This window comes from Chitinophaga arvensicola (assembly GCF_900110835.1).
GTDB lineage: Bacteria > Bacteroidota > Bacteroidia > Chitinophagales > Chitinophagaceae > Chitinophaga > Chitinophaga arvensicola.
The window spans coordinates 3,467,053-3,582,395 of sequence record NZ_FOJG01000002.1 but is presented as its reverse complement, the minus strand read 5'-3'; the positions used below and the strand labels follow the sequence as shown (position 1 = coordinate 3,582,395).

78 protein-coding genes and 8 tRNA genes (2 of these 86 only partly in view) are annotated in these 115,343 nt (G+C 46.8%); 62 read left to right on the top strand and 24 right to left on the bottom strand.

Annotated features, from left to right (window positions below; all coding sequences use genetic code 11):
• Positions 1 to 720: the 3' portion of an aspartate kinase gene (locus BMW79_RS31465; RefSeq protein ID WP_089902994.1), read on the top strand. It extends 603 nt beyond the left edge of the window; 720 of the gene's 1,323 nt are visible here — the last part of the coding sequence; the start codon falls outside the window, past its left edge; its stop codon occupies positions 718 to 720.
• Between the two features lie 85 nt (positions 721 to 805).
• Here BMW79_RS31465 and BMW79_RS31460 read toward each other — a convergent pair whose 3' ends face one another.
• The 4 genes from BMW79_RS31460 to BMW79_RS31445 form a co-directional block, all read right to left on the bottom strand.
• Entirely contained in the window at positions 806 to 2,962 is a 2,157-nt protein-coding gene (locus BMW79_RS31460) for a hypothetical protein (protein WP_089902991.1), read from the bottom strand.
• 33 nt (positions 2,963 to 2,995) lie between these two features.
• Positions 2,996 to 4,666, bottom strand: a complete 1,671-nt coding sequence (locus tag BMW79_RS31455; protein ID WP_089902988.1) for a RagB/SusD family nutrient uptake outer membrane protein — start codon at positions 4,664 to 4,666, stop codon at positions 2,996 to 2,998.
• A gap of 7 nt (positions 4,667 to 4,673) precedes the next feature.
• Positions 4,674 to 7,964, bottom strand: coding sequence for a TonB-dependent receptor (locus tag BMW79_RS31450; protein WP_177192411.1), 3,291 nt, complete (start codon positions 7,962 to 7,964; stop codon positions 4,674 to 4,676).
• A gap of 239 nt (positions 7,965 to 8,203) precedes the next feature.
• Complete coding sequence (locus BMW79_RS31445) at positions 8,204 to 9,319, bottom strand: FecR family protein (protein ID WP_177192410.1); 1,116 nt, start codon at positions 9,317 to 9,319, stop codon at positions 8,204 to 8,206.
• A 207-nt stretch (positions 9,320 to 9,526) separates the two neighbouring features.
• On the opposite strand from BMW79_RS31445, the gene BMW79_RS31440 reads away from it, so the two are divergent.
• Positions 9,527 to 10,126, top strand: a complete 600-nt coding sequence (locus BMW79_RS31440) for an RNA polymerase sigma factor (RefSeq protein WP_177192409.1) — start codon at positions 9,527 to 9,529, stop codon at positions 10,124 to 10,126.
• Between the two features lie 81 nt (positions 10,127 to 10,207).
• Here the strand turns inward: BMW79_RS31440 and BMW79_RS31435 are convergent, their stop codons facing one another.
• From BMW79_RS31435 to dinB, 4 genes are all read right to left on the bottom strand, one after another.
• Positions 10,208 to 10,666 (bottom strand): RES family NAD+ phosphorylase, encoded by a 459-nt coding sequence (locus tag BMW79_RS31435; RefSeq protein WP_089902977.1) that lies wholly within the window; start codon positions 10,664 to 10,666, stop codon positions 10,208 to 10,210.
• A gap of 17 nt (positions 10,667 to 10,683) precedes the next feature.
• A complete protein-coding gene (gene parS / locus BMW79_RS31430; RefSeq protein ID WP_089902974.1) occupies positions 10,684 to 11,142 on the bottom strand; it encodes a type II RES/Xre toxin-antitoxin system antitoxin in 459 nt (152 codons plus the stop codon).
• A 40-nt stretch (positions 11,143 to 11,182) separates the two neighbouring features.
• Positions 11,183 to 14,134, bottom strand: a complete 2,952-nt coding sequence (locus BMW79_RS31425) for a DNA polymerase III subunit alpha (RefSeq protein ID WP_089902971.1) — start codon at positions 14,132 to 14,134, stop codon at positions 11,183 to 11,185.
• Positions 14,135 to 14,196: 62 nt separating this feature from the next.
• Positions 14,197 to 15,405, bottom strand: a complete 1,209-nt coding sequence (gene dinB, locus BMW79_RS31420; protein ID WP_089902968.1) for a DNA polymerase IV — start codon at positions 15,403 to 15,405, stop codon at positions 14,197 to 14,199.
• A 304-nt stretch (positions 15,406 to 15,709) separates the two neighbouring features.
• Here dinB and BMW79_RS31415 point away from each other — a divergent pair, with 304 nt between their 5' ends.
• The gene (locus BMW79_RS31415) at positions 15,710 to 16,381 is read left to right on the top strand and encodes an SdpI family protein (RefSeq protein ID WP_089902965.1); all 672 of its coding nucleotides are present in this window, start codon (positions 15,710 to 15,712) and stop codon (positions 16,379 to 16,381) included.
• Between the two features lie 80 nt (positions 16,382 to 16,461).
• Here the strand turns inward: BMW79_RS31415 and BMW79_RS31410 are convergent, their stop codons facing one another.
• On the bottom strand, positions 16,462 to 16,911 hold the full coding sequence (locus BMW79_RS31410; protein ID WP_089902962.1) for a hypothetical protein: 450 nt from the start codon (positions 16,909 to 16,911) through the stop codon (positions 16,462 to 16,464).
• 109 nt (positions 16,912 to 17,020) lie between these two features.
• On the opposite strand from BMW79_RS31410, the gene BMW79_RS31405 reads away from it, so the two are divergent.
• Positions 17,021 to 17,773: an XRE family transcriptional regulator gene (locus BMW79_RS31405; protein ID WP_089902959.1), complete on the top strand. Its 753-nt coding sequence runs from the start codon at positions 17,021 to 17,023 to the stop codon at positions 17,771 to 17,773.
• Positions 17,774 to 18,016: 243 nt separating this feature from the next.
• On the opposite strand, the gene BMW79_RS31400 is transcribed toward BMW79_RS31405, so the two are convergent.
• Positions 18,017 to 18,271, bottom strand: coding sequence for a hypothetical protein (locus tag BMW79_RS31400; protein ID WP_089902956.1), 255 nt, complete (start codon positions 18,269 to 18,271; stop codon positions 18,017 to 18,019).
• Positions 18,272 to 18,418: 147 nt separating this feature from the next.
• On the opposite strand from BMW79_RS31400, the gene rpsU reads away from it, so the two are divergent.
• The 31 genes from rpsU to BMW79_RS31245 all read left to right on the top strand — a co-directional run bounded on the left by rpsU (position 18,419) and on the right by BMW79_RS31245 (position 52,404).
• Complete coding sequence (gene rpsU / locus BMW79_RS31395) at positions 18,419 to 18,616, top strand: 30S ribosomal protein S21 (protein WP_079470678.1); 198 nt, start codon at positions 18,419 to 18,421, stop codon at positions 18,614 to 18,616.
• An 86-nt stretch (positions 18,617 to 18,702) separates the two neighbouring features.
• The gene (locus BMW79_RS31390) at positions 18,703 to 19,644 is read left to right on the top strand and encodes a tyrosine-type recombinase/integrase (protein ID WP_407641651.1); all 942 of its coding nucleotides are present in this window, start codon (positions 18,703 to 18,705) and stop codon (positions 19,642 to 19,644) included.
• A gap of 161 nt (positions 19,645 to 19,805) precedes the next feature.
• Positions 19,806 to 20,105: an HPF/RaiA family ribosome-associated protein gene (locus BMW79_RS31385; RefSeq protein ID WP_089902949.1), complete on the top strand. Its 300-nt coding sequence runs from the start codon at positions 19,806 to 19,808 to the stop codon at positions 20,103 to 20,105.
• A gap of 236 nt (positions 20,106 to 20,341) precedes the next feature.
• Positions 20,342 to 20,415, top strand: a tRNA-Thr gene (locus tag BMW79_RS31380).
• Between the two features lie 52 nt (positions 20,416 to 20,467).
• Positions 20,468 to 20,549 (top strand) — tRNA-Tyr (locus BMW79_RS31375).
• 198 nt (positions 20,550 to 20,747) lie between these two features.
• Positions 20,748 to 20,820, top strand: a tRNA-Gly gene (locus tag BMW79_RS31370).
• A gap of 21 nt (positions 20,821 to 20,841) precedes the next feature.
• Positions 20,842 to 20,916: transfer RNA gene (locus tag BMW79_RS31365), tRNA-Thr, on the top strand.
• Between the two features lie 112 nt (positions 20,917 to 21,028).
• Positions 21,029 to 21,102 (top strand) — tRNA-Lys (locus BMW79_RS31360).
• Between the two features lie 72 nt (positions 21,103 to 21,174).
• Entirely contained in the window at positions 21,175 to 22,362 is a 1,188-nt protein-coding gene (tuf, locus tag BMW79_RS31355) for an elongation factor Tu (RefSeq protein WP_089902945.1), read from the top strand.
• 101 nt (positions 22,363 to 22,463) lie between these two features.
• A tRNA-Trp gene (locus BMW79_RS31350) sits at positions 22,464 to 22,534 on the top strand.
• 101 nt (positions 22,535 to 22,635) lie between these two features.
• Positions 22,636 to 22,836, top strand: a complete 201-nt coding sequence (secE, locus tag BMW79_RS31345) for a preprotein translocase subunit SecE (RefSeq protein WP_089902942.1) — start codon at positions 22,636 to 22,638, stop codon at positions 22,834 to 22,836.
• On the top strand, positions 22,837 to 23,403 hold the full coding sequence (gene nusG / locus BMW79_RS31340) for a transcription termination/antitermination protein NusG (RefSeq protein ID WP_089902937.1): 567 nt from the start codon (positions 22,837 to 22,839) through the stop codon (positions 23,401 to 23,403). It begins immediately after the preceding gene.
• Between the two features lie 86 nt (positions 23,404 to 23,489).
• On the top strand, positions 23,490 to 24,656 hold the full coding sequence (locus tag BMW79_RS31335) for a transglutaminase domain-containing protein (protein WP_143059307.1): 1,167 nt from the start codon (positions 23,490 to 23,492) through the stop codon (positions 24,654 to 24,656).
• Between the two features lie 150 nt (positions 24,657 to 24,806).
• Positions 24,807 to 26,003 carry a transglutaminase domain-containing protein gene (locus BMW79_RS31330; RefSeq protein WP_089902932.1) on the top strand — a complete coding sequence of 399 codons (1,197 nt, stop codon included), beginning with the start codon at positions 24,807 to 24,809 and terminating at the stop codon, positions 26,001 to 26,003.
• Positions 26,004 to 26,224: 221 nt separating this feature from the next.
• Complete coding sequence (rplK, locus tag BMW79_RS31325; protein ID WP_079470671.1) at positions 26,225 to 26,668, top strand: 50S ribosomal protein L11; 444 nt, start codon at positions 26,225 to 26,227, stop codon at positions 26,666 to 26,668.
• A gap of 44 nt (positions 26,669 to 26,712) precedes the next feature.
• The gene (rplA, locus tag BMW79_RS31320) at positions 26,713 to 27,402 is read left to right on the top strand and encodes a 50S ribosomal protein L1 (protein ID WP_089902929.1); all 690 of its coding nucleotides are present in this window, start codon (positions 26,713 to 26,715) and stop codon (positions 27,400 to 27,402) included.
• A gap of 58 nt (positions 27,403 to 27,460) precedes the next feature.
• A complete protein-coding gene (gene rplJ / locus BMW79_RS31315) occupies positions 27,461 to 27,988 on the top strand; it encodes a 50S ribosomal protein L10 (protein WP_089902926.1) in 528 nt (175 codons plus the stop codon).
• A gap of 96 nt (positions 27,989 to 28,084) precedes the next feature.
• Positions 28,085 to 28,453 (top strand): 50S ribosomal protein L7/L12, encoded by a 369-nt coding sequence (gene rplL / locus BMW79_RS31310; protein ID WP_089902923.1) that lies wholly within the window; start codon positions 28,085 to 28,087, stop codon positions 28,451 to 28,453.
• Positions 28,454 to 28,670: 217 nt separating this feature from the next.
• Positions 28,671 to 32,480, top strand: coding sequence for a DNA-directed RNA polymerase subunit beta (rpoB, locus tag BMW79_RS31305; protein ID WP_089902920.1), 3,810 nt, complete (start codon positions 28,671 to 28,673; stop codon positions 32,478 to 32,480).
• A 121-nt stretch (positions 32,481 to 32,601) separates the two neighbouring features.
• Positions 32,602 to 36,900, top strand: a complete 4,299-nt coding sequence (rpoC, locus tag BMW79_RS31300; protein ID WP_089902917.1) for a DNA-directed RNA polymerase subunit beta' — start codon at positions 32,602 to 32,604, stop codon at positions 36,898 to 36,900.
• 137 nt (positions 36,901 to 37,037) lie between these two features.
• A complete protein-coding gene (locus BMW79_RS31295; protein WP_089902913.1) occupies positions 37,038 to 37,730 on the top strand; it encodes a DUF4397 domain-containing protein in 693 nt (230 codons plus the stop codon).
• Between the two features lie 102 nt (positions 37,731 to 37,832).
• The gene (locus BMW79_RS31290) at positions 37,833 to 38,861 is read left to right on the top strand and encodes a glycerophosphodiester phosphodiesterase (RefSeq protein WP_089902909.1); all 1,029 of its coding nucleotides are present in this window, start codon (positions 37,833 to 37,835) and stop codon (positions 38,859 to 38,861) included.
• 114 nt (positions 38,862 to 38,975) lie between these two features.
• A complete protein-coding gene (locus BMW79_RS31285; RefSeq protein ID WP_089902907.1) occupies positions 38,976 to 39,587 on the top strand; it encodes an OmpH family outer membrane protein in 612 nt (203 codons plus the stop codon).
• Positions 39,588 to 39,664: 77 nt separating this feature from the next.
• Positions 39,665 to 41,098: an APC family permease gene (locus BMW79_RS31280; protein ID WP_089902902.1), complete on the top strand. Its 1,434-nt coding sequence runs from the start codon at positions 39,665 to 39,667 to the stop codon at positions 41,096 to 41,098.
• 693 nt (positions 41,099 to 41,791) lie between these two features.
• Positions 41,792 to 42,397 (top strand): DUF4254 domain-containing protein, encoded by a 606-nt coding sequence (locus BMW79_RS31275; protein ID WP_089902898.1) that lies wholly within the window; start codon positions 41,792 to 41,794, stop codon positions 42,395 to 42,397.
• 10 nt (positions 42,398 to 42,407) lie between these two features.
• A complete protein-coding gene (locus BMW79_RS31270; protein WP_218150487.1) occupies positions 42,408 to 43,448 on the top strand; it encodes a glycosyltransferase family 9 protein in 1,041 nt (346 codons plus the stop codon).
• A 104-nt stretch (positions 43,449 to 43,552) separates the two neighbouring features.
• Positions 43,553 to 43,623 (top strand) — tRNA-Gln (locus BMW79_RS31265).
• 456 nt (positions 43,624 to 44,079) lie between these two features.
• Entirely contained in the window at positions 44,080 to 47,301 is a 3,222-nt protein-coding gene (locus BMW79_RS31260) for a SusC/RagA family TonB-linked outer membrane protein (protein WP_177192408.1), read from the top strand.
• 20 nt (positions 47,302 to 47,321) lie between these two features.
• Positions 47,322 to 48,815 carry a SusD/RagB family nutrient-binding outer membrane lipoprotein gene (locus BMW79_RS31255; RefSeq protein ID WP_089902887.1) on the top strand — a complete coding sequence of 498 codons (1,494 nt, stop codon included), beginning with the start codon at positions 47,322 to 47,324 and terminating at the stop codon, positions 48,813 to 48,815.
• Between the two features lie 27 nt (positions 48,816 to 48,842).
• The gene (locus BMW79_RS31250; protein WP_089902885.1) at positions 48,843 to 51,173 is read left to right on the top strand and encodes an arylsulfatase; all 2,331 of its coding nucleotides are present in this window, start codon (positions 48,843 to 48,845) and stop codon (positions 51,171 to 51,173) included.
• 136 nt (positions 51,174 to 51,309) lie between these two features.
• Positions 51,310 to 52,404, top strand: coding sequence for a sterol desaturase family protein (locus BMW79_RS31245; RefSeq protein ID WP_089902882.1), 1,095 nt, complete (start codon positions 51,310 to 51,312; stop codon positions 52,402 to 52,404).
• Positions 52,405 to 52,457: 53 nt separating this feature from the next.
• On the opposite strand, the gene BMW79_RS31240 is transcribed toward BMW79_RS31245, so the two are convergent.
• The 4 genes from BMW79_RS31240 to BMW79_RS31225 form a co-directional block, all read right to left on the bottom strand.
• Complete coding sequence (locus BMW79_RS31240; RefSeq protein WP_177192407.1) at positions 52,458 to 54,920, bottom strand: outer membrane protein assembly factor BamB family protein; 2,463 nt, start codon at positions 54,918 to 54,920, stop codon at positions 52,458 to 52,460.
• 116 nt (positions 54,921 to 55,036) lie between these two features.
• Entirely contained in the window at positions 55,037 to 56,824 is a 1,788-nt protein-coding gene (locus tag BMW79_RS31235; RefSeq protein ID WP_089902876.1) for a RagB/SusD family nutrient uptake outer membrane protein, read from the bottom strand.
• Between the two features lie 19 nt (positions 56,825 to 56,843).
• Positions 56,844 to 60,236: a SusC/RagA family TonB-linked outer membrane protein gene (locus BMW79_RS31230; RefSeq protein ID WP_218150486.1), complete on the bottom strand. Its 3,393-nt coding sequence runs from the start codon at positions 60,234 to 60,236 to the stop codon at positions 56,844 to 56,846.
• 243 nt (positions 60,237 to 60,479) lie between these two features.
• Positions 60,480 to 61,526: a FecR family protein gene (locus BMW79_RS31225; RefSeq protein ID WP_177192406.1), complete on the bottom strand. Its 1,047-nt coding sequence runs from the start codon at positions 61,524 to 61,526 to the stop codon at positions 60,480 to 60,482.
• Between the two features lie 261 nt (positions 61,527 to 61,787).
• Here BMW79_RS31225 and BMW79_RS31220 point away from each other — a divergent pair, with 261 nt between their 5' ends.
• Positions 61,788 to 62,348: an RNA polymerase sigma-70 factor gene (locus BMW79_RS31220; protein ID WP_089902869.1), complete on the top strand. Its 561-nt coding sequence runs from the start codon at positions 61,788 to 61,790 to the stop codon at positions 62,346 to 62,348.
• Between the two features lie 33 nt (positions 62,349 to 62,381).
• Here BMW79_RS31220 and BMW79_RS31215 read toward each other — a convergent pair whose 3' ends face one another.
• Complete coding sequence (locus BMW79_RS31215) at positions 62,382 to 63,440, bottom strand: SDR family oxidoreductase (protein ID WP_089902866.1); 1,059 nt, start codon at positions 63,438 to 63,440, stop codon at positions 62,382 to 62,384.
• Between the two features lie 90 nt (positions 63,441 to 63,530).
• Between BMW79_RS31215 and BMW79_RS31210 the strand changes: the two genes are divergently transcribed.
• The 4 genes from BMW79_RS31210 (at position 63,531) to BMW79_RS31195 (ending at position 70,735) form a co-directional block, all read left to right on the top strand.
• Positions 63,531 to 64,367: an AraC family transcriptional regulator gene (locus tag BMW79_RS31210; RefSeq protein WP_089902863.1), complete on the top strand. Its 837-nt coding sequence runs from the start codon at positions 63,531 to 63,533 to the stop codon at positions 64,365 to 64,367.
• A 387-nt stretch (positions 64,368 to 64,754) separates the two neighbouring features.
• Entirely contained in the window at positions 64,755 to 68,162 is a 3,408-nt protein-coding gene (locus tag BMW79_RS31205) for a TonB-dependent receptor (protein WP_245752757.1), read from the top strand.
• 10 nt (positions 68,163 to 68,172) lie between these two features.
• Positions 68,173 to 69,999, top strand: coding sequence for a RagB/SusD family nutrient uptake outer membrane protein (locus BMW79_RS31200; protein ID WP_089902861.1), 1,827 nt, complete (start codon positions 68,173 to 68,175; stop codon positions 69,997 to 69,999).
• Between the two features lie 16 nt (positions 70,000 to 70,015).
• Positions 70,016 to 70,735 (top strand): DUF3823 domain-containing protein, encoded by a 720-nt coding sequence (locus BMW79_RS31195; RefSeq protein ID WP_089902858.1) that lies wholly within the window; start codon positions 70,016 to 70,018, stop codon positions 70,733 to 70,735.
• 54 nt (positions 70,736 to 70,789) lie between these two features.
• Here the strand turns inward: BMW79_RS31195 and BMW79_RS31190 are convergent, their stop codons facing one another.
• Complete coding sequence (locus BMW79_RS31190; RefSeq protein ID WP_218150485.1) at positions 70,790 to 71,890, bottom strand: fatty acid desaturase family protein; 1,101 nt, start codon at positions 71,888 to 71,890, stop codon at positions 70,790 to 70,792.
• Between the two features lie 186 nt (positions 71,891 to 72,076).
• Here BMW79_RS31190 and BMW79_RS31185 point away from each other — a divergent pair, with 186 nt between their 5' ends.
• On the top strand, positions 72,077 to 72,868 hold the full coding sequence (locus BMW79_RS31185; RefSeq protein WP_089902855.1) for a TerC family protein: 792 nt from the start codon (positions 72,077 to 72,079) through the stop codon (positions 72,866 to 72,868).
• A gap of 48 nt (positions 72,869 to 72,916) precedes the next feature.
• On the opposite strand, the gene BMW79_RS31180 is transcribed toward BMW79_RS31185, so the two are convergent.
• The gene (locus tag BMW79_RS31180) at positions 72,917 to 74,011 is read right to left on the bottom strand and encodes a LacI family DNA-binding transcriptional regulator (protein WP_245752756.1); all 1,095 of its coding nucleotides are present in this window, start codon (positions 74,009 to 74,011) and stop codon (positions 72,917 to 72,919) included.
• 57 nt (positions 74,012 to 74,068) lie between these two features.
• On the opposite strand from BMW79_RS31180, the gene BMW79_RS31175 reads away from it, so the two are divergent.
• Genes BMW79_RS31175 through BMW79_RS31145 form a run of 7 tightly spaced genes read left to right on the top strand, consistent with a single transcriptional unit; the run spans position 74,069 to position 84,637 of the window.
• Complete coding sequence (locus BMW79_RS31175; protein WP_089902847.1) at positions 74,069 to 77,173, top strand: SusC/RagA family TonB-linked outer membrane protein; 3,105 nt, start codon at positions 74,069 to 74,071, stop codon at positions 77,171 to 77,173.
• 20 nt (positions 77,174 to 77,193) lie between these two features.
• Positions 77,194 to 78,750 carry a SusD/RagB family nutrient-binding outer membrane lipoprotein gene (locus BMW79_RS31170; protein WP_089902844.1) on the top strand — a complete coding sequence of 519 codons (1,557 nt, stop codon included), beginning with the start codon at positions 77,194 to 77,196 and terminating at the stop codon, positions 78,748 to 78,750.
• A 25-nt stretch (positions 78,751 to 78,775) separates the two neighbouring features.
• Positions 78,776 to 80,797, top strand: coding sequence for an alpha/beta hydrolase family protein (locus BMW79_RS31165; RefSeq protein WP_143059306.1), 2,022 nt, complete (start codon positions 78,776 to 78,778; stop codon positions 80,795 to 80,797).
• Positions 80,798 to 80,814: 17 nt separating this feature from the next.
• A complete protein-coding gene (locus BMW79_RS31160) occupies positions 80,815 to 82,248 on the top strand; it encodes a Gfo/Idh/MocA family protein (protein WP_089902838.1) in 1,434 nt (477 codons plus the stop codon).
• A gap of 24 nt (positions 82,249 to 82,272) precedes the next feature.
• Entirely contained in the window at positions 82,273 to 83,022 is a 750-nt protein-coding gene (locus BMW79_RS31155; protein WP_089902835.1) for a glucosamine-6-phosphate deaminase, read from the top strand.
• 3 nt (positions 83,023 to 83,025) lie between these two features.
• A complete protein-coding gene (nagA, locus tag BMW79_RS31150; RefSeq protein ID WP_089902832.1) occupies positions 83,026 to 84,216 on the top strand; it encodes an N-acetylglucosamine-6-phosphate deacetylase in 1,191 nt (396 codons plus the stop codon).
• 28 nt (positions 84,217 to 84,244) lie between these two features.
• The gene (locus BMW79_RS31145; RefSeq protein WP_089902829.1) at positions 84,245 to 84,637 is read left to right on the top strand and encodes an acyl-CoA thioesterase; all 393 of its coding nucleotides are present in this window, start codon (positions 84,245 to 84,247) and stop codon (positions 84,635 to 84,637) included.
• A 3-nt stretch (positions 84,638 to 84,640) separates the two neighbouring features.
• Here BMW79_RS31145 and BMW79_RS31140 read toward each other — a convergent pair whose 3' ends face one another.
• Genes BMW79_RS31140 through BMW79_RS31130 form a run of 3 tightly spaced genes read right to left on the bottom strand, consistent with a single transcriptional unit; the run spans position 84,641 to position 86,545 of the window.
• Positions 84,641 to 85,036, bottom strand: a complete 396-nt coding sequence (locus BMW79_RS31140) for a DUF1634 domain-containing protein (RefSeq protein WP_177192405.1) — start codon at positions 85,034 to 85,036, stop codon at positions 84,641 to 84,643.
• A gap of 10 nt (positions 85,037 to 85,046) precedes the next feature.
• A complete protein-coding gene (locus BMW79_RS31135) occupies positions 85,047 to 85,880 on the bottom strand; it encodes a sulfite exporter TauE/SafE family protein (protein WP_089902826.1) in 834 nt (277 codons plus the stop codon).
• 11 nt (positions 85,881 to 85,891) lie between these two features.
• Positions 85,892 to 86,545, bottom strand: a complete 654-nt coding sequence (locus BMW79_RS31130; protein ID WP_089902824.1) for a FadR/GntR family transcriptional regulator — start codon at positions 86,543 to 86,545, stop codon at positions 85,892 to 85,894.
• 159 nt (positions 86,546 to 86,704) lie between these two features.
• On the opposite strand from BMW79_RS31130, the gene BMW79_RS31125 reads away from it, so the two are divergent.
• From BMW79_RS31125 to BMW79_RS31075, 11 genes are all read left to right on the top strand, one after another.
• Positions 86,705 to 87,193, top strand: coding sequence for a DUF4126 family protein (locus tag BMW79_RS31125; protein WP_089902820.1), 489 nt, complete (start codon positions 86,705 to 86,707; stop codon positions 87,191 to 87,193).
• Positions 87,194 to 87,264: 71 nt separating this feature from the next.
• A tRNA-Gln gene (locus BMW79_RS31120) sits at positions 87,265 to 87,335 on the top strand.
• A 359-nt stretch (positions 87,336 to 87,694) separates the two neighbouring features.
• Positions 87,695 to 90,166, top strand: a complete 2,472-nt coding sequence (locus BMW79_RS31115) for a gliding motility-associated C-terminal domain-containing protein (protein ID WP_177192404.1) — start codon at positions 87,695 to 87,697, stop codon at positions 90,164 to 90,166.
• Between the two features lie 342 nt (positions 90,167 to 90,508).
• Positions 90,509 to 93,589: a SusC/RagA family TonB-linked outer membrane protein gene (locus tag BMW79_RS31110; protein ID WP_218150484.1), complete on the top strand. Its 3,081-nt coding sequence runs from the start codon at positions 90,509 to 90,511 to the stop codon at positions 93,587 to 93,589.
• 11 nt (positions 93,590 to 93,600) lie between these two features.
• Complete coding sequence (locus BMW79_RS31105) at positions 93,601 to 94,932, top strand: RagB/SusD family nutrient uptake outer membrane protein (protein ID WP_089902809.1); 1,332 nt, start codon at positions 93,601 to 93,603, stop codon at positions 94,930 to 94,932.
• 67 nt (positions 94,933 to 94,999) lie between these two features.
• Positions 95,000 to 95,932 (top strand): cyanophycinase, encoded by a 933-nt coding sequence (locus tag BMW79_RS31100; protein WP_089902806.1) that lies wholly within the window; start codon positions 95,000 to 95,002, stop codon positions 95,930 to 95,932.
• Between the two features lie 150 nt (positions 95,933 to 96,082).
• Positions 96,083 to 96,655 carry an RNA polymerase sigma-70 factor gene (locus BMW79_RS31095; protein WP_089902804.1) on the top strand — a complete coding sequence of 191 codons (573 nt, stop codon included), beginning with the start codon at positions 96,083 to 96,085 and terminating at the stop codon, positions 96,653 to 96,655.
• 83 nt (positions 96,656 to 96,738) lie between these two features.
• A complete protein-coding gene (locus BMW79_RS31090) occupies positions 96,739 to 97,710 on the top strand; it encodes a FecR family protein (protein WP_089902802.1) in 972 nt (323 codons plus the stop codon).
• Between the two features lie 194 nt (positions 97,711 to 97,904).
• Entirely contained in the window at positions 97,905 to 101,213 is a 3,309-nt protein-coding gene (locus BMW79_RS31085) for a SusC/RagA family TonB-linked outer membrane protein (protein ID WP_177192402.1), read from the top strand.
• A 28-nt stretch (positions 101,214 to 101,241) separates the two neighbouring features.
• Entirely contained in the window at positions 101,242 to 102,864 is a 1,623-nt protein-coding gene (locus BMW79_RS31080; RefSeq protein WP_089902797.1) for a RagB/SusD family nutrient uptake outer membrane protein, read from the top strand.
• A gap of 33 nt (positions 102,865 to 102,897) precedes the next feature.
• On the top strand, positions 102,898 to 104,295 hold the full coding sequence (locus BMW79_RS31075) for an alpha-L-fucosidase (RefSeq protein WP_245752755.1): 1,398 nt from the start codon (positions 102,898 to 102,900) through the stop codon (positions 104,293 to 104,295).
• A 65-nt stretch (positions 104,296 to 104,360) separates the two neighbouring features.
• Here the strand turns inward: BMW79_RS31075 and BMW79_RS31070 are convergent, their stop codons facing one another.
• The 4 genes from BMW79_RS31070 to BMW79_RS31055 form a co-directional block, all read right to left on the bottom strand.
• Complete coding sequence (locus tag BMW79_RS31070; protein WP_089902790.1) at positions 104,361 to 105,965, bottom strand: NAD(P)/FAD-dependent oxidoreductase; 1,605 nt, start codon at positions 105,963 to 105,965, stop codon at positions 104,361 to 104,363.
• A 279-nt stretch (positions 105,966 to 106,244) separates the two neighbouring features.
• Positions 106,245 to 107,093, bottom strand: a complete 849-nt coding sequence (locus BMW79_RS31065) for a hypothetical protein (protein WP_089902788.1) — start codon at positions 107,091 to 107,093, stop codon at positions 106,245 to 106,247.
• Positions 107,094 to 107,125: 32 nt separating this feature from the next.
• A complete protein-coding gene (locus tag BMW79_RS31060) occupies positions 107,126 to 107,833 on the bottom strand; it encodes a LytR/AlgR family response regulator transcription factor (protein ID WP_089902784.1) in 708 nt (235 codons plus the stop codon).
• A gap of 1 nt (position 107,834) precedes the next feature.
• A complete protein-coding gene (locus tag BMW79_RS31055) occupies positions 107,835 to 108,860 on the bottom strand; it encodes a sensor histidine kinase (protein WP_177192401.1) in 1,026 nt (341 codons plus the stop codon).
• Between the two features lie 212 nt (positions 108,861 to 109,072).
• Here BMW79_RS31055 and BMW79_RS31050 point away from each other — a divergent pair, with 212 nt between their 5' ends.
• The 3 genes from BMW79_RS31050 to BMW79_RS31040 form a co-directional block, all read left to right on the top strand.
• Entirely contained in the window at positions 109,073 to 109,975 is a 903-nt protein-coding gene (locus tag BMW79_RS31050) for an ABC transporter ATP-binding protein (RefSeq protein ID WP_089902778.1), read from the top strand.
• Positions 109,965 to 113,612: a hypothetical protein gene (locus BMW79_RS31045; RefSeq protein ID WP_089902775.1), complete on the top strand. Its 3,648-nt coding sequence runs from the start codon at positions 109,965 to 109,967 to the stop codon at positions 113,610 to 113,612. The genes BMW79_RS31050 and BMW79_RS31045 overlap by 11 nt, the downstream gene beginning before the upstream one ends.
• A gap of 402 nt (positions 113,613 to 114,014) precedes the next feature.
• Positions 114,015 to 115,343 carry the 5' portion of a hypothetical protein gene (locus BMW79_RS31040; RefSeq protein WP_089902772.1) on the top strand. The gene runs 879 nt beyond the window's last position, so 1,329 of the gene's 2,208 nt are visible here — the first part of the coding sequence; its start codon is at positions 114,015 to 114,017; its stop codon lies beyond the right edge, outside the window.

Below are 115,343 nucleotides of genomic sequence, written 5' to 3'. Positions count from 1 at the left end.
TCTGCTTCCCTGATCGGCGCCGCTATCCAGGCAGATGAAGTACAGATCTGGACAGATATCGATGGTATGCACAATAATGATCCCCGTGTAGTGAAAAAGACGTTCCCGATTGAGCAATTGTCTTTTGATGAAGCAGCAGAACTGGCATACTTTGGTGCGAAAATCCTCCATCCCGCTTCTATTTGGCCTGCACAACATTTCAATATCCCTGTAAAGCTGCTCAATACCATGCAGCCGGAAGCCAAAGGTACCATCATCACCGAAATGCCCAATGGCAACGGCGTAAAGGCAATTGCAGCCAAAGACGGTATCATCGCTATCAAGATCAAGTCGAGCCGTATGCTGCTGGCCTATGGCTTCCTGCGTAAAATCTTTGAAATATTCGAAAAGTACCGTACGCCGATCGATATGATCACTACTTCTGAAGTAGCCGTATCTGTTACGATCGATAGCCAGCAGTACCTCGATCAGATCCTAAAAGAATTACAACCATTCGGTACCGTAGAACTGGATTATCACCAAACGATCGTTTCCATCGTAGGAAACGAAGTAGCGGCAACTCCGTCTATCATCACCAAATTATTTGATGCCATGGAAGAAATTCCTTTGCGCATGATTTCTTATGGTGGCAGCCGTCATAATATCTCTATCCTGATCAATGGTCAGTTTAAAGAAAGAACCCTGCAAGTACTGAACAAAGGATTGTTTGGCCTGGAATAGGCTAACAATTTACTTCATAGAAAAGCCGGCTCAAAAGGAGCCGGCTTTTTTCGTTTTCTCCTAAAACGTGTGTTAATTACTTTCTTTATTGTTTCAGTAACCGTAGTACTGTTTCTTTTCGTTTATGTATGTCCGTTACTACCAGGAGGTAAAGTCCACAGGGAAGCCCGTTCAGGTTATAGCGGATGTCCTGTACACTCCGTTTGCTCAGTTGTGGTATCATTCTGCCACTCAAACTGAATCCCCTGGTCCTTACTTCGCTGCCAGCCGGAATTTTCAGTAAGGTGTAATCGCTTGCAGGATTGGGGGCCAGCTGGTATTGTGGATTTCCACCGTGCCCGGAAGATGTTGCGCCTGTTGTAATATGATAGATCTTCACATCTCCGGCGCCGATTACATCTTGCCAGCTGTTGCCCGTATAAGATACTCCCTGCTGACTGATCAGCTCCTGTACGCCTGTGAGTTGACTGTTAGGCAACGTATACGTAATATTAACCGTTTGCTGTTGGCCGCCATCGATTACGGTAGGTGTGGTAGAAGTTTTGCTAACGCCGTTATTATTGATGACGGTGATATTCCATCCATCACTGCATCGGTTTACGAGGTATTCTACATTACCGGTAACCGTTACCGGCATCAGCTCCTTATTCAGCTCCTTCAGGAAAAGTGCATTCACCGCCGGCTCTTGCAGGTAATCAGATAATGTAACGATCACCCGGCCGTTGCCGTATGTTTTTACAGTCGCCAGTGTGGTTTCCCCACCGGAATAAGCCGCTTTTATCAACGCTGTGGCGCCGTAGAGTGATGCACTATGCACAGATATACTGCCATTCCAGGTTACGGTGTCCTGGCGCGGTACCCATACTAACTTAGACGGATATACGGTGCTGTTGCTGCCGGTGGTAACACCGGTAAAACTGCTACCCAAGCTACCCGTTTGTGCCGCATTGATGATCAACGTGCCGCCTCCGGAAACATACTGCTGTAAGGTGGTGGCAGTGCTTCCTCCAACTGTTATATTCCCGCTCAGCCAAACGACCGGGTAGCGTTGCAACACACTGCCGGATACATCTTCTGTGAATACATCTGCCACATCTCCGTAAGGCGTAGCATTGAGGTAAAAGCGTTGTTCATTGTCGTTGTTAGGCAGATTTTCAAAACTGCCGGGCCAGATCGTATTCAACAGGTTGCCCGTCATGATATCTCCCGGTATCGGATCAAACCATTGCCACATCACATTGGAAGTATCCTTGTACTGTGGTGCACCCAGCCAGGCGGTGGGATATTGGTTAATACCATGTAAACTATCCAGTACAATGGCGTACGGAGTATAAGGGATACCCCGGTTATCGCCGATTCGCTGTGCTACATTGTAAAACTCTTTGCCAATAGTACCCAGCGGCGAAAGACTGAAATTGCCACTGGCATTCAGCGAGTCGCTGCTGAACCAGTTTACGTTGGCTGCTTCCAGGTGATGGGTATTGGCGCCAGCCATGAAGGAAAGGTAATAGCTGCGACGGAACATCGGGAGCGAATGCCCGTTGTTACTGCCCGATTCCGCCCACATGCCGGGCACAGAATAATCCAGGATACCGGGCCCGAACCAAGGACTGAACTGCAATCCCCATGGCTTGTTATACTGCCGGGCAGCGCCCCTGGTAAAAGCGATATGTACCTGCGTGCTCTTAATGTTTTCTCCAATCTCACAGGAAACCATATCTATCTTATTACCTGCCCAGCGGGCGCCATAATGCTGGTACAGAATATGGCCGGTGGTACTCCGCAGGTAGTTGGGATATACACCGCGTAAACTGTCAGTCTGTTTTATAAACCAGCCCCGTAGCATGGTGTAGGCATCCGCACGGTTTACAGGCGGATGTGTATAACCTTTATAGGGACCGGAAACAATGAACCATCCATCTCCGGACCACATACCATTAAGGTTGTGGTAAGAATAATCCCATTCGTGAATGCCATCATGGTAAATCCCATACTGGGTCACCAGGCCGCCCAATGAGTTGCTGGTATGGGAAACATTGGCGAGTGTATAATTTCCCTTCGGATAAATAAACATATCCAGTTCCCAGTGGGTACCGGTAAGGGGATTATTGCGATATCCCCATACGGTATTATTCAGTTGATTGTAATCCTTGTTGAATGGGGGCAACACGGTTTGTGCACGCAATGAGATAGTAATGCAGCATAGTAACAGGCTGCAGATAAAGCATCTGATTTGTGACATAATCAAGGGTTTTTGGTTGTTACGATATAGGTTTTACCAGTTCGTGTTTTGCGTCATATTTTTATTGTTCTGCATTTCCAAAGTCGGGATGGGCCATAGATAGTATTTAGGATATTTCAATTGCTTGATCTCTAATAGCTGGGATACCTTTCCGAAAGGTTCTCTTCTGTAACCGTAAAAGATAGCACCGGTGGGCATGGTAGCTTCATAATCCCGCCAGCGTTTGTAATCCCATACCAGTTGTTGTTCCTGTATCAGTTCTACTTTACGTTCATGTTTGATGATTTCCAGCATCTCCTGCTGATTACCGGTATTCACGGCTGGGATACCGGCCCTGGATCTTACATCGTTTACATAAGGAAGTGCCTCTCCGGTGCGACCCAGCGCGTTCAGCGCTTCTGCATACAGCAGCAGTACATCGGCATAACGGACAAGGATGTAGTTATTATCGCTATTACCGTAATAATAAGCCGGGTTGTAATTGGTAGGATCTACCATCTTTTTAAAAAAGAAGGCGTCGTTATCGCCATCAGGTGCAAAGTTGCGGTTGGCGGCGGTCCAGAACTCACCGGGCTTCACAATATTGCCGCCTTCGAGGTGTATGTGCGGATCAAAGAAAGTGGCATTCAGACGTGCATCGCGGTTACCAAATTCATTCGCCGGATCATAATCCGGGCAGGTGCCTTTTAACGGACTTGCCAGTTGTTTGGTATCACGGTAACGGTTAAACTGACCAAAGGAAATGTTATGCGCCTGGAACCCATGTTTACATTCGAACATGTCGATATAGTTCTGATGCGCCTGGAATGATTTCCAACCAGGGCCGGCAAAGCAGGTGCTGATGTTGGTAGAACGTTTATCTTTCAGCGCCTGATCTGAAAACAGGATTTCCTTGTTTTCGCTGCCTTCGTTGGCGGCCCAGAACAATTCTACAAAATCGCGTGTGGGATCATTGTATTTCCTGAACAGCGAAAACTTCCCGGATGCAACAATGGGCTGGAGCGCCGCTGCGGCTACCTGGTAATACTCCGGCTTGTTATAGAAACCAGCTACATACATGGCCACACGGGCTTTATAGGCATAGGCTACATATTTGGTGATGCGACCATGTTTGCTGTCTGATGCATCTTCTGGAAGCTCTTTGATAGCCTGGTCAAATTCTGACATAATAAAACTGATCACGGAATCCGCTTTATCCCGGGACGGCCATGCATTGACATCCAGTACCTCCGTTTCCAGCGGCACATCGCCAAATCCCTGTACCAGCCTGGTATAGAGGAATGCGCGGATTACACGGGCCTGTCCCTTGTAATTATTCATCTGGGCGGGCGTGAGTTTATCTTTTAGTTTATCTATATTTTTAAAAAAGTAATTGGCGTTCCTGATCTGGTTATATTTCGTACTCCAGAATCCCTGTTCCACCCACCAGTTATCCGGGGCCATAGAGCCATTGGTCCATGGGAAGAAGCCTGCTTCCCAGGAATTTTTCAGGAAGATGAGGTCTGTCATAATATCCATATAGGGTACTCTGTCCTGCATTTCCCGGAAGCAGTCGTACATGCCGTTTACGGCGTATTCCGCATCGCTGCCCGATTGCCAGTAACTGTTTTCGGAAAGGGTGGTCAGCGGCGGTTTTACCAGGAAGTCTTTACATCCCGCGAGGATGGTGATGAGTAATGCAACAGCAAAAAATAACTTATTCATACAACGATCAGAATTTAAGATTTACACCAAAAGAGAACACACGGAAAGTAGGATACCAGCTGTCGGAAATATCGCGTTCCGGATCAAAGCCTTTAATAGCATCAGGCGCCCAGGTAAGCAGGTTGCTACCGGCAACGTATACACGCAGGCTGTTTATTTTCCATTGGTTCATGAGGTTTTTCGGGAGATTATAACCGATTTGAAGATTTTTAAGCCGCACATAGGCGCCGTTTCTTATCCACCAGCTGGAAACAGACTGGTTCTGGTTGAAGTTCTGTAACAGGCGCGGGAACATGGCATTGGCATTGTGATTCTCCGGTGTCCAGCGATCCATGTGGATGGCGAGCGGAGAGCTGTAGTTGACCAGTGTGCTTTTTATGTAGGAGCCAATGCTGCGGTCGGTGTTACCTGCTCCCTGGAAGAAGGCGGAGAAGTCAAAACCTTTGTACTGTAGCGAGAGGTTAAGTCCGTATTGCAGCTTTACATAGTTGTTGCCAATTTTTACAGCATCCATGTAATCGATGCGGCCATCACCGTTCTGGTCTTTGTATTCCAGGTCGCCCATTCCTACCTGTGGTACTACGCCCTGCTTTTCTTTGTATTTATTCAGCTGGTCTTCACTGTTGATTATACCCACCGCTTCGTAACCGTAGATGTTGCCCAGATCTTCACCAGGACGGAACTCTGTGCTATAAGGCGTAGCGCGGTCTTTCAGATCTATCACCCAGCTTCTCCAGGAGCCGGCATTGAAGCTGATATCAAATTGCAGATCTTTACCAATGCGGCGGTGATGGGTGATCTGGAAGTCAAATCCATGGCTGCCTACTTTACCGGCGTTGGCGGTAATGCGGGAACCCGCAATGCCCACGATGGTGGAAACTGGTACCCCCAGCAGGATATCATCTGTTCTTTTGCTCCATACGTCGCCGGAGAAGCTGATCATGCCGTTGAGAAAGCTGGCATCTATACCTGCGTTGTAAGTGGTAGTCGTTTCCCAGGTAAGATTTGTATTTGCAGGAGAGCCAAGTTTTGTGCCCACCACCTGCTGATCATTGAAATTATAATAAGCGCCGCTGGTGATACCAGGAAACCAATCATACAATCCGAGCTTTTCTGCGTTACCGAGGCGGCCTGCGGAGGCGCGTATTTTTAACAGATCCAATGCCTGCCAGCCACGGAGAAAGTTTTCTTTTTCCAGGTTCCAGCCTGCCGAAACAGAGGGGAACAGGCCCCATTGATGCCCGGGCGCCAGACGGGAAGATCCGTCGTACCGCATGCTGGCTTCTACCAGGTATTTCCCTTTATACGAATAATTCAAACGTCCGAAACCCGACATAAATGCCCATTGATCTGCTTCCCCTGTATTCTCCTGTGAAGCTGCGTCTCCGGCATTTAGCTGGTAGAGGTTATCGGTGATGAAATCCTTACGGTATCCGCTGATCTTGTCGCTGCGCCAGCTTTCCTGCGAATAGCCCGCCAGCAATTTTACCTGGTGATCATTAAAATTGCGTTCATACGTAGCCGTTAGTTGCACATCGTATTTGTTGTCTTTGTACCAGTAGTTATTCAGGCTGGAAGGGATGGTCTGTGAAATGGATTTGGTCAGAAAATCCCAGGATTCAGAACGTTGATTGTATACAGATTCATCTACGGTGGCTGCCATATAACTGCCCAGCGCTTTCAGTGTAAGTCCCTGTATGGGCTTATATTCGAGCGAAGCGTTGATATTGGCATTGGTAGTGATATGCGACTGTGGCCCGAACTGAGCAATGCGTGATACAGGGTTGAAAGTACTCCAGAGATATTTGTCGTTGGCAAACATTTGTCCGCCCCAGTGCCCATCTGAAAAACGCACAGGTGAAGTGGCGGAAGCACGTAGGGTACTGCTGAAAATGCCGTCCATGCCATCGGTGGCGTCGCGGGAACTGCGTGTATAGCCGGTCAGTAATTGCAATTGCAGCTTTTTACTGAGTTGACTGGTGATGTTCGCCCGGATATTTGCCCTGCGATAGTTGTCGATATCCTTTACGGCGCCTTTCTGGTACATGTATTCACCGGAGAGAAAATATCTGCCCAGTTTACTATCTCCGCCGGCGCTGAGATAGTTGGTGATAATGGGCGCCTGTTTTTGTAGTATGAGGTCAATCCATTTGGTGTTGGCGTGCATGTCATTATCGCCGCCGTTTTTAAACAGCTCCATGTCTTTCGGTGTATATACCGCTGGTCTGCCTTCATTGGAGGCGGCTTCATTCACCAGTGTTGCATACTGATAACTGTCTATTGTTTCCGGTGTTTTTGTGGGAGATTGTAAACCTACGTAACTGTTAAATTCCAGGCTTACTTTTTCCTGTCCTCCGCCCTTGCGGGTAGTCACGAGAATTACGCCGTTGGCGGCTCTGGCGCCATAGATAGCCGCTGCAGCTGCATCTTTCAGCACAGAAAAACTTTCTATATCTGAAGGTGGAATCAGTGCAAGATTACCGCCGGGTACGCCGTCGATCAGCACCAGGGGAGAAGTGGCGCCATCGATGGTGCCTACACCGCGTACCAGTATTTCAGGTGCTTTACCCGGTTCTGAACTGCTCTGTGTGATGGTAAGTCCGGGTACACGGCCTTGTAGCATTGACAATACATTTGGCTGTGGACTGTTTTTGATGTCCTGAAGATTTACGGTGGTGATGGCAGCGGTAACATCTGATTTTTTCTGCGTGCCATAACCAACTACCACTACTTCCGACAATCCTTTTTCATCCGGCTCCAGTACGATGTCGAGTTGCGCATTATTACCGGCAGGTATTTCTTTTGAAAGAAATCCGATACAGGAAAATATGAGTATGGATTCGCTGTCGTTTACACGGAGATGGTAATGTCCGTCCTGATCAGTGATGGCGGCGGTACTGCCACCTTTCACACGAACACTAACTCCAATCAGCGGCTGCCGGGCAGCATTGGTGACAATGCCTTTGATCTCTTTGTCCGCCGTTTGATGGCGGATATCTGTCAGTGTTTGTGGCTTTACAATAACGGTTTTTTCTTCCAGTACCCACGTAAAAGGTTGACTGGCGAAACAGCGGCGCAGCACAGATTCCAAGGGTTCATTGTCCGCCTGGATGTTCACCGCACGCGCTTGTTGCAGCAGGGGAGCGCTGTAGAAGAAATCATAGCCCGTTTGTTTCCTTATTTCGCGAAACACTTTTTTAAGTGGTGCATGGTCCAGGTGAAGCGACACGCGCTGTCCATATCCGGCAGCATGAAGCTGCACTACTGCCGTGAAGGTGAGAAAGGTCACCAGTTTCATAAACAACAGGAAGTTAATACGGCATAGGCCTCTGGCCCACCGCTTGCATGAACGTTGGAAATACATAAATTTGTTTTGTCTGGGTTTATTACCCGGTGATGTGGAATACGGAAATTTTACTTCATGGGTAAACCCGGACCTGGCTGCCGGTTCCCGCCAGCAGCCTTCCAGGTAGCCGGTTCCCGCCGGTTGCCTGGAATTTTTGTCTCATTGTTCACCCCGATTGTTGGTTGAATGTACTAAGGCATAACGATTACTTTTTGGTCGATGATCCTGAAATGAACGGAGCCGGCAGACTCCATAATTTTTAATACGGCAGATAAATTTTTTCCCCTGGAAACCATACCACCAAAAGAAAGATTGGCAGGATTGCATTGGTATTCCACTTTTACATTGTACCATCTGGCTACTTTACGCATGATGCTTTCCAGGTCTTCGTCGTTGAAGATGAAATAACCTTCTTTCCAGTCTATAACAGTTTCTGTATCTACTTCCTGCACACGGATGGCTTGTCCCCGTTTGCTGACAGACTGCTCGCCTGGTCGTAATTGTATCGGTACCCGCGTACCTGGATTGGTTACCTGTACGGCTCCTTGCAGTAAGGTTACTTTTTCAGATGGTTCGTTACTGTAGCTATTAATATTGAAATGCGTGCCTAATACAATTACCTGCTGCCCCGGCGTTTTAACGAGGAATGGCGTGGCTTTCGTGCCGGCAGTGGTTACTTCCAGGTATACTTCTCCCGTAATCCTGATTTCCCTTTTTCCCGGAGGAAAGGCCACCGGGAAAGAAATGGAAGAAGCGGCGTTTAACCACACTTGTGTGCCATCTGAGAGTACCAGTTGATATTGTCCGCCCGGAGGAGTAGTGAGCGTGTTCCATACGCTGGTATCTTTGCCGCCATCGGTTTGATATTGCAGTTGCCCGGGTTGCTGCTGTAGCACCAGGGTTTGTCCCTGCCTGCTGATAATGCCTGCCTTTCCGGGTTGTAACACCACCTGGCTGTTGTCCTGTAACGTAAGTATCGCCTGCTGTCCGCCTGGTGGCAGATCATGCGGAAGTGTATTGGCCATCCCGGGAGAGGTTGATACAACCGGTCGCAGAAAATACACCAGGGCAATCATACCCGCAATGGCTGCAGCAGCGGCCCACCATAATGGTAGCCGGCGACGGGGTAATGGCTGCTCTTCCGGCATTTCCGCTCCGTTGATCCCGGCAGCTTCATTCATGGCTGCCTCCAGGTAGGTATCCAGTTCACCCTCCTGCATTAACCGGGTAAAAACCAATAGCTCGTCTTCTGTGAGGGTTTTGTTTACGTAGCCCCTGACCAGCTTTTCGTAGTATTCATGCTTCATGACAATTCGCCTTTCTATCATTTACAAAGACTATCATTTTTAAAAGAAGGGTAGCAGGAAGTGTAATTTTTTTTGAAATAAAATATCGGGAGCGTCGGAATGGCTGCTGGTATGGCTCCGGACGCCATAATTATTTTCTATTTACTGTTGCAGGTGCAGAGGGATTCTGCAATTAATACTATATTTGAGACACATCGTGTCGCCACAGTGAACAACATTCCACTTACAGAAGAACAGGCATACGCGCAGCAGCTGGCCGCCGGCAATGAAGATGCATTTGCCGCCTTATACGTGCTGTATCAGCCGGAATTATACCGTTTCATGCTGACGTTTACCAGCTTGCCACCACTGGCAGAAGACCTGGTGCAGGAAATATTCCTGAAAGTATGGGAGCAGCGGACCCGCTTTGCCGCTGTGGATAGCTTCCGTGCCTACCTTTTTATTATGGCGCGTAATCATACGCTGACTACTTTGAAAAAGGCCTTTCGCAACGAAACGGCTACCATGGCAATTTTGGAAGGATTTCGCGAAAGCAGGAATCCTGTGGAGGAACATATCCAGGACAAAGAGTATGACCGGTTCCTACAACAGGCCCTGTCTGACATGCCGGCACGTACCCGCGAAATTTTTTACCGTTGCCGGGAAAGGAAGGAATCCTACGAAGAGGTAGCATCAGCATTGGGGATTTCACGTAATGCCGTGAAAAATCATATGGTGAGATCCATGAAGTTGCTGGGAGATGCTGTAAAGAAGGAAATGGGGATTTCCCTGCCCTTGTTTCTGTTGTTGCTATCGCGGTATAAGTAACACTGCATAGAAATTATTCTATTATCTCTGTTGGACGTCATTCCGCTGCAGTCGGAAAAACGTTTTAAAGCCAGGTAGTTATTATTTTTTCAGTCGCTGGTCAAATACAAAAGGTTGGGTGTCTGTAATGGTGATAGTGGCTGCATCCGGATGCAGCGGGTTGATCAGGTAATTATATTCGTCTGCAATAATAACAGAAGGTATTCTCAGCACGGCATACTTCGCCGTATCCACCCATTCATCCCCGATACATTGGAATTCAGGTGTGGTAGCAAGCGATTGCCAGCCATTGGGTAAATCGTGTTTGGTCAGTACCTTGATCGCAATATTCTCCGGAATATGGATGGTGGCAATACAGAAATCCTGCACAATATTTTTTAAGGGAATATGCACCAGCACCTCCAGCGCAGCTAAAGCCCTGCTGCCGGCGGTGTACACAATGGAATGGCCGGGATTGTTCCAGCGACCGCCATATAGCCGCGCACCTGTTCCACTCAGATCATTGATGTAAGCGCACTTACTGATCCTGTATACTTCCATGTTGATGTTTTCGTAGATTATGCAAAGATGCCATGTTCAATGCGCCCCAGCTCATCCTGGATCAGCTGAAATCCAAACGTAGTATCTAAAAGCGAAATAGGGGTTTGATAGTTAAAGGCAGGTAACGGAGTTCTCATCCATTCCTTGAAGTTTTCCAACTGACCGAATACTTCGGTACCGCGTTGGTAAAGCTGGGAAAGCAAAATGGCACGTTCAGACGTGTCGGCAGATAATTTGGCATCGTCGGCATAGCGTTGCAGTGTTCTCTCTGAAACATGGACCACCTGCGCCAGTTCTGTTAAAGAAAAGGACAGCTGTCTGCTCAGATTCAACAGCGCTCTTTTTATAATTCCGCTACGGGAAAGCTGTATAAAATCAAAGTAGCCACTACCGGCGATGTACGCCGCACCAGCTCCTGGTTGTTCCACTATCAGTAATGCATTTTCCTGCACGCGGTATCCTTTTATGTGTTTCATATACCCGACATTTGTCACAAAAATACAACAATTTGTCGGATTATGGCTTTTTATCTTCAAAATAACCAATCTTCCGCATCTGGTTGATTTCCAGTTGTACTACGCCGTATTCCTCCGCCACACGGCCTTGCAGCACATAAAAGCCACCTTTCTGAAATGGATATTGGCGCAAACTGTCCGGGAAATGAATCGTGTCCATAAAAGCACCTTCCCGGTCGAGGAAAGTACCAAAACACATAGGCTCTCCTTTGTTACTGCGTAAATTTTTGGTGGTAACGAGGTAGCCCAGGGTAGTAACGGATTGCCCCAGGTATTTTCTGAACTCCCGGACAGGCATATACGCACTTTGATCGTGTTGCAATACTGTAAAAGGTGATTGCAGCGGGAACCCCAGCAGGTCTATTTCGTCAAATGCATCTTCATGTGCATGATAGGCGAGTTGGGGTAATTCACAGTTAACAGTAGTGGGTTCAAAAAGAGCATGGTGTGGACCAGGCGTCTTATTACTCACCAGCAGACTGCTTTTCCACAACAATTCTTTTTTCTTGTAACCGGTAAATTTGAAGCATCCGATACGGATCAGAATTTCCAGTTGTTCCTGCCCGGGAGAGATGCGGTTAGTAAAATCTTCCAGGTGTAAAAACGGGCCATTCTTTTTTCTATCCTGTAATATTCTTTCTGCCAGCCCTTGTTCCAGTCCTTCCACATGAATAAGACCTACATATACTTCGTTTCCCCGGATATTGGTGGCGTAATCACTGTTATTGATACAGGGAGGATGCAGTGTGACGCCCGTTTTCACCAACTCGCGGAAATATAGCTCCCGGTTATAGAAGCCGCCAAAGTTGTTGATCACCGCTACCATAAATTCAGCCGGAAAATACGTTTTCAGATAAAGGCTCTGGTAACTTTCCACCGCGAAGCTGGCGGAATGGGCTTTGGAAAAGGAAAAGTTGGCAAAACTGGCGATTTGCCGCCAAACTTCTGCGGCTACTTCCGGCGGTCTTCCCAGCCGCGTACAATTACTGAAAAATCGCTCCTGTATCCGGGTGAAATCATTTGAGCCACGGTATTTTCCTGACATCGCCCGACGCAGACTGTCAGCATCTGCCAGTTCCATATCCGCGAATTTATGCGCTACCTTGATCACATCTTCCTGGTATACCATGATGCCGAAAGTTTCTTTCAGCAGTTCTTCAATAACAGGATGCAGATAAGTGACTTGCTCCGGATTCCGGAAGCGGTGTATATATTGTTTCATCATGCCGGATTGCGCCACACCAGGCCGGATAATAGAGCTGGCCGCCACCAGGGTGAGGTAATCGTCGCAGCCCAGCTTTAGCAGTAGCTGCCGCATCGCAGGGGATTCAATATAAAAACAGCCGATGGTGTTCACACCAGCCAGATTTTTTCTCACCTGGGGATCCACCTGGAATGCTTTCACATTATGGATATCGATGTGGGTCTGCCGGTTTTCCCTGATGATATCGATGGCATCGCGGATATGTCCGAGCCCCCGCTGGCTCAGGATATCAAACTTGTGCAGGCCTAGTCTTTCTGCCTGCCACATATCCAGTTGAGCCGTGATAAATCCTTTAGGCGGCAAATACGTGGTGCAATACTGATGAATAGGCTCTTCACTGATCAGGATCCCGCCGGCGTGAATGCTGAGATGGTTGGGAAACGCTTTTTCTGTATCCATCATCTCACTGAAATAAGCGATTTTCTGATGAATGGAATCCGACTCCAGGTTCACCTGAAAACCGTTTTCCAGTATTTTATCAATTTCTTTTTTGGGTAGGCCGTATACTTTTCCAAGCTCCCGGATCACTGCGTTGGTTTGAAAAGTGGTGACAGTACCTAGCAGTGCGGTATGTTGTGCGCCGTATTTATCAAACACATATTGGATAATCTGGTCGCGGTCGCGCCAGGAAAAATCGATATCGAAATCCGGCGGAGAGCTGCGGAGGGGATTGAGAAATCTTTCAAAATAGAGATCCAGTTCAATAGGATCTACATCCGTTATTTTTATACAGTAGGCAATGATGGAATTGGCGCCGCTTCCCCGGCCCACATAGAAAAATCCGCGTTCCTGTGCGTAGTGGATAATATCCCAGGTGATGAGAAAGTAGGCTTCGAAATTCAGCTGCGCTACAATGGCCAGTTCTTTCTCAATACGTTGCAACGCTTCTGCGTGGTCATTCCCATAGCGGTAACACATACCTTCGAGGGCCAGTTCCCGCAGTTTGGCGCGGTCTTCTTCCACGCTGCCCAGGAAGCATTTTTTATTCCGGGTGAGCTGTTGATGCAGGGGCGTTGTGATATGACAGTCTTCCATGATCTCTACTGTGCGCTGTACGATCTGCGGGTAGTCTGCGAAATGTTCCACCAGCGAGGCGGGCGACCGGAACTGTTCCTGTGGATGCCCTGTCATGAAAGGTTCCAGTTGGGTAATAAGAATATTCTGATCAATGGCTCTCAGCAACCGGTGTAATTCGTAATGTGGTTCATCCTGGAAAGTCACGGGTTGCATGATCACCAGTTTATCTTTCAGTGCGAACGTATCTGTTCTGAATAATTTGTTGCGTTGCCAGGGTTTAATACCTATCAGTTCATGAGCAGCCAATGTTTCAGGCGGGCGATTGCCCAGTTCATAAATCACATAAGTGTGTGGAAGTGTCGGCGGAGTATCAGGGAAAGGTATTTCCTGCTGCAGGTGTGCCGACAAAAAAATGTTGATCTGGTGCCAGCCTTCCTGGTTCCTGGCCAGCAGAAGATATTTGAAATCATTGTTATTCCTGCATTCCAGGCCAAGTATCGGTTTCATATCGAGCTGGCGGCAGCGTTGTACAAATTCCCATGCATCGGAAGTCATGTTGATATTGGTGAGAGCAAGGGAGCCAATGCCCAGTTCATGTGCTTTGTTCACCAGCATTTCTGCGTGCATGGTGCCATACCGGAGACTGAAAAATGTTTTGCAGTTGAGAAACATGAATGTGGGTTATGTTGAAGAACAAAGGCGTTTGATGGAAGCGTCAGCCTTCGGTCTGCCGGTTATTTAAAATATGGAAGGATATCTTTTTTCACGACTGTATCTTTTTTACCAGGTGGGATCACGTTGGTCCCTTTCATGAGATATTCCCATCCAAAGCGGTTTTTAATCTGATCGATCGCCTGATAGAGTGCAATCATTTCCTGTTTGTCATCGAATAAACTGATCTGGTAGTTTCCCTGTACGAGATGACTGAAACGTACGCCTATGAGGCGTACCAGCAGGCGCCGGTCGTATAGTTTTTTGAAAAGTTCCTTTACTTTTTCAAGCAGTATATGATCGGAGCAGGAGTAGGGGATAGACATTTGTTTGGTAACGGTTTCAAAATCGGAATACCGTAGTTTCAGGGTGATACAGCCCGTGAGTTTATTTTGTTGCCGCAGTTCAAAAGCGATTTTTTCCGTCATGCGCACCAGTTCTGCATGCAGGAATTGCATGTCGATCGTATCTGCGGGGAAGGTGCTTTCCGTGGAAATGGATTTCTGTTCATAAAAAGGCACTACCGGCGATTCATCGATTCCATTGGCTTTTCTCCAGAGGGCTATCCCGTTTTTTCCCATCCATGCTTCCAGCAGGGAGATGGGTACCTCACTGAGTGTTTTCACGGTTTCTACGCCCCGGCGCCTCAGCTGCGCGCCGGTTTCACGGCCTACCATCGGAATCTTTTCTACCGCCAGCGGTGCCAGGAATGTTTTTTCTTCTCCAAACAGGATTTCCAGCTGACCGTTGGGTTTTGCCTCATCGGTCGCTACTTTGGAAATTAGTTTGTTAGACGCAAGCCCGAATGAAATGGGCAGCCCTGATTCCCTGATAATGGATTTCCTTAGTGCTGTGGTCCATTTGAGTGAGCCAAAAAATTTGTCCATGCCCGAAAGGTCCAGGTAAAATTCATCGATAGATGATTTTTCATAGAGTGGTGCTTTGCCGGCGATCATCTCCGTAATTTCCCTGGATTTGGCGCTGTATAGTTCCATATCACCACTGCGGACAATGGCATGCGGACAAAGGCGCAGGGCTGTTTTCATCGGCATGGCAGAATGAATACCATAGCGCCGGGCTTCGTAGCTGCAGGCGGCTACTACAGCACGGTCGCTGCTGCCGCCTACTAGCAGCGGTTTGCCGCTGAGGCGGTTGTCCCGCTGGCATTCCACTGATACAAAAAAGCAGTCCAGGTCGAAATGCGCTATGGTACGCTGTTGTAATGTTATCATACTGGCAATGGTTTATGGATAAACACAGGACGGAACGGGCTGGAAATGCAAAAGCGATTACGGATGGCGGACCGGGCAGAGGGAGGATAGTATAGCAGCAGGCCTGCCAGCCGGGATCACTTTCGAATAGCTAAATTACTAATTTATTTAGTAATACTAATAAAATTAGCAAAAAATATTGGAATTTCTGGTCGCCTCAATTTTCGTAACTTTAATACAACATATCTGGCAATCAATATGTAGTAGGTAAGAGAATGGAAATGAAGGAAAATCGGGAGTAATGCACCTTTAAACTGATCTCCACATGAAAAAACCGGATTTTACCAGAGAATTATTGATCCTGGCGTTGTTGCTGGTACCGATGGCTTACCTGGCCATCATCTGGAACCACTTACCGGCTGTTCTTTCGAATGACGGAAATGTAGCAGGTTCGCCTGAGATGGGCACCAAAAGTGATTTTCTCCTCTTAATGATCTTTCTCTTTTTTACAAATGCGTTGATTTATTTCCTGTTCCGCTATATTCCGAGGGCCGATGAAGCCCAGATAAGGCCTTCTGCTATTGAGATGGAGCATAAGGAATATTACCGGATCCGTTTTTTGATTCATTCTTACCAGGCTGTTTTTACCTGCATTATTATCTTCCTGGTAAGTCAGGGGAAATCGTTTGTGATGGAGCGCTGGGCGTTTATCGGGGTGGGATTGCTCATTGTGGGTATCGGCGCTTACCTGCGTAAATTGAAGCCCAATAATTACGTAGGGGTAAGAACGCCGTGGACTTTACAGAGTACGGAAGTATGGACAGAAACGCACCAGATGGCCAGCCGGTTATGGATCAGCGCCGGCGTGGTGATCATTGTGGCCGGATTTTTCCTGTCGCTGATCACAGGTGTATTCATTATTTTCTTTGTGGCGATTGTACTGGCGGCGCTGCCTTACATTTATTCTTTCCGGTTATACAATAAAGACAAGGGTTAATTCAGTGGTCAATCAATACATCAGAAAAAAAATGGCGTCCCTGATAAGGAGACGCCATTGTAATTTTTTGGAAACCAGGTTTAGAACCAGCCTTTGCCGAGTGCTGCGCGGAAAGGCCATGGAATCAGCGCCAGTATCACGACCAGGGCAAGACCGAAGAAGATCAGGCCCAGTTTATGTTTTTGGGCGTCGGTAGCCGCTTTCTTTATTTTTGATTTACCGATATGTACCAGTGCAATGGCGATGATGGCCATTGTTTCATGTTCTACGGTGAAGAATCTTAAAACAGGATCTTTCATAGCACCGCCCATATTGGAAATACCAGCCTGGGAAAGCGGGCTTAAAAAAAACAGGATCAATCCTACTACCAGTTGCAGATCACAGAAAATCATGAAGAAAAGTCCTGCCTTGCTGTCGGCCGCAGTGAAGGGAGTTTTCCCTGTTACGCCTTTAAGAGAGCGGATAACCGCCCAGAGTCCAGCCAATAATATAGCCCATCTGAGAAACGAGTGTACATAGTTAATTAACATATCGAGTTGGATTTTACCGGGCAAAAATAAGCGAAGCCGCCCGAATATATTTGGTATTTTATAAAATTATTTGCTAATTTTGTTAGCAAGGTACTAAATTATTTAGGTTATGTCCGTAGTATGTCAGAATTTGAAATATCTGCGTAAGCAAAAAGCCTGGACGCAGCAAGAGTTTGCCGATAAGCTTGGGATCAAGCGTTCCCTGTTGGGGGCATATGAGGAAGAGCGTGCAGAACCCCGCACAGAGATACTGGAACAGGTCAGCGATATGTTCCGGGTATCTATTGATGATCTGCTTCGCCGGGATCTGGGATCTCAGAAAGATAATTTCCTGGAAAAGCGTCGTCAGTTAAAACTGGGTAGTTCGCGGCAGGCAATTCATTTTGTGCCGGTAAAAGCAGCAGCTGGTTACCTCGCAGGTTACAATGATGATGAATTTATCGAGGAGCTGAACACGTTTACGTTGCCCATGCTGGGAGCGGGCGACTACAGGGCTTTCGAAATAGCGGGAGATTCCATGTTACCGGTTACCTCCGGTTCTGTGATCGTTTGCCACAAGGTAGATGGATGGGAGGAAATCAAGAACAATGAGACTTATGTGGTCATTACTTCCCGTGAGGGCATTGTTTTTAAACGTATTATCAAGAATAACCGCTCCAAATCAAAGATTACCCTCGTGTCTGACAACCCTCAGTTTGAGCCGTATGGTGTGGAAATGGAAGAAGTGCTGGAGTTATGGCAGTCAGATGCTGTCATCAGCAAAGCAGGCCAGCAAAGCCGCATGAGTGTAAATCACCTGGCAGATATGGTGAGCCACTTGCAGGACCAGGTTAGCTTGTTGAAGAAGAAGCTGAAAGACTAAACAGGCAGGCATCGATGCGGGCTTTGTCTGAGGATGAAGCCTTTGCCTTATTATAATAATGGAAGAAGGCGTTGCAGGGGAAACAGGGAGACCGGTTCCTCCTGCAACGCTTTCGTTCGTTTTCAGTTGCTTCATTGGTTTCCCATTTTCCGCAATACGCTTATTGGTTTACAGGTTTTCTGTGGATGAATTCGCTTTATTTTTTGTTTTCCGGTAATAGCTCATTGGTTTTCTGGATCTTTCTTAGATTTTCCCCCGCGCAATGATCTCGCGTGTTTTCAGGGTTTTGCTGTAAGCCGTTCCTGGTTTTCCCATTTTCCCGTAGTACCATCCTTTGTTTTCCAGGGCTTTTCTGCGGGTAGTAGTTCGTTCTCCGGCCAGCCGGGAAGAGCAGGCTTCTTCAGCAGCCATAATGGCGTGAAAATCAGTGTTGATGGTCTCTTCGGTATCTCGCGACTGGTTTGGTCCCCATTCTTTGTGGCTGCAGGCCTGGTGCATCAGTTCCTGGTATTTTACAGCCGTTTTACCGTTTTTGGTGACCTTTTATAAACAAGAAGACCGGGAAATTGAATAATTCTTATAGTCTTTTGTTTTTTTACAAATCTTATGTTATCTTTGCGTTCCTAAAAATAAGAGGCAAAAATTATGTTGATCATTGATTCTAAAGATTGCGAAAACATAGACAAGGCGCTTAAAAAATACAAAAAGAAGTTTGAGAAAGCTCGCATATTACTGCAGCTGAGAACGCGCCAGTCTTTTACTAAACCATCTGTTAAACGTCGTAACCAGGTGTTAAAAGCCGTTTACAAACAACAGTTGGCAACAGGTAAATTTGAAGATTAATATTGCAGCAGCGATAAGCTGATGGCAACTCAAAATATTTGATGATTGTAAGGTTATTTAATAACTTTACAATCATCAATCTTTTTGTGTTGAACGAACCTTTATATTCCTTAGCAGAGCGATTCATCTCCTATATACAGCTCGAGAAACGTTACTCAGCGCACACCTGCACTGCCTATCGCAACGATCTCTTCCAGTTTTTCGATTATGTGACCCTTCAATACAGCACTACGCCGGTAGAAGATCTCAGTCATATCATGATCCGGAGCTGGCTGGCCAAACTCATGGAAGATGCCATGACGGCCAAAAGTGTTAACCGGAAAATTTCCACACTCAAATCCTTTTTCAAATTCTGTCTTCGCCAGGGCCTGATTAAACAGTCGCCGATGGTCAAGGTCATTGCGCCCAAGATCAGCCGCCGTTTGCCCGGGTATATTGAAGAAAAGGGGATGCAGGCGCTGGAAGACAACGTTAGCCCGGTATCAGTGACCTCCCTGCATATTTTCGCAGACGACTTCGAAGGAATTACACATCGTCTCATTTTTGAAATCTTTTACCAGACGGGCATCCGTTTATCTGAGCTGATCTCTTTACAGGAGTTCAGGGTAGATCATGGCAATCAGTCACTGAAGGTAATGGGGAAAGGAGGCAAGGAGCGGATTATCCCGGTAAGTCCGGGGCTTCTGGTGCAGATGCGTGATTATATGGATCAGAAGCGCCGTCATCTGGAAGAATTTGAGAGCGGAGTATTGCTGGTGCATCCACACAGCGGTCAGCGTTTATACCCGAAGTATGTATATCTCACAGTGCGGAAATACCTCACAGAACATCAGATAACCACTTTAAAGAAGAAGAGTCCGCATATTCTGCGACATACGTTTGCTACACATCTGGCGAATAATGGAGCGGATCTGAACGCGATCAAAGAGTTGCTCGGACACTCCAGTCTCGCTGCCACACAGGTTTACACGCATAATACGATTGAACAGTTGAAGAAGGTTTATCAGCAGGCGCACCCAAAAGCGTAGCAGTTATTTTTGGCTTTTAACAAAATATTACGCGGCTAATTCGCATTGCATTGCAAAAGTGACTATATTAGTAATCAAGTTCATTATACTACAAGAGAATGCCTATGACCGTTCTTTACTAAATAGAACCCAGATTGTTAAATATTTAAAAAATTAGTGCTATGAACGTACAAATTCAAACTGTGCATTTTGATGCTGATTCCAAATTGATAGATCATGTGAACAAGAAAGTTCAGAAATTAAACACCTTTTATGACCGTATCATCAGTGTGGATGTATTTTTAAAGTTGGATAATTTTGCGCATCAGATCAAAGATAAAATAGCAGAGATCCGAGTTCGAATACCCCGTCAGGACTTGTTTGTAAAGCACGAGTCCAAATCCTTCGAAGAGTCCTTCGACCTGGCTTTTGAATCCCTTGTAGAGCAGGTAAAAAGAAAGAAGGAAAAGAAATTTCAATAATTTTCTCAAATAATTTTGGAAATATTAATCTCTTTGCTACCTTTGCCATCCCGATTCAAAAAGAGGGTCGGTAAAGGTAGCAAAGTTCTTTATGGTAGGGCGTTTTCAGGGAAGCAGATAAATTTTTAAATATTTGTAACAAACTGAAAAAAAGATTTTGAGAATTGAAAAATTCGCTTAATTTTGCGCTCTCTTTCAACGAGTTACTTTATTGAAAGAATGTTTTTTGAAAAGATGCCAGCATAGCTCAGTTGGCCAGAGCTACTGATTTGTAATCAGTGGGTCGGGGGTTCGAATCCCTCTGCTGGCTCATCGATTTTTATTTGGTTGATATAACCGGATGACAAAATCAAAAGAAGTTAGGGCAGGTTCCAGAGCGGCCAAATGGGGCGGACTGTAAATCCGCTGACTACGTCTTCATAGGTTCGAATCCTATCCTGCCCACAAAATACAGCGTGTTCCGCTTTTGCCCTTAGCAGAGGCGGAACATAGTTGTTGAGTAGAAGGTGAGTAATTCAGAAGTAGTAGACAGAATACCCTAAACCTGTGGTACAACAGCCTTTTAAAGTTCTTAATTTTATTCTGATGATTCTATAGGCAGTGGTTACAGTAATGTAAGCAAAGCTAAAAGAATTAAAAAATGCGGGAGTAGCTCAGTTGGTAGAGCGACAGCCTTCCAAGCTGTAGGTCGCGGGTTCGAACCTCGTCTCCCGCTCGCATTTAAAGCAATTTTCAAGCTGTTGTAGCTCAGGGGTAGAGCACTTCCTTGGTAAGGAAGAGGTCGTGAGTTCAATTCTCATCAACAGCTCCATAGAATTTTAGAAGAATAGTTGTAGTGAGTTTTTAATCGCCTCAACAAACTCCATAAAATTCGAATTTCGGGATTCGAATTTGTAAATTCCGCACTCCGAAATTTTAAACTTAGCGTTGTAGCTCAATGGAAGAGCGACCCTTTTTTGTTTAGGGGAGGCCATGAGTTCAATTCTCATCAACGGTACAAGTTTGTAAAACCGTTTTTTTAAAACAACAATCAATACAATCTTTACAAACCATCTAAAAAGAAAATACAATGGCAAAAGAAACCTTCAAGCGGGATAAACCCCACGTAAACATTGGTACCATCGGCCACGTGGATCATGGTAAAACTACTTTGACTGCTGCCATTACCACAATTTTGGCAAATAAAGGTCTGGCAGAGAAGAGAGGATATGATGAGATCGATGCTGCTCCTGAAGAAAAAGAAAGAGGTATTACTATCAATACAGCTCACGTTGAGTATCAGACAGCTGCTCGTCACTATGCTCACGTTGACTGTCCTGGTCACGCTGACTATGTGAAGAATATGATCACCGGTGCTGCTCAGATGGACGGTGCTATCCTCGTGGTGGCAGCTACAGATGGTCCTATGCCGCAAACAAGAGAGCACATCCTGCTGGCTCGCCAGGTAGGTGTACCTCAAATCGTAGTATTCATGAACAAAGTTGATCTGGTAGACGATCCAGAACTGCTGGAACTGGTAGAGATCGAAATTCGTGATCTGCTGTCTTCTAACGGTTTCGATGGTGACAACGTTCCAGTAATCCAGGGTTCTGCAACCGGCGCTCTCGCTGGCGACGAAAAATGGGTAGCTGCTATCGACCAACTGATGGAAGCTGTTGACTCTTACATTCCACTGCCTCCACGTCCGGTTGATCAACCGTTCCTGATGTCAGTAGAAGACGTATTCTCTATCACCGGTCGTGGTACCGTTGCTACAGGTCGTATCGAACGCGGTCGTATCAAAGTTGGTGAGAACGTTGAAATCGTAGGTCTGCAGGAAGAATCACTGAAATCTACTTGTACTGGTGTTGAGATGTTCAAAAAACTCCTCGACGAAGGTGAAGCAGGTGATAACGCTGGTCTGTTGCTGCGCGGTATTGAGAAAACTCAGATCCGTCGTGGTATGGTTATCTGCCAGCCAGGTTCTATCAAACCTCACTCCGAATTCAAATGCGAAGTATACGTACTGAGCAAAGAAGAAGGTGGCCGTCACACTCCGTTCTTCAACAAATACCGTCCTCAGTTCTACTTCCGTACTACTGACGTAACCGGTGAAGTTGAATTACCAGCAGGTGTTGAAATGGTTATGCCTGGTGATAACGTTAGCCTGACAGTTAAACTGATCCAGCCTATCGCTATGGACAAAGGTCTGAAGTTCGCTATCCGTGAAGGTGGTCGTACAGTAGGTGCTGGTCAGGTTACTGAAATCCTGAAGTAAGCAACTAAATTATATTAAAAGCCATTAGCTTTGGCTGTTAAATGTCAGTATTTTTTCATATATTTGCTGACGATAAAAGCTAAGTGCTAATGGCTTTATACACGGGTATGGTGCAACGGTAGCATACGGGTCTCCAAAACCTTTGATCTGGGTTCGAATCCTAGTACCCGTGCAAGGTTTAAAAAATAATTAAATGGTTGAATTGTTACAATAAAACAAGTCAACCATTTTTTAGGCTTTAAACAATTGACCTTAAATAGTTAACTTTATAGAATGAATAAAGTAAGAAATTATTTCCGCGAGTCTTACCACGAACTGGTTTATAAGGTGTCCTGGCCTACCTGGCAAGAACTCCAGTCATCTACCATGATTGTATTGATAGCAACAATATTCGTTACCGCGCTGGTTTGGGGTATGGATGCCGCTTCCAATTTTGTGTTAACGCACTATTACCAAATTTTCAAAGCTAAATAGATGGATGCAGCCAATCTTCCTGCTCAGGAAACAAAGTGGTATGTACTCCGCGTTGTTAGTGGCAAGGAAAAAAAAGTGAAGGAATACCTGGATATCGAAGTACGTCGCTCCGACTGGGGTAACGTCATCAGCCAGATCTTCCTGCCGGTAGAAAAAGTTTATAAAGTGCAGGCTGGTAAAAAAGTAATGCGCGAAAAAAACTTCTATCCCGGATATGTGATGATCGAAGCGGTAGATGGTAAAATGACCGATGAAGTAATTCAAGCTATACGTAACGTATCCGGCGTCATCCACTTCCTCGGAAAAGAAAAGCCAATCGCACTCCGTAAAGCTGAAGTCAACAAAATGTTAGGTAAAGTGGATGAACTGAGCGATCAGGGATTAACCATGAGCGAGCCTTTCATCGTTGGCGAAACCATCAAAATCATTGATGGACCATTCAACGATTTCAACGGTGTGATCGAAGAAGTAATCGAAGACAAAAAGAAACTGAAAGTAACTGTAAAGATCTTCGGCCGCGCTACACCAGTAGAGCTGAACTTCATGCAGGTAGAGAAACTTTCTTAAGTTCTTTTGCTTTCTGAACCATATTGGAAAACGTTCCGGCTACTGCCGGGACGTTTTCTGCTTTTATCCCTATCAGCTCCCTTGTTATGAAGGCTTCACTTATACTGCTTTTATGTGCCTGCTTTTTTCTACCTGCCAGCTCCCAACAGTATAATACCGCCATCTCCATACCTGATTCTGTCCCCGCAAATACCGCATCCATTGCACAATGGATAAATGCGAATTGCCATTCCGAAGAAGAAAAGTTATCCGTTGCCTATCAATGGGTATGCAAATATATCAACTACGATATCCGGCATGCCTACAGCCTCAAACATCAGATCCAGGGTGATACCCTCACTTTAGTCAACCAGATTCTCAAAACTAGAAAAGCCGTCTGTATAGGCTATGCCTGCACCTTTTCAGAGATATGCAAGCAGCTGGCAATTCCGGTAAAAGTGGTGACCGGTTATGGCTTTGATGCAAAGCAACACCTGCTCGATGCACCACATGCCTGGGTAACGGTTCATACCGGCGGCAAATGGCTTTTCGTTGATCCTACCTGGGGCGCCGGATTCGCAGAAGTTAAAAAGAGGAAGTTTCTTTGGAAAACCTTTAAGAGAGATGTATTTGTACTAAAGTTTAACTGGCATTACTTTCTAATGCCGGGAGATGAATTTATCGCTGATCATGTACCTTATGATCCGCTTTACCAGTTTACGGAGTACCCGGTAAGGCACGACACGATCAGTAAGAAAAGCAGGCGTGTGGATTCTTCCCTGCAGGCTTTTAAATACATCGATACTTTACAGTACTGCAGAAATCTGAATTATGCACAGCGTAGTATGAATGAAATAGCCAGGATACGTGCCTACGGCGTCAGTAACCGGTTTGTTTCCCAGTACATATCTATACAACGGCAAAATATTCCGTATTGGAAACTTGTCGATGATAAAGCATCTGGTCATTTTGACTTATACCAGGAAGCAGGTATCTCCCTGCAGCAATTGGATAATGATTACAGGATGCTGGAGAGCCAGGTGTATGATAACAGCCAGGATGACGATAAAATAATTAGCCAGCTTGGTAAACTATCCCCGGAGGTGGATAAGCTGCTGCAGAAAATGGAGAGCCTCACACTTACAACAACCAGTCTGAAATTTCAGTTGGCGGGGGATATCAGGCGCGTCCGGTTTTTACAGCAAAGATTGGCCGCTCAGCAAGCATTTGTACAAAAGCGGATATTGAAGAAAATGGAAAGGAAAAATGGCTAATCACCTAACAATGTTACAATTGTGGGGATGAATGCAGATATTTGCAGCTTAATTCCTGATGCCAACGATTTATCTGTAGAATGGTGTTTATTGTACCTGGTATTTACAGAGAAGGTTTTTTATATTTAGAGAGATATTTATCCCGACACAATGAAAGCTATAATTGCCGCTTTTGCGGTGCTGACAGCAGTATTTACTGCCAGCGCCCAGGCACCTAAATCAACTGGCGCTGCAAAGACAGTGGCCATTATATCAATTCCGGAAGAAGCCACTACTTCTCCATCTACCCTTGCAAAATGGCTGAAAGCACATACCGGCAGTCAGCAGGCGCTGCAACAAGCCCTGTTTAACTGGATGGCTGGGCATATTGCCTATGATGTGGATAACATGAACCGGGTGAGCAGTTACCGGGATTCAGCAGCAGCAATGTTGAAGACATTACAGACCCGCAAAGGACTGTGTACGGATTACGCCGTATTATATGCACAGGTATGCAAAGAGGCCGGGATTACCGCCATTGTGGTAACCGGTTATGCACTGGCGCATGATATTATGGTGCCTACCGGATCACACGACTGGGTAGTTGTAAAGAATGGTAATCAGTGGACGATTACTGACCCTACCTGGGGCGCCGGTGCGGTGGATAACGGCCGGTTTATACAACGGACTAACTGGACCTGGTTCCAGGCATCGCCGCAGATAGCGGTAAAAACACATATGCCTTATGACCCGATGTGGCAGATGTTATCGTTTCCGTTGCGGCATGATGAGTTGGGGAGTGGGGCCTTTGCAGCGGCGGCTAAAAGACCGGTGTTTGCCTATGGGGATACATTGCAGGCATGGTTCCGGCAGTCGCGCCTGGAGCGGTTGCAGAAATCCTCAGCGAGGATCCGCCGGTTTGGCGGTGCGGCCAATCCTTTTATCATGACGGAGCTGGATTGGATGGATCAGTCGATCCGGGTATTGGCGGGTAACCAGGAGATCGAAGCGAGAAACCGCCGGATAGATCAGTTTAATGCGTTGAACCGGGAGTATACGGAGATCGTGAAGTCCTATAATGAATATGTAGGATTCAAGAACCGGCAGTTTCTGCCGGAAGTACAGGATGCAGCGTTAAGGAAGATGATTGACGGGATTGCGGGCCGGTTGAGCGCAGCGGAAGCATCGTTGTCAGGATTAAAATCAGCTGATGACGGACTGAAGCAGAATATGGAAGAGTTAGGAGAGGCGATATCCGGTTTAAAAGGTAAAGTGGGAGATGAGCAGACTTTTGTGGGTAAATACTTAAAAACGGAGAAGGCGAAGCGCCGGGAATTGTTTTATGTACAAGTGGCGGATAAGTTGTAACTTTGCCGGCTTCGGATGATAGGGAAATTTTTCGGGAAATGCAACAGATTTGTAAAAAAAATCCCCGGCAGAGCAAAAAGGATGCCCAATTTCAAATACTTTTTGACAATTTCATAATAATATATACCTTTGCATCCCCTTTAAAAGGTTATTTTAGTTCCTTTTAGTTTTGGGAGTCTGCTGTTTGGCAGTGGGCGTTTAACCAAATTAAATCAATAAACATGGCAAAAGAAATCGCAACGTACGTGAAATTGCAGGTGAAAGGCGGCCAGGCCAATCCTGCACCTCCAATTGGTCCCGCGCTGGGTTCCAAAGGTGTGAACATCATGGAGTTCTGCAAACAGTTCAATGCCCGTACCCAGGATAAAATGGGTAAAGTATTGCCTGTGTTGCTGACTGTTTACACTGACAAATCTTTCGATTTTGTAATTAAAACTCCTCCGGCACCGGTACAGCTGCTGGAAGCTGCTAAATTACAGAGTGGTTCCAAAGAACCAAACCGTAACAAGGTGGGTAAAGTTTCCTGGGCTCAGGTAGAAGCTATCGCACAAGATAAGATGGCTGATCTGAACTGCTTTACGCTGAACAGCGCTATGAAAATGGTAGCTGGTACTGCTCGTAGCATGGGTATTACTGTTGATGGTAAAGCCCCTTGGGAAAACTAATTGTTTCACCCTGTTGAGGCAGGATCTTAAAATCATTTTGACAAATGGCAACTAAAAAGAGAAAAGTAGCTGACGCTAAGCTCGAGAAAAATAAGGTTTACAGCCTGAAAGAAGCTTCCAGCTTAGTTAAAGATATTAACTGTACTAAATTCGACAGTTCTGTCGATTTGCATATCCGCTTAGGCGTTGATCCTAAGAAAGCAGACCAGGCGATCCGTGGTTCCGTAACGCTTCCACACGGTACTGGTAAAACTAAAAAGGTGTTAGTGCTTTGCACACCTGATAAAGAAGCTGCTGCAAAAGAAGCAGGTGCTGACTTCGTTGGTCTGGATGAATTTATCCAGAAGATCGAAGCTGGTTGGACTGATGTTGATGTAATCGTAGCTACTCCTTCTGTAATGCCGAAGATCGGTAAACTGGGTAAGATTTTAGGTCCACGTAACCTGATGCCAAACCCTAAGACCGGTACTGTTACTAACGACGTTGCAGCTGCAGTAAACGATGTTAAAGGCGGTAAAATCACTTTCAAGGTAGATAAAGCTGGTATCATCCACGCTTCTATCGGTCGTGTATCATTCGCATCTGATAAAATTGAGCAGAACTCCCTGGAGCTGATCAACGCTATTATCAAGCTGAAACCAGCTACTGCAAAAGGTACTTACCTGAGAGGACTGTCTATGGCTAGCACCATGAGTCCTGGTATTGTTATCGATACTAAATCTGTTCAAAACTAATTGATCACGAGTTGTAGCCGTTGTCTGTAAGGACGTGGCTTGCTACAAACGTTTAAATATGAATAAAGATCAAAAACAAGAAGCGATTGAACTGCTGAAAAGTAAGTTCTCTCAATATAGCAACTTTTACATCACTAATACCGAATCATTAACGGTAGCGCAGGTAAACGACCTGAGGAAAGTGTGTTTCGATAAGCAAGTGGAAATGAAGGTGGCTAAGAACACCCTGATCCGCAAGGCTTTAGAATCTCTGGATAGCGAAAAATATGCAGGTGTTTATGACAGTCTGCATGGTGTAACTGCCCTGATGTTCTCTGACAGCCCAAAAGAGCCGGCTTTGATCATCTCTGCTTTCCGTAAAGCTAACGGTAAACTGGAAAAACCAGTACTGAAAGCTGCATTTGTTGCTGACGAAGTATTCGTAGGTGACAACCAGCTGAAAGCGCTGACCAACATCAAGACCAAGAACGAGCTCATCGGCGAAGTTATCGGTCTGTTGCAATCCCCTGCAAAACGCGTTATCGCTGCTTTGCTGGAGAAAGGCAAGAAAGAAGAAGCTGGGGTGGAAGCACCTGCAGCAGAATAGTGTGGCTGGCCTTTGGCTATCCGCATTCAAAATTGGCTTCCAAGTCACAATATAATTAACAACCACATTACAAACATTACATTAAAACATTATAAAATGGCAGACGTAAAAGCATTAGCTGAACAATTAGTAGGTTTAACTGTTAAGGAAGTACAGGAACTCGCAGATGTACTGAAATCTGAGTATGGTATCGAACCAGCTGCTGCTGCTGTAGTTATGGCAGGTCCTAGCGAAGCTGCTGCAGTTGAAGAAAAAACTGCCTTCAACGTTATCCTGAAAGCTGCTGGAGCTAGCAAACTGAACGTTGTTAAGATCGTTAAAGATCTGACCGGCTTAGGTCTGAAAGAAGCGAAAGAGCTGGTAGACGGCGCGCCTAAAGCACTGAAAGAAGGCGTAAGCAAAGCTGAGGCTGAAGACCTGAAAGCTAAGCTGACTGAAGCTGGTGCTGATGTTGAAATTCAGTAATTCTTTGCTTAAGTATACATCTTTTAAAGGTCAAAAGTGCTTTTGCACTTTTGGCCTTATTCCCTTTGGGAAAGTGTCTTTTTCAGAGAGTCAAAACGGGGAATCACTGAGGTGACTTTGACCACGTGCAGAAGGCATAAATTAAATTAGGATGGTATTGGCAAAGAAATCTTAATTTCCCTAATTCTTACAAGTCATATAACTGCTAACTTCGAATATGTCTCTAAAAAAAGCCCAAACAAACGAAAGAGTAAATTTTGGAAAGATCAAACAAGTTACTGAGACACCGGATCTGTTGGCTATCCAAATCCAATCTTTCAAGGATTTCTTCCAATTAGAAACCACACCAGATAAGCGAAACAACGAAGGCCTTTTTAAAGTATTTAAAGAGAACTTCCCGATTACGGATACCAGAAATATCTTTAATCTGGAATTCCTGGATTATTTCGTGGATCCTCCGCGTTATACTATCGAGGAGTGTATTGAGCGTGGGCTTACTTATTCCGTACCGTTGAAAGCGAAACTCCGCCTCAGCTGTAATGATGAGGAGCATGTGGATTTCCAGACGATTGTTCAGGATGTGTTCTTAGGTAACATTCCTTACATGACTCCAAGAGGTACTTTCGTTATTAATGGTGCTGAGCGTGTAGTTGTATCCCAGCTGCATCGTTCACCTGGTGTTTTCTTTGGTCAATCTGTACATCCGAACGGTACCAAAATCTACTCTGCAAGGGTGATTCCGTTCAAGGGCGCATGGATGGAGTTTGCAACAGACATCAACAACGTGATGTACGCTTACATCGACCGCAAGAAGAAATTCCCGGTTACCACCCTGTTACGTGCCATCGGTTATGAAACAGATAAGGATATCCTGCAGCTGTTTGGCATGGCAGATGAAGTAAAAGCAGACAAAAAAAGTCTTGATAAATATGCCGGCAAAAAGCTGGCTGCCCGTGTTTTAAGAAGCTGGGTGGAAGACTTTGTGGATGAAGATACCGGTGAAGTGGTGAGCATCGAGCGTAATGAAATTATGCTGGAGCGTGATAGCATTCTGGATGAAGCGAATATCGAGACCATCGTAGACATGGGCCTGAAAAGCGTATTTGTGCAGAAGGAAGAGGTGAGTGGTGATTTCTCCATCATCTACAATACATTAAATAAGGATACATCTAACTCTGAGCTGGAAGCCGTTCAGCACATCTACCGCCAGTTACGCGGAGCTGATGCGCCGGATGATGAAACAGCAAGGGGCATCATTGATAAATTGTTCTTCTCCGACAAACGTTACGATTTAGGTGACGTGGGTCGTTACAAGATCAACAGAAAATTAGGTCTTCCTACTCCGTTAGACATGAAAGTGCTGACGAAGGACGACATCATCTCCATCATCAAGTACCTGGTACAGCTGACGAATGGTAAAGCAGAGATCGATGATATCGATCACTTGTCTAACCGTCGTGTACGTACTGTAGGCGAGCAGTTATATGCTCAGTTTGGTGTTGGTCTGGCACGTATGGCCCGTACCATCCGTGAAAGAATGAACGTACGTGATAATGAAGTATTTACGCCGGTAGATCTGATCAATGCGAGGACCCTGTCTTCCGTAATCAACTCCTTCTTCGGTACTTCCCAGTTATCACAGTTCCTGGATCAAACGAACCCGCTGTCTGAAATCACCCACAAACGCCGTATTTCCGCTCTCGGACCCGGTGGTTTGAGTCGTGAAAGAGCAGGCTTTGAGGTGCGTGACGTTCACTACAGCCACTATGGCCGTCTGTGTACGATCGAAACACCGGAAGGTCCGAACATCGGTCTGATCTCTACCCTCTGCGTACACGCAAAGGTGAATGAGATGGGCTTCATCGAAACGCCTTACCGTAAAGTAAACAGCGGTAAAGTAGACATGCATAAAGTGGAATTCCTGAGCGCTGAGGAAGAAGATTCTGTGAAGATTGCACAGGCGAACGCCCCACTGGATGACAAAGGTCACTTTGTAAATGATAAAGTAAAATCCCGCGAAACCGGTGACTTCCCTATCCTCGACAGAGAAGAAGTGGAATTCATGGACGTAGCGCCGAACCAGATCGTAGGTCTGAGTGCATCATTGATTCCGTTCCTGGAACATGATGATGCCAACCGTGCGTTGATGGGATCAAACATGCAACGTCAGGCTGTGCCACTGCTAAATCCGGAAGTGCCTATCGTGGGTACTGGTCTGGAAGGCAAGGCAGCACGTGACTCCCGTCTGCAGATCACCGCAGATGGTAATGGTGTGATCGAATTTGTGGATGCAAATGAAATCCATGTTCGTTACGAGCGTGATGAAATGCAGAAACTGGTGAGCTTTGAAGACGATCTGATCGTTTACACACTGACCAAATTCGTAAAAACCAACCAGAGCACCTGTATCAACCTCAGACCTTGCGTGAAGAAAGGTCAGCGCGTGAAAGATGGCGACTTCTTAACAGAAGGTTACGCTACCCGCGGTGGTGAACTGGCGCTGGGACGCAACCTGAAGGTAGCGTTCATGCCATGGAAAGGCTACAACTTTGAGGATGCGATCGTAATTTCTGAACGTGTTGCACGTGAGGATCTCTTTACCTCCATCCACATTGATGAATATGAACTGGAAGTTCGTGATACCAAACTGGGTGAAGAAGAACTGACCCCGGATATTCCTAACGTAAGTGAAGAGGCTACCAAAGACCTCGACCAGAACGGTATCATCCGTGTTGGTGCACACATTAAAGAAGGCGATATCCTGATCGGTAAAATCACTCCGCGTGGTGAGTCTGATCCTTCTCCTGAAGAAAAGCTGTTAAGAGCAATCTTCGGTGACAAGGCTTCTGATGCGAAAGATGCTTCTCTGAAAGCGCCTCCATCCACAGAAGGTGTGGTGATTGACAAGAAACTGTTCAGTCGCGCCAAGAAAGATAAAAATTCCAAAACCCGCGAGAAAGCAGCTATCGAGAAACTGGAGAAAATTCACCAGAAGAATGCGGAAGATCTGCTGGAAGTACTGATGAGCAAGTTGCTGGTATTACTGAAGGATAAAACCTCTCAGGGTATTACCAACACTTACGGTGAAGTACTGATCTCCAAAGGTTCCAAGTTCTCTCCGAAGAACCTGGTAAATATTGATTTCATGAACGTGAATCCGCTGGGCTGGACAACAGACGAAGTGGTGAACGATCAGATCAATACCCTGCTGCATAACTATAACATCAAGTTCAACGAAGAGCTGGGTCGTTACAAACGTGAGAAGTTCAACATCTCTATTGGTGATGAGCTGCCAGCGGGTGTACTGAAACTGGCAAAGGTTTACCTAGCCAGCAAGCGTAAGTTGAAAGTGGGTGATAAAATGGCGGGACGTCACGGTAACAAGGGTATCGTTGCCAAGATCGTGCGTGATGAAGACATGCCGTTCCTGGAAGATGGTACACCACTGGATATCGTACTGAACCCACTCGGGGTACCTTCCCGTATGAACCTTGGACAGATCTACGAAACCGTATTAGGTTGGGCTGGTCTGAAACTGGGTGTACGTTTTGCGACACCGATCTTTGATGGTGCTACTACAGAAGAGATTGCCGGATATATCAACGAAGCTGGTTTACCAAGCTTTGGTCACGCTTACCTGCACGATGGTGAAACGGGCGACCGCTTCCACCAGAAAGCAACCGTGGGTGTTATCTATATGCTTAAACTGAGCCACATGGTGGATGATAAGATGCACGCCCGTTCTATCGGACCGTACAGTCTCATTACCCAACAGCCGCTGGGTGGTAAAGCTCAGTTTGGTGGTCAGCGTTTTGGTGAGATGGAGGTATGGGCACTGGAAGCATATGGTGCATCCAACATCCTGCAGGAACTGCTTACAATTAAATCTGATGATATCGTGGGTCGTGCGAAGGCATATGAATCAATCGTTAAAGGAGACAACATCCCTAAAGCGGGTGTACCTGAATCCTTCAATGTATTGATCCATGAATTGCGTGGTCTGGGTCTGGATCTGAAATTTGACTAAGAGCTTTTAGCTACCAGCCATTGGCAGTAATGCCAGTGGCTGATAGCTTGGATATTTCGCAGGAATAAAATTTTTGTCGCTGGCTTACCACCAACGGCTAACAGCTAAAAGCTAATTACAGATGGCTATCAAAAAAGAAAATCGTCCTAAATCAAATTTTAACAGCATTACCATCAGTCTGGCTTCTCCGGATGTTATCCTGGAGCGTTCATACGGTGAAGTGCTGAAACCTGAAACCATCAACTACCGTACTTACAAGCCGGAACGTGATGGTTTATTCTGCGAAAGAATATTCGGGCCTGTAAAGGATTACGAATGCTATTGCGGAAAATACAAACGTATCCGTTATAAGGGTATTGTGTGTGATCGCTGCGGTGTTGAGGTAACGGAGAAGAAAGTACGTCGTGAAAGAATGGGTCACATCCGTCTGGTAGTGCCTGTTGTACATATATGGTATTTCAAATCCCTGCCAAACAAGATCGGTTACCTGCTTGGAATGAGTTCCAAGAAACTGGAAACCATCGTTTACTATGAAAGATACGTAGTAATCCAGGCGGGTATGAAACAGGAGAAAGGTATGAACTACGGTGATCTGCTCACTGAAGAAGAATACCTGGATATCCTGGACACCTTACCAAAAGACAATCAACTGTTACCGGATGAAGATCCTAACAAGTTTATTGCTAAAATGGGTGCGGAAGCGGTAGAAATGATGCTGGCCCGTATTGATCTGGACAGCCTTTCTTACCAGTTACGTAACCAGGCAGCTACTGAAACTTCCCAGCAACGTAAAGCGGAAGCGCTGAAACGTCTGAGCGTAGTGGAAGCTTTCCGTGAAGCCAATGGCCGTGTAGAAAACCGTCCTGAATGGATGGTAATGCAATATATTCCTGTGGTACCTCCTGAACTGCGTCCGTTAGTTCCATTGGATGGTGGCCGTTTTGCGTCTTCCGACCTGAACGACCTGTATCGCAGGGTAATTATCCGTAACAACCGTCTGAAACGTCTGATCGAAATTAAGGCACCTGAGGTGATCTTACGTAACGAAAAGCGTATGCTGCAGGAAGCAGTGGATTCCCTGTTCGACAACTCCCGTAAATCCAACGCGGTAAAAGCGGAAGGTGGTCGTGCACTGAAATCACTGTCAGACGTACTGAAAGGTAAACAAGGTCGTTTCCGTCAGAACTTGCTCGGTAAACGTGTGGATTATTCCGGACGTTCTGTTATCGTGGTAGGACCTGAACTGAAACTGCACGAGTGTGGTTTGCCTAAGGATATGGCGGCTGAATTATTCAAACCGTTTATTATCCGTAAACTGATTGAAAGAGGCATCGTGAAAACCGTGAAATCAGCTAAAAAGCTGGTAGATCGTAAAGAAGCGGTGGTTTGGGATATCCTGGAAAACGTACTGAAAGGTCACCCGGTTATGTTAAACCGTGCTCCGACCCTCCACCGTTTGTCCATACAGGCTTTCCAGCCAAAACTGGTGGAAGGCAAAGCGATACAGTTGCACCCGCTCGTGTGTTCTGCGTTCAACGCGGATTTCGATGGTGACCAGATGGCGGTACACGTGCCTTTGAGCAATGCTGCTATCCTGGAAGCCCAACTGCTGATGCTGTCTTCCCACAACATCCTCAACCCGCAGAATGGTACGCCAATCACCCTGCCTTCACAGGACATGGTTCTTGGTCTGTACTACATTACCAAGGGTAAGAAAACAATGGGTGATGTGGTAGTAAGAGGAGAAGGTAAAGCGTTCTACTCTGCTGAAGAAGTAATCATCGCACTGAATGAAGACCGTATCGACCTGCACGCACACATCCGTGTTAAAGCGGACGTAAGAAATGCAGATGGTAGCCTGGAAAGAAAACTGATCGAAACAACTGTAGGCCGCGTACTGTTCAACCAGCACGTACCTAAAGCTGCCGGTTATGTAAATGCCCTGCTGACCAAGAAGTCACTGCGTGAAATCATCGGTGATATCATCAAAGCAACTGACATTCCAAAGACTGCGAAGTTCCTGGATGACATCAAGCAATTAGGATTCCGCATGGCGTTCCGTGGTGGTCTGTCATTTAACATCAATGACCTGATCATCCCAGACGTTAAGCAGGATATGATTGACGGTGCAGCCGGTGAAGTAGAAGAGGTTTGGGATAACTATAACATGGGTCTGATCACCAACAACGAACGCTACAACCAGATCATCGATATCTGGTCACGTGTGGATACGAAGGTGACAGAAACCCTGATCCGTGAGCTGGCAACAGACAAGCAAGGTTTCAACTCTGTATACATGATGTTGGATTCCGGTGCGCGTGGTTCCAAGCAGCAGATCAAACAGCTGGCTGGTATCAGAGGTCTGATGGCCAAGCCGCGTAAGAGTGGATCTACCGGTTCCGAGATCATCGAAAACCCGGTATTGTCCAACTTTAAAGATGGTTTGAACGTATTGGAATACTTCATCTCTACGCACGGTGCCCGTAAGGGTCTTGCGGATACGGCGTTGAAAACGGCGGATGCGGGTTACCTGACCCGTCGTCTGGTAGACGTTGCGCAGGATGTGGTAATCAATGAAGAAGACTGTGGTACTCTCCGTGGTATTGCTACTTCCGCATTGAAAGATAATGAAGAAGTGATCGAAACACTGTATGACCGTATCCTCGGCCGTACTTCCCTGCACGATGTATTTGACCCTCATAATGACGAGGACCTGATCGTTGGCGCTGGTGCTGAAATCACTGAAGAAATTGCACACAGAATTGAAGAAAGTGCAATTGAAACCGTAGAAATTCGCTCCGTACTGACTTGCGAAAGCCGTCGTGGTGTGTGTGTGAGATGTTACGGTAAAAACCTGGCGAGCGGTTACACTGCACAGAGAGGTGATGCTGTAGGTATCATTGCTGCACAGTCGATCGGTGAGCCTGGTACCCAGTTGACACTGCGTACCTTCCACGTGGGTGGTGTGGCCGGTTCTACTTCCGTTGAATCCGGTATGCCAGCTAAGTTTGATGGTACTGTACAGTTCGATGGTCTGCGTACCACTACCTACGAGAACAACACCGGTGAAAAAGTACAGATCGTTATCGGTCGTACCGGTGAGTTACGTATCATGGACGTGAAAAACGACCGTCTGCTGGTAACCAACAACATTCCTTACGGTTCTACCCTCCTGGTGAAGGACGGACAGAAAGTAGCGAAAGGTGATATGATCTGCACATGGGATCCGTTCAACGCCGTTATCGTGTCTGAAATTCCTGGTAGCATTCGTTTCGACAGCATCATAGAAGGTATCACCTTCCGTGAAGAAGCGGATGAGCAAACAGGTCACCGTGAGAAAGTGGTAATTGAAACAAAAGATAAAAATAAGATCCCGTCTATCATGGTAGATGGTAATAAAGAGGTGAAATCTTACAACTTACCGGTAGGTTCCCACATCGTTATCTCCGAAGGAGATAAAGTGAGAGCTGGTCAGGTAATCGTGAAAATCCCTCGTATTATCGGTAAACTGCGAGATATCACGGGTGGTCTGCCACGTGTAACGGAACTGTTTGAAGCCCGTAACCCAAGCAACCCTGCCATCGTTTCTGAAATTGACGGTGTGGTAGCATTTGGTAACATCAAACGTGGTAACCGCGAAATTATCATCGAAAGCCGTGAAGGTCAGATCAAGAAATACCTGGTGCCATTAACACGTCATATCCTTGTACAGGACGGTGACTTCGTGAAGGCTGGTACTTCTCTCTCCGATGGTTCTACTACTCCTGCGGATATCCTGTCTATCAAAGGACCGTTTGCCGTACAGGAATACCTGGTAAATGAAATCCAGGAAGTATACCGTTTACAGGGTGTGAAGATCAATGACAAGCACATTGAGGTGATTGTTCGTCAGATGATGCGTAAAGTAAACATCGAAGATCCGGGCGATACCCGCTTCCTCGAAGGTGATACTGAAGACAGATTTGATTTCTTCGAAGAAAACGATATGATCTTCGATAAGAAGGTAGTAACTGAAGCAGGTGAATCTGCTAACCTGAAAGCAGGTCAGATTGTAACACTGCGTCAGGTTCGTGAAGAAAACTCCCTGTTGCGTCGTGCAGATAAAAAACTGGTAGAATTCCGTGATGCACAACCGGCTACTTCCAGCCCGCTCCTGCAAGGTATTACCAAGGCGTCCCTTGGTACCCGTAGCTGGATCTCTGCTGCTTCGTTCCAGGAAACCACGAAAGTATTGTCACAGGCTGCTATCAACGGTAAAACCGATGATATGATGGGTCTGAAAGAGAATGTGATCACAGGTCACCTGATCCCTGCCGGTACTGGTTTACGTGAGTTCGAAAACATGATCGTAGGTTCTAAAGAAGAATACGACATCCTGGCCTCTTCTAAAGAAGTGTTCCAGTTTGACGAAGAAGAATAGTATCATACCAATGATATATATAGAAAGCGCTTGCCTCTCCGGCAGGCGCTTTTTTTTCCCCATCTCCCGAAGGGGGATTTCTGTACGCCCAATTTTTAATTTCACTACATTTGGGTCCGTAAAAAGAAGCGGATTTCATGAAACATCTGATCATTCCTGTTATCATATTGTTGGTGATGCTGGGCGCCTGTAAAAAGAACAGTGATAGTGCGGTACCGGATACCCACGGTAGTTTCCTGTTTGTAAATGCCATACCCGGCAACCTGCAATTCGATGTGAGACTGGATACCAACCAATTTGCCAGCAACGTAGGTTACGGAACCAACACAGGATATAAATCTTATCGTGCACAGAAATACAATCTTATTATCACACCATCAGGTCAGCCCAATGTAGTGCTCTACAACGCGGAGATCTTTTTGCGTAATAACCGTTATTATTCCGCTTACCTCGGCGCCGATAGTGCTATGGCCAACATGGTGCTGATCACTACCGAAGATGATCTGAGTAATCCGGGAGAGGGGCTGGCAAAGTTCCGGGTTATCAATTTCACACAGGCATTTAAGCCCAACCGCACCCCATTGGGGATCGATGTGGTATCTGACACATTCCCCCGTTTTTTCAGGGGACTTACATTCCCTGCGCAAACGGGATTTGCCCCTATTGCCGGTGATAGTACTTATAAAATAAATTTCCGCTGGGGGGATTCTTCGAAGGTGCTTAAAACCTTTAACCTGGCTGCTCAAACAGGAAAAACCTATACGTTGATCAGCAATGGTTATCCGCTGGACCCTAACAAGTTCAACGTGTTGATGGTGCAGCATAATTAAAGCATACCCAAAGCTTTATATTAATTTAACGCCATATTTCTCTGTCCGGGGGGTGGAAATAAATAAATTGCACGCTATTTTGTAATAACAAACCCTGGTAACATGAATAATTGCAAGAAGATATTTCTGCTGGCCGGTATGGCCATTGGGGCAGCCACGGCACAGGCGCAACAGGCCGGTGCTCCTTACCTGGACGCCTATACGATTCCATTGAAGAAGAAGAATGCCGTGATTGGCAGGATCTACGACCGGGCAGGCAACCTGTCGGCCGCAACGCTGATAGAAGATAAATCCGGCTTATTTACCATCAGTGGAAATGAATTAAGACTGAAGAAGAAGGCGAGTGTAGATAAAAGCGGAACGTTTACCTATCCGGTAAGTATCAAAGCCGGTGCAGATACAGCCGCGTTTTTGCTGGTAGCGGATGATTTCATCCGTAATAAAGTAGTAGCTCACCGGGGGGCGTGGAAACATCATGAGGGCAGTCAGAACAGTATTACCTCGCTGAAAGATGCGATAAAGCTGGGTTGCGAGGGGTCGGAGTTTGATGTATGGTTATCTTCTGACGACGGGCTGGTGATATCACATGATCCGGAGATTGGTGGGAAAAAGGTTGAAGAATCTACATTGGCGGAGTTGCAAACAGTGCCTTTGAATAACGGCGACCGGGTGCCTACACTGGAGGAGTTTATTGATGTGATTCAGGGGCAGCACCAGACCCGGCTGGTACTGGAGTTGAAGCCATCGGCCAAAGGGAAAGGCGAATTACTGGCTACGAAGGCAGTAGCGTTGGTACAGGCAAAGAAGGCACAGGCCTGGATGTATTACATCAGCTTTGACTACAATATCTGCAAGAAAATAAAAGAGCTGGATCCTGCCGCCAAAATTGCCTATCTGAACGGGGATAAAACGCCGGAGCAGTTGAAGGCAGATGGTATCTGGGGATTGGATTACAATCAACAGGTATTTAAGAAAGATCCGCAACTTATTGCTACTGCCCAGCAGCACAAGGTAACTACGAATGCCTGGACGATCGATAAACCGGAAGTGATGGATGAGTTGTTAAAAAGCGGTATTGATTATATTACGACAAATGAGCCGGAGATCCTGTTAAGTAAAGTAAAACCATAATATTAGTTAAAACCTAGCTAAAAAAATGGATGGGAATATGAAAATCCGTTAAAAACGTTATTTTAGCCGTTCCATTTTTAAAATGTACTAAAAGAAGCAAATCCACCTATTAACATGCGCACTTGTAAACAATTAGTGACTAAAGGATTATTAGCGGCATTCGCAGCCGGATTATTGATGTCTTGCCAGGGAAATAAAGCTGGTAACAGTGCACCAGCTGCATCACCCGCAGCAGGCGGCGGTACTCCTGCTGCAGGTAGTTTCAAAATTGCTTACGTAGACCTGGATTCACTGGAAGCGCATTTTGAGTATTTCAAGGAAAAAAGAGCATTACTGGAGCAGAAACAACAGCAGATGGATAATCAGCTGAAAGGTAAAGCCCGTGCATTGCAGAGTGAATATGAAGACCTGCAGCGCAGAGCATCTACGCTGACCCAGGAACAGGGCGAATCTGCACAGCGTAGCCTGATGACCAAGCAACAGCAACTGGAGCAGGAAGCACAGAATCTTCGTGCTACCTACACAGAACAGGAAACCAAGTTTAATGAAGAATTACAGAAGCGTCTGGATGATTTCCTGAAGTCGTTTAATTCCGACAAACGTTTCGCATATATATTCTCTTATCGCAGCACAGCCAGCAACATCCTGTATAAAGATCCGGCTTACGATGTAACTCCGGATGTTATCAAAGGGATGAATGATCATGGTGCGGCCACTGCTAAATAAGCGGATAAAACCAATGAAAATTTTTCTACCTTATAGTCCCGGTTCCTTATGAGCCGGGATTTTTTATAAACAACCATATGGAAATCAACCAAACTAATTCGTTCAAGCCATCCCTGGGTTTATTGGACGCTACCATGATCGTTGCCGGTTCGATGATAGGCTCCGGCATTTTTATTGTTACCGCCGAAATTGCCCGTAGTGTGGGCGGGGCAGGCTGGATCACCGCCATGTGGGTACTGGCAGGTATCGTTACCTTGATTGCGGCTATGAGTTATGGTGAATTATCCGGGATGTATCCCAAAGCAGGCGGACAGTATGTATATCTCCGCGAAGCCTACAATCCTTTTATTGCCTTCTTATTTGGCTGGACACAGTTCGGCGTTATTCAAACCGGTACCATTGCGGCGGTGGCGGTGGCTTTTGCCAAATTTACCGCCTATCTTATTCCGGGTTTCAGTGAAAAGAATATTTTGTTGGATGCCGGTATTGTGCAGATTTCCGCAGCACAGATAGTGGCCATTGTATCCATCTTCCTCCTCACCTTTATCAATACACGTGGTGTGCAGCATGGAAAGCTGATACAAACGGTATTTACGCTGGCGAAGCTGTTGTCTTTATTTGGACTGATTATTTTCGGATTCCTGCTCGGTGCCAAACAGGAGATCTGGCATGCGAACTGGCAACATGCCTGGGATGCAGCGGCAGTAACCTCACAAAATGGAGAAGTGATTACAGCGGCATTATCGGGGCTTGCTTTATTTGGCGCTATTGCCGTGGCGATGAAGGGATCGTTGTTTTCCAGCGATGCCTGGAATAATGTGACCTTTATTGCGGGCGAGATAAAAAATCCGGCAAAAAATATCGGGCGTTCACTTTTCCTGGGAACGCTGATCGTTACTGTCATTTATGTGAGCTGTAACCTGATGTACCTGGCGGTGTTGCCATTGAATGAAATTGCTTTTGCCGCAAATGACCGGGTAGGCGTGGCGGCGGCTGCGAAAATTTTTGGATCCAACGGCGCTATTATTATTGCTGTAATGATCATGATCTCCACCTTTGGTTGTAATAACGGGTTGATCTTATCAGGTGCGAGGATCTATTATACCATGGCACAAGATAAATTGTTTTTTAAGGGAGCGGGTGAACTGAACAAGCACAGCGTACCGGCAAAAGGGTTGTGGATTCAGTGTGTATGGGCTTCTATGCTTTGTTTGACAGGCAGGTACAATGATTTGCTGGCGCTGGTAATTTTCGGGGTACTGATATTTTATGTGCTGACCATCCTGGGTATTTTTCTTTTAAGAAAGAAGCGTCCGGAGATAGAAAGACCTTATAAAGCTTTCGGATACCCGGTACTGCCAATGGTGTATATTATTGTGGCATTGTCGCTGGCAGCGCTGTTGCTGGTGTTTGAGAGCAACTATACCTTACCTGGATTGGGTATCATTTTATTGGGTATTCCATTGTATTATCTGGCGATGTTGGGACAGCCAAAGGGCAGCCGGAACTAATTTGGACAAAAAAAAGGTATAATTACCACTAACGTTGTATAAAAAAAAGGGGCCACTGCAGTGTATCATGCAGTGGCCCCTTTTAATTTGCACTAAGACACACGGAACGAGTGATGTCTGCATAAACCCTGATAATTTAGAAAACCCGGACTATTTGAGAATATTTAAACAAAGGAAACATTGTCAACATTAGCGAAGGAAATCCCATAAACCGAAGTGGCGAGAGGCTGCTCCAATTTATGAAAATTTTACGTCTGTGATTTGGCCCTGTAATTTGTGACCTGGTATTGTTGTTAACAATTACAGAAATTATTTATCGACACCCTCAATAAAACGTATAGCCATTAGAGTTTAAACTTTACTGCATTCAATTAATATTCAAAAAAACAAAAACTATATAAAAATATTTATTGCCAACAATATGGTGTGTGACAACATCATTTTTAGGGTAAAAAGGAAAATAAGGTGGTATAACCTTGACGGCATCTCAACCCCAAGATAACCATTAAAAGCCTTCACGATTTGCATTCTCGAACATTCACATGACAATCTTTTACAATAAGCGTATGGTCTCTACCATGCGCTTCTTTTTTTGTTTGAGCCTGACTATCTCCGGTGTAGAAGGTGCGTGTAGGGCGGGATAATTCCGCTAAAAAGGGGTTGCTAATTGCTAAAAGCTGGTATATTTGCGCCATGTTTACACAAGTGTGCAATAAGATATTTAACCAGAGTATCGCGGCCTACCACGAGCACAATGATGTGCATCAGGCCATTTCCAATCCCTATGAAAAAAGCAGCATTGAACACCTGCTATTCCTGAAAAACTGGATCGACACCGTACAGTGGCATCTTGAGGATATTATCCGTGATCCGAAGATAGACCCGGTGGAAGCACTGGGCATCAAACGCTGGATCGACCGTTCCAACCAGGAACGTACCGATGTGGTAGAATACATAGACAGCTATTTCCTGGGGCAATACAGCAAAACAGTACCTGCTGCGGATGCAGCAATTAATACCGAAAGTCCGGCCTGGGCTATAGACCGTTTGTCTATTCTCGCGCTGAAAATATATCATATGCAGGAGGAAGCTACCCGTGCAGATGCGACGCCGGAGCACCGGGCTGCCTGTCAGCGCAAGCTGGACATTCTGCTGGAACAGCGGGAGGACCTGGGAACAGCGATAGAAACCTTGCTGGCAGATATTGCGGCGGGTAAAAAATTCATGAAGGTATACAAGCAGATGAAAATGTATAACGATCCTTCCCTGAATCCTGTTTTATACAAAACTGAAAAATAAACCAGCAATCTTGGGCACTGTAAAAACAATACTGGTTACCCGTTTGTCGGCTATGGGAGATGTTGCCATGACGGTTCCCGTTATGAAGCAGGTGCTGGACGAAAACCCTGAGGTGGAGATTGTTTTTGTGACCAACAGGAATTGGGGCGCTTTGTGTGCGGATATTCCCCGGTTGACCTTTTTCCCGGCAGATGTGAAAGGAATTCACAAAGGAGTGAAGGGATTATACCGTCTCTTCCGGGAAGTAAAGCAGGCACACCACATCGCTGCGGTAGCAGACCTTCATAACGTGCTGAGATCCAAAATTATACGTTCTTTTTTCCGACTTAGTGGCACGCCTGTGGCTGCTATTGATAAAGGGCGGGCAGAAAAAAAAGCACTTACCCGGAAAGAAAATAAGGTATTACAGCCATTAACAAGCACCATTGAGCGATATGCCATTGTTTTCAGGCAACTGGGATTACGTTGTGAAATGGGCCGCAAACCCGTTTTTCAGCCCCGTTCGCTGCCTGAATCCGTATTGGCAGTCACTGGTGCCAAAGGAAACAGGAAATGGGTAGGACTGGCTCCTTTTGCCACTTACCGGGAGAAAATGTATCCGCTGGAAAAAATGAGTGCTGTTGCAGGTATGCTGGCCCAGGAACACGGATTACAGTTATTTCTGATGGGAGGAGGACAACAGGAAGTTACGCTGCTGACACAGCTGGCGGCGCAATATCCAGAGGTGATAGTAGTAGCCGGGCGTTTCAGCCTGCAGGAGGAAATGGCCGTCATCAGCCAGCTGGACGTGATGATCAGCATGGATTCCGCTAACATGCACCTGGCCTCGCTGTTTGGCGTACCGGTGGTATCTGTCTGGGGCGCCACTCATCCGTTTGCCGGTTTTATGGGGTATGCACAACGGCCGGAAAATGCAGTGCAGATATTGGATCTGGGATGCCGGCCCTGTTCTGTATTTGGCAATAAACCCTGTTTCAGAGGGGATCACGCCTGCATGGAGTGGATAAAACCAGCACAGATAGCGGAAAAAGTGAATGAGATAGTTTTATAAGTCTTTGCTGTAAAGGATTTCAAAGGATATTTTAAAAATCTGGCAAGTTTTTTTTGCAGAAATAAAAAAAGTTATACTTTTGCCATCCCAAACAACAAGGGTATTGCCCAATAGTATAATGGTAGTACGACAGATTTTGGTTCTGTTTGTCTAGGTTCGAATCCTGGTTGGGCAACTACTACAAAACGCTTCACATATGTGAAGCGTTTTTTTTTGCTCCCTATGTTAACAATCCATGAAGCAGATATTTTTTTTCTTCCCCTACTTGTGTTTTACAAAAGCCTTTGTATATTTGTCTACAATTATAGTAGACTAATAAAGTTTACAACAACCAAAGTCTTTGTCTCCCCACCATACAAAGCAAACCAGATAATTTTCTTTATTGAAGTTGCCTCACAGAGGTGACCCGCGTAACCATTCGATAAATTTTTCAACCATGAATCAGCTATTGTACAACAATAGACATCACAGAACATCGCGTGCATGCCTCACTACAGCCGAAAGCTGTTGTTGTTGCTGTTAGGCATTTCCAGGAATCTACAGATGAATACATCCGGTTAATTGCATGACGCGTAAAGCGATCATCATGGCCGTTTATTGTCTTATCTCACCAATTTCTAATCCCCTTTGTATGTTTAATTTTTTACGAAGTACTGTATTATATGCTGCTTTATTTTCCTTTGCCGGCAGTACTTATTCACAGGCCCCTGTGTTATTAAAAGGAAAAGTAGTAGATAGTAAAACACAGGAAGCATTGCCCGGCGCATCCGTACGCCTGAAAGGCGGAAAAGCCGGTACCCTGGCTGATGCTACCGGAACTTACCAGTTGAGTCTTACGCAATTACCACAAACCATCATTGTTACTTTCATCGGCTACCAGTCGCAGGAAATATTTATTACAAAGAATGATCTGAATAAAGTAGTGAAGCTGGAACAGCAGCAGGCACTTTCTGAAGTGGTAGTAACGGCAGTGGGTATACGTAGTTCTACCCGCTCGCTCGGCTACAGCGTGGGTGAAGTAAAAGCCGCTGCGCTGAAAGACAGCCGCGAACCCAACATTGTGGCCGCGCTCAGCGGCAAGGTCGCCGGCGTACAGATCAATAATTCCGGTGGTTCTCCCGGTGGATCATCTACCATTAAAATTAGGGGAAACAGCTCCCTGCTGGGAAATAATGCCCCCTTATTTATCCTGGATGGGGTACCGGTAGATAATTCTATCCAGGATATTCTCCCGATTTCAAACAGTGTGTCGCTGGCCACGCCTTCTAACAGGGCTATCGATATCAACAGTGCAGATATTGCCAGTATCACGGTGCTGAAAGGCCCGGCAGCCGCTGCATTGTATGGTATCCGCGCTTCCAACGGCGCGGTGGTGATCAATACCAAAAGAGGGAGTTCACTCACGGATAAATCTTTTGGTGTAAGCTATAGCGGCTCGTTTACGGTAGACAAAATAAACCGCCGCGTGCAACCCCGGCAAACCACTTTTTCAAATGGTATCGGCGGACAATATGTAAAGCCTGGCACTACAGGCTCCGATGAAAACTGGGGCGCGCTGCTGGATACACTGACCTATAGCGCTATTCAAAGCAATTTTGATAAGAACGGCACTATTGTAGGGAAAAGTGATCCGGCCTCCAATGGTATTCCGGTGAACAGGTATGATAATATCGGGCAGTTTTTTGTAAACGGCTATACGAATGATCAGAATATCAGTTTTTATGGCAATACCGGTAATGCTGGTTATTATTTCTCTTATGGAAATCTGAAGCAGACCGGTATTATTCCGACTACAGATTTCTTCCGGCACACCTTCCGCTTTAACGGCGATTTTAAAGTGAACGAACGGCTGAAAGTATCCGGTGGCGTCAATTACATCAAGGATGGCGCGGGAAACCGGGCGCTGATGGGCGGCTTTAATACCAACGTAGTAAGAGCCCTGATTAATTCACCGGCCAACTTTGATATCACTAATGGCTATACGAAACCGTGGGAACATCCGGAGTCTTATAAACTGCCACCCACCACGAACAAGCCCTGGGGGGATAGTCGTTCTTATGCCAACGGTATCGGATGGGATAATCCATACTGGTCCCTCAATATGAATCCGCAAACCGATGAACTGAACCGCTTTATCACTTTTGCAGAAGCAGACTTGGATATTACCTCCTGGTTAAAGGCCACCGTACGCTATGGTATTGATTCCTATACCGATATCCGGAAAGGCGCTTTTAGTCGGGGTACCTCTGGCGTAGCAACGGGTACCATCAATGATGTGAATTATGCGAGAAGAGATAACAACCTGGATGTGTTACTGGTAGCAGACCATAAACTCAGTTCCGACCTGAACCTTACCGTGGTAGCGGGATACAACTACTATAATTCCTGGAAAAACCAGGTCAACACCCGTGGCGATGGTTTAACCATCCCTGGCAACTTTAATATCTCCAACGCATCTTCCACACAAACCTTTAACCAGACAATCCGCAAAAAGCTGGTGGCCGGTTATGCAGATATAAAACTTGACTACCGGAAATGGCTATACTTAGAACTGACCGGTAGAAACGAGTGGACTTCCACGCTGGCAAAAGGGAAGAATGCTTTCTTCTATCCGTCTGCCAGCACCAGTTTCATCTTTACGGATGCCCTTCACTGGAATAACCGCATCCTGAACTTTGGTAAGATCCGCGCTACCTATGCACAAGTGGGCAATGATGCAGATCCGTATTCGCTGGATACTTATTACGTGCCTACCACCAGTGGTGGCTGGATACAGAGCGGCATCAACTTTCCTTTTAACGGTAAACAGGGACTTAGCTACAGCGCTACTATCGGTAATCCGAACCTGAAACCGGAACGTATCAGCACCTGGGAAGCTGGTCTGGATCTGCATTTCTTCCGGGATAAAACGCAACTGGAAGCGGTTTACTATTACAACAGCAGCAAGGACCAGATCATCCCGGTAACGCTGCCTTATTCTACCGGCGCCGCCTATACGCTGACTAATGCCGGCAATATTGTTAACAAGGGTATTGAAGCCAGTTTGCAACAGCGCATTGTCAGTCATCGTAGTTTTTCCTGGACGGCCACCGCCTTGTTTAATAAAAATATCAGCCGGGTCAACTATATCACTGACAATATCAGTAGTGTGAGTCTGGGTGGTATCTGGATGGAGGCCCGTGGGCAGGCAGGGCAGCCCTATGGCGTGTTTTATGGCACCGATGTAAAACGCAATGCGGCGGGTAAACCTGTTATAGATGACAACCCCGCCAGTGCGAGTTACGGCTATCCGTTAGTGAATACCACGTTTACAAAAATAGGAGATCCCAATCCTGATTTCAATGTTGGTTTGAGAAATGAACTCAGATACGGCCCCTTTACTTTTTCGTTTTTACTGGATGGCCGTTTTGGATTTGATCTCTTCAATGCGCCGCGTTTGCAGATGGTATTTAACGGCGTAGATGCGTCGACGGTAACAAGGGGTACTAAAACTGTTTTTGATGGCGTTACGGCGTCCAAAGGAGAGCCTAATAACATTGAAGCCGTATTGTCACAGGCCTGGTACCGGAATACATTCAATATACAGGGCCTTTATGTAGAGCATGATCTTTACTGGTTGAAATTGAAGGATGTCAACTTTACCTATGCACTGCCTCAGCAGTTATTGAAGCCCGCCCATATTGCAGCAGCAAGTGTAACGCTGACCGCCAGAAACTTCCTGTTGTCTACCAATTACTCCGGCAGTGATCCGGATCTGGGCAGTCGCAACGGATTGTCGAATGCCGCCGGTATAGATTTCTGGACAACGCCCAGTACAAAAAGTTATGGCGTGGCATTGAATGTTTCTTTTTAATCCATTAACCAATCAGCCAGATGAAAATATATTCCCACAATATCGTTCGTTTATTCGTTGCCTTTATGCTGGTTATTCCGGCATCCTGCTCGCTGCAGGACACCAACGTTAACCCCAACGCCTCTACGGAGGTCTCCGTCAGTGCCGTGTTAACCGGCGCAGAGGTAGCACTTGGATTCAACCTGGGCGTGAATGCCGGGTTGATTGCCAATATCTATATCCAGCAGGCATCCGGTGCCAATGGCGATGCGGCTTCCTTTGATAACTATGCTTCCTCTATCCAGTATTTTGATCAGACCTGGAGAGGGTTTTACGGAGATGTACTGGATGAGCTGAAAATCGTGAAAACAGCCGCCGCCCAAAAGAAATTGCCCTATTACAGTGGTATTGCGCGCGTGCTGAGCGTATACACGTATGGCACTTTAACAGATCTGTTCGGAGATATTCCTTACAGGGAATCGCTGTATGGCAACAACATTACCAATCCGGCCTACGACAAGCAGGAAGATATCTATAAATCATTGCAGGAGCAGCTGGACTCTGCCCTTATAGAGCTGTCACTACCGGCGAACAGTAACCAGGGCGCATTGCCTGCCACAGATGATGTGATCTATGGCGGTAACACGGAACGCTGGAAATCGCTCGCCTATACGTTGAAGGCCAGGTATGCTATCCATCTCACAAAAATAAAAGGTACCGAAGCAGCACAACAGGTATTGGCGGCGCTATACGACGGCACGCGCTACCGGGGAATAGCAGATAATTCCGCAGATGCCCTGGTGGTATTTGGTTCTTCTGCTACCAATGCGAATCCTTTCTACCAGCAGAATACCAACAGACCGGGATGGATAGGATTGGGTGCTTCTTTTGTGAACCTGTTGAACGGAAACGAGGTAACAGATGTTCCTACCAAACCGGAAGGATTATTGGTAGATCCGCGCCGGGCTTATTTTGCCACGCCTTCGCCGGTGGGCAGTAATACCTACCGGGGCAGCGCGCCTGGTGTGCCGGGCGCATTTTCTGTGATAGGCTCCTATTATGGTACGGCCACTTCCCCGGTGGTGATCAGCAGTTTTGCGGAAGCAAAGTTCCTGGAAGCTGAAGCGAGATGGAGAATAAATCCGGCAGATCCTTTGGTGAAAACATCGTTCGAGGCTGCCATCCGTGCTTCGTTTCAGCGGGTGGTCAGTAATAATGCAGATCCGTATGCCACACCGGAAAAGCAACTGGCATATATAACGGCAAAGACTACACTCAGCGGTGTGGCTACCAGTGATCTGAGCACGATTATCACCCAGAAATATATTGCCTTGTTCCTGCAACCGGAAGCCTGGGCGGATTACCGGCGCACCGGTTATCCGGCATTGCCATTGGCTAAAAATGCTACCAGTGTGGCCAATCCGAACGGGCAGATACCCAGAAGGATTCCTTATCCGCAGAATGAACAGGCATTGAACAAAAATACCCCGGCAGGATCGGGCTATCAGACACCCGCTTTATGGTGGGATAAATAAACTATCAGCCAACTTAACAAATAGCAAATGAAATTATCCTACGTTTCCAGACCGTCTATCATATTGATGCTGAGTATAGCATCCGGTGCATATGCACAGTATAGCCCACAGCATAGCAGTGGTGGCAAAATTGGTACTACGCTCTCACAAACCGTTGTTACCCCGGCGCCCTTTAATCCTGTTGCCCCAGCGGGCGCTCCCAATATCATCTACATTATGCTGGATGATGTAGGATGGGGCGCCAGCAGCGCTTTTGGTGGATTGGTACAAACACCGGTCTTTGACAGCCTGGCGAATAACGGTTTACGATATACGAATTTTCATACCACTGCCATCTGTTCGCCTACCCGTGCCTCTTTGCTGACAGGTCGCAATCATCATTCGGTGAACGTGCCTACTGTGATTGACGCAGCGGTGAATATACCGGGACACAATGGTTACATGCCTTTTGAAAAAGGCACTATTGCAGAAATATTGAGAGAAGATGGTTATAATACCTACGCTGTTGGTAAATGGCATGTAACGCCAAGTCCGGATCTTACGCCGGCAGGGCCTTTCAACCGATGGCCTACCGGACGTGGATTTGATTCCTTCTTTGGTTTTATGGCAGGGGAGACAGATCAATATACGCCGGCACTCTGGGAAAATACGGTCAAGGTAGAGCCGGATCTGCAGGGAAAGCACCTCACTACGGTGCTGGTAGATAAAGCCATTTCCTATATCGCAGGGCAGCATTCTGCAGCGCCGGACAAGCCTTTCTTCCTGTACTTTACACCCGGAGCTACGCATGGTCCGCACCAGGTAGATAAAAAATGGATTGATCAGTACAAAGGTAAATTTGATGCGGGCTGGGATGTTTACCGGGAGCAGGTATTGGCGCGGCAAAAAGCACTGGGACTGGTTCCGTCAGATGTAACGCTGCCACCGCGTAATCCCGGTGTGAAGCCATGGGCATCTCTTTCCGCGACTGAACAAAAAGTATTTGCCCGTTTCTTTGAAGTATACGCCGGATTTTTGTCTCATACAGATTATGACGTAGGGCGGTTGGTTAATTACCTGCGGGATACCAAGCAGCTGGATAATACGCTGATTGTACTTATCATCGGCGATAACGGCGCCAGCAAAGAAGGCGGTTTGAGTGGTCATGTACATGGTATCAATGAATATATCGATGGTAGTTTGTTTGCCGAAAATTATGATAGCCGGATCAAAGAAATCGACAGCCTGTACGATAAGATCGGCAGTCCGGAGTCTGGGCCTAATTATCCTGTAGGCTGGGCACAGGCGGCTAATACGCCTTTCCGTTACCTGAAACAGGATGCCAATAGCGAAGGCGGTACCCGCAATCCGCTGGTATTGTTTTATCCGAAGCTGATCAAAAAAGGAGGCATCCGTACGCAGTATTCGCATGTAAACAGCGTGACGCCAACGGTACTGGATATAGCCGGATTAAAGATCCCCAAAGTTATTAATGGTTATCCGCAGGATTCACTGGAAGGAGTGAGCCTGGCCTATACCATTAGTAACGCTACCGTACCGGGCAGGCATCATGTGCAGTACTATGAAATTGCGGGTAGCCGTTCCGTGTATAAAGATGGATGGAAAGCTGCTGTGAGTCACAAACGTGGAACACCTTTCACCACAGATACATGGGAGTTATACAACCTGAACGTAGATTTTAATGAGCAGCATGATCTGGCGGCAAGTAATCCTGCTAAACTGAAAGAGCTGCAACAACTCTTTGATACAGAGGCATGGAAATATAAAGTATACCCGTTACTGGGAGATACAACCCGCCTTACACCCGCTATACTTACCCGTGGACCGCTCGATAGCCGCGCTACTGCAGTGTTGTACCCCGGTATCACGCAGGTGCCTACACGCTCTGCCCCTTTTCTTTCAGAGCAGTCATTTATCATCAAGGCAGACGTGGAACTGACAGACGCAAAGAATGAAGGCGTATTACTCAGTGTGGGTGGTCGTTTCTCCGGATTTACTTTTTTTGTGCAGGATGGAAAACTAAAAGCAGTACATAATAACAACGGAAAGTTCACGGACCTAACCTCCACAAAAGCATTACCATCAGGGAACGTGGTACTTCGCTATGAACTGAAATATGCACCTGCGCAGCGACTCACGGATCCTGCCGGTACAGAGGCGTTGTATATCAACGATGAAAAGGTGGCAGAGAGAGCGATTACCAAAGCAGATGCTACGATCAGTCCCTACGACGAAGGGCTGGATGTGGGAAGGGATCAGGGATCTGCTGTATCTCCGCTGTACAGATCTCCCTACAACTTTACCGGTAAACTTCATCAGGTAGAAATTATACATCCATCACAAAATCCTTCTTTATGACTTTAGCCGATCTTGTTTTACTGATAAAAAAAATAGCCATTGGCATACTGATATTCCTCATACCGCTGGTGATTATTGCCGGTAGTATATGGTTGATCCATTTTTTATTTAATCAGCATCACTAAAATATTTTATTATGACTACAACAGCGAAAACGCAGACAGAGGTAATTCTGAAAGATTCCCTGATTAGTCTGCTGTTATATGTATTGCCCATCGGGCTGATGTTTCTGTCGTTTTATATCACCGGCAGCAAACCCTGGCTCACGGCTACCACGGAGCATCTTTCTTTTAAGGCCCCGGCATTTCTTGAAGCCATATTTGACAACCTGAAAACATGGGGTTTACCGGCTATTATGCTGGTAGTAGGTGTGATTGAATTTTCAGTAGGGCTATACGAAAATAAGTGGACAAAGAATGAGCGTACACTTGATATTGTTTGCTTTATTCTTCCACGGATTGTATTACGGCCGATGATTGCTTATTTCGGTTTGCAGTTGCTCCCCTTCATTTTACCGGATGCCAAAAATATTTTTGCCTGGGTACCTTTCTGGTGGGGCTTTGCGATCATGGCAGTGGCCGATGATCTTACACAGTACTGGTATCACCGGTTGCATCATCAGTTGCCGCTGCTCTGGCGTTTTCACCGTACGCATCATTCTGCTCCGTACATGGGTATGGCGATGACAAGCCGTCAGAATATCATTTATACGGCCTTTTTTTCGCAGATCTACCTCACGGTGGCACTCACGTATATGGGACTGGGTTATCCGGCGCTTTTTGTAGGAGGTATCAAATCCCTGATTACCACAGCGGCGCATTCCAGTATCAAATGGGATAAACCATTTTACACCATCCGCTGGCTGAATCCGGTAGGCTGGGTCATGGAGCGGCTGATATCCACGCCGGCTACACATCATGCGCATCACGCAGATACTACGGATGATGGTATCGGTAATTACAAAGGCAATTTTGGTAACATGTTTTTTATCTGGGATCTTATTTTCGGAACAGGCATCATTACACGCCAGTATCCGAGTGCCTATGGATTAAAACACTACAAGGAAGAAGAGTGGTATGCACAATTGCTCTGGCCTATTTTCAAATCGAAGAAAGAAGGCAGTGAGTTGGCGCATAACGGCCCGGTGGTAGGTGATGAGGTGGAGGTAGTGGAAGAGAGGCCTGTACTGGTGCCGCAGATTGCAGCAGTTACACAAGTGGAAGCAGTGTAGGTTAAAACATGAAAGACAGTGCCACGGCGCTGTCTTTCATGTTTTAACAGAGATTATAACTTAAACGCATTCACATTTCCTGAAAAGTCCGCTACATATAACATCCCGTTATACACTGCCATTTCTGCAAATACAGGCGCACCGGTATTGAAGCGATTGATCGCTTTTCCGGTTGCCAGATCGATCACATATATACATCCATCTGAGGCGCCTGTAATGAGGCGGTTACCTGTCAGCAACGGAGTAGACTCAATAGTAGCAGATGACGGCGAACTGTAAGGAGCTGAGTAAAAGAGCGCTTCGCCGGGTACAAAGTTCCATACTTCTTTTTTTGTTTTCCGGTCGAAGGCCAACATACCGCCTGCGGCGGTGCAGGTAATGATATATTGATCCGTTACCAGCGGCGCGGTCATGGTTTTCAGATCGGCGGTTACGGGGATGCTGTCGATTGTTTTACCGGTGGTAGGTTCGAGGATATGCAGTTTATTGATACCGTGTACATACAACAGATCGCCAAAGAAAGCGGGCGTACCACTGCGGAAGCGGAGGCCTTCATCGCTGCGTTTCCACTGCATTTTGCCGGTGGCAGCATCGTGTGCAAACAGGTGATTCCAGTTGGAGGAAGTGATAAGTTGTCCGTTGCGGATGGCCATAGCTGCGGGTGTGCCTTCACCGCCGCTCCAGTCCTTGTTGGTCCATTTTACCTGTCCGGTGTGCAGATCCAATGCCTGTAAGTATTTGCCGGCGCCGGTGTAATAGGTACCGTTGTATATAGCGCCGCCGGAGTTGTATGCCGGCAGGTTTTTCAACGCACCGTTATGTTGCCATTTCAGTGTACCGGTAGCGGCATCCAGGGCATAGGTGATGCCTTCGGCATCGGTGGCGAGCAACAGGCCATCTGCATAGCTCATGCTATGTTTAATGGAGTTACGGGTGGCAAATTGCCATAATTGTTTGCCGGTGAGGGCATCTAAAGCGGTAATGTGACAATGCTGGTTGCCTTCATCATCGATGGTGGCGGTAAATATTTTTCCTGCTGCGCAGATGGGAGATGATTTCCAGATATTGCCCCCGATGTTGGCGGTCCAGCTCAGGCGAAGCGGCCCTGCTGTGTTGATATTGTTGGTAGCGCCGGTACGCTGTATGTTTTGCAATACTTCCGGCCAGTCCTGCTGGTTAGCAGGTTTAACGGCTGCCGGCGTTTTTGCCAGCTGGAAGGTATCTCTGCGGAACAGGGTTTTGCCGGTACTCAATGTAGCTTCTAACGTGCTGGTATAAACGCCGTTCATCCAACTGGCAGGAATAGCTGTGGTGGTGGTCCAGTTCCAGTCGGTACGTGGCTGCAGTGTTAACTGTTTCAGTAAATTTCCTTTTTTATCGAACAGGTTGAACAGTATTTTTTTCACTGGTGCTGCCGTGTGATAAGCATTTGCGCTCACAACCATTTTATCCTGGTCGAAAGCAACACCTGCAGCGGAAGGAGATACGGCTACCAGTTGATCATGTACATAGGTATAACGTCGTTGTACAAACGAAATCCCGTTTTTATCAATGTCTACTACATCAAAGTTGGAGGCGGAGTTGTCGATGCCACCATCCGGAGGTGGCGCTGCGCAAAGGGAGCGGATACCGCTGTTACCATGGGTACGGGCAAAGTTGATATGCCAGTGGCCATAGATCCATGCTTTCAGATGATGTTCGTTGAGATTGATACTATCATTTTTGGAACGGATGGTAAAGAGCGTGTCGTATGTAAGCAGATCATGGTTAAATACAATCACCGGTTTAGCCGGATCAGTATGTGCCAGATCATTCTTTAGCCATTTTATTACGTCGTCTGCGGTGTAGGAGGGTTGGTAGTCACCGGACGGCATGGGTGTTACAATGAAGTGGGCTGGTCCGGCTTCAAAGGAATAGAATACCGGGCCGAATAAGGATTCATACAAGGCTTCGCCATAAGGACCTTTTACCAGGTCGTGGTTACCGATACAGTAATACACCGGCAGGCCCATGGTACGTGTATGTACGTATTGTGCGTGAAAGGCCATCCCTTTTTCATAACAGATATCGCCGGTATGGATCATGAAGTCGGCGGCTTCGTTGTGTGCATATTCTTTTGCTTCCGTCATCCAGCTGTTGAACTGGTAAGTTTCCGTATCAGCCAGCCGTACGAACCTGGCAGTGGCGGTAGACTGGGTTACGGTTTGCAATCCAAAGTCGTAACTGGCCAGGGTGCTATCTACCGGAAGATAAAATGCTTTGGTAAACCGGTAGCCGGCAGGTGTGGTGATAAAGATAAACCTTGTTTTTGCGTGGCCGGGAAGACGGTAGCTGCCATCGGCGCCGGTGGTGGTCACGTTCAGTCCATCTGATACGCGGATGCCGGGTAAGCCTTTTTCTGTTGTTTGTTGTTTGCCGTCGTTGTTGTTGTCTGTAAATACCTTTCCGGAAAAGCCCTGTGCCAGTAGTGTCTGGACACAGCCTGCCGTGAGAAGCGTCAAAAGTAATTTCTTCATGAACGGGTATATTTTTATAAGCATGATTACGGAATAAAAAAAGATTACCATGATCCCTGTCTTGCTTTTGCAGTACATGGATCATGGTAATCCTGGTCATCACTGTTTATCCGGGGTTACCAACCAAATATCTGTACTAATTTATCGTTCAGTATTGTTTGTTGTTTAGGGATAGGACGATAGTAGAACTTAGGCTCTGTAAAAGTGCGGCCGATGCGGTCGGCGGTGAATTGGATATGACCGCTTGTACCATTTTCCAGGTAGAAGTTGTTATCGCTTCCTTTATCTGTGAGATAGAAGCGGGAAACTCTGGCTTTCACATCCGGAGGCAGGTTGGCGATAGCGGTGGTATCATTTGGATTAGGCAGGATGGCGATGTCGGCAACACCGTCGCCGGTCATGTCGATACCACCCAGTGCTGGGATGTACATGCCTTGTGGTGCATCTTTCAGGCGTGCGCCTGCTTTCCAGCGGTTGATGTCTTTGAGACGGAGTCCTTCACAGGCCATTTCCACTCTTCTTTCGCGGCGTATTTCCAGTAAGGCGCCTTTATTCACACCACTTACAGTATACGCGGCGGCCAGCACCGGATCTATGTTGCCGTTAGCAGTAGCCAGGTTGAGGTCCGGCATCTGAACACGGCGGCGGAGCAGGTTCACAGAGTTGTCCAGGTCAGCTTGCGACAGCGTACCCAGTTCCGCTTTTGCTTCTGCAAAGTTCAGCAGGATTTCTGCATAGCGGTATACAGGTAAAGCGGTGTAGTTGGCATCCCATCCCTGGCGCTGTTTTGGATCGCGGGGATAGAATTTCAGCTGGTCGTAAGCGCCCAGGTTGGGTTTGGCAATATATACGTTGTTATCCTGTGTAGGAGAAAAGCCCGGATAGGACACGGTTTCCGCCAGGCGTGGATCGCGGTTGGCAAAAGTAGCCGTGAAGCCGATCTTATCATAGCCGGCCTGTGCGGTGAATGGTGTACCATCTTTCATCAGGTAGCTGTACACCAGGCTTTGACTGAGCGACCAGGTCCATCCGAGTACGGTATGGGTGTTGTTTCCTTTGCTTAATGCCTGCGGATAATCTCTCCACTGGATGATTTCCTTGTTGCCGGCTAAAGAGAGACTCACAAACAAAGCGCGGTAATCTGCACCACCTTTGCCGGTGTTGTAGATGGTATAGCGCTGACTGCTCATTACCTGGTCTGCTGCCCATGCTGCTTTCTGGAGAAATGCATCTGCGGTGCCACTGAGTTTTAATTCATCATGGTATTTTCTGAATGTACCTTCAAACAGGCAGTAGCGGGACATGAGGGCCAGGGCGGTGTATTTATTAACGCTGGTACCGTTGTCTTTGTCGTCTACCTTAATATTATCAACGGCAAACTGAAGGTCGGCCAATACCGAATCTGCTATCGCAGCGCGTGGGTCACGGCCTTTATACAGTTCAGGATCTACATCTGATAACACGTGACCATACCAGGGAACATCAGAATAGGTGGCTATTTTTTCAAAATAAAATCTTGCACGGAAGTAACGTGCAATGCCAATGTAGTGATTAATGGCAGCAGCATCGCCTTTTGCTTTGCCGGCGTTATCGAGGAGGAAGTTGATGTTACGGAGTTTGTTCCAGTCGTCCCAACCTCCAACAGTAGTAGGATCCAGGGTATTATGTACCAGTTTATCCATTTCACTGCCGGTATTTCCGGACACGTTGTCGGAGTTGTTGTCATCATAGGGTGCTACAAGGTTATCATCGTACAATCCGTTGATGTAAGTATTGAGATCCTGTGGGGAATTAAAATAGGCGTCTGGTGAAATCTCCGTTTGTGGCAGGCGTTGCAGAAAATCCTTATTACAGGAAGCAGCTGCGCAGCCTAGTATGATGAGTGATAAGCAAAGCTTTTTCATGTTCCGATGTTTGAATTAATTAAAAGTTCAGGTTCAATCCGCACGAATAGGTTTTCTGGAAAGGATAAATGGAACCGTCCAGTCCTTCCGGATCAATATTGGCTTTCAGGTGAGAAACAGTAAAGATATTTTCCGCACTGAAGTATACCCGGAAGCGGAAAATTTTATATTTCTCGGTAATTGATTTTGGAATGGTATAACCGATCGACACATTTTTCAGTCGGGCGTAGGCAGCATTCTGGAGGTACCTGGTTTGTGGCGCACCCAGTTCTGTCGCATCTTCCGCGATGTAAGATTTCAGGCGTGGGAAATAGCCGTTTGGTGTTTCCGGTGTCCAGCGGTCGAGGTTATGTACCTGTACGTTGGTCCATGGTTGTGCATAAACGCCCCAGAAGTAGTGATTGCCCGGATTTGGGTACCAGTCTCTTTTGCCGATGCCCTGGATCAGTGCGCGGAAATCGAAGCCTTTATAGGAAGCTGTCAGATCGATACTGTAAGGGAAACGTGGAGCATTGTTACCGATAATTTTTCTATCGCCGGGTTTTGACACGGTATTATCACCATAGTCAATTACACCGTCGCCATTGATATCCTTGAATTTCAGGTCGCCTACATAGAATTGGTACTGCTGGTCATCGGAACCTACTTTTGCCTGGTTGGGATGTGATTTCAGTTCCTGTTCGTTCTGGAAGAATCCTTCGGTGGTGAGTCCCCAGATATCACCGATTTCCTGGCCGTTGTAATAGTTACGGTCGGGGAGGTAGGAGGCATCGTAGTTGGCGAGTGTACCGGTAGGATTCGTGTAGCGGGTGATAAAGGAGCGGCTGTCTGCCACCAGTAATTTCACACCATATCCGAAATCATCGTTGCCGATTTTGAATTGATCGCGCCAGAAGAGGGTCATTTCCCACCCGCGTGTTTTCAGATCGGCAGAATTGGTTTTGGGAGCCGGAGCACCGTATACATTGGGTAGTTCCTGGCTTTTGGCAAACATGCCGTTGGTGTAGCGGGTATAGCGGTCGTAGCTGAAGAAGAGTCTTTCTTTCAGCATACTGAAATCAATACCGCCATTGATTGTTTTTACAGACTGCCAGGTATAGGTGGCGGTTACCGGTGTAGGTGCATATACGCCGATAGGTAGCTGTCCATTTACTACGGAGTTGATATTTCTGCTGGTCATCAGCGGCATGTAGCCATATGCGCCCCATTGCTGATCACCGAGAGAACCATAGGAACCACGGATTTTCAGGAGATCGATTCCTTTTATGTTATTGAAAAATTTCTCTTTGGAGATCACCCAGGCGGCTGAAGCAGAAGGGAAGAAGCCCCAGCGGTTATCTTCGCGGAAGCGCGAGGAACCATCGTTACGGCCATTTACTTCCACAATGTATTTATCATCGAAAGTATAATTAAGGCGATAGAAGATACCTCTTACTGCCCAGTCTTCGATACTTTGTTTTTCGGTGATATTACCGGTAGCCAGCTGTGGTGTTGGGTACTGGGAGCTGATCAGGCCTTGCCTGGTTACATTAAACAGGTTAGTGAAATGATATTCCTGGTTAAAACCTGCAAGGGCCCCTATTTCATGTTTTTTATTGAATTTTTTATGGAAGTCGGTATACAGGTTATACACATTATATTTCACTTCATAGGTGCTGTTCTGTGCGGATGACTGGTTGCCATTGGTGTATTGTGTAGGCTGACCAGGACCGGTGCTGTAGGGTACGGGCAGAGAGTAGGCTTTACCAATATCGTTGCCGCGGCGGTAGGTAGCGTCTCCTTTGATGGTCCATACATCTTTGATCAGTTTCACTTCTCCATTGAGTGTAGTCATAAATTCGCTCCAGGTGTCAGCAGAGCGGCCGCCGCTTTGCAGGTTGCCGAGTAAGGCGGCGCCATCTGAGGTCCAGGTACCATCCGGGTTGCGGGGTACGGACAACGACGGGGTGCGGTTGGCGTTATGAAAAAATAAGTAATCAACGGTATAGGAAGGTTGTGAATAGGTGGTGTTGGTGTACATGGTGTTGGTACCAAACTTCACGCGGTCATTGATGTTATAGGTAGCTTTTGCGCGCATGTTATACCTCGTGTATTGGTCGGGGTTATAACGCAGCATACCATCCTGTGTATAATAATCACCGGAGAGGTAGTAGTTTAATTTATCATCGCCACGGGAGATGTTGAAATTCGCATTATAGGCGGGCGCTGATTTCTGGTATACTTCATGGAGCCAGTCGGTGGAACCGTAGTAGGCGTATTTTGTTTTATCGGTAGGACTTACGATAACGGTTGGTAAAGACGGATCTTTTGCCAGTTTTGCCGCATAGTCCCTGTCGGCTGCGGGATAAAGGTCATACAGTGGTGTGGCGGCGTCGTGCTTGTATTGCATAACCGTCAGCGGATCTGTGATGACTTTTGGCACTGCGCCCAGTGTACGAACGGCGTAGTTGGCGTTGGCATTCATAATAAGGCGGCCATCTTTCCCGGATTTGGTGGTGATGAGGATTACACCGAATGCGGCGCGGGCGCCATAAATGGCGGCGGAGGCAGCATCTTTCAGGGTGGTTACGCTTTCCACATCAGCGGGGTTCAGGCGGGATACTTCTTCGTTGGTAAATGGAATATTATCTACCAGGATAAAAGGGTCGCCTCCGTTGATGGAGGTCATACCACGCAGGTTGAATTTCGCGGCGGAAGATACGCGGCCATTGTCGTTGGTGATATTGAGGTTAGGTAATAATCCCTGGAGACCGTTGTTAATATTGGCGATAGGGCGGCTTTCGAGTTCTTTGCCGGAGATCGCGTCTACGGCGCCACTGAGATTAATCCTTTTCTGTTTGCCGTAGCCTACTACCACTACTTCATTGAGTCCGCTGGAATTGGCTTTCAGGGCGATGTTGTAGTTGGCGCCATCCCGTGCTTTCATTTGCTGGGCTTCGTATCCAACATAGGTAAATTCTACGGTGGCATTTTCCGGTACTTCCAGGCTAAAGCGGCCGTCGGCGTCTGTTTTGGCGCCCTGTGTGGTACCTTTTACCAGTACGGTAACACCTATGAGCGCGTTGCCGGCTTCATCGGTAACACGTCCTTTTATATGTACATTCTGTACGGATTCTCCTGCTTCCAGGATCACCACCAGGTTGCCTTTCATGATCTTATAGCCCAGCGAAGTACCCGCCAGCGCTTTATCAAGGATATCCGCTACAGGGGCATCCTGCATAGAGATCGTGATCTTTTTGTCAGGGATGCTGGTGTTTTTGTACAGGAAAGTATAGTCACTTTTCTGTCCGATCACATTCAGCAGCTTACCAATGTTAATTTTATTATAATTAACACTGATGCGTTCCTGAGAAAACCCATGTGCGCTTAGTTGCAGGAAACCAGCACAAAGCAATACGGAAGTTAGTTTCATACGCAATAATAGTTTCCTCATATTCCGCTGGGGAATATTGGAAGGCCACCAATAGCTTTTTTTCATAAATTTGTTTCGTTAGGTTAAATAATGAGCCATTACCTGATTGTAAGAAATCGGTTTACGTTGTTTAGCCAGCATTTTGAAAGGGGGAATGTTGCTGCATTCTCCTTTTTTTATTTGCTGTCTGCAAAAAGGAATAAGTGGATTATCAAGCCATAGATGCTGTTTGGATGTTAAGTATTACCATATGTAAATAACATTTTCTTTCGTGTTCACTTCATAATGAAAGCCAGACATCAGTTGTAAAGCCTGCAGTACGTCTTCTATACTTTGTTTCCGGAAAGCGCCGGTAAATACTTCATTTTTATATTTATCATTTTTAAAACGCAGGGTAACATTGAACCAGCGTTCCAGGTCGTGCGACAACTGTTCAAACGTCACATTATCAAAATCGAAACGGTCGTTTACCCAGGCAGTAGCGGGCTTTTCTGCTACTGTGTTGTCGGTGCCGGCTATTGTTTTGATGGGAGTAATGCTAAAGCTGTGTTGTTTATTTTCTGTTGATGGTTTGGTATTGAGTTGTCCGATGATCAGTTTTTGTCCCGGTTCCAGCTGTGTGGTTTTGCGCGATCCATCAGCGTCGTTGTCGGGGAAATTTACTTCCACTTTTCCGCTGAGCAGCGTGGTTTCCACGGTAGCATCCTCTGCATAGGCTTTCACGTTAAAGATGGTGCCTAATACACGGATATTTACTTTTCCGGATTGAATAATAAAAGGGTGTGCCGGATCATGTTTTACATCGAAATAGGCTTCACCGGTGAGGCTCACTTCGCGTTCGCCGTTGAGAAAGCGGGTGGCATCGTATTGCAGGCGGCTGCAGGCATTGAGAATCACGCTGGTACCATCTGGTAGTACTACGGTGGTTTTGGAACCTGTTTTGGTAACTACTTCGTTCCGGAATGCCTGTTTGCGCGGTGTTACCGGCCATACGGCAAAGGTAATAACCAGGATAGCCACTGTAGCGGCTATGCCGGTAAGTACGCGCCAGGGGATGATGCGTTTTACGGCGGGCACTTCCTGTTCCTGTTGCAGGAAAAGGTTCATGCGATCCATACCTTCACTGGCGAGTTGTTCTTCTTCTGCCGGGGTAAATCCGTTAGCACTGTTTACGGTGCTGATATCCCCCACAATAGTAAAAGCATATTGCAGTTCCGGAAACTGCATCAACAGCGTTTCCAGTTCCTTTAATTCGGCTATGGTGGCCTCGCCGGATACTTTCCTGGCCATCAATATATTTATCCGGTTGCGCTCGATCATTTAATTTTTTCTCCGTGTTATATCAGAAGGACGAAAAGAAAATCAAAAACCCCCAAAGGAAGTATTTATTTTTTTTTACGGGAGATGGGTAACCGAGATAAGTGCAGATAACATCATGTTTCGCCAAAAAAGCATTACCGGCAAAAATAAATTTCCGGATAAATTATTTTGTTAACTTTAGCGTAATCTGCGTTATTTATTATTGCAACCAATATCAGTGGCTTAAAAGGGATGGATCAGTGTACAATCAATGACTTATTTAGAAACATTACAGCGAACAATGATCAGACAGCCTTCAAAGCTTTCTACCATCATTTCTTCATCAAATTGCTGCGTTTTTCTTTCTCGCTTACCCGTTCCAAAGAGGTAGCAGAAGAAATTACGAACGATGTTTTTATGCATTGCTGGCAAAAAAGGCAATCACTGACGGACATAAAAAATCCGCAGGTATACCTGTTTGTGGTTGCGAAGAACAAAGCAATTGATCATATGCGGAAACAGGCCAGTTCCCGGCAGGTGGTGTTTGCGGAAGAAGAACAACTGGAAATCGCGTTCGACAGCGATCCGGAGCAACTGATGATTTCTGCGGAGATGATCCGTAAAATGGAATACACCATTGAACAGCTGCCTCCTAAATGTAAAATGGTCTATATCCTCGTAAAGCAATATGATCTGCGTTATAAGGAAGTTGCTACCATTCTCAATCTCTCTGTAAAAACGGTGGAAAACCAACTGGCTATTGCCATGAAACGCCTTACCGCTGCGGTGAATTTTACCCTGGAAAAAGCATAAAGCCACCGTTACATGATGGCTTTATCTCTATTCCTATGCAGGAATAACTTTCATTTTTTTGAAGTTGGAGAAGATATCGAAGAACATGTTTTCTGTATCCACAAATTCCGTGAAGCCTGCGCGGCGCGCCTTGCTGCCATCAGCGAAGAAGTCGTAATCCCACGAGAAAACAAAATCCCCGAATTTCCAGGAAGATACTTCTGCGTAACTATACCGGAGTCCGTACTTTTCCATCATGCTGTTCCAGAGCGGTTCTTTATCGGCCATCACTTCATCCAGCTGCATCGGTAAGGGCGCTTCTACTTCCATATCAAAATAACGGGCAATTTTGGGCCATAGATCGGACCAGCGGAACAAGTCTCCATTGTTGATATTAAAGGCCTGGTTGGCGCCTGCAGGACTGTTTGCTGCCCATGTGGTAGCTTTGGCCAGCAGCCCGGCATCAGTCATTTCCATGAGCTTATCATAAGCACCTGGCTTGCCGGGGAAGCGGAGTGGCAGGCCCAGTTCCTTTGAAATGGCCGCATATACCGCAATTACCATGGCCAGGTTCATCGGGTTACCCAATGCAAAGCCACCTACCACAGAAGGTCGTATAGCCGACCAGGACCAGGATTTACCCTGTTGATACGATTCCAGGAAACGTTGCTGATCCATATTGAACTCCGGCGGCATAAAGCGGCCGGCATCTGTTTCCTTCGCCGGTGTTTTAAACGGCCCCAGGTGGGCGCCATATACTTTATATCCCTGCATCAGGCTGATGTGTTGTAATTCCGCAGCCACAGGGGCTACCACTTCCACTACATTGCGGAGCATGGCCATATTGGGAGGTACCAGCGCAGCCCAGTTTCCGCGATCTTGGTAGGCGGCATAGAAGATATGCGTTACCGTTGTTAATTGTCCGAGTTTCGCCTGGCTGTCGTCCCGGCTCAGCAGATCCACGGCTATATGTTTTACTTTCTCTGTATCTGTACCGCCTCTTCTTGATAAGCCGATGATATCCCAGTTTTCCTGTGTAAGAAGGTAATCGATGAGGTTGCGGCCTATTACGCCCTGTGCGCCTGCTATCAGGGCTACTTTCCTGTTTTTCATATCTCTGTTGTATTTTTAACAGCACAAAGATCCTGCTCCGGAAGGCCTTACATTTGTACAACAACGGGGTTCATTGGTATATTTCAAAGAATGAAGAGATACATACAACACGAATATCTGAAAGTGTCGCACTTTACCACGAGTGAATGGGAGCATCCGGTGCATAACCACAATCACTTTGAGCTTATTTTTATCCACAAGGGGAGCGGCACACATTGCATTTCGGGAATGAATATCCCGTATAAGGGGCCTTGTTTATTCCTGCTGGCGCCCTGTGATGCGCATTATTTTGATATCTCCACACCCACTACATTTACCTTTATCAAGTTTACCAATGTATACCTCCATGGTACAGGTGTTATGCAGCTGCAGCAGCGCTGGAACCAGGAACTGGATCAGCTGTTGTTACAGGCGAGGCACCAGAGAAAGATAATCACCATTCAGCGGATGGAACCGTTGATACAATTGATAGTGGCGGAATGGAAAGCTTTTAGGGAAGAAAGCAGCGATACTATCTTTTTTTTATTGCAGGCATTGTTTACGATGATCCGGCACCAGGGAGAGGAGGCGGTGTCGCCGGCAGGCACAAAAAACGATACCCGCGTCACGCATCTGCTCAATTATATCCATGAACATATTCACGCTGCAGATGAAATCCAGGTGGAGCAACTGGCAGGACAATTCGGTTTCTCAAAGCATTACCTGGGTGAGTTTTTTAAGGAGCAAACCGGCAGTACCCTGCGGGAGTATGTAAACCGTTACCGGTTGCAACTGCTGGAAGACCGCCTGCATTTCAGCCTTTTCTCCCTGAAAGAGATCAGTCATGAGCTGGGATTCAATGACCAGAGCCACCTGAATAAATTCTTCCGGAAATATCATGACATGACTCCCTCCGCCTACCGGGAACAGATGCAGACCACCCCCTGAAAAAAGGTAAAGTTGCAGAATTGTTCATTTTATCTAAATTTATACCCAGATCGACCAAAACAGTTGTAGGTAGAGTATTTACAATTGACCGGCAAAATTAAACCGGAAGGCCACGGTAACTGAATAATATTGAAGATCGACCAGCAGGAGACATAATAGACAAGCTAACATTTCACGAACTAAAATTTCCACGGGCACCAGCATGAAACATCGGTTCCACGACAAAAAGAGCCAGGCACAGGTGATGTGTTCCTGGCGGCTCAGTCCTGATTAGAATTCCTGCGGAATTACTATTCAATACATAAAACTTCACGTATGCATGCAATTGTAAACACTTTGCAGGTGCAGGTCTATGCCTGTACCTAACCTATCCAAAATTCCCTGGTTATGAAATTGAAGATGTTCCTGACCATTGCTGTTTTCCTGCTGGCCAGTGCAATAGCTTTTTCACAAGATAAGATCACGCTCTCGGGCAGCAATATCCCTTTGGAGAAGATATTTAAAAGTATCCATAAGCAAAGCGGGTATAATTTCCTGTACAACGACCGGGTGTTATCCAATGTTTCCCCGGTGAGTATCAACGTCAAAGACGCCATGCTCGACGATGTACTGCAACTCTGCCTGAAAGATCTGCCCTTGTCGTATGATATCATCAATAAAACAGTGGTGATCAAGGCAAGAAACGGCGCACTTCCACCAGCGCCTGCAGTGCAGGGTATCACGGTAACGGGTATCGTCCGTGATACTACCGGTGTTCCGCTGGAACGGGTCAATGTACAGGTGAAAGGCACTACCACAGGTATCACTACGGATGCGAAAGGAAGATTTTCGCTCCATGTTCCCAATAAACAGGCAACGCTGCAATTCAGCTACCTCGGATACCTGCCACAGGAAATAGTGGCGGGCGACCGCACTGCGCTCGATGTGCGCCTGCATGTGCAGATCAACAGTCTCACCGACGTGGTGGTAGTAGGCTACGGACAAACACAGACCCGCAACCGCCTCACCGGCGCCGTTTCCTTCATCAGCAGTGAGGAAATTGTTACCACCAAAAATGAAAACGTAATCAATATGCTCACGGGTAAATTACCGGGCATGCGCATCCTCCAGAAAAGCAGTGAGCCGGGCGCCTACGATAATGTCTTTGATATCCGTGGCATGGGTAGTCCACTGGTGGTTATCGACGGTGTACCCCGCAGTGGCGGTGATCTCTCACGCATGGACCCCAATGAAATTGATAATATCTCTGTATTGAAAGACGCTACTGCCGCTATTTACGGCGTACGCGCCGCCAATGGCGTGATCCTGGTGACTTCAAAAAAGGGCTCCAGCGCACAGAGCGGGAAATTTGATATTACCTATGCCGTCAACCAGAGCTGGCAGCAATTCCTGAACGCCCCACATGGTGTGAACGCAACGGAATACATGATGCTGAAGAATGAGCAAACAAAAAGAGATTTTGGTAAGAACTTCTTCATCATGCGCCCGCCGGCCTTTGCAGCAGCAGATATGGAATTATACCGCAATGGTACCCTGAAATCATCCGACTGGGTAGGCGCCACTATGCGTGACTTTGCCCCCGAAACACAGCATACACTGAGTTTCAACGGTGGCAGCGAACGGATCAATTACTTCTTCAATCTCGGGTACTTCAAACAGGATGGGATGTTTAAAAGCGGTGATATGAACTACGACCGGTTTAACTTCCGTTCCAATATCAACGCAAAAATTACAGACCGCCTGCGGGTAGCGCTCCTTACTTCCGGGTATATGGATACCAAAAATCAACCCGGTGGCAGAGGCGTATGGGAAATGTTTAAATATACCTGGAACCAGTTGCCCACCGATCAGATATATGCCAACAACAATCCCGCTTATCCACATGTGATCACCGATAATGCCAACCCTGTGGTAATTACCAACTCGGATATAGTGGGCTATCAGAGCTATAAGAATAAGAATTTCCAGGGGCAGCTGGCACTGGACTATGATGTGCCCGGCATCAGGGGATTAACCGCCAGGGGAATGTATAACTATGGATTTAATATCGGCGATAATACCATGGTGAATAAAGCCTTTAAGCTGTATACCTACGATCCGCAGAATGATACCTATAAAGTAACCCCGGTGGCGAGCCCGTCAACCGTGAACCGTTCCTACTGGAACAATACTTCTACTTTATTCCAGCTGTCATTGAACTATAACCGCCGGATTCATGAAGTGCATAACATTACTGCCCTCTTATTATATGAAGAAAGTAATTCGAAGGTGGATAATTTTTCTGCACAGCGGGAATTTTCGCTGGGCATTCCCTACCTCTTTGCCGGCGATCTGAATAATCAGCAGGGTAACATGGATGGCAATGGCCTGGGACAGATTGTTACCAAAGGCATTGTAGGCAGAGTGGGATATGATTACAAAGGCAAATACATTGTGGATATCAGCTTCCGCCAGGATGGCTCCAGTAAGTTTGTGAATTCGCATCAGTGGGGATTTTTCCCGGCGGCCGCTGTGGGCTGGCGTTTGAGCGAAGAACAATTTATTCAGCACCTTATTTCTCCGCATATCCTGGGTAACCTGAAACTCCGTGCATCTTATGGTAAAACCGGTGATGATGCAGCTACCGCTTTTCAATCTTTCCCCGGTTATGATTATCCGAGAGATGGATATATCATGGGCGGTACTTTTGTGAACGGTCTTGGTAGTCGTGGTATCGTGAATCCTGATCTTACCTGGTCTACCGCCAAAACACTCAACGCAGGACTGGATGCAGAATTATACCGCGGCCTCCTCGGTTTATCTGTCGATTATTTTGTACGTAACCGCGATGGATTACCGGATACACGTACTACCAGTTTGCCCGGTACCGTGGGCGCCCGGCTGCCGCAGGAAAACCTGCGCAGCGATCGTACCCGTGGTATGGAAGTAGCGTTGACGCATCGGAACCACATAGGAGAATTGGCATATCATGTAAGCGCTAACATTGCTTCCACAAGAACTATCCTGGTACACCGGGAAGAAACCCGGGCGGGCAATTCCTACGAGAACTGGAAAAATTCCCAGCAGAACCGCTACACCAATATCTGGTGGGGAAGGGAATACGCCGGTCAGTTTACTTCGTACGACCAGATCTATAATCACAGTGTAAACACCGGTGGCGGTAATCAGAATGTAGTGCCCGGTGATTATTATTATAAAGACCTGAATCATGATGGGGTAGTAGATAACAAGGATGAAGTACCCATTGCCACCAGGGATATTCCGATGGTCAACTATGGAGTGGCTGTTGGCGCAGCCTGGAGAGGGATCGACTTTAACATCCTGTTGCAGGGTGCTACGCAGTTTTATGTACAGTATGCAGAGCAGATGGCTTCTCCGCTGATGTATGAACAGAGTGCGCTGGTGCAGTTCCTGGATCGCTGGCATACCGCAGATCCCAACGCAGATGTGTTTGATCCCAATACCAAATGGATACCGGGTTATTATCCTTCTATGGGATCGCCGGATGCAACAGGCACCAAAGCCGTACAGAATGCTTCTTACCTGCGTATCAAAACATTGGAAATAGGATACAGTTTTCCAAAGAAGTGGTTAAAAAAAGCGGGTATCAGTAACGCAAGAATGTATGTGAATAGCTACAACCTGGGCACATTCACCGCATTGAAAAATAGTGATCCGGAACATCCCGGAGAAGTGCAGGACCCGAAGAACGGCGACCAGTGGAACTATTCGCAGGGTGGTTATAAATACCCAATGAACAGAACCTATAGTATTGGCGCCAGTGTGACTTTTTAAACCGACAACCATGAACAGCATAAAATACTTCATTGTTTTAGGGATAGCAGGCGTTCTTTTCGCCTGTAATAAGCTGGATGTAAAACCATTGAACATCATCCAGGATGAGGATGTATTTTCTACCGAGAATGGAGTTAACTCCTACCTGGCCACGCTGTACAAGGCATTGCCGATAGAAGATTTTTATTACCGCAATAATGATGGCGGCTTTAACCGGGGCTGGGAACATTTCTGGCATCCCGGTGCGCTTTGCGGGGAACTGTCGGGGCCCTACGGCAGCCTGGGCGAAGGTGCCTATGGCTTTGGTTATTGGCCTTACGACAACATCCGGAATGTAAATTACCTGATGTCCACGTTGCCGAAGTACGCGGCTAACTTTGATCCTGCAAAGGTGAGGCAATGGCTGGGCGAGGCATATTTCTCCAGGGCTTATTTCTATTTCGCGCTGGTGAAGAGATATGGGGGCATACCCATTATCAAAGTAGTACAGGACTATCGTACACCGATGGAGCAATTGCAGGTGCCAAGAGATAAAGAGCTGGATGTATGGAATTTTGTGGCCTGCGACCTGGATAGTGCAGCACTGCTGCTGCCGGAAACCAGTCAGCGTGGACGTGCCAATAAATATGTGGCAGCGGCGCTGAAATCCCGCGCCATGCTTTATGCCGGCAGTATCGCCAAATATGGCGCGGTGAATTATGTAGACGGAGAAGCCAGGGAAAAGGGTTTTGTTGGTATCCCTGCATCCGAAGCAGCCCGCTTTTTTAAACAGGTCTGGGATGCAGCGCACTTACTGGAAGGACATTATGACTTGTACACCAGAAAGATGGACGATAAAGTAAAGAACTATACCGACCTCTTTCTCGATGCTTCCAGTAATGAAACTATTCTTGCGAGGGATTATTCTCTGACAAGCAATACTGCCCACAGCTGGGATGCTACCATGACCTGCCGTTACATGACCGCAGATGGATTGTCGCGCGCTTATCCTACACTGGAACTGGTAGAACGTTTTACTGGTCCGTTGCCCATCGTGAACCCGGATGGAACGCCCCGCCGCTTCAATAATCCGGCTGAAATTATGCAGGGACTGGAACCGCGCCTGCTGGCCACCGTTTACTTTCCCGGAGCTACTTTACGCGGACTGACCTTTGATACGCAACGTGGTATTTATGAGCATTTCAGCGGCAGTGCCGAAGCAGAACTGGGCGTGAATCCACCCAATATGCCTTTCCGCCACCTGGCCAATAATACGAATGTGCTGTGGCCGGAGGTGACCGGCCGTCGTGTGATCGGCTTTACCGGTGTAAGCACCGACGGTGACAATACCACCCGTACTGGTTTTTATGTAAGGAAATACATCGACTACAATAAACCGATGGCGGATTGTGGCCTGTATAAAAGTACGCAAAGCTGGATAGACCTACGTTATGCAGAAGTATTGCTGAATCGGGCGGAGGCGGCAATGGAACTGGGGAATAGCGGTGATGCGACTGCCATTATTAATAAGATCCGTGATCGGGCAGGCGCGGCGCCCTTATCAGGCCCGGTGACCATCGACTCCATCCGCAACGAACGCTGTAAGGAACTGGCATTTGAAAAGCAATACTGGTGGGATATCCGGCGCTGGCGAATCGGCGACAGGATCCTGGATAATACCCGGTTTCATGCTTTGCTGCCTTACTATCTGAATGATGAAAAGAAATTTATTTTCCTCCGGGAGCTGGAAACTTTTCAACGTCCCTACACTTTTGATAAACGTTTTTATTACGAACCATTACCGGGAGGCGAATTAGGAAAGAACCCTCATCTGTATCCCAATAACCCGAACTATTAATTCAAAAAAAGAAGTCATGCAAAAGATAATAAAAGGTTTGCTGATTGGTTTGCTCGCATTGTCCATCGCTTCCTGTTCCAAAACCGACAACTATCCCGGTCCCAACGCCGCCTTTAAAGGACGGATCCTGGATAAAACAGATCCTAAGAATGGTAATTTCCTGACAGAAACGGCTGGTATCCAGATCAAGCTGGAAGAGCTGAGCTGGAGCGCTACCCCATCTCCCCAAACAATTCCTTCAAAAGATGACGGTACTTTTGAAGATACGCAACTGTTTGCCGGGCATTACCGGGTAACGCCCATGGGTGGACCTTTCTGGCCGGTGGCTGGTGTAGAACTGGATATCAATAAGGGCAACAATACACATGATATTGCCGTAACACCGTATCTGAAAATTGTGAACCTGGCACATCGCTTTGAAGGCACTACGCTGGTGATGACGTTTAAAATACAGGCGCCGGTCACGGAAAATTTACCCCGGCTGCTGGATGTGCAGTCGTTTGTAAACGTAACAAAGTATGTAGGTAATGGTGCTACGATTCCACAATATACTTCTGATAAAACTATGCAGAAGATAGAAGCCAACTGGTCGGATGCCATTGCGCAGCAGACTTTTGAAATCAGGGTACCGGATATAAAAGCAGGCAGGGTGTTTTTTGCACGTGTGGGTGCGCGGGTGGATGATAGTTACAAACAATATAATTTTTCTGAAGAGATACAGGTGCAGCTGCCCTAGTTTGCATCATTTTTTAAACGGGGGTGTACCGATAGCGGCACACCCCCGTTTGCTTTAATGACGACCCAGTTGTTTCAGCATCCGTGCGTGTTCCCGGAGGGCGCGGACGAAAGTAGGTTGCACCTGGTAAGGTACATTGAAGGCAGCCGCCTGTTCGCGGATAATAGGCGCCAGTTTGCGGTAGTGTACGTGGCAGATACCGGAAAACAGGTGATGTTCGATCTGGTAATTTAAGCCACCTATACACCAGGAAAGTACGCGGCTGCGCGGTGCATAGTTGGTGGTATTTTCCATTTCGTGCACCGCCCAGCTATCCTGCATTTTTCTTTCTTCATCGGGCATGGCGTATCCGGAGGATGCCATTACGTGTGCCGGTTGAAAGATGCAGGCCAGGAGTAATCCGGCGGTAAAGTGCATCAGGAAGAAGCCGGTCAGCACCCAATACCAGGGCATACCGGAAAAGATCAGTGGTAATACGAGGATATATCCGTAGTAAACAACTTTAAACAGGGAAATCCGGAACATGGCCTGTTTCAGGGTAACTTTCTGTTTGGAAAGTAAACCATGACTTTTGTAACGGATTACCTGCAGATAATCTTTGGCGGTCATCCAGAACAAAGTCATCAGCATATAAAATCCCCAGGCGTACATGTGCTGGTAGCGGTGATACCAGTGTCGTGGCTGGTTAGGGGAGAAACGCAGGTATTTAATGCTGTCGATATCCTCATCAAGGCCCTGTACATTGGTATAGGTATGATGCAGTACGTTGTGCTGTATTTTCCAGGTAGGTGCATATCCGCCGATGATTTCAAGCACGTGGCCGATGATGTTGTTGATACTTTTTTTCGGGGAGAAGGAACCATGGTTGGCGTCGTGCATAATAGACGCGCCGATGCCGGTAACGCCCAGACCGGTGAGCAGCCATAGTCCGAGATAGATCCATACATTCCCGGCGCCGAGGCCGGTAACCATTAAAGTATAGGGTACGAAGTATAGGGCAAGCATGACAATTGTTTTAATCCACATTTCCCTGTTGGCATACACAGTGATATTATTAGTGGAAAAATAATCCTGCACAGCGGCCTTGGCCGATTCTATAAAGCTGTTATTGCCGCGCGAAGCAAAGCGCACAATGTGCCATTCATCTTTTTTCATATTATTATTTTAATCAGAAAACAGTGTCGGATACAGAAAATAAGCAGGAGGGGAGAAGTGCTGATCGTTGTATATGGATGTAATCTACGACAAAAGTATTTAGCAGGTGTTTAGCAAGATTTCATCACTATCTAAAAAGGAAGTATATTCGGGTTTGCACATACATAACCTATATAACTGTCAATTATGGAACACCTGCTTACCGTTGACTCGCTGATAAGCCTGTTAACGTTAACTGCCCTGGAAATTGTCCTTGGGATCGATAATATTGTGTTTATCTCAATCCTGGCCGGGAAGCTGCCGGCAGATAAACAAAAGAAGGCGCGCCGCCTTGGGCTTGGTCTTGCCATGTTTGTCCGTATCTTATTACTGTTGTCGATCAGCTGGATCATGTCGCTCACCACACCGCTTTTCAATGTTGGCGCCTGGATAGGTGTAAACGATCCGGAATGGCTGGAGAAGACCGCTATTTCCGGCAGAGACCTGATTTTGCTGGTGGGAGGTTTGTTCCTGATCTACAAAAGTACCGCAGAAATTCACGAGAAACTGGAGGGAGCGGAGCATGATTCCGCAAAGGCTAAAACCATGAAATTTGCCCAGGTCATCCTGCAGATCCTTTTGCTCGATATTGTATTTTCACTGGATTCCGTGATTACGGCAGTGGGTATGGCCGATCATGTGGAGATCATGATTGCCGCGGTAGTAGTGTCTGTGGGCGTGATGCTGCTGGCTTCTGAGTCCATCAGTAACTTTGTGAACAAGCATCCTACGGTGAAAATGCTGGCACTGTCGTTCCTGTTGCTGATAGGTGTGTCGCTGATCGCAGAAAGCTTTGATCAGCATATTCCCAAAGGCTATATTTATTTTGCAATGGCCTTCTCTGTATTTATCGAGGTACTCAACCTGAAAGCAAGATCACGTTCGGAAAAACCGGTGAAACTGCGTAATGAGGCCGAATTACCGGGAAAGGAAAAATAAGGTAGTCATCTTCCCAAAAAAATAATAATAACGGGAAAGGGTATACGCTTAAGAGCGTATACTGCTTTCCCGGATAATCAATTTTCCGGGCAGTATAATTTCTTCCGGTATAAAGTTTTTCTTTTTAATATGTTGGAGTAGTAACTGGCAGCTTTTCTTTCCTATTTCAAAAGCTGGTTCAGCAATAGTGCTGAGGGAAGGGGAGATGATCGCAGACATAGGGTCATTCGTGAAACCGATCACACCCACTTCTTTCCCTACTACAATATTTTTCCGCTTTAAAGCCACAATCACCCCTACGGCTTTGCGGTCGTTCACCGAAAATATCGCATCCGGTTTATCATTCAGTTTCCACAATTTCTCCAGGTCATTTTCGCCACATTCCTGTGAGAAGCCGGAATGCAGGATCCATTTTTTGCGAATCGGCATATTGTGTTTGCGCAACGCATCGAGATAACCGTTTAGGCGGCTGGTAGTAAAGGTAAGTCCCTCCGGCCCTGCGATATGTGCAATTTTTTTATATCCGTTGGAGATGAGATGCTCGGTGGCTTCAAACGCACCGTTATAATCATCCTGCATCACTTTTGAAGTAGTAATATCTGCTACACGGTCGAAGAAAACCACGGGAATACCGTCGTCGATGATTTCCTGGAAATGTTCACAGGAGCCGGCTTGCGAGGAAACTGATACCAGCAGGCCATCGAGACTGCTGAGTGATAAATTGCGGATGATGTTCAGTTCACGTGCAGCGTCATCGTTGGTCACATATAAAATGATGTTATAATTATGGCTGTAAGCTACCTCCTGAATACCGGTGAAAACAGTGGAGAAATAATAATTGGTGATAGCCGGCAGGATGACTGCCAGGTTATGCGTACTGTTTTTTACAAGACCGGTAGCATTGAAGTTGGGCTTGTAATTCAATTGGGTAGCCATTTCCAGCACCATCTTCCGGGTGTCTGCACTTACATCATACGTATCTCTCAACGCTCTTGAAACAGTAGAAACGGAGATATTCAACGCATGAGCAATATCTTTTATGGTAGCATAGTGTCGGCGCATTCTTCTTACAGGTCTGGTTGGAATAGTTAAATATAATGAATCGGTAACGTTCTCGGTGAATTTTCTTGTTAAAGGATTCATCGGGTGTATTTTAGGTTCACAATTACCAACCAGGATCACCATAAAAATTCATAGTGTATGAGAAGCTGTATTAGCCACAAGCTACACCTGTATTTCCTATTCATGCTTATTGCCTTGCCTTGGCAGCTATCCGCACAAGATCAATTATCCCTGAAGGGCGTAGTTCGCGACGCTGCTTCCAAAGCGCCACTTCCCGGCGTTACTGTAAGTGTTAAAGGTACCACCAGAGGAGTGAGTACAGATGTGGACGGAAAATATGCCATTTCCGCCACCACCGGTAATATACTGGTGTTTACCTACGTAGGATATGATAAACAGGAATTACCTGTACATGCACAAACGACCATCGATGTATCGTTGCAACAAAGTTCCACCGGTTTGAACGAAGTAGTGGTTACCGCGCTGGGTATTGAGCGGAAAACCCGCTCCCTGGGCTATGCCACACAACAACTGGACAATGCCAAAATTAATACTGTAAAAGATCCGAGCGCCAACATCATGAATACCCTCAGTGGTAAAGTGGCCGGCGCAGTGATTACACCGGCGGCTTCCGGCCCTGGTGGCGCTGTACGTGTGGTATTACGCGGTAACCGTTCTATCAGCGGAAATAATAATGCGTTGATCGTGGTAGATGGCGTACCGATAGATAATACCATGTCTACCGAGAAAGGTGGTGGTGGATCTGCCAATACCATTGGCACACAGCCTAAAAGCACCAGCAGTGGCTATTCCGGTAGTGATGGCGCAGCCAGTGTGAACCCGCAGGATGTGGAATCTATCAACGTACTGAAAGGTCCTGCCGCTGCTGCTTTATACGGTAGCCGTGCCGCCAACGGCGCTATCATTATTACCACCAAAAGCGGTAAAAGCGGTAAGCTGGCTGTTAACTATAATGGTGGCGTATCGATGGATCAGCCGAATATGCTGATGAAATTCCAGAATACCTATGGTGCTGGTAACAAAGGACAAGCCGGTACCCGAGCCGCCGCCAGCTGGGGCGCACCCGGACAAACCTATTCCGATAACGTGAGAAGTTTTTTTAACACCGGAACAGCAGTGAATAATTCCATTGATATTTCGGGCGGCAACGACAAGTTACGAGGATATGCATCTTACACCAATAATGCTATTACCGGCATTATTCCGAAGAACAGAATGGATAGAAATACGCTGAATATGCGCGTAGCCGCCGAAGTATTACCCCGTTTAACAACGGACGTAAAACTCACCTACATCAGCCAGGAGATTAAGAATAAGCCACGTCTCGGTGATCAGGGTATTGCCAATGAAGCTTACCTGATGCCGCGTGACCTGAGCAAAGATTCCCTGAAGAATTATGAAGGAATCGATGCGAACGGCCAGCCGTTTCCTAAGTACTGGACCACTTCCACTACCTTCCAGAATCCTTACTGGGAAGTAAACCGCAACCAGGTAGATGAATCCCGTAACCGCATTATGCTGATGGGATCTGCCAAATACCGGCTCACCGACTGGCTCAGTTTACAAGGCCGGTATAGCCTTGACCGTTATGACGACAAGATCACGGCGTCCTATTACAATGGTACCGTTGCCTTCCCGGTACAACCCGGCGGCCGTTACCTGGAGGCTTATGTAAATCACTGGGAACGTAACATGGACCTGTTGTTATCCGGTAGCAATAAAGTATCAGAAGATTTTCATGTAAGCTATAATATTGGAGGAAGTATTCTTACCAGTAAAGGCTATAATTCACAGGCGCTGGCGAATGGACTTAGCATTCCTAACCGTTTTAACCTGTCTTTTGCATCTGCTCCTGCCGTTACGAATACGACTATACGTAAAGAAATACAATCCGTATATGGTAATGCCCAGCTGGATTTCAGACAGTATCTCTACCTGGATGTGAGTGCACGTAACGACTGGTCATCTACTTTACCCAGTCCTTACAGCTACTTCTATCCATCGGTAGGTTTGTCGGCAGTTATTTCGGAGATGGTAAAAATGCCTTCCTGGGTTACGTTTGGTAAAGTACGCGGCGCGTACACACAAGTGGGTAATGATGCCGATCCTTACATGTTGCTGCAGGCTTACTACTATAGCCCCGGAGCGGGTGGAGGATTTGTATCCAGGGATAACACCAAATCAATTTATAACCTGAAACCGGAGCAAACCAAATCCTGGGAATTAGGGCTGGAGTGGAAGTTTCTGGATGGCCGCTTAGGACTGGATGCATCGGTGTATAAAAATAATACCATCAACCAGTTGCTGCGTATCGGTTTGCCGCAGGCCAGTGGCTTTGATCTCCAGTATATCAATGCTGGTAATGTGCAGAACAAAGGATTGGAAGTGATGTTGTCTGCTACCCCGGTGAAGCGGAGCGATTTCACCTGGAATACCAATGTGAACTTCGCCACCAACCGCAACGAGGTGTTATACCTGAAAGACGGCGTTAACCAGATCAATCTGTCGAATGCCACCAACTTCGCTACAGTACAGGTAAGAACCGGTGGCCGTTATGGCGATCTGTATGGATACGCCTGGCAGAAAGATGCAAAGACTGGTCAGTATCTCATTGGTACAGATGGTTTACCGGTAGTGGCACAAAACCAGTATCTCGGTAATTTCAATCCTGATTATACTTTGGGCTGGAACAACCAGTTACAATACAAAAGATTCAGTATGTCTTTCCTGATCGATGGCCGTGTAGGCGGTATCATGGTATCCGGAACAGACGCCCTGCTGGCCTCTTACGGCGTAGCGGATTACACTACTAAATACAGGGATGGCGGACTGGTGCTGCCGGGCGTGCTCGCCGATGGCAGCCAGAATGCAAAGTCGATCAGTGCAGAAGAATTCTGGACAAAAGTATCGCAGGGTGGTCGTGATGCGTGGGGGCAATTCTTTGCTTTCAGCGCTACTAACTTCCGCCTGAGAGAATTGTCTTTTGGTTATGATCTCAATTTTGATCAGAAGCTGGTGAAAAGCGCCAGGATTTCCTTAACCGCCCGTAACCTGTTCTTCCTGTACAGAGGTAAATCACTGCTGGATATACCAGGCATGGATAAACGTAAGTTGCCGATAGATCCTGAATCCGCGCTGGGTACCAGTAATTACCAGGGCATAGAAGCCGGTTTGCCACCAGCAGTACGCAGCTTTGGACTGAATCTGAATGTATCCTTTTAGTAATCAAAAAACACACAGCCATGAACAAGCCATTTAAATATATACTTCCGCTGGCGCTGACGGTGATGCTGGGCAGCTGTACAAAGAACTTTGATTCCATGAATGTGGACCCTGCGGGGTTGACGGGTGTGGGAAAAGGAGAGCTGCCTTATATGTTCTCCAAAGCAGAATCTTCTGCGGGTATTAACCAGGGATACTACCAGACGGTGCAAAACCTGTATGCAGATTTGTATGCACAATATTTTGCACTTACTACCAATAGTTTTCAGACCGACCGCTATGTGATCAACGACGGTTGGTTGCCGCGCCCGGGCATTATAGCCTATGTGCAAACGGTGCCGCAGTTACGCACCATTTTTGAAAATACAGCAGAAAATTCCGGCGAATATGCCCTCGCAGAAATCATGTGGGTATATGCCTTTCATCACCTGACGGATTATTTCGGTCCTGTTGCTTATTTTGATGCAGGAAAGGCCCAGGATGTGATCGCATACGATGCCCAGGATAAAATTTATGACGACTTTTTCAAGCGGCTGGATCATGCAGTGAAGAATCTGAAAGCCACCAGCGCTACGAATATTTTTGGCGCCAACGACCTGATCTATGCAGGCGATGTACAACAGTGGATCCGTTTTGCCAATACGCTCCGTTTGCGACTGGCACTGCGTATTTCCAAGGTACAGCCAGACCGCGCTAAAACAGAAGCCGAGGCGGCAGTAGCCAGTGGTGTGATGACAACTGTAGCGCATACCGCCATGATGAAAAAGACATTGAACGGCGGCGATGGCAACGGGTTGTCGAGGGTAGCCTCCTATAATGAATTCAGTATGAGCGCCACCATGGCTTCCTATATGAAGGGGTATAATGATCCGAGACTGGCGGCTTTTTATCAGCCTGCGGTAAATGGCGGCACTTACAGAGGCGTGCGTAACGGATCATCGGCGGCGGCATTGAACAATCCGTTGAATCAACCGGCTCAAACTTCTAATGTGGGCGCTTATTGGGTAACTTATAACCCGTTGAACTTTTCCTGGTTGCCTGCGTTGGAAGCATCCAAACATGTGATGATGGCGGCAGAAGCTTATTTCCTGCGTGCAGAAGGCGCTTTAAACGGTTGGAGTATGGGAGGAACAGCACAAGACCTGTATGAAAAAGGCATTGCAGTGAGTATGGAAAACTGGGGTGTAAAAGATGCGGCTATCGTAACCGCCTATACGAATTCAACCGCTTTGCCAACCGCTCCCGGTGATTTTCAGAACTCTGCCCCCGTGGCCAATATCCCGGTTAAATTCGGAACGGCAGTAAACATACAGCGGCAGCAGATTGGTACACAGAAATGGCTGGCTATTTATCCCGACGGATTGGAAGGTTGGGCAGAATACCGCCGCAGTGGTTTTCCCGTAATGTATCCGGTGGTACAGTCAGACAACCCGGATCTGCCGGCAGGTACCTTTATCAAACGTTTACCTTATCCATCTTCTGAAGCCGTGAATAATGGTACAGAACTGAAAAAAGGAATACAGCTGTTGGGCGGCCCTGATAATGCAGCTACCCGTTTGTGGTGGGATGTAGATTGATTTGAATCACTAAACGCAAATATACTTGAAGACATTAGTTTCATTTTCCATGGTGTTGTCCTCACTATTCTATTCTTCGCAGGAGCCGTTGCCGAAGGTGTTTTCCGGAGAGCGGACAGACATTGTACAGCAGCAGCTGAGGCAGCAGGCAGCCACCGCCTTTCAGGCGCAGGTGCTGCCTGCCACGGAGAGCGAATGGACCCCACGGCGACGGCTACTGAAAGCCGCCATTCTGCAGTCGACCGGCGCCGTAGAGGACCACGCATTGCCCTTGCAGGTAAAAGAAACCGGCCGTATCCAGCTAACGGGATACCATATACGGAAAATATTTTTCCAGACCCGGCCCGGTGTATTCGCTACGGCGAATCTCTATGTACCGGATGGGAAAGGCCCTTTTCCTGCGGTGATTAATATGCACGGCCACTGGAAAGATGCCCGCATGGGCGATATGGTACAGGCCACCGCACACAGCCTCGCATTGAATGGATATGTATGCCTTACGATAGATGCCTGGGGTACGGGTGAAAGAACTACCACTGCCGGCGTGGCAGAATATCATGGCGCCAATCTCGGTGCTTCGCTGCTGAATACCGGCAATACCTTACTGGGCATGCAACTTAGCGATAACATGCGGGGAGTGGATCTGCTGGCCAGTTTACCGGAGGTAGACAAAGAACGTATTGGTGCTACCGGCGCCAGCGGCGGAGGCAATCAGACGATGTGGCTCGCCGCGATGGACGAACGCATCAAAGCTGCCGTTCCGGTGGTGAGTGTAGGCACGTTTGAATCCTATATTCTGAACAGCAATTGCGTATGTGAACTGGTACCGGATGGACTCACCTATATGGAAGAATCTGCCGTATTAGCCATGGTGGCGCCACGCGCCCTGAAGATCTGCAATGCACTGAATGATGCCAGTAAGTCGTTTTTTCCTTCTGAAATGCTGCGCAGCTACAAAGCCGCTGCACCGGTATATGAGGCACTGCACGCCAGCGATAAACTCAGCTATCAGCTATTTAATACCGTGCATGGCTACTGGCCCGAAATCAGGGAAACCATGATCGGCTGGATGGACCTGCAATTAAAACATACCGGTACCGGCGCCCCTAAAAAGGAGCCTGCGTTCAACTTATTGCCGGTGGCGCAATTACAGACCTTTTCACCGGATCAGCGTGATGCCGGTGTGGTAACTACTGCCGCCTGGTGTACACAACAGGGGCAACTACTGAATGAACAACTGTTGAAAGCGCCTATCGATAACAATGCAAAGCGCAAAGCATTGCAACAGCTGTTACGCATCAACGAAAACAGAACACTGAAACAAGTACATACCTATAGCCCGGCGCAGGGATGGCAACGGATCGCACTGGAAACCTCAGATGGTTCCCTGATTCCGTTGCTGCTCCGTGCGCCCGGCAGTAAAGAGAAAGGTTACGTGGTATTTACTCATCCGGGTGGTAAGGACAGTATTCCGGCAATGGACATAGAGAAAGCGATACAGTCAGGTCAGGGTGTGGTACTGACAGACCTGTGGGGTTCCGGTGAACAAAGTTCCGTTACCGCCACTACTGTCGATGGTAGCCAGCCGCCTTATCATACACTGGCGCGTTCCGTGTTGTGGCTGGGTGGTACCGTGCAGGGAAGATGGGTAAGCGATCTGCAACTGATCACCAATTATTTAAAGAAGTCAGACGGAGATGTTCGTATAGTACTTAACGGTAGCAGGGAGGCCGGCATAGCCTCCCTGTTTTTAGCCGCGCTCGGTGGCAATGTAACACAGGTGGTATTGGATCATGCGCCATTGAGTTATCGTTTTGATGAGCGTGCAGGCATTGATTTTTTCAGCATGGCCATTCATGTTCCGGGAATACTGGTTTGGGGAGATATATCCCTGGCAGCGGCCCTGAGCGGAAAAGAAGTAGTGTTTAATGCACCCGTAACCATGTCCGGACGATCCCTGACAGGAGCGGAACTACAGGCACAACAGGAAGTGTTTGCGCAACTAAGAAAACGGTGTAAACAACCCGGACAGAGCATTTTCCATTAAACAGAAAACAGATCGTTATGAATAATAAACGCAGAGACTTTTTGAAACTGGCAGGGTTGGTAGGACTAGGCAGCACTTTGTTGCCAGGATATGCCACTGCGCAGGAGAAACAGGGCAAGGTGCTGGATCAGATCCGGAAGCAGGCAGGCCGTAAGTACCGGCAACAATTTAATATGAGCGGCTATGCCGCACCGAAAATTGACACGGTGCGTATCGGCTATATTGGTTTGGGTAATCGTGGATCAGCGGCCGTGGAACGCATTACCAATCTCCAGGGAATAGAAGTAAAAGCACTGTGTGATATCCGGCCGGAAATGATTGCAGCTACTAAAGAACGCATCAAAGGTTCGGGTTATAACCCACACGAATACACGGGATCTGCCGATGCATGGAAAAAATTGTGTGAACGCGACGATATTGATCTGGTGTATATCGCTACCCCCTGGGAACTGCATACACCTATTGCCGTATACGCCATGCTGCATGGAAAGCACGTGGCTACAGAAATTCCGGCAGCAGTCACAATTGAACAGTGCTGGCAATTGGTGGAAACATCTGAGAAAACAAAGAAGCATTGTGTGTTACTGGAAAACTGTTGCTATGATTTCTTTGAGTTGCTTACCCTGAATATGGCTCGGCAAGGATTTTTCGGGGAGCTGGTACATTGTGAAGGCGCGTATATCCACGATATCCTGGAAAGTCTTTTTGATAAGAGTAAACGCTACGATGTATGGCGGCTGAAAGAAAATGCGCATCGCAATGGTAACCTGTATCCAACGCATGGTCTGGGGCCTGTATGCCAGGTGCTGGATGTAAACCGGGGCGACAGCATGGACTACCTGGTATCTATGCAAAGCAATGATTTTATGCTGCATGAGCGCGCGGTAGAACTGGCGGCAAAGGATGATTTTTATAAGCCTTATGTGAATGCGCATATGCGTGGTAATATGAATACCACTACTATCCGTACCCGGAAGGGCCGCACCATTATGTTACAGCATGATGTGAGTACACCAAGGGTATATTCCCGTTTACACCTGGTGAGCGGTACAAAGGCCACGGCGCAGAAGTATCCGCTGGAACCCAGGATCAGTGTGAGCCATGAAGGATGGATCAGTCCGGAAGAATTTAAAAAACTGGAGGAAAAATATACACCGGCGATCGTGAAAAGAGTGGGTGAGATGGCTAAGCAAGTGGGAGGCCATGGTGGTATGGATTTCCTGATGGACTGGCGCCTCATTGATTGTTTGCGCAATGGTTTACCGGTGGATATTGATGTATATGATGCCGCTGCATGGAGTGCCATCGGGCCATTAAGTGAATGGTCGGTAGCTAACCGTTCAGCATCCATCGACATACCTGATTTTACCAATGGCGCCTGGAAGCATAATAAGCCGGTAGATATTTCCCTGGCGCAGGGTGGCACCACCGGTGTAAAAGAAAAAAAGTAATCATCTCCTGAAAAATAAAGTGCAATGAAAATAATCACATCCAAAGACCCACAATCGCTCGGCAGCGTAGCGGGCAATGCTGCTATTGCTTTGATCAATGCCGCCATTAAAGAAAAAGGTAGCGCCAACATTATATTGGCCACAGGGACCAGTCAGTTTGAAACGATCCGGCAGTTGATCGACAGTGATATTGAATGGGGCAAAGTCAACATGTTCCACCTGGACGAATATATCGGTTTACCTGTAACACATCCGGCCAGTTTCCGGAAATACCTGCGGGAGCGTTTCCTGGAGAAAGTAGCGCCGTTGCAATCGGTATGCCTGATCAGCGGGGAAGGCGATCCGGAAGAAGAGTGTGCGCGTATTTCCGCCCTGATACAGGCGCATCCGATTGATGTGGCGCTGGTAGGTGTGGGTGAAAATGGTCACCTGGCGTTTAATGATCCTCCGGCAGATTTTACCACTACAAAACCGTATCTTGTTGTGAACCTGGACGCCGCCTGCAGGCAGCAACAGATGAATGAAGGCTGGTTCAGCGCTGTATCAGAAGTGCCATTACAGGCGATCAGCATGTCGGTGCACCAGATCCTGTTATCCAAACATATCATCTGTTCTGTACCGGGTGCGCGTAAAGCACAGGCCGTGAAGGATAGCCTGGAGCAGCCGGTGAGCAACCTGTTTCCCGCCAGTATCTTACAAACGCATAGTGACTGTGTGTTTTACCTGGACGAAGCATCTGCCGCCAAACTGCAACCAGCGCAGAAAACAGTTTAATACATGCCGCAAACAATTAAGATTATCAATGGCCGGTTGATCACGCCTTTCCGGGTGATATCACAGGGAAGTGTGCTGATCAGCGATGGCCGGATTACAGCAGCGGGAGAAGGAACTATTCCTGATCACGCAGATACGATCATTGATGCCGGAGGTAACTATGTTGCCCCCGGTTTCATTGATCTGCATATTCACGGAGGCGGTGGTCATGATTTTATGGATGGCACCGTCCGCGCTTTTCATGGTATAACGGAAACGCATGCACGGTACGGCACCACTGCCATGGTGCCTACCACTTTAACTGCCGAAAAGGAACACTTACTGCATACGCTGGATATTTACAAGGAAGCGGTGTCACAACCGCATAATGGCGCGGGTTTCCTGGGTATGCACCTGGAAGGTCCCTATTTTGCGATGAGCCAGCGGGGCGCACAGGATCCAAGGTATATCCGCAATCCTGATCCGGTGGAGTACCGGGAGATACTGGATTACAGCGAACACATTTCCCGTTGGAGCGTGGCGCCGGAGCTACCGGGCGCGCTGGAAATGGGGGAGTATCTGCGTACTAAAGGAATACTGCCAGCTATTGCACATACCGATGCTATATATGAAGAAGTGGTAAAAGCAGTGGAGTGTGGCTATACGTTGGCAACACACTTTTACTCTGCTATGTCGGGCGTTACGCGGCGTAACCTGTACCGCTATGCCGGTGTTATTGAAAGTGTGTACCTGATCGATGAAATAGATGCAGAAGTGATTGCAGATGGTGTGCATTTACCAGCATCATTGTTGCAGCTGATTTATAAGATCAAAGGGCCGGACCGTATTGCGCTGATCACTGATGCGATGCGTGCCGCAGGGATGCCGCCGGGGAAGAGTGTGCTGGGCCCGTTGAATGGCGGACTGGAAGTGATTGTAGAAGATGGCGTGGCCAAATTGCCCGATCGTACGGCGTTTGCAGGCAGCGTAGCTACCACCGACCGTCTTGTTAGAAATATGGTGAACCTGGCCGGGGTGCCGGTGGCCACTGCCGTGCGAATGATGAGCTATACGCCTGCCCGTATTATGGGGGTAGCGGATCGCAAAGGCTCGCTGGTAGCCGGGAAAGACGCCGATATTGTTATTTTTGATGAAGATATTACCGTACAGTTAACCATGGTAGCCGGAAAAGTTGTGCATCGTATCGGAGAATGAAATAGCTTTGCATAAAATTGTACGGGTCATGAATTTTTATACACGGAAATGGGTAAAGCCGGAGGATCTGAATGCACACGGAACTCTATTTGGCGGGAGTTTGCTGCGGTGGATCGATGAAGAAGCAGCCATTTATTCTATCATTCAGCTGGGTACCAATCGTTGTGTAACCAAGTACATGTCTGAAATCAACTTTATTAACTCTGCCCGTCAGGGCGATATTGTGGAACTGGGCATCAAGGCCATCCACTTTGGCAGAACCTCGCTCACCCTCACTTGCCAGGTAAGGAATAAGATTACCCAGAAAACCATTCTGACGGTAGACAAAATGGTATTTGTAAGTGTGGATGAGCAGGGCAAACCGGTGCCGCATGGCAGAACCGAGATCACCTATACGGATGAACGGCTGCGGGAAGAATAGTACTTATATTTTCAATCCGCCGAACATACTGAAGAGGATAATCCCCAATACGATAGTCGTGATAAGCACATACAGCCGGTCTTTTTCCAACGCAAATGCGATCAATGAGAAAAAGATACGGAGTATAGGTGTTGCCAGCATTACCAGTACGCCCAGTTGTATAATTTCTGTGGCGCTACCTTGTGCTACACCCTGGAAGATACCACGGAACGTAGTATAATCAGCTCCTTCTCCTTTAAATTGCGAATAGTCCGGTACACTGGCAGCGCCTTGCTGTGCAATGTAAAAGATGCCTCCCAGCAGCGCAATGCTGCAGGCAGTGATCACACCGGTTCTCAGCACCTGACCGATGAACAGTTCAATATCCCGGTCGCCAAGCATTTTCCTGAAAATATTCATAACGAATCAATTAAAACTGGTGATTAAATCCGTTATAAATCATTTCCAGCGCTACAAAAGTGATCGCCGCGGAGAAGATGATTCTTAACGTGCGTGGATTGATATAGGTGAGCAAACGCGCACCGGTAAAGGCGCCGCCGAGTACACCCAATACCACCGGGAAGGCAATCCCCGGATCGATATAACCTCTTTGCAGGTATACTACCGCACTGGCGGCAGCCGTTACACCAATCATGAAATTACTGGTGGTGGTACTCACTTTGAAAGGGATACGCATGGCGCCGTCCATGGCGAGTACTTTGAGAGCGCCGGAACCGATACCCAGCAGGCCTGATAATACGCCCGCGATCAGCATGATAGAGAAGCCTCCAACCACATTCTTCAGCTTATAGGCTACTTCGCCGGCCGGAGTAGGGTAGGTGCTATTCAATTTTAAAGTGTAGGATAATTTACTACCTGTTTGCTCAATATGTTCCGTTTTTTTACGGATCGTCATAGCTGCGGAGAAAATCAGGACTACGCCCAAAAGAATCGCAATGAAATTGACAGGTGTAAATACGGCGAGTAGTGCACCTCCTACAGCGCCCGCTGTGGTGGCTATTTCCAGGAACATACCCAACCTGATATTGGTGATGCCTTCTTTGATATACGCCGTGGCCGCGCCGGAAGAATTGGCGATAGAAGCCAGCAAAGCTGCACCGATGGCATACCGGATATCTACATGAAATACAAGCGTAAGTAAAGGAATGAGAATGACACCGCCACCAAGGCCGGTGAGAGAGCCTAAAAGCCCGGCCACATAAGCGCCTGCCAGCAGTATTAAGCTAAAGATCAGGATATTCATCTGATGTTGTTTTAATAATTATTGTCCAGTATATCTTCCATTACCTGCCGGGATAATTTGACATTGCCGCTTTTGATGGCTTTGTACAGCTGCTCGTGCAAATGATGGCTGATGGCGAAGTGACTGATGCTCTGTGTATCACGTTTGGAGAAGAAGTCGCGGATTACTACGGTGAAGCTGCGGAAGAGGTCTGCCAGCACATTGTTGCCCGATGCTTTTGCAATGGCGGTATGAAAAGCAATGTCTGCTTCCATACATTGCTGGTACTCTTGTTCGAGAATAGCCTGTTTCCGCTTTTCCAGCAAGGATTTCAGCTCATGCAGATCTTCCTTGGTATGGTTTTCTGCCGCCAGTTTTACGATCTCATAATCCAGCATGCGCCGCACCTGGTTGATTTCTTCAAAGTCGGCCCGGCGGAGGCGCTGGTCCAGCGATTCCGTTTGCACGGTTTCATTGACGAAAGTACCTGCTCCCTGCTGTACCCGCAATATGCCCGACATGGCGAGTGTTTTAATGGCTTCGCGGATGGTAGAGCGGCCTACTGCATATTGTACCATCAGCTCGGGCTCTGCGGGGATCTTCTGTCCGGGTTTATATTTCCCCTGGGAGATATCTTTCTGGATGGCGTTGATCACGCGATCCGATAATTTGGATGTCTGCTCCATAAAATTACATTTGCGAATACAAAGGTATGATGTTTATTTAAACATCTGATGTTTTATTTTTGAGAGGGGAGAAGCATAATTCCGGCAATACTTCAGCCTGTCGTACTAACGGGCAGAAGCAATGGGCAGGCATGGCACAATGATTGTGACCTTTGGGGTATGAAAAAAGCTACAATATCTACGATATGCCGTACTATCGGCCTTGGGGTGGTTACCGGAATGCGGAGCGCTATGGGCCCGGCATTCGCGAGTTATTTTGTTAGCCGCGATCCTTCTGAAAAATTGCGCAAATCACCGTTGGGATTTATGCAGCGACCCGCCACTTCGCGTTATCTGCAAACTATGGCAGCGGGGGAACTGGTAGTGGATAAAGCTCCCGGCATTGGTAATCGTATAGCCGCCACCGGTATTACCGGCAGGGCCCTCTCCGGTGCATTGGCCGGCGCTACTTTATACCAGGCCAAAGGAGAGAAAGCATGGAAGGGCGCATTGATTGGCGGTGCCGCAGCAGTGGCAGCAGCATACGTTTTCTTCTATTTACGCAGGGCTACCGGACGGAAATTACAGGTGAGAGATGCAGCCGTGGGCGGCGTGGAAGACGCTATAGCCGTAGGTATAGCGGCGTTATCCATCCGGAAGAAAAAATAACTGCGGGAATATTTTTTCACAATAGTTGTTTTATTTCAGAAAAAAACTACATTTGCATCCCGTTGAAATGATGCCTAATAGTATAATGGTAGTACGACAGATTTTGGTTCTGTTTGTCTAGGTTCGAATCCTGGTTGGGCAACAAATTGTTTGATCACTTTATCACAACAATAGATTTTTTGAACGCAATAGTCTATGGCTATTGCGTTTTTTAATATTCTACCGGCCATCAGCATAAGTGATTTGCAGCCGGGTGCTTCTTTTTAGAAAAGGTTGTTTAACTTTATTCCACTTTAGCCCTATATTTCGATGCGAGCATCTCTATACTTTTTCTTTACGGTTTTTTTCTGTCTGGTTTTCAATCAATTGTTTGGCCAGGCTGATTTCAATGCTCCAGATACTGTTTGTGTAAATGCACCGGTTGTGATCAAGAATACTTCCGTTGGAGCTACCAAGTTTTTATGGAATTTTTGTTCAGGTGGATTATATAATCCGCCCCAGGTGACTAATCTGGGAAATATCGGTGGGCATATGAGCCTTCCGGTATTTTTGGTAACCGCTAAAGATGGAAATGACTACTTCGCTTTTTATACAAATAACACCGGTAACCTGGTACGTTTATCTTTTGGCAATAATTTACTGAATACCCCTGTGTCTGAAGACCTGGGTACATTTGGAGGGCTTTTGACCAATACTACAGAAGGCTTGCAGGTGGTGAAAGATGCAACTGGATGGCACCTGGTGATAGTAGGAGGAAATGACCCCGGTTCGGCCAGGATCGTGAGACTGGATTTTGGAAATTCATTGTCAAATGCAGTAAGTGGTCAGCAGAATTGGGGAAACATAGGTGATCTGAATTACCCGGTTGATCTGTTTATTACACAGGAAAATGGTAACTGGTATGGATTTACAGTTAACTACTATAACAATTCTTTTACCCGTTTTGAATTCGGCACTTCTTTTAGTAATACGCCTGTTGCTACCAATTTTCGTAATGTAGGAAACCTGGATAATCCTACTGGTATTTTTCCCATTAAAGAAAATGGTGAGTGGTACATATTTGTTTCCAATGAAGGATCTTCCAGCATTACCCGGTTGGAACTCGGAGTTTCTCTTTCCAATACGCCAACCGGTACAAATTTAGGTAACCCTGGTAATGTATTGGCCGGCCCCCGGGATCTTTCCCTGATACATGATTGCGGAAATATATTTGCATTGGTAGTGAACAGGAGAACCAATGACATGGTAAGAATTGATTTTAAAGATGGGATCAAAAGTGAGCTTCCTGATGCGCTCACAGGTTCCGTGTTAACAACCAACGGAGATCTTAGTTTTCCGCATTCTATTTCCACTATTTTCCGGGAAGGCAATAACCTGTATGCCTTTATCACAAATGTGGCTACCAATACATTATCGCGGCTGGTATTTGGTAACTGTGACAATGCCAGTATTCCGTCTTCCACTGATAAGGAACCGCCTGTTTTCTTTTATAAAGAGCCAGGTATTTATACCGTTAATCTGTTGACCGATGAATTTACGCTCACGGAAAGTACTACCTGTAAGAATATTGTGGTGATGCCTTTACCAAAGCCGGATCTTGGGAAAGACGTGCTTGTTTGCGATGGCACTTCTTTAACGCTGGATGCCGGTTTGGGCTATAGCTCCTATAAATGGAACACGCTGGAAGTATCGCAAAAAATAGTAGTGAACCAGTCCGGAACATTTGAGGTAGAAGTCAGCAATGGTGGGTGTACAGCAAAAGACCAGGTAGAGGTAAAGTTTAGTGACCTGACGCTTACAAGCACCGTAACAGATATTGATTGTAACCATAAAGGTAAAATAGAACTCGCGCCCGCCGGTGGCGCCGTTCCTTATACTTTTTCACTTAATGGAGGCAGCGATCCTGTGGCAGATAAACTGCCGGTTGGTGACTATGCTTATAAAGTAACGGATAAAAATGGTTGTGAACTTACCGGAAGTTTAGCTATAAAAGAAATTGAAGAACGGATGCTCAAAGGAAGTGTTTCTTCCCAGCCGCCTTTGTGTAATGGCATCGCTGATGGTACCTTTACAGTGGCTGTAAACAGAGGAGTACCTCCTTTTGAATACGCGATAAAAGGCCAGGATTTCCAGTCACAGCCGGTCTTTAACGGGATCGGCCCGGGCAGTTACAAAATTTACATCCGGAATGCCGCATGCCTGGATAGTGTGCAGGTAAGTGTTTCCGAGCCAGCAGCATTGAATTTAAAAGTGCTGACTTCAGATGATCTGTGCGATAAAAAAACAGGTAAGGCTTTAACCACCCTGAACGGAGGTACGCCGCCCTACCGGATGTACTGGGACAACCTGTTGATCTCTTCGCCGACTGTCGAACACCTGGGCGCCGGTAATTATGACCTGAAGATAATCGATGATAATAATTGTAGTAAGGACACTATCATTACGATGTATAATAAATCTCCGGAGCGTGTTAAGATTCTTAATGACGATACAGAAATTACGATCGGGGAAACCATCAGATTAACTGCCACCAACGCACCCGATTATCAATGGACACCTGTCGAAGGTCTTAGCTGCTCCAATTGTGCCACACCGTTGGCGATGCCATTAAAAAATACAGTCTACATTGTAACCACCATCACAGGAGAGAACTGTATCAAATCGGATACGGTACGTATCGCAGTATCGAATGTATCGTCTTTGTTTGTACCTAACGCATTTACCCCAAATAATGATGGTATCAATGATGTTTTCAGGCCAAGGTTAAGAGGCGTAGCTATATACAAAATGTCCATCTTCAATCGCTGGGGCAACCTGATATTTGAAAGCAATGATCCAAAAATTGGTTGGGATGGCTATTACAAAAATGAGCTGCAGCCTGTAGGCGCTTATGTATACATGATTCAATACGCCTATTACGGCCAGGAAAGCCAGCTACAGATGAAGAAGGGAGCCTTTACACTGATACGCTAATACTTTTATTCCCGAAAAAATTATACTTTCTAAAAAACATTTATTAGTTTTATCCTACTAATATTGTAGACTATTTATATTTCGCTGCAGACGGATATTTGTCACTATTTGATCATCAAAATTATTATTCTATGCAGAAGCTTTACCCTTGTTGTTGTATAACCAACTGATAGCATTTCTGTTACTATTACTCCTTCCACCAGGGATCACCAGTATCTTAATTACGGCTCTAAATAGCCGCCGGCTATACTTTCTGCTCCTTACGACCGGGCAGCAGGGAAAGTAATGTCCTTCTTATATCTTCTTCATGATCCATTCAGCATGGGTCCAAACTACTATTGCATGATCCGAATCAATCAACCTGATTATTTGAAGCGGCTGGCTGTTACGATATGGCTGCTATGCCTGCTGGCGACTGCCTTTGCCCAGCATCCCAATATTACCATTGCCGGTAAAGTACTGGACGCCGATACAAAAGAACCTCTCGTAAGTGCTACTGTCCGTCTGCGGAATACAACGCACCAGGTACTCACCGACGAGCAAGGTGGCTTTCAATTCCTTACCGGGCAAGAGTTTCCGGCTACTGCACAGATCAGTTACATAGGGTATGAGCCGCAGGAAGTGATTATCAAAGGCAGTGCGCCGGTGATCGTGTTACTGAAAGCCGCTAACAGTAAACTCAGCGAACTCACCGTGGTGGGGTATACCCGCACAAAGAGCAATGCCCGCACCGGCGCTATTACCACGGTGGCAGCCAGCGATTTTTCCAGGGTGAACTCCACCAGTGTGGTGGAAAAATTACAGGGGCAGGTACCTGGACTCATGATTGCCAGTAACTCCGGCGTGCCAGGTACTTCTGTGTTGGTGCGACTTCGCGGCGCTACCTCCATTACCGCCGGTAATGATCCGCTCTATGTGGTAGACGGTGTGTTTATTAATACCGGCAATATGCAGAACCTGGGGCGTGGCCTCGGTGGACAGGTACCGAATCCTTTATCGGATTTAAACCCGGAAGATATCGCATCTGTTTCTGTGTTGAAAGATGCCAACGCTACTGCCATTTACGGCGCCCGGGGGGCAAATGGCGTGATCCTGATTACAACAAAACGTGGCGCCAAAAATTCCCGCTCTAAGGTGAGCTTTAACGCACAATATGGATTGGCACAATCCACCAATTTATGGGAACTGGTGACCGGCCCTGAACATGCGGCCATTGTAAATGCTGCTTCTACGAATGATGGCGTACCGGCCAACCTGCTGCCTTTCCGCCCTAAAGGACAGGCTGTGTCCGGGTTTCCGGCTTATGGCACACCGGAAGAACAACCAACCTACGATCGCCTGAAAGATGTATTCAGAACGGCCGTATCGCAGAAATACGGTGTAGCCGTGACCGGTGGAGATGCCAAAACAAATTTCTACCTGGGTGGTGATTATGAGTATACCCAGTCTACCTTAAAACTGCAGGATTTCAAACGTTACTCCCTGCGTGTAAACCTGGATCATACCGTTTCCAATGCGTTGAAAATTGGTACCAGTAATAGCCTTTCTTATGTGCCACGCAGGCTGGTAAGAGTGGGAGATGGCCCTGCGGGCCTGTTCCAGGCTGCCCTTCATACGCCGGTCTTTTATCCGTTGTATAACCCCGATGGCAGCTATTATAAAGTGGGCGTATTCGACAATGTATACGCGATTCTCAATAATTCTGATACCTATTCGTATAGCCTGCGGAGTTTGAACAGTATTTATGCGCAACTGGCCCTGCTGCCGGGACTGACCTTCAAATCCACTTTAAGCAGCGACTATGCCAACTATCACGAGAAGGCCTATTACAATACTTTCCTGGTATATGGACAACCTGCGGGAGAAGCCAACGATGTAACTACTACCAAAGAAACATTGATTGCAGAACAACTGCTGAACTATAATAAAAGTTTCGGATCGCAAAATGATCTGTCTGTATTCCTGGGTAACACGGCCCAGTTTACCAGCCAGGAAAGCGCTGCGTTAACCGGTACGGGTTTTCCGAGTGATCAGTTTAAAAGGATCACTTCTGCTGCCGTGCAAACCGCTTCTTCTTCCGGCTCACAATCACGGCTGATCTCCTTCTTCACCGGCGCCAACTATTTGTTCCACAACAAATACAGCCTGGATGCGAATATCCGTGCCGATGCTTCGTCGCGCTTCGGCCGTGATCATCGCTGGGGATATTTTCCTTCGGTAGGTGCAGGCTGGACGATCAGCCGGGAAGATTTCTTTCCGAAAAATGCGACGGTTACTGATCTGAAAATTAAATCCAGTTACGGGTTAACAGGTAACCAGAATATCGATGACTTTGCCTCCCGTGGTTTGTGGAATGGGGGTAAAAACTATTTAGAGCAACCAGGTACAGCACCCAATCAGCCGGCTAACCCGGATCTGAGATGGGAAACCACCCGGCAGTTTAATATAGGCATTGCCGGTAGTTTGTTTCATGATCGCCTGAGCTTTGAGGCAGATTACTATAGCAAGTATACGTCAGATCTGCTGCTGCCGGCTTCCATACCGGTTATCTCCGGGTATGGCTCTATTGTGAGCAATGTGGGCGCTATGAGCAACAAAGGCGTGGAGTTATTAATCAACTCTACGAATGTAGAAAGCAAAAACTTCTCCTGGAAATCTACATTCACTATTTCACATAACGTAAACCGCGTGGAGAAACTCCCTGATCCGATTACAGACGGTAGTTACGGTATGTATCGTATTGTACAGGGCTATCCTATTTATTCTTTGTACCTGTTTAATGAGCTGGGCGTAGATCCTGCTACCGGTAATGTGATTGATGAAGACGTAAGCGGACCTAAAGGTGTGCCCGATGGAAAGATCACCAACGACGATAAAAAGATTGTGGGTAACATCTGGCCGAAGTTTGAAGGAACACTTCGGAATACATTTACCTACAAAGGCTTTGATCTGAATGTGAATATCTTTTACAAGTATGGCAACAAGGTATTTAACTACACCCGCTATTTCCTGGAAGCAGGCGGCACACGCGGGGTTACCCGCTCTATTCAGAAAAGCGCGCTCAATTACTGGAAGCAACCCGGCGATGAAGGCGTTTTACCACGACCCACTTCTTTACCTAATCCTGATGGTAGCAGCAATTACAACGGCAATACCAGCCGCTTCCTGGAAGACGCTTCGTATATCCGCCTGCGTGATGTAACGATCGGTTATACTTTACCATCGAGATTATTGTCGAAGTACCGTATAAGCAATGTGAATATCTATGCTACCGCCAGCAACCTCTTTACCATCAGCAAATACAGCGGTCCGGATCCGGAAGCCAATAACTCCGGTGAAACCAACAGCATTGTACAGGGATTGGATTTTAATACCACCCCACAGCCCAAAACCTTCGCCGTAGGACTTCGCTTAACTTTATAAAATCAGTCATCATGACACCTAAATATTTATTTGTATTATTAGCATTACTCGCACTGGCTTGCAATAAAACACTGGATACGGAGCCGCAGGCGGCCATTGCAGATGAAACAGCCATTGTAGATAAGAAGTCCGCCCAGGCAGCGCTGATAGGCGTATACGACGGGTTACAGGGCTATGCCAGTACCAGCCTCATTGCGCTCGACCTGGCCGGTGATAATGTAGTGAACTATAACAACCAGAATGTAGTGGTGGCCACCAAAACTGCCGCCAACACGAGCGCTGGCTTTATTCCTATTTATACTACTATCAACCGCGCCAATTTTGTGATCAATAAAGTGCCTGTACTGGATGATCCTTTCTTTACCACAGAACAGAAGAACCAGGTATTGGGAGAAGCCTATTTTCTCCGTGGGCTGGCCTATTTCGACCTGGTGAAAACTTATGGCGGTGTACAGATTATACTGGACCCAACGAAATATATCGGGGTAAAACGCAGCACTAAAGAAGGAACGTATGCACAGGTACTCTCGGACCTGGATAAAGCAGAAAGCCTGCTAAAGGAAACATTGAACCGTAATCTGGCCAACCGCTTTTCTGTATATGCACTGAAAGCCCGTTTTTATTTGTATACGGAGCAATGGGAGCAGGCCGCCTTGTATGCGGGTAAAACGATCAGCAGTACCACTAATTTCTCCCTGGTAAAACCTTACTCCGCTTTCTTTACCGGTAAAAATACCACCGAGTCTATTTTTGAACTGGCTTTCAGTCCTTCGGATAAAAATACTTTTTATACCAATTGGCTATCAGCCGCAGAAGGAGGCCGCCGCGACTATATTCCTGCACGCCAGTTTATTAATGAACTGCTGGACCCTGCAGCAGGTGGCTCCCGCAAAAGTCTTATCAAACAACTCACCGATGGCTCCTGGGAGTTAATCCAGTATGGTAAACAGGACGGCTCCAGTTCTATTTTCATTCTGCGTATTGCAGAACAATACCTGATCCGGGCGGAAGCGCTGTTGAAGAAACCTACCCCGGACCTGGCAGGTGCAATCGCTGATCTGAATGCTATCCGCAGCCGGTCCGATGTGACCGGGTTTGTGCGGCTGCCGGAAACCACTGCTGGTGAGGTGTTGCTGGCCATCGAAAAAGAACGCCGGTATGAACTGGCTTTTGAAGGACACCGCTTTATTGATGTTGTGAGAACAGGCCGTGCGGGAGCTGTGTTTGGAGCATTGAATCCACAATTGAAAGATAGCCGTTTCTGGATCTTCCCGATTCCTCAGAATGCGGTGCTGGATGACCCGGACAACCTGGGTGGTACACATCAGAACCCCGGGTACTGATCAACAGACATTGAAGAGCTGTACATCTCCCTATGCGATTTACTTTTTTTAAAATAAAACAACCCTCATGAAACGTAATCTGTTATTATTATTTGCCCTGGTGGGTAGTATTACCGTGCTGGCGCAGCAGCCACCGGTGAAGATAAAAAAGACGGCCACCAAACATGGTCCGGAAAAAGGAACCCTGCTGATCATTGGTGGCAATGTAGGGACCACTGCTTCTATCTGGAATAAATTTACAGAGCTGGCTGGCGGAAAAGACAAAGCAAAGATTGTAGTGGTAACTACCGCTTCTGGTGATTCTGCGGCTTTTGATCAGCGGGATGTGGAAGTAGTGAAGAAACAAACCGGTATTAAGGATGTGACTTTGTTACATACCAGTGATCTGAAAGAGGCCAACAGTGAAAAATTTATCGCACCGCTGAAACAGGCTACCGGTGTGTATTTCGTGGGTGGCCGCCAGTGGCGTATTGCAGATTCCTACCTCAATACCCTTACACATCAGGCGTTCCTGGATGTATTGGACCGGGGCGGAGTAATTGCAGGTAGTTCTGCCGGCGCTTCCATACAAGGATCTTTTTTATGGAGAGGTGATACCAAAGGACCTGAAATACTGGTGGGTGATCATACCCAGGGATTGGGCTTCCTGAAAAACTCCGCTATCGATCAGCACCTGCTGAAACGGAACCGCGAATTTGACCTGGTAGATTTTATCCGCAAATCTCCACAACTGATCGGCATCGGGCTGGATGAAGCCACTGCCGTGATAGTTCAAAAAGATACACTGGAGGTGATCGGTAAATCGTATGTAGTGATCTATGATCACCAGACGATTGTAAGGAGTGAAAACAAACATATCACACCGGATAATAAAGAAGATTATACCGCCGCTTCCGGTCCTTTTTTCTTTTTGGGAGAAGGACAAAAATATGACCTCGACAACCGGAAAGTAATCCAGGCGGAGCGGAAAAGAGCGGTTACTTCCGACGATAACGAATAAAGATCTTCTTTTATAAACGGCAAAAAAGGTAAGACGGGTTAACGTTTTTCCTTTTTTGCCGTTTATCTTTTTTTGCAACAGCGATATTGATTTAAACTATATATTTACCCCCGCGCATTCCACATTCACCACAAAAAATTAATACGAGCCATGCCGGCCAACGAGGGGCTAACAGATGAAGAATTGTTGTTGTTGCTACAGTCGGATGACGAAACGGCGTTAACCGTTTTGTATAAACGGCATTGGCAACCACTGTTCCTGCAAGCCTACCAGGTACTGAAAGATAAGGAGGCCTGCAAAGATCTGGTACAGGAACTCTTTACAGAGCTATGGCAAAAATCCCGTCGTATCCAGTTAACCGTTTCATTAAAAGCATACCTGTCTGCCAGTATCCGGTATAAAGTGTTTCGTCATATCCGTCAAAACCCGGTGCGGGAGGAGTTATTTGACCACCTGGCCACGCGCATGGACACTGCATCCCCGGAGAGTGAACTGGCCGTAAAAGAGCTGCAAACCCTGCTAAACACGCTCATAGAAACACTTCCAGACAAATGCCGGGAGATATTCCGTATGAGCCGTGAACAACATCTTTCCTATAAAGAAATTGCCATCCGGCTCAATGTGTCCGTAAAAACAGTGGAAAACCAGATCAGTATTGCTATCCGTAAGCTGCGTTCGGCGCTGGGATATGTTTTGCTGCTGATCTTTTTTGTAAAATCTTAGACCTTTCCCGCTTCCCGAAAATTTATTTTCTCCTCCCTTGGGGGTAGCCTTTCTTTTTTGTCACTAGTGATAAAATACCGGGCATGAACAGACAGGAGTTTTTTTCATTGATTGATAAATGGATGGAAGGTTCCGCGAGCGAGGAAGAGGTGCAGTCGCTGATGAATTACTATCATAGTTTTAAATCCAGCACCAACTGGGATGAATCACAGTTGGGGGCTAAATCCTTACTGGAAGCGGAAATGGAGCAACAGCTCCTGGAAGCTATCCGGGCGCCCCGTCCGGACGCCACACCGGTGAAACGCATCTGGTGGCCTAAAATAGCCGCAGCTGCTGGCTTGTTGTTAGTGCTGGTGACTGGTTGGTGGTACTTCTCCGCCAAGCCGCCCGAAGGAACTGTGGCGGCGCTGCATGTGATTACGACCAAAGCAGGAGAACATAAAAAAGTGAAATTACCCGATAGCACTACCGTGTGGCTGAGTCCTTCGTCTTCCATTTCCTATACCTCCGTTTTTGATATCGGCAGCCGGGACGTGGACCTGAGCGGGGAAGCCTTTTTTGAGGTGACCACGGCGGCAGGACATCCTTTTATCATTCATAGCGGTATGGTGTCTACCCGCGTATTGGGTACTTCTTTTAATGTAAAAGCCTTTGAGACGCAGCCGGATGTGGCCATCACCGTATTAACGGGGAAGGTGTCTGTAGCCAGCGGAAACGCAGCAGTACCGGTATCTCCCAGTGAACGGGCTATATTCAGCAAAGCAACCGGTAAAATCATCACAGAAAGTGGGGTAGATACAACAGTTCTGCTGAACCGCAGAAAAGGTATCCTGAAATATGACGGCGCCGGCATACCGGAAGTACTGGCCGAACTGGGATATTATTATGATGTAAAGATTGAAATAAGCGGAAAAACAACCAACTGTTTTTATTTCGGAGAGTTTAATACCAATAGCACATTAGAGAAAGCATTAAATCAATTGTGCCTGTCGCTCAATGCCACGTATGAGAAGAACGGCACCAAATACCTGATCAGGAAAGAAAAAGAATGCTAACCACGATGAAATAAACTGCGATATGTTGAAAACAACGCCACCAACTTAAAAAAGAGCCTCCCCGGAGGGAGGCTGAAAGTTAAGTCTTAATGCTAGTATGCCACACTGGCCTGGTAACCGATGGCAGCTAGTTTTTACTCAACCTTAATCTACGTAAAAGTATGAAAAAATGTGTACCTGTAATAGGCATGCTAATGAAAATGTCATTGTGTATTGTAGCTGTTGTATGTAGTACCACACTCACGCTACTGGCCAAACACACCGAAGCGCAACTGCTCGAAAAGAGAATTACCCTCAAAGTGGAAGGGGGTGCATTGCACGATGCACTCGACGAGATTGGCGCCAGCGCCAATCTCTCTTTCAGCTATGCGGTTAACAAAGAAGTGTTTAATAGTGCGGTAACGATCCGCGCAAAGCACCAGAAAGTCGGCAATGTCCTGAAAGAGCTACTGGCGCCGTTCTCCCTGGAATATTTTATTGCTGATGACAAAATCATCATCCGCCGCAGCAATGAAATGGTTGCCAATACATTGCTGGAAGCCGTGGATGGACTGCTGTTTAAAGACCTTCGTGGTAAAGTAGTGAACGAAAAAGATGAGCCTTTACCAGGTGTCACCATCCGTGTAAAAGATGCGTCTATGGCTACGGTGTCCGACGCAAAAGGTGACTACGTATTAAAGGGTATCCCTGAAAATGCAGTGCTGGTCGTATCTTTTATGGGCTATAATACCCAGGAGATTGCCAGTGGTAAAGACACCCAGCTGCGCATCGTACTCACGGAAGACACCAAAAAACTGGGAGAAATCGTGGTAGTAGGATATGGCTCCCAGAAAAAGACCAGTCTTACCAGTGCCGTAGCTACCGTAAAAGGTGCTGCTGTGGCAGAAAGACCGGTACCCAACGTAGTGAATGCTTTACAAGGCCAGGTACCTGGTTTGTTTGTACAGCAAACTGACGGGATGCCCGGTACCAATAACAACAAACTGAATATCCGTGGTATCAGCACGCTGTCGAATAACCCGGTGCTGGTACTGATCGACGGTGTGGCCGGTCAGCTGGAAACGGTGAATCCACAGGATATTGACAACATCAGCGTACTGAAAGATGCTTCTGCCACTGCTATCTATGGTGCACGTGCATCCGGCGGCGTAATCCTGGTAACTACCCGCAAAGGCAATCAGAACAGCAAGCCTTCTTTATCGTACGATGGTTATGCCGGTGTGCAACAGCCTACCTACCTGCCCAAGCTGGTAGATGCGGTGTCCTTTATGCGCAAATGGAATGAATCACAACTGAACGATAACCCGGATGCCACCGTGCGTTTTTCGGATGCACAGATTGAAAAGTACGCCAGCGGCGAACTGCCCAGCACCGACTGGATCAGTGCCATCTTTAAGAAGAACGCATTACAGATGCAACATAACGTTGGCATCTCCGGAGGAACAAAAAACACCGATTACTTTGTTTCCCTCGGTTACCTCAAACAGGAAGGACTGGTACAGGGTGTGATGAATGAAAGATTTACTTCCCGCATCAATGTGAATACACAGATCCTCGACAACCTGAAATTTGGAATCAATACGGTATACATGAATGCGCCGAAAAGCTTTGCCGGCGCGGGTATTTTCGGTACTGCCATGCACTGGGCATATATCCTGAATCCCACAGAATGGCCCTATACTCCGCAGGGACGCGACCGTAGCTATCGTGGCGGTTCCCAACCGGTAGCTATTATCAACAACGGTGGATTCGAAAATTACAAGGATAATTACTTCAATACCAACATGACGCTGGATTACGGTATCACGAAAAACCTGTCGGTAAAAGGACAGTATTCCTACAACAGCCGTGACATCAAACATAAAAGATTTGAGGCTACCTATAAACTGTACGACGACAACGAAAACCTGGTGACAACACAACAATCACCCAATGCGTTGTTCGATGATTATAACACCGCCATCAATCAAACCTTTATCGGTACCATTAACTATGGGTTCCAGAAGAAGCAGCACGACTTTAAAGCACTGGCAGGTTATAGCCAGGAAAGTATGAAGTATGATTCCTATTCCCTCGGTCGACGTGATTTCCTGAACAACGATATTCATGTGATCAACGGGGGGAGTATGAATAAAGACCAGTGGAGCACCGGCGGCGGTGCCTATGAATGGGCAATCCAGTCGATGTTTGGCCGCTTGTCGTATAGTTTTAAAGACCGTTACCTGGTGGAAGTAAACGGCCGTTATGATGGTTCCTCCCGTTTTAAAAATAACCGCTGGGGTTTCTTCCCATCCGTATCTGCCGGCTGGAGAATTTCCGAAGAAGACTTCCTGAAAGGATCAGCCGCTGTCAGCAATCTGAAATTACGCGGTTCCTATGGTAAGGTAGGTAATCAGAATGCAACGGGATCGGATACACGTGGTATTTATTCCTGGGCCAGCCTGATCGGTACCGGCAATACTTATTTCAATGATAAAGCGCAAACCACTACTTTTTATAACAACACTGCCAATCCTGATCTTACCTGGGAAGAAAAAGTAACTGGTAACATCGGTGTAGACGCCGGTTTCCTGGATGATAAATTTACCCTTACCGCAGATGTATTTAAAGAGAAGACCACCGGTATTTTATTAACACCCAGCGTGCCTTCTACCTTTGGCCGCGATGCACCCGTGATGAACCTGGGGCGTATGAGCAACTGGGGATGGGAAGTATCTGCCGGTTACCAGAACCGCGACCGTGCCTTTAAATACGGCGTGACAGCGAACATCTACGATGCGCGTAATAAGATCCTGGACCTGGGCGGCACGCCGGATGTACTGGCCGAAAACCCGGTGATGGTAGGACAAGCCCGCTGGACCTGGTACGGCTATAAAGCAATCGGGTTGTACCAGTCGGACGATGAAGTGAAAAACTCACCCACCTACAAACCGCAAAACAAAGCAGGCGACATCAAATACCAGGATACCAACGGCGATGGCAAAATTACGCCGGAAGACCGTGTAGTGCTGGGTGATGCCGATCCGCATATGATGTTTGGGGTGAATGCGAACTTCGCATGGAAGCAGTTCGACCTGATGATGCTCTTCCAGGGTGTGCTGAGAAACAAAACCTATCTGACCGATTATGCCGTGCGTCCGTTTAACTATGGCGGCACTTTTACCACCGACCTGCTGGACTCCTGGACACCGCAGAACAGGGATGCCCGTTATCCGCTGATGCGCCAGGACCAGAGCGTGAACTACGAATTTTCTGATTGGTGGCTGTATGATTCAAAGTATGTGCGGTTGAAGAACCTGCAACTGGGTTATAATGTACCACAGCAGATTTTACAGCGTGCAAAGATCAGCCGGCTCCGTCTGTATTTCATGATGGAAAATGCGCTGACCTTGAAGTCGAAACGTTTCCCGAAAAACTATGATCCGGAAATCGACAACTGGCAGTCGGGCGTAAACTTCCCGCAAATGAAGACTTACACCCTCGGCCTGAACCTGAAATTCTGATGACGCTCACCTGCAAAACAACGACCACATGAAACGACTACATCTTTTTATATTAGGCGCCTGCAGTTTATTGACTGCCTGCTCAAAAAATTTCCTGGACCGCGCTCCGCTGGACCGCTATTCCGACGACACCTACTGGACCACCGAACAGGATGCCGTAAAATTTGCTTCCCGGGTATATGAGTTCCTCCCTTCCGCCGATTTTTTTGTTTGTTATGAAGCCATGAGCGACAACGCTTTTTCCAAAACGGCTTCCTGGGGAAATACGCTGCGCAATGCACAGCTGATCGGTAACAGCACCTTTGTGGTGACTACCGGTAATCTCGGTGATGAGTGGAGATATGACCAGGTGCGGCATTGCCTGGAATTCCTCCAGAAGGTAGACCGGGTACCTGATATGAACGAAGCGTTGAAGAAACGTTTGAAAGCGGAAGTAAAAGTATCGCTGGCCTATCGCTACTTTATCATGGCGGCTCTTTTCAGGGATGTGCCTTTGGTCATGCAGGTATTTTCTACGCCCGCAGAAGCTGATGTGCCGCAGGATAAAAAAGCAGCGGTGATAGCACAGGCCATCAAATGGCTGGATGAAGCCGCACCGGATCTGCCAGCATCCTACACCGGCGACGATAAAGGCCGCTTTACCCAGGGTGCCGCCTGGGGTCTGAAAGCCCGTATCCTGCTATACAACGGCGATAACCAGGGCGCTGCTGCAGAAGCAAAGAAAGTGATCGACAGCAAAGTATATTCCCTGTACCCTGATTACTACAACGGGTTTCAGCTGGAAGGCGATTATTCTGCCGAGAGCATCATCAGCTACATTCATGTAAAGGAAGTAAGACAAAACGGCCTGCGTGATATTGCCGGTGTGAACTCTGTTTCCGGTGGTACACTGTACCTGAATCCTTTGCCATCGCTGGTAGATGATTATGAAAGCGCCGCCGGTTATTATCCTTACACCAAAGATCCCGCGTATGATGTGCATGCACCCTGGAAGAACCGTGATCCGCGTTTGAATGCCACTATCTACTACCCCGGCAGCATCCTGGCCAATGACAAAGTGTATGATCCGATCAATAATACGCTGGACAAAATAGGCGGTGATAAAGCCACGTATACCGGTTACGCATTTAAAAAGATCTTCGATAAAACAGATCTCGAAGCACGCGATAATGGCGGCAACGACTGGAAAATTCTGCGATATGCGGAAGTGTTGCTCACTTATGCAGAAGCTGCGAACGAGGCGACTGGCCCATCTGCCGATATTAACACTGCGCTGAACGATATCAGGCGCCGCGCACATATGCCGGATGTAGCCACCACTTTTGCGCTGAATGGCTGGACGATGAATAAGGAAACGCTGCGCACTTTTATCCGTCATGAACGCCGGATTGAACTGGCAGGTGAAGGACACCGTTATTTTGATATCCTGAGATGGAGAACCGGGCAGCAGGTATTAAACGGACCGATCTATACCCTGGATGCTTCTGCCGGATTAACAGACATTCCGGCTACAGGTGGAAAAACCAACGTATATCCTAAAACGAAACTGGAAGACCGCTACTTTAACAGTGATAAATTTTATGTGTGGCCTATTCCGCAGGGTATCCTGGATCAGGCCCGGAAGCTGCAGCAGCAGCCTGAATGGAAGTAATTTTTTATTCTTTATATTTTAACTCGTTAGCTTGTGAAAAAGAATCTGATGATCCGTGTTTTTGCCGCTTTGCTGTTATTGACAACAGGAGTGGCCAGGGCGCAACAGCAAAGTTCGTTGCATCAGTTGCAGCAGCAGTTTGTAGACCTGCGTTTCGGAATGTTTATCCATTTTAACATTCCTACTTTTATGCCGGATGACTGGGCAGACCCGGAAGCATCGCCGGCGATTTTCAATCCAAAGAAACTGGATTGTAATCAGTGGGCGACTGCAGCAAAATCGGCCAACATGACCTATGGTTGCTTAACCACCAAACACCACAGCGGTTTCGCCATCTGGGACACCAAAACCACCCCTTACAACGTGATGAACAGTCCGCTGAAAAGAGATGTGGTAAAGGAATACACCAATGCTTTCCGCGCCAAAGGCCTGAAAGTAATGTTGTATTATTCTATCCTGGATACGCATCATAAAATCAGACCGGGACAGATCACCAAAGCGGATATTGCAATGATCAAGGCGCAGCTCACCGAGTTGCTCACCAACTACGGCGATATTACTGCATTGATCATTGATGGCTGGGATGCACCATGGTCCAGGATTTCCTACGATGACGTACCGTTTGGGGAAATTTATGGTCTCATTAAAAAATTGCAGCCTAATTGCCTGGTGATGGATCTGAATGCTGCGAAGTATCCGGCAGAAGCACTGTTCTACACGGATATTAAATCCTATGAGCAAGGCGCAGGTCAGCATATTTCTACCGACAACAATAAGCTGCCGGCGTTATCCTGCCTACCCATCAATACCGCCTGGTTCTGGAAGTCAGATTTCCCGACCACGCCGGTAAAAACGGTGGATAGGTTAGTGAATGAAAACATTGTCCCTTTCAACAAAGCCTGGTGTAATTTCATTCTGAACGTAGCGCCGAACCGCGATGGATTGATCGATAACAATGCGTTGGAAGCACTGAAGCAGATCGGCAAGCAATGGAAGAATGATGGACCAGTAGCACCATTACCGGCGTATGCATCTCCCATTATTTCCTCCAATATCGCCAAGTTCCAGCCTAGTAATTCCAGCTGGAGCAATGATATGAACATTATGGACTTTGCAAACGACGATAGCTTCAGAAGCACATGGCAGTCGAATCCGAATGTAAAGCAACCCTGGTTTGAAGTGGAGTTCAATAAAGAGCAGGGCTTCAACATGATCACGATCACCGAGGATAAAGTGCGTATAAAAAAATACAGGCTGGAGTATAATGAGGATGGCGAATGGAAGCCATTGCCTCAGGAAGGGGATCATGCAGGACGTGTGCATATTCACCGCTTCCCGAGGGTATGGGGAAATAAAGTAAGGATACTGATAGACGATTACACCGAAACGCCTGCGATTGCAGAGTTTGGCGTGTATAACGAGAAACGCTAGGCAGGAATAGTTGCCGGCTGCTTTGTTCAGGAAGAGAGCCTTCCTGAGTAAAGCAGCCGGTTTTTTTATTTTTTCTCTTCATGATATTCCTGCTCGGTATTGATGGACCAGATATTTGTTTTGGTAACGATACCATTGGTAATATTATCTACCGCTACCATGGCGGTGAGCATGGAGTGATCGGAATTGTTGTATTTGTGCATTCCGTTGCGGCCTACAAGGAAAAGGTTTTCGAAGGTGTTGATATAGTCTTTCAGTTCTTCGAACCGGGCATAGGTGCCCCAGTAGGCGGGATAAGTTTTTTCCATCCGGAGTACGGTGGCGTCGAGTACGTCCGATTGTTGTGCCAGTCCTATTTTACAGAGTTCATGGATGGCGGTCTGCCTGATTTCTTCATCAGTGAGTTCCCAGAAATCATCTCCTTTGTTGCAGAAGTATTCCATGCCTACCCAGGTGGTATCGGGGTCTTTCACCATGTAAGGGCTCCAGTTATTGAATAATTGGAGGCGGCCTACTTTCACATCTTTTTCCTGGATATAGATCCAGGTATCTTTTAGCTCCAGTGGTTTGTGCTCTCCTGTTTTTTTATCTTCGAAGCTGAGGTTTTTTAGTAAGATGCCGATGGTGATGAAATCCCTGTAATGTAATCCTGCCGCAATTTCCTTTACATTGGCGGGAACATTTGTTTCGAGGTCGGCTACCAGTTCTTTGATGGGCATGGTAGAGAAAAAGTAATCGCCTTCCAGCAGGATGGTTTCGCCGGTGACGCGGTCGAATGCTTCGATGGCCGTGATCTGGTTGCCGTTGGCATGGATCTTTTTTACATCGTGCTGCATTAATACGGTACCGCCTTTGTTGATCACCTGGTGGGCTACTTCTTCCCAGAGCTGGCCGGGACCATGTTTGGGATAGAGGAATTGTTCGATCAGGCTGGTTTCCACATTTTTCTGTTTGAGATCTTTCGGTTTACCGGCTTCTATGGCGGATTTCACGGCATGGGAAATCGCTTTTCCGATGGAGATACCTTTGATCCTTTGCGCGCCCCATTCTGCCGAGATGGCTTTACAGGAAACACCCCAAACTTTTTCGGTATAGTCTTTAAAGAAGAGATGATAGAGGGTAAGTCCGAAACGGTTTACCATAAAATCTTCCAGCGATTTTTCTTCTTTCCTGGGGAAGATCTGTGCCCAGAGGTAAGATACCATGATACTGATGGTGGTGGTAAAGCCCAGTTTTCGCAGTGTATCTACCGACAGCTGAATAGGGTAGGTAAAGAATTTATGCAGGAAATAAATGCGGGAAAGGCGTTTTCTTACCAGCATAATGAGGTCGGGATCGGTGGCTACCAGGGTATCGGTATTATTGTCGCTGTTGCGGGTGGCTTTTACTTCCCTTGTTTTTTGCTGGTAACTGATAGAGAATATTTCCGCAGCTTCTTTATCGAGCGGCATCATACTCATCCACCAGTCCATGACACGGTCCGACTTGGAGAAGAAGCGGTGTCCTCCTATATCGATGCGGTTGCCTTTATAATTTACTGTTTTGGAGATACCGCCGATATCTGTGCTTTTCTCCAGCACAATGGGGATGATACTGCTGCGTTGTAAGAGTTCATAGGCAGCGGTGAGGCCTGCCGGGCCAGCGCCAATGATAATAGCTTTCTTTTGCATGAGCGAATGAGGTTATTGAATAAATGGTTCTGAGGTGAGCTGTGATTTATTTTTCTGAAACGGCCTGTCGGAGAGGCATTCCCCGGGCAAAAAAATGGTGGAAGCTGTGAGTCACTGGCATAGTAAAAATGGTTTTATCGCAGGTATTTCCGGCAAGGGAATTACCTGATTTGAGGGTGTATATATAATATGGGTTAGCAGCAGAAATGAAGGCTGCCCGCACTATACAAGTATAGGAGTAGTTACTGAAATGCGACGGCAGCCGTAAATGTTAACGGCTTAGAATTTCCATTTATAAAAATTGAGGGGAACGTTTTTTCCTTCACTGATGGTGATATAGCCGCTGTTGTCGGGGAGAATGGCGATTCCTTCTCCTTGTCGTTCGGGAAAATAAGGCAGTTTTTTAGCGGCTTTTGACATAGCAGTTTCCACGCTTTCATTGGCATTGCGATGCCAGTAGTAAACGGTGGTTAATGTTTTGATCACAATATGGTGACCGTCTTTAGAAATATCTCCGGAAACGATCCAGGTATAGGGGAGTTTGATTAATTTTTCGAGGGTTACTTTATCACCGTCTTTAAAAGACACGGTGCCGGCTTTATACAGGCTGATTTCTTTTTCTCTTTTGCTGAGGATGTAAATTTGCTGGCTGATGGGGTCTACCATCAGGGATTCGGCATCGCGTGGGCCGTTGGGGTATTCGAGGGTGAGTACATCCGGTGTGATTTTGACATGTTCTTCGGGTAATTGTTCCGGTTCCGGAAAACGGTAAATGCGGATATGCTTACGGATGCCGTTATTATCGCCGATATCGCCCACATACACATAATGTTTCCCTTTTACCGGTCCGATGCCCTCAGCAATATCTTCCCAATCGCGGTTGCTCACATCTTCCAGTTTTACGGTACTGATCAGCTCTGCTTTACTGTTAAGCAGGAATACTTCCGGTTTATTGCCGCTGTCGTTATGCGTCCAGTAGCATCCTTTCAAGGGCACACTGGCTGCAATACCAGAGGCTTCGCGGATGTTGTCGGAGGAAACATTGCCCAATACCTGTGGAGCGACGATCTGGGCGAGCGTAGTGAACGGAATGAGCAGCAGTAATATGGAGAAGGTGATGTAACGCATGCGGTAAATTACGGAAAATTATACGGATAACATCAAAGCCCCAGTTCGAGGAAGAATGCCTGCTTGTAATTTTTTCCGATTGGAATTTCCCGTTCTCCAATGAATACGCGGTTGCCCTCTATCCTGGATATCTTTGATTTATTGATGATAAAGGAGCGGTGTACTTTTATAAACTGCCGGGAGGGTAACAGCTTTTCCAGGCTTGAAAAATTAGTGGCAGTAAGAATTACCTGGCCTGAAGTAAAGATTTTTGAGTAGTTGCCATTGGCTTCAGCCAGCAACAGATCTGCGTATTCAATCCGGTAAATTTTTCCATCGGTTTTAATAAACACATAGTTTTCTTCTCCGGTATTTTTTTCGTTAAAACGGGGAGCAGGAATATTTAATTTGTCAGTGGCTTTATCGACTGCGATCATGAAACGTTCCAGTGAAAAGGGTTTTACAAGGTAATCGCATACGGCGAGGTCGAATGCGGTGGCGGCATATTCTCTGAAAGCAGTGGTCATAATTACCTGTGGCTGCTGCTTAAGTGTGCTGAGAAAACCGATTCCATCCAGTACGGGCAGCTGCACGTCGAGGAAAAGAATGCCGACCGCCGTGGTTTCCAGTATCTTTTTTGCTTCAAATACATTTCCACAGACAGCTATTACACGAAGCGCAGGTAAATGACTGCAATAGGTAACCAGTAACTCCCTGGCTAGGGGCTCATCATCTACAATCAGGCAATTGATGACATCCATTTTATTTTGCTTTTAATCGTAGGGTGATACTATATTGTTCTTCCTTTTTCTGTTGTTCCAGCGTATATGCGTCCGGGTATAGAAGATTGAGCCGTTTTATGACGTTATCTATTCCCTGACCCGAATATCGTTTATTATCTGTTTCTTCCGGACGAGGTGCTGCATAGCTGTTTGTTACCTGGAAGCAAATGGTATCGTATTCCACTTTTGCTGTAATGCTGATCTGAATTTTCTTTTCCAGGGAATTGCGTGCATGTTTAAATGCATTCTCCACAAATACGATCAGCACCATGGGAGCTATTTTCACGGACTCTTCTCCCGCATTTAAATCTACAGACAATAAAAGCCGGTCGGATGAGCGGATATTTTCAAGTTCTATATAATTCCCAATATAGGTGAATTCTTCTTTTAAGGCGACCAGTGGCTGACTGGCCTCGTAAACCGAATAGCGGAGCAGGTCGGACAGTTTGAGCAGCAGTCCTGGCATGGCGGCAGGGCGGTTTACTGCCAGGCTGTACATGTTGTTCAATGTATTGAAAAGAAAATGCGGACTTACCTGCGACTGCAGCATGCGTAGTTCACTGCTGGCTTTTTCTTCTGCCAGCCGGAGTCCATTGATTTTTTCCCGCATAGCGCTGCGGATGGCGGTAATGACGAAACCAGCGAAAATAAGCACAAATACCAGGCAGCCGATGTTGATGGCAGATTCTATCGCATGGTTCATCGCAAAAACCGGTACAAAGAAATAGTTATAGCCCAGCAATGCGGCAAATGTATATAGCAGGAGGGCTGATAGAGTGACCCCGATGGGCTCTTTCCATCTGCCCGTCAGCAGCCATTTTCTGAAGATCCAGCGGCCGGTGTAAATACAGATAATCACAAACGCATAACAAAATAATACGGAAGGGATAAGGCCAGCCCGGCGTGAGATCAGTGGAATACAGGCTGCTACCAGGAAAAGGAGGCCGCAGAAGAGCAGGTGTAACCGGTTCCCCTTTTCAAAAATTAAAGCGATATATGATAGCATTTGTTTCATAGGTGAAAGATCCTGAATCGGGCGTTAAATGGAAAAATTTACTGTTGAAATAACCACTACACCTGTCGAAAGGCAGTTAACGCAGGACGAGTAGGCTGGTCAGGCCAATCGCTATTTCCAGCGGTTCCGCATGTACGTTCGGCATTCTTATTTCCTGTAGCGCCACCTCGTTTCCAAATTTACAACAATAAAAACAGGAAGTTATGTCATTAGTGATCAGTCATCTTTCCAAAACCTATGCAGGCGGTGTACACGCCCTGAAAGATATATCGTTGACCCTGCAGCACGGCATGTTCGGTTTACTGGGACCAAATGGCGCAGGTAAATCTTCGCTTATGCGAACCATTGCAACATTGCAGGAGGCCGATGAAGGCAGTGTTTACCTGGATAACCTGGATGTACGCCGGGATCAGACAAAGGTGCGCCAGCTATTAGGTTATCTGCCCCAGGAGTTTGGCGTATATCCCAAAGTATCCGCAGAACATATGCTGGATCATATTGCCCGGTTGAAAGGAATTGGTAACAAAACAGAACGAAAAGACCTGGTGGTATCGCTACTGGAAAGTGTAAATCTGCTGAAAGACAGCCGGCGGCCACTGGGTACCTATTCAGGTGGTATGAAACAGCGCTTTGGTATTGCACAGGCACTGATCGGCCATCCCAGGCTGATTATAGCAGACGAGCCCACTGCCGGACTGGACCCCGCAGAGAGAAACCGTTTTTACAATGTACTGAGCCAGGTGGGGGAGCAGACTATTGTGATACTTTCCACGCATATTGTAGAAGATGTGAGCACGCTTTGTTCACACTTTGCTATTATCAGCGAAGGGGCACTCCTATATACCGGTGAGCCTGAGAAGGCTGTTTACAGCATGAACGGAAAGGTATATTCAAAGGAAATAGGTAGCACGGAGTTACCCGCTTACCGCGAAAGATATCACGTTTTATCTACCCAGCTGAAAGCAGGTAAACGTTACATCCGGATCTGGCATCCCCACTCACCTGGCAACGGTTTTGAAAGTGCGGCGCCTACGCTGGAAGACGTCTATTTTAGTTTTATCTCCGGGTATCCTGTTAATCCACAAACACCACGCTATGTTTGTTGAAATATTTTTATTCGAAATCCGCCAGCGGTTCCGTCAACCTGCTATCTATATTTATTTTGGCGTGACCTTTCTTTTTATGTGGATCACTTTTGCTACCGGCTCTCTGCCACTGGGCGAAAAGGAACATATCAATGCTCCTTTCCTGATTGCACTGGCCAGTGCCGGTGTCAGCATGCTGTTGGCACTGGTAGGTTCTTCCGTAATGGGGTTGCCGCTTTATCGCGATATTGAATACCGGACGGATGAATACTACCTGAGCTATCCGCTCACCAGGGCAGGATATTTCTGGGGGCGTTTTGCAGGGGCCTGGACCAGTATGTTTTTTATTGCACTGGCCATTCCTGCGGGCATTTATCTCGGGGCTACAACAGGCCCCTGGATGGGATGGCGGGATGCAGGGCAGTATGGTGCGGATAAACTCCTGCATTACCTGCAGCCTTTTTTGATCATCGTGCTACCCAACCTGTTTTTTACTTCTTCGCTTTTTTTTGCCCTGGTGGTGCTGACACGCAATATCAAGGTAATTTATAGTGGAGGAATCCTGTTGTATCTCTGTTATTTTCTTTCCTTCTTTTTCTTTCTCAATGATGGAAACGGCACAGTGGTGAATCTCGCAGATCCGTTTGTTATCAATGGAATAAAGTGGCAGAATAGCCAGGCAACAGATCTGCAGCGGAATACCATGTTAATTGCCTGTTCCGGTACTTTTTTGCTCAATCGTATCCTCTGGGCGGGAACTGCATTGGTGATACTCCTGTGGGCTTACCGGCGATTCCGTTTTGAACGTTTTTTTAACAAGGGAGATAGGAGCGTACTATTGCCTGTTGAGCCACGGGATAACACCAAGTCTTTCCTGAATGGCCCACAGCAGGTATTTGATAGCGCTTATCACCGGAATACCCTTTGCCGCCTGGTGAAAATGGAACTTTCCAACCTGGTGAATGATAACTATTTCTGGGTCATTTTTTTAAGTGGTACGGTATTCCTGGCATTCTCTTTCTGGATGGGACATTCTCCTTATGGTGTGCCTGATCTGCCCAGAACTGTTACACTGTTTGCCATTTTTAACGAAGCATTTCCATTTTATATTTTTATTCTCTTCCTTTTTTACACAGGTGAAATACTGCACCGGGAAAGAATTCAGGGCTATGCTGTGATTTACGATACTTTACCGCCTCCTAACCGCATTTTATGGGGATCAAAATTAATAACGTTACTGATATTGGCAATTATGCTGGCGGTTATTCCAGCAGTTTCGTCTTTGGGAATACAGGTAGCGAAAGGTTTTTATCAATTTAATTTACAGATGTATGGGATTCAGTTGTTCCTGATACTGCTACCGCAATTGCTGGCGATGGTGGTATACTGTTTTGTGGTGCATGTTATGGTGAACCGGAAATTTTCCGCGCACAGCATCGGATTATTTTTATGGCTGCTGATTTTCTTTCTCAGGAAATCCGGCACTTTTAATTATCATCTTTTGTTATATTCCTATACGCCTTCCTTTACCATATCCGACATGGACGGACTTGGACATATGATAAAACCGGTGACATGGTTTAACATTTACTGGACATCGTTTTCGGTTTTATTGGTTATAGTAGCGGCACTTTTTTATGTAAGGGGCATGCCCCGGTCTTTTAAAGACAGGTGCCGGGCAATTCCGGAGCGGTTTACCCCGGTCACTAAAATAGTGACCATTTCCGGTGCGTTATTCTTTGCTGGTGTAGGTGGTTTTATTTACTACCAGGTGAGTTACCTGAATGAATATCTTACCAATGGGGAGATGATTGCCAGGAAGATACTGTATGAACATACCCTGAAACGCTATGCTGGTATGCCACTGCCCAAAGTGACGCGTATTGTGCTCCGCGCAAATCTTTTCCCGGATAAACAAACTGCCGTAGTGGATGCACAGGTAACGCTGGTGAATAAAACAACACAGGTTATTTCCGGATTGTTGCTGGATGGAGAGGAACTGACAGATTATACCATCAGTAATAAGGGAACACCGTTGTCGTATACCTATCCGTTACGTTACAGGCGGGGTCTGTTCAATTGGTTCAGACCTGTTACTGAGCCGGCAAAGTTCCGCCTGTATCGCTTTCCGTCAGTATTGGTTCCCGGCGATTCAATGACGCTGGATGTTCACTCCGTGACGATGCACCGGGGATTTGAAAATGACTTTTATGCCCCCGATCTGCTGCGGAATGGCACGTTCTTTTCCGGCGGCTTACCAGGAATGGGCTACGATGAACAGGATGAAATAAATAACCCCTTTGAAAGAAAAAAATATCACTTACCACCCAAAAAAAGTGAAGAAGATATTGCGCAAAATGATCCGATAGGCATCAGCACATTAAAGTCAGGTGCGGGTGCAGATTTGCTGGAACTGGATATTACAGTGGGTACTTCCGGTGATCAGACAGCACTGGCCCCTGGCACCTTATTGAAAGAATGGACCGAAAACGGGCGGCATTATTTTCACTATTCTCAGACTAATCCTGGCATGTACGCCCCCTTTGCCATACTCTCTGCCAGGTACGCCGTTTTGCATGACACGATACAATCAGCACATCCGGTAAGTATAGACATCTATTATGACCCTTTGCATGCGCGTAATATTTCCCGCTTCCTGACGGCGTATAAGGACGGCCTCCGCTATTTTGAATCCATCTACGGACCTTATCCCTTCTCTGGTATCCGTCTCGCTGAAACAAATGTATATCTCAATAAAATATCTTCGATGACCACCCTCGATGGTTATGCAGAAGATTTTGCATGGAATGCCGGGTTTAATGATCCTGTTTCTTTTGATTACACTTATTTCAGGACAGCAAGATGCCTGGCACAGCAGTGGTGGCGGTTTCAGGTAGCTCCAAACAGTACTACCGGTTCATTGATGATATCAGAAGGGTTATCGCTGTACAGTGCGTTGGCCCTTGAAGAAAAAAAGCTGGGTAAACACAATATGAGAGATATTTTATTAGATCAGTTGAGAGATTACTACTATCAGAGGCGACGTCTGGAAAAACCCGAGCATCCGTTACTTACCATGAACCAGCCATTTGAGGAAAAGAAAGCAGGCGTGGTATTGTACGGATTAAAAGATCTGATGGGAGCAGACAGCTTCCATGCCGCACTCCGTGATTTTAAAGAGGAATATGCTTTTAAGGCTGCGCCTCCGTTTGCCGGCAGTAATGATTTATACCGGGTGCTTCGCAAACATGTACCGGACTCCCTGCGTTATTACCTGGAAGATAGCTGGTTGAAAATTACTTTATACAACAACCGTGTATTGGCAGCTACTGCTATACCAACAGGTAACGGAAGCGACTACCTGGTTACGCTTGAAGTGGCCGTGAATAAAATATACCGGGATAGTACAGGTAAAGATCTGCCGGCTTCCGGTATCAATGATTACGTGGACATTGGTGTATACACATCGCAAGCTGAGGAAGGGCGAAATGAGCATATCCCCCTATATCTGAGAAAGCACCGGCTTACCGGCGGCGTACATACGTTGACAGTAGTTGTACACGGAAAACCTGTTTATGTGGGTATTGATCCGAATGCGGTATTAATTGATCAGTCTCCTGGAGATAATCTGATGAATATAACCTTTAATTCCAGGTGATGTTTTTTTCATGTATATCAGATAAATAAACCTACTTCTGTGGTGGGTTTATTTATTTGAAATGCGCGTTTTTATAGTTTTTCCAAGGTCTGATTTTGCCTTGATCCGTTTCATCATATAGGTCAGCCCGGGATCTTTTACTTGCCTGCAGATAGAAGCTAGACGCTCAAATAGCTTCTGGTCAGCGAACAGGTCGTTTTTCTCCCTGTTATTAATTCAAGGCTCCGGAAAACTTAATTTATATGATGGCTAAAACATAGCGGTAAGGAATTCTTCAGCGTGTAGCGGCTAGATGATGACATGTTATTTTTAATTGTAGGTGATAAAGTAAAGATACGCGCAGATACAGTGCGCGGGTAAGCTGCAATTTTACAGGAATAGTTAACCATATCTTTATTTGTTATGCCCACATTCAATACAATTGCCGATTTAAGAGGCATTGCGACACCGCCTGTTGCCAATGATCTGTACACCGTACTTGGTTATGATACCCCGGGAGATGGCGGCGGAGGAACTTTTCACTGGGATCCGGTATCCCTTGCCGCAGACGACGGCGGAGTTATTATTAAAGCCAATCTATTCCAGAATGGTCGCTGGAAGCGGGATTATGACCCTGCCAGCGGACCGGTGAACCTGTTATGGTTTGGTATGAAGTATAATAATAGTCAGCCGGCGCTAAACAATTATAATACGCTGATCCGGATGATCAATGCAGGATATGAGATCCTGATTGCGGATACTGTTTATTTTGAGCCACCGGGAGCGGGACAGGCGATTACTGCTGATAAGATTATATTGTCGGGAAACGGACAGACGTCGAAGGTGCTTTTTATTAACCCTTCTGGCACCCGGACCCTGTTTCTTCTTTCTGCAACGTTGCAGGAGTTTTCTGTCACTAATATCGTCTGGGAGAATACCTCGGGTCTCGTGCAGTTTTTTATTAGTCAAACCCATGCTACGTTTATCAGCAAAATTCAGATCAGCGACTGTGTATTTACCGGTAATTTTTCCTGCCGCCTTTATGGAAATGGGTTTCCTGTGGGAACTGCCGGCGCAGGAACGGTGATGATCAGTAACAATGAGATCAGAAACGCAGGAAACACCTGGTTTATATTCACGGATTGTGTGTATGAAAGCTTTACCATACAAGGTAACCACCTCTATGATATGCTGGAGAGTTTCGTCAGTGACGGGATCACAAATCTGGATGATGTGGCAAGAATGGAATTGATCCGTCAGCATAAAAAATTACTCACAGTAGAAAACAACACGCTCATCAATGGCGTGGCCACGATAAAAACGGAAGGGACGAATACGTATTATGTGTTTGTGCTCACGGAAGCCGACAACTGTGTGTATGAACACAATCATGTGGAAGGTCTGAAAGCTACCTATGCCGTTGCCCTCTACGATATTTATATGTCCAGTGATAAGGGAACTTACCGGTATAATACCTACAAGAACAACCTGTGTTTCGGACCGGCCATCAACGAAGGCGCCAAAGCTTTTTTTAAAGGGAAAGCCGGCACCAGTAAAGTGGTGGAGAATAGTACCTTCCTGATTGAAGAAGCGTTTGTAACAGGTATGCTGGCTGCCAATCCGGCGCTGAATCCGGACAACGCCTGGATCAGCTATGCCTCCTTCGATACAGCGGCCATAAAAAACAGCAAGATCTATTTCCGTAAGAATCAATTTGATGCTTATTATCTGAACAATACAGTGCTTGTCAAC

What these genes read in the sequence shown, in the direction of transcription:
- BMW79_RS31225 (WP_177192406.1), bottom strand. Translation starts at nt 61,526, where the DNA reads ATGGCCAGGAAAGTATCCGGCGAGGCCACCATAGCCGAATTAAAGGAA.
- BMW79_RS31170 (WP_089902844.1), top strand. Translation starts at nt 77,194, where the DNA reads ATGAACAAGCCATTTAAATATATACTTCCGCTGGCGCTGACGGTGATG.
- BMW79_RS31095 (WP_089902804.1), top strand. Translation starts at nt 96,083, where the DNA reads ATGCCGGCCAACGAGGGGCTAACAGATGAAGAATTGTTGTTGTTGCTA.
- BMW79_RS31050 (WP_089902778.1), top strand. Translation starts at nt 109,073, where the DNA reads ATGTCATTAGTGATCAGTCATCTTTCCAAAACCTATGCAGGCGGTGTA.
- BMW79_RS31200 (WP_089902861.1), top strand. Translation starts at nt 68,173, where the DNA reads ATGAACAGCATAAAATACTTCATTGTTTTAGGGATAGCAGGCGTTCTT.
- rpsU (WP_079470678.1), top strand. Translation starts at nt 18,419, where the DNA reads ATGTTGATCATTGATTCTAAAGATTGCGAAAACATAGACAAGGCGCTT.
- BMW79_RS31260 (WP_177192408.1), top strand. Translation starts at nt 44,080, where the DNA reads ATGTTTAATTTTTTACGAAGTACTGTATTATATGCTGCTTTATTTTCC.
- BMW79_RS31140 (WP_177192405.1), bottom strand. Translation starts at nt 85,036, where the DNA reads ATGAATATTTTCAGGAAAATGCTTGGCGACCGGGATATTGAACTGTTC.
- BMW79_RS31405 (WP_089902959.1), top strand. Translation starts at nt 17,021, where the DNA reads ATGTCCGTAGTATGTCAGAATTTGAAATATCTGCGTAAGCAAAAAGCC.
- parS (WP_089902974.1), bottom strand. Translation starts at nt 11,142, where the DNA reads ATGAAACACATAAAAGGATACCGCGTGCAGGAAAATGCATTACTGATA.
- BMW79_RS31295 (WP_089902913.1), top strand. Translation starts at nt 37,038, where the DNA reads ATGAAACATCTGATCATTCCTGTTATCATATTGTTGGTGATGCTGGGC.
- rplL (WP_089902923.1), top strand. Translation starts at nt 28,085, where the DNA reads ATGGCAGACGTAAAAGCATTAGCTGAACAATTAGTAGGTTTAACTGTT.
- BMW79_RS31255 (WP_089902887.1), top strand. Translation starts at nt 47,322, where the DNA reads ATGAAAATATATTCCCACAATATCGTTCGTTTATTCGTTGCCTTTATG.
- BMW79_RS31185 (WP_089902855.1), top strand. Translation starts at nt 72,077, where the DNA reads ATGGAACACCTGCTTACCGTTGACTCGCTGATAAGCCTGTTAACGTTA.
- BMW79_RS31045 (WP_089902775.1), top strand. Translation starts at nt 109,965, where the DNA reads ATGTTTGTTGAAATATTTTTATTCGAAATCCGCCAGCGGTTCCGTCAA.
- BMW79_RS31155 (WP_089902835.1), top strand. Translation starts at nt 82,273, where the DNA reads ATGAAAATAATCACATCCAAAGACCCACAATCGCTCGGCAGCGTAGCG.
- rplJ (WP_089902926.1), top strand. Translation starts at nt 27,461, where the DNA reads ATGAATAAAGATCAAAAACAAGAAGCGATTGAACTGCTGAAAAGTAAG.
- BMW79_RS31190 (WP_218150485.1), bottom strand. Translation starts at nt 71,890, where the DNA reads ATGAAAAAAGATGAATGGCACATTGTGCGCTTTGCTTCGCGCGGCAAT.
- BMW79_RS31400 (WP_089902956.1), bottom strand. Translation starts at nt 18,271, where the DNA reads ATGCACCAGGCCTGCAGCCACAAAGAATGGGGACCAAACCAGTCGCGA.
- BMW79_RS31110 (WP_218150484.1), top strand. Translation starts at nt 90,509, where the DNA reads ATGATCCGAATCAATCAACCTGATTATTTGAAGCGGCTGGCTGTTACG.
- BMW79_RS31160 (WP_089902838.1), top strand. Translation starts at nt 80,815, where the DNA reads ATGAATAATAAACGCAGAGACTTTTTGAAACTGGCAGGGTTGGTAGGA.
- BMW79_RS31245 (WP_089902882.1), top strand. Translation starts at nt 51,310, where the DNA reads ATGACTACAACAGCGAAAACGCAGACAGAGGTAATTCTGAAAGATTCC.
- BMW79_RS31290 (WP_089902909.1), top strand. Translation starts at nt 37,833, where the DNA reads ATGAATAATTGCAAGAAGATATTTCTGCTGGCCGGTATGGCCATTGGG.
- BMW79_RS31105 (WP_089902809.1), top strand. Translation starts at nt 93,601, where the DNA reads ATGACACCTAAATATTTATTTGTATTATTAGCATTACTCGCACTGGCT.
- BMW79_RS31455 (WP_089902988.1), bottom strand. Translation starts at nt 4,666, where the DNA reads ATGAATAAGTTATTTTTTGCTGTTGCATTACTCATCACCATCCTCGCG.
- BMW79_RS31205 (WP_245752757.1), top strand. Translation starts at nt 64,755, where the DNA reads ATGAAATTGAAGATGTTCCTGACCATTGCTGTTTTCCTGCTGGCCAGT.
- BMW79_RS31250 (WP_089902885.1), top strand. Translation starts at nt 48,843, where the DNA reads ATGAAATTATCCTACGTTTCCAGACCGTCTATCATATTGATGCTGAGT.
- secE (WP_089902942.1), top strand. Translation starts at nt 22,636, where the DNA reads ATGAATAAAGTAAGAAATTATTTCCGCGAGTCTTACCACGAACTGGTT.
- BMW79_RS31180 (WP_245752756.1), bottom strand. Translation starts at nt 74,011, where the DNA reads ATGAATCCTTTAACAAGAAAATTCACCGAGAACGTTACCGATTCATTA.
- BMW79_RS31135 (WP_089902826.1), bottom strand. Translation starts at nt 85,880, where the DNA reads ATGAATATCCTGATCTTTAGCTTAATACTGCTGGCAGGCGCTTATGTG.
- BMW79_RS31090 (WP_089902802.1), top strand. Translation starts at nt 96,739, where the DNA reads ATGAACAGACAGGAGTTTTTTTCATTGATTGATAAATGGATGGAAGGT.
- BMW79_RS31285 (WP_089902907.1), top strand. Translation starts at nt 38,976, where the DNA reads ATGCGCACTTGTAAACAATTAGTGACTAAAGGATTATTAGCGGCATTC.
- BMW79_RS31385 (WP_089902949.1), top strand. Translation starts at nt 19,806, where the DNA reads ATGAACGTACAAATTCAAACTGTGCATTTTGATGCTGATTCCAAATTG.
- BMW79_RS31460 (WP_089902991.1), bottom strand. Translation starts at nt 2,962, where the DNA reads ATGTCACAAATCAGATGCTTTATCTGCAGCCTGTTACTATGCTGCATT.
- BMW79_RS31425 (WP_089902971.1), bottom strand. Translation starts at nt 14,134, where the DNA reads ATGTTTCTCAACTGCAAAACATTTTTCAGTCTCCGGTATGGCACCATG.
- BMW79_RS31125 (WP_089902820.1), top strand. Translation starts at nt 86,705, where the DNA reads ATGAAAAAAGCTACAATATCTACGATATGCCGTACTATCGGCCTTGGG.
- BMW79_RS31230 (WP_218150486.1), bottom strand. Translation starts at nt 60,236, where the DNA reads ATGAAACTAACTTCCGTATTGCTTTGTGCTGGTTTCCTGCAACTAAGC.
- BMW79_RS31130 (WP_089902824.1), bottom strand. Translation starts at nt 86,545, where the DNA reads ATGGAGCAGACATCCAAATTATCGGATCGCGTGATCAACGCCATCCAG.
- BMW79_RS31235 (WP_089902876.1), bottom strand. Translation starts at nt 56,824, where the DNA reads ATGAAAAAGCTTTGCTTATCACTCATCATACTAGGCTGCGCAGCTGCT.
- BMW79_RS31085 (WP_177192402.1), top strand. Translation starts at nt 97,905, where the DNA reads ATGAAAATGTCATTGTGTATTGTAGCTGTTGTATGTAGTACCACACTC.
- BMW79_RS31330 (WP_089902932.1), top strand. Translation starts at nt 24,807, where the DNA reads ATGAAAGCTATAATTGCCGCTTTTGCGGTGCTGACAGCAGTATTTACT.
- BMW79_RS31445 (WP_177192410.1), bottom strand. Translation starts at nt 9,319, where the DNA reads ATGAAGCATGAATACTACGAAAAGCTGGTCAGGGGCTACGTAAACAAA.
- rplA (WP_089902929.1), top strand. Translation starts at nt 26,713, where the DNA reads ATGGCAACTAAAAAGAGAAAAGTAGCTGACGCTAAGCTCGAGAAAAAT.
- nusG (WP_089902937.1), top strand. Translation starts at nt 22,837, where the DNA reads ATGGATGCAGCCAATCTTCCTGCTCAGGAAACAAAGTGGTATGTACTC.
- BMW79_RS31080 (WP_089902797.1), top strand. Translation starts at nt 101,242, where the DNA reads ATGAAACGACTACATCTTTTTATATTAGGCGCCTGCAGTTTATTGACT.
- dinB (WP_089902968.1), bottom strand. Translation starts at nt 15,405, where the DNA reads ATGATAACATTACAACAGCGTACCATAGCGCATTTCGACCTGGACTGC.
- BMW79_RS31060 (WP_089902784.1), bottom strand. Translation starts at nt 107,833, where the DNA reads ATGGATGTCATCAATTGCCTGATTGTAGATGATGAGCCCCTAGCCAGG.
- BMW79_RS31415 (WP_089902965.1), top strand. Translation starts at nt 15,710, where the DNA reads ATGAAAAAACCGGATTTTACCAGAGAATTATTGATCCTGGCGTTGTTG.
- rpoB (WP_089902920.1), top strand. Translation starts at nt 28,671, where the DNA reads ATGTCTCTAAAAAAAGCCCAAACAAACGAAAGAGTAAATTTTGGAAAG.
- BMW79_RS31410 (WP_089902962.1), bottom strand. Translation starts at nt 16,911, where the DNA reads ATGTTAATTAACTATGTACACTCGTTTCTCAGATGGGCTATATTATTG.
- BMW79_RS31275 (WP_089902898.1), top strand. Translation starts at nt 41,792, where the DNA reads ATGTTTACACAAGTGTGCAATAAGATATTTAACCAGAGTATCGCGGCC.
- nagA (WP_089902832.1), top strand. Translation starts at nt 83,026, where the DNA reads ATGCCGCAAACAATTAAGATTATCAATGGCCGGTTGATCACGCCTTTC.
- rplK (WP_079470671.1), top strand. Translation starts at nt 26,225, where the DNA reads ATGGCAAAAGAAATCGCAACGTACGTGAAATTGCAGGTGAAAGGCGGC.
- BMW79_RS31145 (WP_089902829.1), top strand. Translation starts at nt 84,245, where the DNA reads ATGAATTTTTATACACGGAAATGGGTAAAGCCGGAGGATCTGAATGCA.
- BMW79_RS31195 (WP_089902858.1), top strand. Translation starts at nt 70,016, where the DNA reads ATGCAAAAGATAATAAAAGGTTTGCTGATTGGTTTGCTCGCATTGTCC.
- BMW79_RS31450 (WP_177192411.1), bottom strand. Translation starts at nt 7,964, where the DNA reads ATGAAACTGGTGACCTTTCTCACCTTCACGGCAGTAGTGCAGCTTCAT.
- BMW79_RS31210 (WP_089902863.1), top strand. Translation starts at nt 63,531, where the DNA reads ATGAAGAGATACATACAACACGAATATCTGAAAGTGTCGCACTTTACC.
- BMW79_RS31175 (WP_089902847.1), top strand. Translation starts at nt 74,069, where the DNA reads ATGAGAAGCTGTATTAGCCACAAGCTACACCTGTATTTCCTATTCATG.
- rpoC (WP_089902917.1), top strand. Translation starts at nt 32,602, where the DNA reads ATGGCTATCAAAAAAGAAAATCGTCCTAAATCAAATTTTAACAGCATT.
- tuf (WP_089902945.1), top strand. Translation starts at nt 21,175, where the DNA reads ATGGCAAAAGAAACCTTCAAGCGGGATAAACCCCACGTAAACATTGGT.
- BMW79_RS31100 (WP_089902806.1), top strand. Translation starts at nt 95,000, where the DNA reads ATGAAACGTAATCTGTTATTATTATTTGCCCTGGTGGGTAGTATTACC.
- BMW79_RS31065 (WP_089902788.1), bottom strand. Translation starts at nt 107,093, where the DNA reads ATGCGTTACATCACCTTCTCCATATTACTGCTGCTCATTCCGTTCACT.
- BMW79_RS31215 (WP_089902866.1), bottom strand. Translation starts at nt 63,440, where the DNA reads ATGAAAAACAGGAAAGTAGCCCTGATAGCAGGCGCACAGGGCGTAATA.
- BMW79_RS31220 (WP_089902869.1), top strand. Translation starts at nt 61,788, where the DNA reads ATGGATCAGTGTACAATCAATGACTTATTTAGAAACATTACAGCGAAC.
- BMW79_RS31240 (WP_177192407.1), bottom strand. Translation starts at nt 54,920, where the DNA reads ATGAAGAAATTACTTTTGACGCTTCTCACGGCAGGCTGTGTCCAGACA.
- BMW79_RS31280 (WP_089902902.1), top strand. Translation starts at nt 39,665, where the DNA reads ATGGAAATCAACCAAACTAATTCGTTCAAGCCATCCCTGGGTTTATTG.
- BMW79_RS31055 (WP_177192401.1), bottom strand. Translation starts at nt 108,860, where the DNA reads ATGCTATCATATATCGCTTTAATTTTTGAAAAGGGGAACCGGTTACAC.
- BMW79_RS31335 (WP_143059307.1), top strand. Translation starts at nt 23,490, where the DNA reads ATGAAGGCTTCACTTATACTGCTTTTATGTGCCTGCTTTTTTCTACCT.
- BMW79_RS31435 (WP_089902977.1), bottom strand. Translation starts at nt 10,666, where the DNA reads ATGGAAGTATACAGGATCAGTAAGTGCGCTTACATCAATGATCTGAGT.
- BMW79_RS31070 (WP_089902790.1), bottom strand. Translation starts at nt 105,965, where the DNA reads ATGCAAAAGAAAGCTATTATCATTGGCGCTGGCCCGGCAGGCCTCACC.